Origin of the sequence: Umezawaea endophytica, assembly GCF_025061645.1 — a bacterium.
Classification (GTDB): Bacteria; Actinomycetota; Actinomycetes; order Mycobacteriales; family Pseudonocardiaceae; genus Umezawaea; species Umezawaea endophytica.
On the sequence record NZ_JANYMP010000018.1, the window covers coordinates 57,084 to 171,447 of the forward strand.

Sequence of the window (114,364 nt, forward strand, 5' to 3'; positions counted from 1 at the left end):
GTAGGAGCGGATGAACAGGCTGCCGATGCCGCGCGCGGTCGCGCCGACCTGCCAGAGGAAGCGCGGGTCGTGGCCGCGGGAGACGCGCGCGATCCGCATCCGCTGGGCCTCGCCGACGATCACCTCGCCGTAGCGCAGCATCAGCGTCGCGATGGTGATCAGCACGGACGGCGTGCGCAGCCGCTGCAACCCGAGCAGCAGGTCGTGCGGGGCCGTCGTCGCGGCCAGCGTCAACGACACCAGCACGCCGAGCGTGCCCTTCGCCAGGATGTTCCACCCGGCCAGCGCGCCCTCGACGGACACCGCGACACCGAGGAAGTCGACGCGCCTGCCGTGGCCGACCAGCGGCAGCAGCACCGCGAGGATCACGAACGGCAGCTCGATCAGCGCGCGGGAGGCGAACCAGCTCACCGGGACCCGCGCGACCCACCACACGGCCGTGATCGCCAGCAGGTAGGCGCCGAACGCCCAGAACGCCTCGCGCGGCGTCGCCACGACGCACAGCACCGCCGCGAAGGCGCCGACGATCTTGAGCTGCGGCGCCAGCCGGTGCACCGGCGAGTCACCGGCGCGGTGCAGGACGCCGTGCCCGGCGCCCACCTACTTCCCTTGCGGGGAACGCTTGCGCAGCAACCAGAACAGCCCACCCGCGAGCACGAGCGTCACGACCACGCCCAGAACACCCGCCACACCGGTGAACCGGTCGTCGCCGCCCACCGCGTAGTCCGCGAACAGCGAGCCGCTCAGCGGGCTCTCCTTCGCGTGCTCCGCGATGCCGTGCACCTCGGTCACGTGGTCCAGCCCGTCCGGGTTGGAGTTCGCGAAGTACGACACCACCCCGGCCAGCAGGAGCGAGACGACCGCGAACCCGATGAAGAACCGCTTCACGCCCTCAGCTCCAACTTCTGCTCTGCCCCGCGCAGCAGGTACACGAGGTCCGGCCGGACCGCCGTCACGGCCGTCACGGTGGCCGCGGTGATCAGGCCCTCGCCGATGCCGATCAGCACGTGCACGCCGATGATCGCCGCCGCGACCGTCCCGAACGCCACGCCGCCCTGGCCGCCGATCGCGTACTCGACCACGAACCCGGCGGACGCCACGACGGTGTTCACCAGCGCCGACACGAACGCCACCGCGGCGATCCCGCCCTTGCCCTTGCGCGCGAACCGGCGCAGCGACACGGCGATCAGGTACCCGGTCGCGGTGCCGATCAGCGCCATGTTGGTCACGTTCGCACCGAGCGCCGTCACCCCGCCGTCGGCGAACAGCAGCGCCTGGAGCACCAGCACGATCGTCACGCACAGCGCGCCGACCCACGGCCCGACCAGGATCGCCGCCAGCGCACCACCCAGCAGGTGCCCGCTGACACCCGGCAGCACCGGGAAGTTCAACATCTGCGTGGCGAACACGAACGCCGCCACCAGCCCCGCCATGGGTGCGGTCCGATCGTCCAGATCACCGCGCGCCTTCGCCAGCGCCACCCCGACCCCGACGACCGCGACCACGACGAACAGGAGCGAGGTCGGCGCATTCAACAGGCCGTCGCTCATGTGCATTGCGATGGTTTCGGACACCCGACCACGGTAGTTGCCAAACACCCGTTATGGCCATACCGATGCAACAACCGGGGGCGGACGTTCACCACATGGTCGAACGTGGATCTTTCCGCAGGTACGCGTGGTCAGACCGCCGCCGGAGCCCTCATCGCCGCCAGCTCCGCCCGCGCCCGCTTCGGGCTCACCACCCGCATCCCCGCCCGCGCGCAGCGGCGCACCACGTCCGGCTGGTCCCGCAGCAGGCGCAGGCCCCGGCGCACCAGCACCCGGATCGGTTTCCGCGCCTCCACGACGTCCCGCACGAACCGCCGCGCGAACGTCACGAAGGCGTTGGGCGACAGCACGACCGCGTCCAGCAGCACGCCGGCGTCGCGGCAGCCCGCCACCAGCCGGTCGGCGAACAGGCCTTCGGCGATGAACGCGGGCGCGTCCGCCAGGACGACGCTGTGGCAGCCGGTCTTCCGGCTCTCGCCGATCGAGTACGTCGGCGCCTCGACCCGGCCGGTCGTGGCCAGTTCGACGACGGCGGCCAGCGCTGCGCCGGTGTTCCACGAGTCCGCGGCGTCCCAGTCCGCCAACCCCGTCGCGTCACGGGGGAGCAGCGGATCGTCGTCGTCGCGGTAGAAGTCGTCCAGCCGCAGCACCGGCCAGCCCAGGTGGGCGGCGAGGTGGGACTTGCCCGAGCCCGAGGGGCCCGCGAGCAGCACGGCGCGCGCGTGAACAGGAGGTGACGGCACGGAAGACCATTCTTGCACAACGCGGGCTAGGCGGGCCTCCCGGCGAGTACCGCGACCTCGGCGAAGAAGGCCCGGAGGTGTGCCACGGCCTCCGCCTGGACCGGCAGGCGCGAGAACCCGATCAGCGACTGGGGGCGCTCGGTGTAGACCGGGCCGCCGGTGATCGTCCGCCTGCCGATCGCGATCCGCATCCGCTCGGTGTCGAGCCACGCGCCGAGCCAGGCCAGCGGGATCCGGTTGGAGCCCTCGACGCTCCTCTGGAAGACCTCCAGCACCGGGCCGTCCACGATGATCAGGGCGTCGCCGTGGCTGAAGGTGAGGGGAGTCATCACGACAGCATGCCCTCCACGCCCGGAGGCCCGACCGCCGCGTAGCCGTACGGGTCCGGGGAGACCACGGCACCGAGGCGTCGGAGGCAGACCGCCGCCGGGATCTTGCGCAGGTCGATCCTCGCCAGTGCCGTCCGCTCCGCGACCAGCCTGACCAGGCACGGGTTCCCGGTGGCGCGCACGTGGCCGTCGACCTCGGCCGTCGCCAGGCGCTCGTCGGCGTCGAACAGGTCCCGCGCGACCAGCAGCACCACCTGGCCGACGATCGACCGGTACAGCTCGCCGACCTCCGCCGCGGGCCTTGGTTCCGGCCGCTCCCGGTCCTCGTCGCGGTCGAACGCGAAGGCGCGCACCAGCGGGACGACGTCGCGCGGCGGCAGTTCCACCCGGACGGCCGCCGTCCCGGTCTCCGGGCGGAACGCCACCTCGGCGTACCGGGGGAACCCCGACGGGAGCGGGACCACCGCCAGCACCAGCCGCAGGTACCGCTCGACGGCCTCGGGGACCCGACGGGCCAGGCCCCGGCCGAACTCGTCGAGGTCCCGGTTGTGCTCCGCGACGGTCTTCGCCGTCCACTCCCGCTCGGCGTCGTGCCGCGCGCGCAGTTCCGCGACCTGCCGCAGCCGGGCCGCCTCCCGCGCCCCGTGCGCCTGGACGGCCTCGTCGAACGCGGCCCTCGCCTGCTCCAGCGCGCGGGTCCGCCGCCCGCGGCCGAGCACCCGCGCGGGCTCGAAGTCCTGCCACGCGGGCGCGTTCCGCGGCTCGGCGAGGTCACCGAGGTCGAGGGGTGGCGTCCACGCCTGCTTGCGCAGCAGCCGCAGGTCGACGCGCGCGGGCCTGCGGGCGCCCGTGGCGAGGACGGACCGCAGTTCGGCCACGCGGTTCGCGATGTCGGCGGTCTTCCCCGCGGCGCTCATCTCGCGGCCCGCCAGGTACCGCTCCCGGTCGCTCGTCACCATGTGGGCCCCCTGACGCCGCCGGGACGTCAATACTATCCGCGTTCGCGCGAATACCCACCGTGCGGTTTCGCGTGCTGTCGTACCTCCCCGGTAGGTTCGAACACGTGAACGAAGGGCTGTTCGACGAGGGCTTGTTCGGCGCCACCCCCGAGGAACGGGCCGCGCGGATCGCGGCGAACGCCCCGCTGGCGGTGCGCATGCGGCCCGCGTCGCTGGACGAGGTCGTCGGGCAGGACCACCTGCTCGGGCCGGGCGCCCCGCTGCGTCGGCTGGTCGAGGGCGCGGCGCCCGCCTCGGTGATGCTGTACGGGCCTCCCGGCACCGGGAAGACGACGCTGGCGACCCTCGTGTCGCAGGCGACCGGGAGGCGGTTCTCCGCGCTGTCCGCCCTGTCGGCGGGCGTCAAGGAGGTGCGGACGGTGATCGACGAGGCGCGCAGGCGGCTCGTGCGGTCGGGGGAGCAGACCGTCCTGTTCATCGACGAGGTGCACCGCTTCTCCAAGACCCAGCAGGACGCCCTGCTGGGGGCCGTGGAGGACCGGATCGTGCTGCTGGTGGCCGCGACCACCGAGAACCCGTACTTCTCCGTCGTGTCACCGCTGCTGTCGCGGTCGCTGGTGCTCCAGCTCAAACCCCTCACCGACGACGCCGTGCGCGAACTGGTGCGCCGCGCGGTGGTCGACGAGCGCGGGCTGGGCGGGAAGGTGTCGGTCTCGCAGGACGCCGAGGACCACCTCGTGCGGCTCGCGGGCGGCGACGCGCGGCGGGCGCTCACGGCGTTGGAGGCGGCGGCTGACTCCGCCGCGCAGGAGCAGGACGGGGTGCTCGACCTGCCGCTGCTGGAGGCGACGGTGGACCGGGCTGCGGTGCGGTACGACCGCGACGGCGACCAGCACTACGACGTGACGAGCGCGTTCATCAAGTCCCTCCGCGGCTCCGACGTGGACGCGACCCTGCACTACCTGGCCCGGATGATCGAGGCGGGCGAGGACCCGAGGTTCATCGCGCGGCGGCTGGTGATCCACGCCAGCGAGGACATCGGGATGGCTGACCCGATGGCGCTGCTGGTCGCGACGGCCGCCCAGTCGGCCGTGCAGACGATCGGCCTGCCCGAGTGCGCGCTGAACCTCGCGCAGGCCGCGATCCACCTCGCGACGGCGCCGAAGTCGAACGCCGTGACGACGGCGATCGGCGCGGCGATGGCGGACGTCCGCCAGGGCGCGACGGGCGCGGTCCCGCCGCACCTGCGCGACGGCCACTACGCGGGCGCGGAGAAGCTCGGCAACGCGAAGGGCTACCGGTACCCGCACGACGTCGCCGAGGGCGTCCTCACCCAGCAGTACCCGCCGGACGACCTGGTCGGCCGCGACTACTACGAGCCGACCCCGCGCGGCGCCGAGCGCGTGCTGGCCGAACGCCTGCCGAAGCTGCGCAAGGTCGTCCGGGGCGAGGACTGAAAATCGCGTGACCGCGGCGGGCGGAACTGCCACCGTGGCCCCGTGAACCCCGCCCCCAAGAACGGCCACGCCTACCTCGACTTCAACGCCCCGATGTCGGACGCGCGCGCCTACGGCCTGATCACCACCCTGCAACCGCTCGCGGGGAAGACGGTCGTCGACTTCGGCTGCGGCTGGGCCGAACTGCTGCTGCGCGTCCTGGAGACGGAGCCGACCGCGCGGGGGCTCGGGGTGGACGAGGACGCGTCGGGCGTCAGCCGCGGCCGGGAGAACGCGGAGAAGCGCGGCATCCAGGAGCACGTCCGGCTCGACCTGGCGAACGTGACCACGTGGGAGGCGCCGCTCGCGGACGTGGCCATCTCCATCGGGGCCAGCCACGCGTGGGGCGACACCCGCAAGACCCTCGAAGCCATGCACGAGCGGATCAAGCCCGGCGGCACGCTCCTGCTGGGCGACGCGTTCTGGGAGCGGCCGCCCGGCGCCGACGTCCTGGCCCGCCTCGAAGCGACGCCGGACGACTACGGCACGATCGCCGAACTGGTCGACCTCGCCATGGCCACCGGGTACCGCCTGCTGTCGCTCGCGACGGCCAGCCTCGACGAGTGGGACAGCTTCGAGTCGCGCTGGTGCGCCGGCCGGGAGCGCTGGCTGCTGGAGAACACGGACCACCCCGAGGCCGCCGAGGTCCGCGCGGTCGTGGACGCGCACCGCGACACGTGGCTGCACGGCTACCGCGGTGTCCTGGGCTTCGCCTACCTCACGCTGGCGCGGGTGTGACCACCTTCCTGGAGACCGAGCGGCTGGTGCTGCGCCGGTTCACCGAGTCCGATGTGGACGCCCTGGTCGCGCTCGACGGCGACCCGGAGGTCATGCGGTACATCACCGGCGGCGCGCCGACGCCGCGCGCCGAGGTCGTGGCCGACTACCTGCCCGCGTACTTCGCCTACTACGAGCGGTTCGCGGGCTTCGGCTTCTGGGTCGCGGAGGACCGCGCGGGGGAGTTCCTCGGCTGGTTCCACTTCCGGCCGCGGCCGGAAGACCCGCCGGGCCAGGTCGAGCTGGGCTACCGGTTCGTCAGGGCCGCGTGGGGTCTCGGGTACGGCACCGAGGGCTCGAAGGCGTTGATCGACAAGGGTTTCCGCGAATTCGGCGTCGAGCGCGTCTACGCCGAGACCATGGTGGTCAACACCGGGTCGAGGCGGGTCATGGAGAAGTCCGGGCTGCGGCAGGTCCGGATCTTCCACCAGGACTGGCCGCACCCGATCGAGGGCAGCGAGCACGGCGACGTCGAGTACGCGCTCACCAGGTCGGAGTGGGCCGCCCTAGCGTGAGTGGATCATCAGCAGGGCCACCTTGCCCGGCAGCAGGATCTCGCCGACCGGCTCGAAACCGCCCGCGTGGAACGACGCGATGGCCCGCTTGTTGCGCACGTCCGGCTCCAGCAGCACGCGGGTGCACAGCGGATCGGCCTCGAACAGGGCCTCGGTCAGCACCGGCAGCACGGACCGGACCAGGCCGCGGTCGGTGAGCGCGAGGTCGCCCACGGCGACGTGCACGCCGATGTCGTGCGGCAGCGCCCGGTAGCAGCGGGCCACCTGGTCGCGGGCCGCGCGGTAGATCTCCAGGTACAGCATCGGCGTCCCGTCCCGGCCCACCAGGCACGGCAGCGAGTGCACTCCCTTGAGCTGCGTCCGCAGCTCCCGGTCCCACAGCTCGCGCGACCACGCCTGCTGCCAGAACGCCGCGACGTGCGGCGACTGCATCCACCGGTGCACCAGTTCGAGGTCGAGGGTGTCCGGGTCGACGGCGCGCGCGGACCACCCGTCCGCCAGTGACGGCAGCGGGGGAGCGGGCACGCCGACCAGGTCGGCGTCCTCCGGTGGACGGTTCGCGCCAGGCCTCGACACGGCCCGGTAGTCGTCCAGGTTGGTCACCGGCCGCACCGGTCCTCCAGTCCGCTGTAACGATCACTTCACTGCCGGTGACCACGCTAGTCGGAGCAACGGCGATCCAATCGGGTCCATTCGGGGGACGCACGCTAACCTTGGGGCCCTTCCACACCGTGAATTCCCCCAGGAGGATCCGTGTCGCCAGGGCAGATCGCCGCGCTGGTAGCAGCAGGCGCTTTCGTGCTGCTCGTGCTGCTGCTGGCGATTCCGTTGATCAAGCTCGGTAAGACGTTGGACGAGGCGACGATCGCGATCCGCAAGGCGCACGAGAACACCGACCCGCTGTTCACCGGGGCCAACCAGACGTTGACCCACGTGAACACGCTGTTGGAACGCGTCGACGGCATCACCGCGAACGCCCGAGCGGTCACCGGGAACGTCTCCGCGCTCACCTCGCTCTTCACCGCCACCCTCGGCGGACCGCTGGTCAAGGCCGCCGCGTTGTCGTACGGCGTCAGCAAGGCCGTCCGGGCGCGCCGCAAGGCCGCCGAGACCCCCAACAAGCACGCCCGCCGCAGGCCGCGTGGAGGTAAGCGATGAGCCGGCTGTTCTGGTTCGCCGCGGGTGCCGCCGCGGGTGTGTTCGCCGTCCGCAAGGTGGGCCAGGTGACCCACCAGGTCACCCCCGCGGGCATCGGCGAGAACGTCGGCAACGGGCTCCGCGAGCTCGCGGGCGCGCTGGGCTCCTTCGGGGCCGAGGTGCGCGCGGGCATGGCCGAGCGCGAGGACGAGCTGAAGGAGAGCGTCGAGCGCCAGACCGGGTACACGCCCGGCAGGTACTCGACCGAGCCCGCCCGCCGCTCCTCCGGCGCGCGAGCGCGCCGGGCGGACGGCTGAGCCACTCCGTCCGCCTTCCCGCGCCCCTCCGACCGCACCACCCCCCTGAAGGACACCGCCGTGCAGACCCACGAGATCATCAAGCGTTTCCGCGAGCACTTCGAGCGCGCGGGCCACACCGTCGTGCCCAGCGCCTCGCTGCTCCTGGACGACCCGAACCTGCTGTTCGTCAACGCGGGCATGGTGCCGTTCAAGCCGTACTTCCTCGGCGAGGCCCCCGCGCCGTACGAGCGGGCCACCAGCGTCCAGAAGTGCGTGCGCACCGGTGACATCGAAGAGGTCGGCAAGACGACCCGGCACCTGACGTTCTTCCAGATGGCGGGCAACTTCTCGTTCGGCGACTACTTCAAGGAAGACGCCATCCGGCTCGCCTGGGAGCTGATCACCAAGTCCCAGGCGGACGGCGGCTACGGCTTCGACCCCGAGCGCCTGTGGGCGACCGTCTACCACGACGACGACGAGGCGTTCGACCTGTGGCAGAAGGTCGCGGGCCTGCCGCCGGAGCGCATCCAGCGCCGCGGCATCGAGGACAACTACTGGTCGATGGGCGTTCCCGGCCCGTGCGGCCCGTGCTCGGAGATCTACTACGACCGCGGGCCGGAGTACGGCCGCGAGGGCGGTCCCGTCGTCGACGAGGACCGCTACCTGGAGATCTGGAACCTGGTCTTCATGCAGAACGAGCGCGGACCGGGTGGCGCGAAGAAGGACTACCCGATCCTCGGCGAGCTGCCCGCGAAGAACATCGACACCGGCATGGGTGTCGAGCGGGTCGCGTTCCTGCTCCAGGGCGTGGACAACGTCTACGAGACCGACCTCGTGCGCGCCGTCATCACCAAGGCCGAAGAGCTTTCCGGTCGGAAGTACGGTGCCGACAAGGTCGACGATGTCCGGTTCCGCGTCATCGCGGACCACGCCCGCAGCAGCGTCCTGCTGGTCGGCGACGGCGTCACCCCCGGCAACGAGGCCCGCGGCTACGTGCTGCGCCGCCTGCTGCGCCGCATCGTCCGCTCCTCGCGCCTGCTGGGCGTGACCGAGCCGGTGCTGCCGGTGTTCGCCGAGGTCGTCCGCGACACCATGGGCCAGGCCTACCCGGAGTTGGTCGAGAACTTCGTCCGCATCCAGCAGATCATGCGCGCGGAGGAGGACACGTTCCTCCAGACGCTCGCCGCCGGGTCGCGGATCTTCGAGAACGCCGCCGACGCGATCAAGGCCGACGGCCGCGCGACGCTGCCGGGCGACAAGGCGTTCCAGCTCCACGACACGTACGGCTTCCCGATCGACCTCACGCTGGAGATGGCGTCCGAGGCCGGTCTGACAGTCGACGAGGACGGCTTCCGCAAGCTGATGGCCGAGCAGCGCGCCCGCGCCAAGGCCGACGCGGCGGGCAAGAAGACCGGCCACGGCGACCAGACGGTCTACCGCGAGCTGCTGGACCTGGGCGCGACCGAGTTCGTCGGCTACACCGACCTCGCCGCCGAGGCGACCGTGCGCGGCATCGTCCGCGAGGGCGCTCGGGTCAAGACCGCCCGCGAGGGCGACATCGTGGAGGTCGTGCTCGACCGCACGCCCCTGTACGCCGAGTCCGGCGGCCAGGAGAGCGACGCGGGCGTGATCGTCTCCGACGGCGCCGAGCTGGAGGTCGTCGACGTCCAGAAGGTCGCCCGCAAGCTGTGGGTGCACCAGGTGCGCGTGGTCAGCGGCGAGATCGCTGAGGGCCAGCACGTGGAGGCGCGCGTCGACCAGGAGTGGCGCACGGGGGCCCGCCAGGGCCACTCGGGCACGCACGTCGTGCACGCCGCCCTGCGGCAGGTGCTCGGCCCGTCCGCGTTGCAGAGCGGCTCGTACAACAAGCCCGGCTACCTGCGGCTCGACTTCGCGTGGACCGGTGGTCTGTCCGAGGAGACCCGCAGCGAGATCGAAGAGGTCTCGAACCTGGCCGTCCGCAAGGACCTGCCGGTCCGGGTGGTCTACACGGACATGAACGGCGCGCAGGAGCTCGGCGCGGTCGCGCTGTTCGGCGAGACCTACGACGAGTCCGTCCGCGTCGTCGAGATCGGCGGCCCCTGGTCGCGCGAGCTGTGCGGTGGCACGCACGTCGAGCACTCGTCCCAGATCGGCCCGGTCACGCTGCTCGGCGAGTCCTCCGTCGGCTCCGGCGTGCGGCGCATCGAGGCCTACGTCGGCATCGAGGCGTTCCGCTTCCTGGCCCAGGAGCGGGCGCTGGTGCAGAACGTCGCGGGCCTGCTGAAGGTGCCGAACGCCGAGGTGCCCGGCCGCGTCGAGGCGCTCGTGGAGCGGCTGCGCGTGGCCGAGAAGGAGCTGGAGCGCCTGCGCGGCGCCCAGTTGCTCTCCTCCGCCGGTCAGCTCGCCGACAGCGCGCTGGACGTGCGCGGGGTGGCCCTGGTCGCTCTCGCGCTGCCTGAGGGCACCTCGGGGGCCGACCTGCGCACGCTGGGCACCGAGGTGCGCAACCGGCTCGGCTCCAAGGCGGGCGTCGTGGCCCTGTTCGCGCCGGACGGCGCCAAGGCCAGCTTCGTCGTGGCGACCACCGCCGCGGCCCGTGACCTGGGCCTGGCCGCGGGCAAGCTCGTGCCCTCGTTCGCGCCCGCCCTCGGCGGCCGCGGCGGCGGCAAGCCCGACCTGGCGCAGGGCGGCGGCACCGACCCGTCGGGGATCCCGGCGGCCATCACGGCGCTGCGCACCGAACTCGATCGCGCGGTCGAATCCCGTTGACCAGCCCCGATCGACCCGGCGTCGACGACCCCGGCCGCGGCAGGCGGCTCGCCGTCGACGTCGGGTCCGTTCGGGTCGGGGTCGCGATCAGCGATCCGAGTCCCTTCCTCGCCACCCCACTCGCTACTCTGGTCCGTGACGAAAAGACCGGCAGGGACCTGACGGAACTCGCCGGACTCGTCGTCGAGCACGACGTGGTCGAGGTCGTGGTCGGGTTGCCCAGGACCTTGGCCGGACGGCACGGACCGGCAGCGGAGGCGGCGTCCGCGTACGCTGCCGCCTTGGCCGACCGGATCGCGCCGGTGCCGGTGCGGTTCACCGACGAGCGGTTGACGACCGTCGTCGCGAGCCGTGTACTGGCGCAGAGCGGCGTACGAGGCAAGAAACAACGTGCCGTTGTAGACCAGGCCGCTGCGGTGGAGATCTTGCAGTCCTGGCTAGACGCACGCGCGCGATTCGTGGCCCGGTCCGCTGAGGAGGATCGAGCCCCCGGAGCGAAGGACAGCACGTGAGCGACGACCTCGGGTTGTTCACCGAACCTGACGTGCACACGGACGAGCGGCAGCGCCGTCCGCGGGGCAAGGCGGTGGCCGCCGCACGACGTGCCCAGGTCCGGCGCAAACGCACCATCCTGTGGACGGTCGTGGCGCTGGTGCTCGGCCTCGGCGGCGTGGGTGCCTACTACGGCTACCAGACCCTGTCAGGCATCGGCTCGTTCGAGGACTACGCGGGCGCGGGCGAGACCGACGTCGTCATCGAGGTCAAGGACGGCGACCCGGTCACCGCCATCGCGGCCACGCTGAAGGACCAGGGCGTCACGGCGAGTTCCCGCGCGTTCACCGAGGCGGGCAAGACGGACGCCCGCCTGACCGGCATCCAGCCGGGCTTCTACCTGATGAAGACCAAGATGTCCGGCACGGCGGCGGTCGCCCGGATGCTCGACAAGAACACGAAGATCACGCCGCTGGAGGTCAAGGGCGGCAACGTCCTGCACGACATCACCGGCGGTGACGGCAAGGTCACGAAGGGCATCCTGTCGATGCTGTCCGAGGCGAGCTGCCTCGAACTGGACGGCGTCAAGAAGTGCGTCAGCCCCGAAGAGCTGCGCACGGCCGCGGAGACCGCGGACCCGGTCGCCCTCGGCGTGCCGGAGTGGGCGCTGTCGGACGTGAACAGGGTCGAGAAGGCGCACCGCCTCGAGGGCTTCATCGCCCCCGGCCTCTACCAGCTCAAGCCCGGCGCCACGGCCGTGGAACTGCTGAAGAGCGTCATCACGACGTCCGTGACCCGGCTGGAGAGCTACGGCGTGCTGGCAGGCGGCAAGACCACCGGCTTCCGGCCGTACGAGATCCTGACCATCGCCTCCCTGGTGGAGAAGGAAGGCCTCACCAAGGACTTCGGCAAGGTGTCGCGGGTCATCCACAACCGCCTGGCCGTCAACAAGATCCTGGAGTTCGACTCGACGGTCAACTACAAGTTGGACAAGCCGAACATCAGGACCAGCGACGCGGACCGCGAAGCCGCGGGTCCGTACAACACCTACTCCGCCGAGTCGAAGGGGCTGACGCCGACGCCCATCGGCTCGCCCGGTCGGGAAGCCATCGAGGCCGCCATCAACCCCGAGCCCGGCAAGTGGTTGTACTTCGTGAAGTGCCAGAAGGACGGCACGTCCTGCTTCAACGAAACCTTCCCGGAGCACGACAAGACCGTCGCCAAGGCGATCCAGGAAGGCGTCTTCTAAGGCCATGCCGTCCCGCGCCGCCGTCATCGGTTCGCCGGTGTCGCACTCCCTGTCGCCCGTGCTCCACAACGCCGCCTACGAGGCGTTGGGCCTCGACTGGACGTACTCGCGGGTCGAGTGCGACGAAGCCGGTGTGCCCGCGCTGGTCGCGGGTCTCGACGACTCGTGGACCGGTCTGTCCGTCACGATGCCTGGCAAGCGCGCCGCGCTGGCCGTGGCGACCTCGGTGACCGAGCGGGCCGCCGTCGTCGGCGCCGCCAACACGCTGGTGCGCGTGCCGGACGGGTGGCGGGCGGACTGCACCGATGTGGACGGTGTCGTCGGCGCGCTCCGGCACGCGGGCGGTTTTTCCGGTGGTACCAGGGGTTTGCTGCTCGGCGCGGGGGGAACGGCCACCGCCGCCCTCGCCGCGTTCGCCGCGCTGGGACTGTCCGAAGTGGACCTGGTCGTCCGCGACGCGGCCCGTGCGGCGGAGGCCGTCGCCTGCGCGTCCAGGCTCGGTCTGGGCCTGTCGGTGGTGAGCTGGGCGTCCGCGGACTTCGCCGCGCTGGCCTCGGCGTCGGACGTCCTGGTGAGCACCGTGCCGCCGTCGGCGACCGAGCCCGTGGCGTCGTCGCTGGCGAAGGCGCCGTGCCTGCTGGACGTCATCTACCACCCGTGGCCCACGCCGCTGGGCCTCGCGGTCCTCGACCAGGGCCGCACGATGGCCACCGGCCTGGACATGCTGCTGCACCAGGCTTTCGGGCAGGTCGAGCAGTTCACCGGCCAGGCGGCCCCCCGTGAAGCCATGCGGAAGGCGCTGAGCGCCGCCACCGGCGACGTGCTGCCCCTGCCGATCGCCTGAGCGACCGGCAGGGGCCCGCCCCTACGGGAGGGGCGTGGCGTAGAGGATCCGCTGCTTGTCGTGCTCGGTGACCGTCCACAGCTCGCCGCGGCCGGGCCAGTAGGACAGGTCCTCGACACCGATGGCCACGTCGCGCTCCGGACTCCCCGCTTCCAGCACCCCGGCGCTCGCCTTCCAGGCGCTCTGGAGGTGGCCCGGTCCGGTCGTCCCGCCGCCGGTGCTGTTGAGGTACCACAGGCCTCCGGTCGAGACCGCGCCCTGCACCCTCGGCGTGTGCAGCCGGAGCGCTTCACTGGCCTGCCAGTGCCCGCCCGCGTTGGTGAGCGGCGCGCCGGTGTCCTGGTTCATCGGCCACCGCGCGACCCGTCCGTTGAGGTCCGCGTTGTTCTGGTCCGCGCAGTACTCGCCGGTGGTGATGGAGTGCGGGCTGGTGCTGCGGTCCAGCGAGATGTAGGAGAACTTCTGCGGGCCCGAGGCGAGGCACTTGTAGTCCGCGGGGAACGACGCGAGGCCACCGGGGTTCGTCCAGCCGGAGATCTGCGGCATCACGTAGCGGTAGCCGTAGCTGTAGTACGTGCCGTCCTGCCTGCCGACCTTCTCGGTGTCGGTGACGTTGCCGTTGGCGGCGGACTTGATGTCGAAGATGTAGCGCATGTCGAACACCCGGACGCCGCGGTTGGTGTCGGCCAGGTACAGGTAGTTGCCGTACCAGACGATGCCGCCCGCGTGCACGCTGCCGCCGTTGCCCGCCTGGGGCGCGGTCACCGCCTCGTAGGAGGGGTTGCCGGAGCCGTTGATGTACGGGTAGGCGAGCAGCACGTGCTGGTAGTTGCCCGTGTCGGGGTCCAGGAAGGAGACCCGCACGCCCTTGGCGGGCGAGGTTTCCTTGTTGTACCAGCTCACCAGGATGGCCCGCTTGTCACCCCAGAGCTGGTCGGCCTGCGCGTCGGCGACCGTCGTCACGCCCTGCGGCACCCAGAGCGTGGTGTCGACATCGCCCTTGGTGAAGCAGAACTGCCTCAGGACCGGCATCGTGTTCGTGCTCAGCGCGGGCGACGTGCAGTCCTCGCCCTTGGGCGCGTCGTCGCGGTTCGCCTGGATCAGGATGTTCTGCACGCCCAGCTTGGGCAGCTCCTGGTCCAGGTCGTTGACGACGAGGCCCTGGGCGAGGTTGGACGGCACCAGGCGGAAGTCCGCCACCGATGGCGCCGTGGCCGCCGCCGCGGTGCCGGGCGTGACCACCGCCAGCGTCGACGCCGCCAGCGCCGCGGACGCGGCGAGCAGGGACAGCGCGTTCCTGTTCCTCAATCGTGCTCCTCGAATAGGGGTCGGAGGTCCGACCTCCCCGCACCCTAGTGAGGCTCGCTGGTACGCGGCCCGCGCTGTGGCCGGAAGCACGAGGAGCCCGTGCGTCCGAAGTGGACGCACGGGCTCCTCGTTGGTGCGGCTCGGGCGAATCAGCCCTCGTCGAGATCCGTGGCGATGATCTCCGCGATGGCCTCCAGCGCGGCGTCCGCGCCTTCGCCGTCCGCGGACAGCACCACTTCGTCGCCGTGCATCGCGCCGAGCGTCATCAGGCCGAGCACGCTCGCGGCCTCCACCGGTTGGCCGTCGTCCTTGCGGATGGTGACCTTGACCGGCTGTCCGGCGGCGGCCTTCGCCAGCAGTGCCGCCGGCCGGGCGTGGAGTCCGACCTTGCTCGCCACGGTGACCCGTCGCTCAGGCATGATCCGTCCTTTCCTTGGTGCTCCCCGAGGGGAGTCAGTCCCTCAGCGGCTTGCCGGAGGTCGTGGAGGTCTCGGAAGCGGTGACGACGCTGGGGTCGGCCTCCGGGTCCTCGTCGTCCTCGCGGCCGGGGGTCTTCAGGTTCCACTTGGTGATGACGAAGCGGAACAGGAAGTAGTAGATCGCCGCGTAGACCAGGCCCATCACGATGAGCAGGTACGGCTTGGTGGCGATGTTCCAGTTCAGGATGAAGTCGATCGCACCGGCCGAGAACGAGAAGCCGTCGTGGATGCCCAGCGCGTTGGCGATGGCCAGCGAGGTGCCGGTCAGCACCGCGTGGATCAGGTACAGCGGCCACGCGACGAACATGAACGCGAACTCGAGCGGCTCGGTGACACCCGTGATGAACGAGGTGAGGGCCGCGGAGCCCATGATGCCGGCGATGATCTTCTTCTGCGACGGCTTGGCGGTCTGCCAGATGGCGAACGCCGCGGCGGGCAGGGCGAACATGAAGATCGGGAAGAAGCCGGTCTGGAAGGTGCCCGCGGAGGGGTCGCCCGCCAGGAAGCGCGGGATGTCACCGGTCTTGACGACGCCGTTGGCCTCGTACTCGCCGAAGACCTGCCACACGAAGGTGTTCGGGATGTGGTGCAGGCCGAGCGGGATCAGCAGGCGGTTGACCGTGCCGTAGATGCCCGCGCCGACGATCGTGCTCTCCGAGACCGTGTCGCCGAACCAGGTCAACGCCTTGTCGAACAGCGGGTAGAGCAGGCCGAGCACGACACCGATGATGATCATGACACCGGCGACCAGGATCGGCACGAAGCGGCGGCCACCGAAGAACGCCAGGTACGGGGGCAGCTTGATGCGGTAATACCGTTGCCACAAGGCCGCTGTCACGAGACCGACGATGATGCCGGTCAACACCCGGTAGTCGATCAGTTCCTGCTTGGCGGTCGCTGGTGCGTCCGCCGCGAGCGGCAGCACGAACGGCGACAGCGCCTTGAACACGCCCTGCACGACGACGAAGCCGACGACGGCCGCCAGAGCGGTCGAACCGTCACCACGTCGCGCGAAGCCGATCGCCACACCGACCGCGAACAGCAGCGGCAGGTTGGCGAACACGGCGTCACCGGCTGCGCCGATGACCGCGGCCACCTTGTTCCAGCCCAGACCGTCCTTGCCGAGCAAGTCGTCTTGGCCGAGTCGCAACAACAGGCCTGCCGCTGGCAGCGCGGCGATCGGCAGCATCAAGCTGCGACCGAAGCGCTGGAGCGCGGCAAGTCCCTTGATCTCGCGACCGCCGGTCGCCTGTGGGGCGCTGGCGCTCATCGGGTACCTCCCTTGGCGGAGTGCGGGCCGGAATCCGGGACGGTCCGGTCCAATTGCATCGTTACCTGGTAAAGATCGCCCCGGTACCAGGAAGTCATGTCCTCGACCGGCCTGCCCAGCGAGCTGGCGACGCGGCGGAAGACGAGGAGCGAGCTGCCCTTGCGGACGCCGAGCAGCTTCGCGGTGTCGGCGTCGGCGCTCTCGGCCCACACCGTCTGCTTGGCGTGGTCGAGCTGAACGCCGTAGGTGTCCGCGATCAACGTGTAGAGCGATGTGGACAGGTCGTGGCGGCGGAGTTCCGGCACCATCCTGGGGTTGTACCAACCGCGTTCCACGGCGAGCGGGATCCCGTCGGCCCTGCGCAGGCGGACCAGTTGGTACGCGCGCTCCCGCGAGGGCAGGTCGAGCGCGCTCGCCGCGGCCTCCGGCGGGATCGCCTCGTCGAGGCTCAGCACCTCGGTGGCGGGGGTCATGCCGCGCTTGCGCATGTCGTCGGTGAAGGACTCCAGGTAGAGCTGGACGTCCAACCTGCGGCGGGCGGTGAACGTGCCGCGGCCCTTGGCTCTGGTGAGCAGGCCCTCGGCGACGAGCTGCCCGACCGCGGCGCGCACGGTGATGCGCGACACCTGGTAGCGGTCCGCGAGGTCGCGTTCGGACGGGATCGGCGAACCGGGCTGGAGCTCCTGCTCGGCGAGGCGGCGCAGGATGTCGCGCAACTGGGCGTGCTTCGGCTTCGGACCGTCCACGATCCTCGTGGGAGTCTCCCGCTCGCCCATGTGCACCTCCCCGCTCTCGCTTGCGGCCGACCTCATTGGTACTTTCCGGTCTAGACCAGTTTGTGCGGGGAGAATGCTCTCCGTGCGGAGCGGGTGTCAACCGCCGTTACGTGACCGTGGCCAAGCGGTGTCACCAGTCGAGAGAGGACACGAAGTGGCTGACGAGAAGGCGGAGAAGATCCTCGCTGCGCTCGGCGGGGCGTCGAACATCATCGAGATCGAACCGTGCATCACCCGCCTGCGGTGTGAGCTCGAAGACGGTTCGGTCGTCGACGAAAAGGCCCTGAAGGCGTTGGGCGCGCACGGTGTCATGCGCCAGGGCAACGTCGTGCAGGTCATCGTCGGTCCCGAGGCGGACACGATCGCCAGCGACATCGAGGACCTCCTGTGACCCTGAGCGTGGGGAGCCCGGTGGCCGGTCGGGTCGTGTCCCTGACCGAGGTGCCGGACCCGGTCTTCGCCCAGGCGATGGTCGGACCGGGCATCGCGGTCGAACCGGACAGGGTCGCCGCGGACGTCGTGTCCCCGGTCGACGGCACGATCGTGACGCTGCACCCCCACGCGTTCGTCGTGGCCACCGAGAGCGGCGCCGGGGTGCTCGTGCACCTCGGCATCGACACGGTGAAGCGCAAGGGCGAGGGCTTCACCCTGCACGTGGTGAAGGGCGAGACCGTGCGCGCGGGTCAGGCCGTCGTGAGCTGGGACCCCGCGGAGGTCGAGGCGGCCGGGTTCTCGCCCATCTGCCCCGTCGTGGCGCTGGACGCCCCGGCGGACTCGCTCGGGGAGTTCTCCGAGGGGGCCACGGTCGCCGTCGGCGACCAGCTCTTCTCCTGGCAGCGCTGATCTCACGCGGGTGCCCTTCGACGCATGTGGCGCATCGAAGGGCATCCGCGTGACGGCGTCCAGTCCCCGTGTGGGTCGTTCCGGTGAACGCCGTGCGAGGTTCACCCGTCCGGGGCTGTGTGAAAGGTCCGTTCGGCGGTGCTCGTTCTTGTGCGACAGGGAGTTCCCGCCGGATCGTTGACGGCATGCACTGGACGGTCTTGGGATTCCTGGCGGGAGCCGCGGGCGCGTGGCTGCTCCGCCGCCTGCGTCGCGGCGCGGTCGTGCACTGGCTGTGGTGCGCGACCCCGAACTCGGTCCTGTGGACCGTGGCGGCCCATCGGCACCCCCCGCCGCACTGGCTGGCGGTGACGCTCGCGCTCGGCTGGCTCGCCGTGCTGCTGACGGCGACGGACGTGCTCCACCGCCGATTACCCGACGCGCTGACGCTCCCCGCGTACCCCGTCCTGGCGGTGCTCCTCGTGCCCGCGGGTCTCGACGTGGGCGTGCGCGCCCTGGTGGGTGGCCTGGTCTTCGGGGTCGGCCACCTGGTGGTCCGGCTGTTCTCGCCGGGCGCGCTCGGCGGTGGCGACGTGAAGCTCGCCGTGCCGTTGGGGGCGGTGCTCGGGGCGGTCTCGTACGGGGCGCTGGCGCTCGGGGCCGTCCTCGCCTCCGGCCTGTCCCTGCTGGTCGGGCTCACCCGTCCGGATGGCGGGATTCCGCACGGGCCGGGTCTGCTGGCTTCGACCTGGGTGTTAGCGGTGTTCCTCCTGTGAAAGGATTCGTCCGTGCTGCGCTGGATCACCGCTGGGGAATCACACGGACCCGCTCTCGTCGCCGTGCTGGAAGGCATGGTCGCGGGGGTGGAGGTCACCACCTCGGACCTGACGGTCCAACTGGAACGCCGGAGGCTGGGCTTCGGCCGCAGCCCCCGCATGGGGTTCGAGGCGGACGAGGTGGCCATCCTCGGAGGCGTGCGCCACGGCCTCACCCAGGGCGGGCCGATCGCCGTGACCATCGGCAACAGCGAGTGGCCGAAGTGGGAGAAGGTCATGTCGGCCGACCCGGTCGATCCGAGCCAGCTCAAGTCGACCGGTCGCAACGAGGCGCTGACCAGGCCTCGGCCGGGTCACGCGGACCTGCCGGGCATGCAGAAGTTCGGCTTCGACGAGGCTCGTCCGGTGCTGGAGCGCGCCAGCGCCCGCGAGACCGCCGCGCGCACGGCGCTGGGCACGGTCGCCCGGAACTTCCTCAAGCAGGTCTTCGACGTCGACATCGTCAGCCACGTCGTGTCCATCGGCGGCGCGAAGACGCCCGAGGACGCGCCCGTGCCCGGCCCCGGCGACCTGGCCGCGGTCGACGCGAGCCCGGTCCGCGCGTTCTCCCCGGAGGGCACCGCGGCGATGGTCGCCGAGGTCGAGGCCGTCAAGGACGCGGGCGACACCGTGGGCGGCGTCATCGAGGTCATCGCGTACGGCCTGCCGCCGGGCCTCGGGTCGCACGTGCACTGGGACCGCAGGCTCGACTCCCGCCTCGCCGCCGCGCTGATGGGCGTGCAGGCGATGAAGGGCGTGGAGATCGGCGACGGCTTCACCACCGCCACCCGCTGGGGCAGCCAGGCGCACGACGAGATCGACCGCGGCAAGGGCCCGTCCGGCGTCACCCGCCGCAGCAACCGCGCGGGCGGCCTGGAGGGCGGCATCACCAACGGCGAGCCGCTGCGCGCCAGGGTCGCGATGAAGCCGATCTCAACCGTCCCGAAAGCACTGTCCACTGTGGACGTCCGCACCGGCGAGGCCGCCGTGGCCATCCACCAGCGCTCGGACGTGTGCGCCGTACCCCGCGCGGGCGTCGTGCTGGAGTCCGTCGTCGCCCTCGTCCTGGCCGAGGCCGCACTGGAGAAGTTCGGCGGCGACTCGCTCACCGAAACCAAGCGCAACGTGGCCGCGTACCTCTCCGCCCTAGAGGCCCGCTGGGAAGGCCTGTGAACCACCCCCACCCCACCACCCCACCCCCGATCCCGACCCCAACCGACCCCCGCCCAGCCACGGCCCTGGACGGCGTGCCGGTGGTCCCGGAGGTAGCCGGGTCAGGGCGTGCGGCGGCTCCAGGCGGCGTGCCTGTGATCCCGGACCTGACCGGGCTCCGGCCTGCCACGGCTCCGGACGGTGTGTCGGTGGTTGCGGTCGCGGCCGGGCTCCGGCCTGCCACGGCCCCGGGCGGCGTGCCGGTGGTCCCGGAGGTAGCTGGGCCAGGCCGTGCGGTGGTTCTGGGCGGCGTGTCGATGGTGCCGGACCTGGCTGAGCTCCGGCCTGCCGTGGTTCCGGGCGGCGTGCCGGTGGTTCCGGTCGCGTCCGGGCTTCAGCCTGCTGTGGTCTCGGACGGCGTGCCGGTGGTCCTGGCCGTGGCCGGTCCAGGGCACGCGATGGCCCTGGAGAGTGTGGTCGCGGACGTGGCCGAGCTTCGACCTGCTGCCGTTTCGGGCGGGGTGTCTGTGGTTCCGGTCGTGGCTGTGCTTCGGCCTGCTGTGGTTTCGGACCCTTTGTCCGTGGTTCTGGACGTGTTCCGGCCCCGGTCCGCCCCGGCCTTGGGCATCGTGCCCGTGGTCGCGGACCCGAGCCTTCCCAAGTCGGCCATCCGCTGTGGAGTGGTCTCACCGCGTTCCCGACCGTCGTCCGACAGCAGTCGCGTGGAACCTGCACTGGCCTGCCGACGCTGTCCGCGTGGGGTGGCACGGTCTGTCGGTTCCGCGCGCCGTCGTGTGTCGCGAGTGTTCCTGCCAGGAAGGACGGCGGTTCTGTGAGCGTTCCCGCCTACGTGGTCCTCGGCCCGCCCGGTGCGGGCAAGACGACCATCGGTCAGATGCTGGCCGAACGGCTCGGGCTGCCGTTCCGCGACGTGGACGAGGACATCGTCGCGAGCGCGGGCAAGCCGATCTCGGACATCTTCACCAGCGACGGCGAGCCGGTGTTCCGGGCGATGGAGGAGCAGGCCGTCGCGGACGGGCTGAAGACGCACGAGGGTGTGCTGGCGCTCGGTGGCGGCGCGGTCCTGTCGGCCGCGACCAGGGAACGCCTGGCCGGGCACACCGTGGTGTTCCTCAACGTCGGCATGGCGGAGGGTGTCCGGCGCACCGGTCTGTCCAGCGCGCGCCCACTGCTCACCGGCATCAACCCGCGAGCGACGTTCAAGGCACTGCTCGACGCCCGCCTCCCGCTCTACCGGGAGGTCGCGACGATCGAGGTCGTGACGGACCACCTCAACCCGGACCAGGTCGTCGACGCCGTCCTCGACCAGCGCTGACGGTGGAGTCGACCCGCGCCGAAGTGCTGGCGCACCGCGCGGCGGCGCAAGACCTGCACGGCGGCGCCGAGCTGGCAGCCCTGGACGTGCTCACGCTCGGCTTCGTCGACAGCCCGCCGAAGACGGGTGGGGCAGGGCTGGCCGTTCGCGTCGGACCGGAGTTCTCCTGGTCGGACGCAGACGAGAGCCGTGCCGCCCGGTCGAGACCGGGCAGGCCGGGGCGCGCCGGGCCGGGGTCGGACGAGTCGACGTTGGGCAGTCCGGAAATGGACAGTCCGGGACCTGGCCGGTCGGGGCTCGGCGGGGTGGTGGCAGACGGTCCGGGATCTGCCGAGGCGGACGCGGGTCGGTTGGTTCGGGTGCTCAGTCTGCGGGGTGCGCCGCATCTGCACCGTGCGGCTGACCTGCCGGTGTTGCGTCGGGAGTTGAGGCCGCGTGCGCCGCGGCAGTGGGCCGCGTGGATCGGTGGGTTCGACGCGCCTGATCCTGGTGGGCTTGATCTGCTGGTGGAGTTGCTGCACCGGGAATTTCCCGGTGACCGGGCGACCAAGGGTGAGCTGTCGGCCGTGGTGAGTCCGCTGCTGCCCGCGGACTGGACGCCGTGGTGCGAGCCGTGCGGGGCGCACCACGTGATGGACGGGTTGTTCCGGTTGGGCACGTTGCTGGCCGGGATCGAGCTGGACCACGTCGGGGCGAGGCTGGTGTTCCGGAAGCCGGTCGGGCCGGTGCCCGTCGTCGAACCCGAGGGTGAGCCGACGTTGCTGCGCGCCTACGCGCGGCTGGTCGGGCCGTTCGCGAAGGCGGACGCGGAGAAGTGGCTCGGCGCCGGGCCGCCGTCCGAGTGGCCTTCCGGCCTGCGGTCGGTGGTGGTGGACGGGCGGAAGCTGCTGGCGGTGGAGGCCGTGGCCGCGGCGCCACCGCCGCCCGCCGGGCTGCTGTTGTTCCCGCGCGACCCGTACCTGCTCGGCCCACGCTGGCTGGTGGCGCCGGACGCCGCCGTGGCCAAGCGGGTGTGGCGGGCGGTCGGCAGTCCGGGCGCGCTGGTCGTGCACGGCGAGGTGGTGGGGGACTGGCGGTACACGTTCAGCGGCCGCACGGTGACGTTCCACGTGCGGGGCTGGAAGAGGATCAGGGGTGAGGCGCGCAAGGCGCTCGGCGACCAGGCCGAACTGCTGGCCGCGGTGTGGGGCGGGCAGGCGCTGGAGCCGAACGTGGTCGAATGGTCGTGACGTCGACCCCTCCCCGGACCGGAGCGGGGTGGTCCTGCTCGGGTCGGCGGGCGGGGTCTCCGCGGATCGCCGCCCGGTGTGATCGCCACGGCGCGGAGGCCGTCCGCCCGCCACGCGCGAAGTTCGCTTCCCCCGGCTGAAGCCGGGGATGTCCACGGAGAGGTCCTGATGAACGAGGGAGAACGCTGATGGGCGAGCCGGTGCGGATCCGCGTGGCCGCGGAACGACCGTACGACGTGGTGGTGGGGCGCGGTCTGCTCGGCGACATGGCGGAAGCCGTGCAGGGCATCGCCAAGATCGCGATCATCCACCCTCCCACGCTCGTCGAGACCGCCGAGGCGCTGCGCGAGACGCTGGCCGCGGGTGGTGCCGACGCGCACCGCGTCGAGATCCCGGACGCGGAGGACGGCAAGGACCTCCCCGTCGCGGGCTTCTGCTGGGACGTGCTCGGCAAGATCGGCCTGAGCCGGTCGGACGCCGTGATCGGGCTCGGCGGGGGGGCGGTGACCGACCTCGCGGGGTTCGTCGCCTCGACGTGGATGCGCGGCGTGAAGCTGTTCAACGTCCCGACGACGCTGCTCGGCATGGTCGACGCGTCCGTCGGCGGCAAGACCGGCGTCAACACGTCGGCGGGCAAGAACCTGGTCGGCACGTTCTACGAGCCCACCGCGGTGTTCGCCGACCTGGCGACGCTGGACACGTTGCCGCGCAACGAACTCGTCGCGGGCATGGCCGAGGTCGTCAAGGGCGGTTTCATCGCCGACCCGGTCATCCTCGACCTGATCGAGGCCGACCCGGAGGCCGCGCTCGACCCGGCGGGCACCGTGTTGGAGGAACTGGTCCGGCGCAAGATCCAGATCAAGGCGGACGTCGTGTCCGCGGACCTCCGCGAGTCCGACCTGCGCGAGATCCTGAACTACGGCCACACCCTCGGCCACGCCATCGAGCGCCGCGAGCGGTACAAGTGGCGCCACGGCGCGGCGATCAGCGTCGGCCTGGTGTTCGCCGCCGAACTCGCCCGCCTCGCGGGCCGGTTGGACGACGCGACCGCCGACCGCCACCGGTCCGTGCTGACCAAGCTCGGCCTGCCCACCAGCTACGACCCGGCCGCGCTGCCGCAGCTCATGGAGGGCATGCGGGTGGACAAGAAGAACCGCGCGGGCGTGCTCCGCTTCGTCGTGCTCGACGGCCTGGCCAAGCCCGGCAGGCTCGAAGGCCCCGACCCGTCCCTGATCGCCGCGGCTTACTCGGCCGTCGCCGCCGAACCGACCACGGGCGGAGGCGTCCTGCTGTGAAGGTCCTCGTTCTCAACGGCCCCAACCTGGGCAGGCTTGGCACCCGCGAACCCGACGTGTACGGCAGCACCACGTACGCCGACCTGGTCGCGCTGTGCGAGGCCACCGGCCGCGAACTGGGCCTGGAGGTCAACGTCCGCCAAACCGACTTCGAGGGCGAGATGCTCGGCTGGCTCCACGAGGCCGCCGACCACCAGTACCCCGTGGTCCTCAACCCGGCCGCGTGGACCCACTACTCGGTCGCCGTCCGCGACGCCTGCTCCCAACTCACCGCCCCGCTGGTCGAGGTGCACATCTCGAACGTCCACAAGCGCGAGGACTTCCGCCAGCACAGCTACATCTCCGCCGTCGCCGAGGGCACCATCCTCGGCCTGGGCGTCCAGGGCTACGCCCTCGCACTGCGCTGGCTGGCCACCAAGGCCTGACCGGCCTGACTGGCAGTCCGTGGTGAAGGCGCGCGCGACCCCGGAGACGGACGAGTTCTCCGGGGTCGCGGTCCACGGGCACCTGGACGGCCACCACACCCACCGGGCAGCTACTTGTGGATGATCCGCAGCGGCCGGATCCGACCGTCCTGCTCGATCACCGTGGCGGCGTAGTCGCCGCTCAAGGTGAAGTACGGCCTGGCCGCGTCCTGGCCGGACTGCCGCCGGACGGTCGCCGAGTAGCTGCCGACGACGTGGATGATCCCGAACTCCGGGTCGAAGTCCTGCCTGGCGTTCGCGTTCGGAGGCGGGTCTCCCTCGTAGGCCCAGGTCACGTTCTTGACGACGGGAACCGCGTTCGTCGTCGGACAGCCGACCGGCATCGGTGCCGACGTCGCCCCGGCGCACCGGACGAACTCGTCCCGGACCACCGCGGAGACCTCCTGGGCCGTCGACCCCGGACGCCGCTTCACGATCTTGCCCGCCAGGGCGTCCTCGACCCGGTACACGTTGTCGATCGTCGTGCTCTCCCCCTGCCAGGGGAGTTCGGTCTGGAAGTGGAACGCCTGGGTGTCGTGCTTCGGCCCGTTGGCCGTCTCGTAGTCGACCAGCATCACGGCGTTGCCGCGGGCGTGGAACTTGCCGTTGTTCCACACGACCTCCGCGCCGTCGATCGGATCGCCGACCAACGTCCACCGGACTCCGTGAGCCGGAAGCGGGGAGTCCAAGCCCTGGGGGCAGTTGGCGGGCTGCAAGACCACCTCCGCCGCGCAGGACAGGAGCTTCTTCCCCACGACGTCCAGCACGGCCTTGGTGCTCGACGCCACCGGCCGTGCTCCCTGTTCGACCGGGAACGGGGTTCTGCCGATGTTCCCGCCGTCGCCCTGCGACAGGTAGAGGAGCAACCCGGCGACGAGGACGAATCCGACGAAGCCCGCGGCGGGTTTCTTGTCGTCGGAGTCGGGGTCGGGCTCGTCACCGCTCCCGCCACCACCGCTCCCGCCGCCTGCCGAGTGGAGCGTGAGCCGATGGATGGTTCCCGCCTGCACCACCGGCCCGACGACACTGCCCGACATGTCGTTGCTGGTGCCCCGGTGTGCCGCTCGGCGCGCGCTGCTGTTCATCTACCACCTTCGTGCCGTGCCACCAGGGATGGGTGCGAGAGGCTTGGTGCCGTGGTCGGTGATCGACCGTGCTCATCGCGATCACATCGTCGCCCTCCCAAGGCATCCACGATCCGCAAAACTGCGGCAACTTGGCGATCTCCCGCTGCTCGGCCGAAGTGATTGGAAGGACTACGTGACCCACGGAGCGTTGCACCACGTTGAACTCTGGGTGCCCGACGTCACCCGTGCGGAAGCCACCATCGGGTGGCTGCTGCGAGAGCTGGGTTGGGTCGAGTACCAGCGTTGGTCTGCCGGGGTCAGTTGGCGGCTCGGGCCGACCTACGTGGTCGTCGAGCGGTCGCCCGCGATGGGGAGTGGGCCGCATGAGCGGACGCGGCCGGGGCTCAATCACCTCGCGTTGCACGTCGGAGGGGTGGAAGCGGTGGAGGCGTTGGTGGTGGGGGCGCGGGAGCGCGGGTGGGTGTTGATGTTCGCGGATCGGCATCCGCACGCGGGCGGGCCGGAGCACTACGCGGCGTACCTGGAGAACGAGGACGGGTTCGAGGTGGAACTCGTGGCTACTACTGGCGAGTAGTCACCTGGACGGGTGAGTTGATCTTCTACACTGGGTGGCGATTCGCCGAGGGGTCAACCAAGTGGAGGACAGCTCCCGCATGTCGAGGCTTCTCCGGATCGTGGCGACCGCGTCCGTCGCCGCACTGCTGCTGTCGTCCTGCGACGGGGGCGTCACGATGAACCAGGCGGAGGGCACCGGGGGCGTCGCGCCGCCGGTCGCCCCCCAGAAGCAGGCGCAGCGCGCCACCCCGAAGGACCCGGTGGCGGTCGCGTCGGACCGGTCGCGCGGCAGCGCGGGTGTCATCGCGGTGGGCGGCGGCGACTCGCCCTACAACTACGGGCCGACGGTGCTGGTGGAGAACGGCCGCAACCGGATGTGGTGGTGCAGCCAGCTCGGTTACGCCGTCCCGGCGGGCGACGACCTGCTGTACGCCGAGAGCGCCTCGCTGACCGGGCCGTTCACCGCGCCCAACGGCGCCACGGCCCAGCCCGTGCTCAGCGGCAGCGTCACCGGCTTCGACGGCGTGCACACCTGCGACCCGTCGGTCATCCACGTCGGCCAGACCTACTACCTCTACTACACCGGCGCTTCCGGCGACCACGCCCACGGCAACGCGATCGGCGTCGCCACCAGCACCGACGGCATCTCGTGGCAGCGTGCGCACAACGGCCAGCCGATCGTCGGCCCGGCCTACGACACCATCCGCGACAACACCTACGGCGCGGGCCAGCCCGCTGTGCTTCACCTGAACGGCTGGTTCTACCTGATGTTCACCGACACCACCGGCTCGGCGGCGGGGTGGAACGGCGCGGGCCAGTTCGTGCTGCGGTCGAAGGACCCGCTGTTCCTGTCCGGCGTGCAGGCGCTGGGCGTGCGCGGGTTCTCCGCCGTGTCCGGCACCAACTCGCCGCGCGCCCGTTCGGTGGTCGACGCGTTCAGCGCGGACTGGATGTGGGTCGAGGCGCTCGACGCGTTCGCCATCGCCCACGAGACCGACACCGGCACGACCATCACCTTCTGGAACTCCGACTTCACCCTCACCCCGTATGAGCCGGTCACCGTGCCCGGCCCGTGGCGCGAGGGCCCAGGTCTCGTCCGCACGTCCGAGGGCCACGCCCCCGTCGCCGCCGACGACCCGTGCGGCCGCGTGCCGATCGACGTCGTCCGCGCCACCGTCGACGGAGCGGCGGGCGCGCCGACCGACCTGACCCACTTCGGCATGGACCTCGCGGGCGTGCCCGGCTGCGCCACCAAGGAAGCGGCCACCGTGCTGGACGGCGTCGCCGTCCCGTCGCCCGAGCGGACGATGGACCTGGTCGTCGGCGGCAAGGTCGTCCGGCTGGAGCGGCGCTCCGTCACCGACCGCCTCGCCAGGACCGTGCTCGACCACCGCCCGGCGATCGTCGACCAGCTCCCGGTGGCCGCGCTCATCCCGGCGGGCGCGGAGGTCCTGCGGTCGCCCGACGGCCAGACCGGCGTGCTCGTCGACGACGACCAGCTCTGGCTCATCGGCGCGGACGACGTGGCCGCCCTCAACTCCTCGCCCGTCCGGCACACCACGCGGGCGGAGTTCCTCAAGTACACCCCGGCCGGAGACCTGACCAAGCTCCGCGGCTAGTGCGACCCCTTGGGCTGCGGCGCCACGTTCCCCAGGCCCATCCCGACCGCCGCCGACGCCAGCACCACCAGCGCGGTGAACGCGGCCCCGCCGGTCAGCGCGGGCCACAGCGACTCGACACCGGTCTGGTCCACCAGCGCGCCGGTGCCGACCACCCCCACCACCCCGGCCAGCGGCCCCGCCACCAGCGAGGCGAAGAACCAGCACATCCCACGCCCGTCGAACCGCCGCCACGCGTCCAGCGCGCCCCACAGCACCGCGATCACCACGACGAGCCCGAACGCGATCACCCGGACCGACGAGCCCGCTTCGGGACTGCGCACGTTCACCGCCACGACCCCCGCCTGCACGGCGCCGTGCAGCAGACCCATCCAAAACCCCCGGACCAGCCACGCACCCATGCCGGACAGGGTAGTGCCAGGTGGGACCATGAGTACCTGCACGGAGGGAGACAGGTGGATCACGGCCAGCACGCTTTGGCTTCCGGCCAATCGACGGTGAACCAGGCGGGACGCGACGTCGTGGTCAACAACTACGCCGCCGGACCTCCGACCGGCGCGTGGAACGTTCCGCCCCGCAATCCGAACTTCGTCGGCCGCGTGGACGCCTTGGCCACGCTCGACGGTCTCGCGGTTCAAACAGTTCGCGGGATGGGCGGCGTCGGCAAGACCCAGTTGGCGGTCGAGTACTGCTACCAGAACTCGGATAGCTACGACGTCGTTTGGTGGATCTTCGCCGAAAACCGGGCCCTGATCCCGGACCAGCTTCACCTGCTCGGCAAGGCCCTCCGCCTCGACCTCCCGGCCGATACCAGGGCCGCTGTGCCGTTGCTGCTGTCCCACCTGCGCAACCGGGGCCGTTGCCTGCTGGTGTTCGACAACGCCGAATCCGTGCACGACATCAGGGACTACCTGCCCTGGTGCCGGGTCTTGGTGACGACCAGGCGGGCTGGGTTCGACGCCCTTGGCGACGTGCTGGATCTCGACACCTTCACCCGGCCCGAATCGATCACCCTGCTTCGTCAGCGGGCCATGATCTCCGAAGGAGGAGCCGATGACCTGGCCGTCCTGCTGGGTGACCTGCCACTCGGGCTGGAACAGGCCGCTGCCTACTTGAAGCAGACCGGCATGCCGGTCGACGAGTACCTGAACCTGCTGCGCAGCAACCCCGAGTTGATGGCTGGCCAGGGCGTGGACGGCCACCGTCCGGCGTCGGATTCAACCCTGGCCACGGTGTGGACCATGAGCTTCACCCGGCTCGACCCTAGAGCCGCGACCGTGCTGCAGGTCTGCGGTTACCTCGGCCCCGAGGCGATCCCGCTCTCCCTGTTCGACGAGTTTGGTTCGCCCAGTATGGCGGTCGCGCCGCTGGTGGACTACTCGCTGGCGCAGCGCGTCGACGATCGACTGGTCATGCACCGCATGGTGCAGTTGGCGGCTCGGCGCAACGCGGAGGACGTGGCCTGGCCATCACCGCACCCGCTGGTTCGTGCCGCGACCCTGCTTTCGCGGGCACTACCCAGAGACCACGAAGGTCCCGAGTCATGGCCAGTGTGGCGGATTCTGCTTCCGCACGTCCTCACCGTGCTCGGCCACGATCTCAAACTCGGGCTGCTGGACGGCGACCTGCTCGTGCGCCTGCTGGACCAGGCCGGAGCCCATCTTCAGGATTTCGGTGAGTTCGACAAGAGCCGGGAACTGCTCGAGCGTGCTCTTCTGGTTGCCGAAGGGGCGGCGTGCCCGGACCACCGCAACGTCGGGACGATTCTGAACAACCTGGCCGCGGTGTTCATGGAACTGAGCAGGCCCGCCGACGCGTTGCCTCTGCTGGAACGATCGCTCGACATCGCGGAGTCTGCAGGAGGGCGTGACTGCTTCGCGATCGGCTCAATACTTAACAACCTCGGGCTGGTTCAACGCGACCTGGGCGACCTGGTCGCGGCTCGGGAGTGGCTCGAACGGGCGCTGGCGGCGGACCAAGCCGATTTCGGGGCCGCTCACCCGCAGGTCGCTATCGTCCAGAACAACCTGGCACTCGTCTTGACCGATCTCGGTGACCTGGTCGGTGCACGCCGCCTGCTGGAGGAGGCGTTGAGGGTCGGCGAGGCGACCCTCGCTCCAGGGCACCCCGCCATCGCCACCCGGTTAAACAACCTCGGCCTGGTGCTGGGGAAGCTAGGTGACCTCGCCATGTCGCGGATGGTGCTCGAGCGCGCACTCGTGATGGACGAGGCGTCGTTCGGCCCCGTGCACCCGACGATCGCGACCCGCTTGAGGAATCTCGCGGGAATCCTGCGCAAGCAAGGGCTCGCTGCAGAGGCGAGGCCGCTGCTGGACCGGGCCGGTGAGATCGATGACCGACTTCCGTAGCCCTGTGCGACGCGGCCGATACCCCTACTCTGCTGGTATGCCGCTGCACGCACCGCGTCGCGCCGCACTGCGCGCCATGCTCGTGGACCAGGGCCTCGACGCCCTGCTCGTGACCGACCTCCTGAACGTCCGGTACCTCACGGGCTTCACCGGGTCGAACGCCGCGCTGCTGGTGGCCGCCGACGGCGAGAAGCGCACGGTGTTCTGCACCGACGGGCGCTACCAGACGCAGTCGCGGTCGCAGGTCCCGGACCTGGAGCGGGTCATCGACCGGCCGTGCGACCTGGCGCTGGCGGCCAGGGCGGGCAAGGACGGGCACCGGGCGGTCGGGTTCGAGAGCCAGCACGTGACGGTGGACGGCCTGGACGGGCTCGCAGGCGTGGTGGACGGGTTGGTGCGGGCGTCCGGGCTGGTCGAGCGGCTCCGGCTGGTGAAGGACGACGCCGAGGTCGATGCCCTGCGGATGGCGTGCGCGGCGGCCGACCGGGCGCTGGTCGACCTGATCGAGCACGGCGGTCTGCGGGTCGGGCGGACCGAGCGGGAGGTCGCGCGCGAGCTGGAGAACCGGATGCTCGACCACGGGGCGGACGGGCCGTCGTTCGAGTCGATCGTGGCGGCCGGGGCGAACTCGGCGATCCCGCACCACCGGCCGACGGACGCGGTGCTCAAGGCGGGCGACCTCGTGAAGCTGGACTTCGGGGCGCTGGTCGGCGGCTACCACTCCGACATGACGCGGACCCTCGTGCTCGGCCAGGCGGCGGACTGGCAGCGGGACCTGTACGACCTGGTCGCGCGGTCGCAGGCGGCCGGGCGGGCGGCGTTGCGGCCGGGCGTCGACGTGCGCGCGGTGGACGCGGCGTCCCGGCAGGTGATCGTGGACGCGGGGTACGGGCCGCAGTTCCTGCACGGGCTCGGGCACGGCGTCGGTTTGCAGATCCACGAGGCTCCGGCGCTGTCCAAGTCCGGTGAAGGTACACTTTCCGCCGGTATGGCGGTCACCGTCGAGCCCGGCGTCTACCTGTCGGGAGAGGGTGGTGTCCGCATCGAGGACACGCTCGTGGTGCGTGAGAACGCGCCGGAGCTCCTCACCCTGACCACGAAGGAACTCGTGGTCGTCTAAGCGCCCGCTCCGCCGGGCCCGCCCCTTGAGACAACAGGAGAGACCACCACCGTGGCCACGACCAACGACCTGAAGAACGGCCTGGTGCTGAACCTCGACGGCCAGCTCTGGACCGTCACCGCGTTCCAGCACGTCAAGCCGGGCAAGGGTGGCGCCTTCGTGCGCACCACGTTGAAGCACGTCCTGTCCGGCAAGGTCGTGGACAAGACCTTCAACGCGGGCACCAAGGTCGAGACGGCCACCGTGGACAAGCGGACGATGACGTTCCTCTACAAGGAGGGCAACGACTTCGTCTTCATGGACAACGACACGTACGACCAGATCACCGTGCCCAGCGAGACCGTCGCCGACGCCGCGGGCTACATGCTGGACAACACCGACGCGATGGTCGCGACCCACGAGGGCGTGCCGCTGTTCGTGGAGCTGCCGACCTCGGTCGAGCTGCTGATCCAGCACACCGACCCCGGCCTCCAGGGCGACCGCTCCACCGGCGGCACCAAGCCCGCCACGCTGGAGACCGGCGCCGAGATCCAGGTGCCGCTGTTCGTGACCACGGGTGAGAAGGTCAAGGTCGACACCCGCGACGGTCGCTACCTCGGCCGTGTGAGTAGCTGACGTGGGTGCGCGCAGCAAGGCCCGCAAACGCGCGGTCGACATCCTCTTCGAGGCCGACCTGCGTGGCGAGGACCCGGTGACGCTGGTCGCGGGCCGGGTCGGTTCGGCCGACGTGCCCCCCGTGAACGACTACACGGTGACGCTCGTCGAGGGCGTGAAGGCGCACCAGGCGCGCATCGACGACCTGATCTCGGAGCACGCCGAGGGCTGGACGTTGCAGCGGATGCCCGCGGTCGACCGCGCGGTGCTGCGGATCGGCCTGTACGAGCTGCTGTGGGCGACGGACGTGCCGGACGCGGTCGCGATCGACGAGGCGATCGAGCTGGCGAAGGGTCTGTCCACCGACGACTCGCCGCGCTTCGTCAACGGCGTGCTCGGCCGGATCGCGGTCATCGCGGACCAGTTGCGCGCCGTCCTCTAGCACCGGCTGGACGGACCAAGGCCACCTCGGTGATCCGGGGTGGCCTTGGTCGTCTCAGTCCTCCTTGGCCGGGCGGGCCTCAGGCGGGAGGACGCCCCAGTCGATGAGCTGCTCGGTGAGCTCGCCGGGGGTCATGTCGTAGATGATCGCGAGCGAACGCAGGTCCTCGGTGCGGATCGAGAGCACCTTGCCGTTGTAGTCGCCGCGCTGGCTCTGGATGGTGGCGGCGTACCGCGCGAGCGGACCCACCTTCTCGGCCGGTAGCTGTTGCAGCCGTTCGAGGTTGATGACGATCTTGGTGGCAGGCTCGGCGCCCGACGGCACCCGGCCCTCCGGCAGCAGTTCGGCCACCGGCACCCCGTAGAAGTCGGCCAGTTCGGCCAGCTTCTGCACGGTCACGGCTCGGTCGCCCCGCTCGTACGAGCCGACGACCACGGCCTTCCAGCGACCGCCGGACTTCTGCTCGACGCCGTGCAGGGACAAGCCCTGCTGCTGCCGGATCGCGCGGAGCTTGGCCCCCAACGCCTTGGCGTAGTCGCCCATGTGGCGGTTCTCCGTTCATTCGCCCCGTCAGCCGGTAGGGGACTGGGCCGGGGAGGTCAGACTCAATACGCAGAGTAATGATTGCTCTCCGTGGTCGCCAGGTCAAGCTGATCTCGTCAGTCCATGAGGGCGAGAGCCGCGACACCACCCGTCAGGTGGGCGCCCCGTGCCTGATACCGTGCAGGTCAGCCCGGTCGAAGCCGGGTGTCCGACGTCCTTTAAGGACCCGTCCTGTGAGGCGGGGAAGGAGGTCCAACCGTGGCGCCACGTCAACGTGGTGCGACGGATCCGGCCGGGGAGCGCGAGCTTCTCTCGGCTGGTGACGTCGCACGCACTGTCGCCCGAATGGCCCATCAGATCATCGAGAAGACCGCTCTTGATGCACCGAGCGCACCCGCAGTAGTCCTGATGGGCATACCGAGTCGGGGAGCGCCACTCGCTCGCCGACTGGCCGTCAAGATCGCGGAGTTCAGCGGCGTCGAGGTGCCGACGGGCACGCTGGACGTGACCCTCTACCGCGATGACCTGCGGAGAGGTCCCACCAGGCCGCTGGAGACGACGTCACTCCCCGAAGGGGGGATCGACGACCGCCTCGTGGTGCTCGTGGACGACGTCCTCTTCTCCGGTCGCACCATCCGCGCGGCCCTCGACGCCCTGCGCGACCACGGCCGCCCGCGTGCCGTGCAACTCGCGGTGCTCGTCGACCGCGGGCACCGGGAGCTGCCGATCCGCGCGGACTACGTTGGCAAGAACGTGCCGACTTCGCGCACCGAGGACGTGGCCGTCCTGCTGGACGAGTTCGACGGGCGCGACGGAGTGGTGCTGAAGTGAAGCACCTCCTGTCCACCGAGGACCTCGACCGCGCGGCCGCCACGTCGATCCTCGACACCGCGGACAACCTCAAGCGCGCGCTGCTCGGCCGGGAGGTCCGCAAGCTCCCGACGCTGCGCGGCCGCACGGTGATCACCCTGTTCTACGAGAACTCCACGCGCACCAGGGTCTCGTTCGAGATCGCGGGCAAGTGGATGAGCGCGGACGTGATCAACGTGTCCGCGGGCGGGTCGAGCGTGAGCAAGGGCGAGTCCCTTCGCGACACCGCGCTCACGCTGGCCGCGGCGGGCGCGGACTGCGTGATCGTCCGGCACCCCGCGTCCGGCGCGGCGCACCGGCTCGCGGGCTGGCTGTCGGCGGCGGGGACGTCCGTCGTCAACGCGGGCGACGGGATGCACGAGCACCCGACGCAGGCCCTGCTGGACGCGGCGACGCTGCGCGAGCGGCTCGGCTCGATCGAGGGCCGCCGGATCGCCATCGTCGGCGACGTCCTGCACAGCCGGGTCGTCCGGTCGAACGTGCACCTGCTCGCCGCGCTGGGCGCCGACGTGGTGCTGGTCGCCCCGCCGACGCTCCTGCCGGTGGGCGTGCAGAACTGGCCCGTCACCGTCTCGCACGAACTCGACGCGGAACTGCCCAGCCTGGACGCGGTCATGCTGCTGCGCGTGCAGGCCGAGCGGATGCACGGCGGGTTCTTCCCGTCGGCCCGCGAGTACTCGATCGCCTACGGGCTCAACGAGAACCGCCTCGGCCTCATGCCGGAGCACGCCGTCGTGCTGCACCCCGGTCCGATGCTCCGCGGAATGGAGATCGCCTCGGCGGTCGCCGACTCCCCGCGCGCGGCCATCACCGACCAGGTGCGCAACGGCGTCCACCTGCGCATGGCGGTCCTGTACCACCTGCTTGCCCATGAGGAGGAGAATTCGTGAGGCCCTTGTTGCTCAAGGGAGTTCGACCCTACGGCGAGGGCGACCCGGTCGACGTGCTGATCCGCGACGGCGTCATCGCCGAGATCGGGTCCGTCACCGCGGACGACGTGGAGGTCGTCGAGGGCTCGGGTGCGGTCCTGCTCCCCGGCTTCGTCGACCTGCACACGCACCTGCGCGAGCCGGGCCGCGAGGACACCGAGACCATCGAGACCGGCTCGAAGGCCGCCGCGCTCGGGGGCTACACCGCCGTGTTCGCCATGGCCAACACCGACCCGATCGCCGACAACGCGGTGATCGTGGAGCACGTGCGGCGCCGGGGCGTCGAGGTCGGCCTGGTCGACGTGCACCCGGTCGGCGCGGTCACCGTCGGCCTCAAGGGCGAGAAGCTGGCCGAACTGGGCACGATGGCCAAGTCCGCCGCGAACGTCCGGGTGTTCTCCGACGACGGCCACTGCGTGCACGACCCGCTGATCATGCGTCGGGCCCTGGAGTACTCCAAGGCGCTGGACGTGGTCATCGCGCAGCACGCCGAGGAACCGCGGCTGACCGTCGGCGCCCAGGCGCACGAGGGTGAGCAGGCGGCCCGGCTGGGCCTCCAGGGCTGGCCCGCCGCCGCCGAGGAGTCGATCGTCGCGCGGGACTGCCTGCTCGCGCTGCACGCCGAGGCGAAGCTGCACATCTGCCACGTGTCCACCACGGGCACGGCGGACGTGCTGAAGTGGGCGAAGGCCAGGGGGACGAACGTGTCCGCCGAAGTCACGCCTCACCACCTGCTGCTGACCGACGACCGGCTGAGCACCTACGACCCGGTCAACAAGGTCAACCCGCCGCTGCGGACCGGCACCGACGTCCAGGCGCTGCGCCAGGCGCTGGCCGACGGCGTGATCGACTGCGTCGCGACCGACCACGCCCCGCACGCCGTGCAGGACAAGGACTGCGAGTGGGCCGCGGCCCGTCCCGGCATGCTGGGGCTCCAGACCGCGCTGTCCGTGGTCGTCGAGACCATGGTGAAGACCGGCCTGCTGGACTGGCGCGGTGTCGCGCGGGTGATGAGCGAGCGGCCCGCCGAGATCGCCGGGCTGCCGGACCACGGCCGTCCGATCGAGGTCGGCGAGCCCGCGAACCTGGTGCTGGTCGACCCGGACGCCACCTGGACCGTGCGCGGCGCGGAGTTGGCGAGCGTCGCGGGCAACACCCCGTTCGAGGGCATGGAGCTGCCGGGCGTTGTGACGGCCACCCTGCTGCGCGGACGCGTCACGGCGGGGAGGATTCCGGCATGACCAGGGTTCTCCTCTCGCTGGCGGTGCTGGCGTTCTTCGCGCTCTGCCTCTACGGCATGTGGCACGGCTGGCAGCGCCGTGCTCGCCGCCAGGCCGCCGTGCTCGCCGACTTCCCGGCCGTGCCCGCCGACACCGGCGCGGTGCTGCTGGAGACGACGGGCCAGTACATCGGCACGACCATCGGCGACAACTGGCAGGACCGGATCGCCGTCGGCGACATCGGCCACCGCGCCGAGGCCGTGCTGCGCCTGACGGACCAGGGCGTGCGCGTCGAGCGCACCGGGGCCTCCGAGCTGTGGATCCCGGCGGCGGCGATCGAGTCCGCGCGCACCGACCGCGGTCTCGCGGGCAAGGTCATGACCAAGGACGGCCTGCTGGTCGTGCGGTGGCGACTGGGCGAGCAGCTCGTGGACACCGGCTTCCGCGGCGACGACAAAGACGTGTACGAGGAGTGGCTGGCCGCGCTGGAGACCAGCGGGGCCAAGGGAGGTTCTACGACGTGACGAAGGCAGCGCTAGTCCTCGAAGACGGCCGCGTGTTCCGCGGCGAGTCCTACGGCGCCCTGGGCGAGAGCCTGGGCGAGGTCGTGTTCTCCACCGGCATGACCGGCTACCAGGAGACGCTGACAGACCCCTCCTACCACCGCCAGATCGTGGTGCAGACGGCCCCGCAGATCGGCAACACCGGCTGGAACGACGAGGACGACGAGTCCTCGCGCATCTGGGTCGCCGGCTACGTCGTGCGCGACCCCTCCCGCGTGCCCTCCAACTGGCGCTCGGTCCGCGGCCTCGACGAGGAGCTGGTCCGCCAGCGCGTCGCGGGCATCGCGGGCGTCGACACCCGGATGCTGACCCGCCACCTGCGCGAGCAGGGCGCGATGCGCGCGGGCGTCTTCTCCGGTGACGCGCTGGCCGACGACGAGGTCCTCGTGGGCCGCGTGCTGGACAGCCCGCCGATGAAGGGCTCCGACCTCGCGGGCGACGTCACCACGGCGAGCCCGTACGTCGTCCCGGCGGTCGGCGAGCGCCGCTTCCGCGTCGCCGCGCTGGACCTCGGCATCAAGTCGAACACACCCAGGATGATGGCGGCGCGCGGCATCGAGGTGCACGTGCTGCCGCTGTCGTCCACCGTGGACGACGTGCTGGCGGTCGAGGCCGACGGTGTCTTCCTGTCCAACGGTCCGGGCGACCCGGCGACCCAGACGCACGCGATCGAGCTGACGAAGTCGGTGCTGGAGCGGCGGATCCCGCTGTTCGGCATCTGCTTCGGCAACCAGATCCTGGGCCGCGCGCTCGGCCGCGACACCTACAAGATGCGCTACGGCCACCGCGGCATCAACATCCCGGTGATCGACGTGCGCACGGGCAAGGTCGCCATCACCGCGCAGAACCACGGGTTCGCGCTGGAGGGCGAGCCGGGCGAGGAGTTCACCTCGGACTTCGGCCGCGCCGTGCTGAGCCACTACTGCCCGAACGACGACACCATCGAGGGCGTCCGCGCGCTCGACGTGCCCGCGTTCAGCGTGCAGTACCACCCCGAGGCGGCGGCCGGACCGCACGACGCCGCCCCGCTGTTCGACGAGTTCTGCGATCTCATGAACGAGGCCCGCTGATGCCCAAGCGCACTGACATCAAGCACGTCCTGGTGATCGGGTCCGGCCCGATCGTCATCGGCCAGGCGTGCGAGTTCGACTACTCCGGCACCCAGGCCTGCCGCGTGCTGCGGGAGGAGGGCATCAGGGTCAGCCTGGTGAACTCCAACCCGGCCACGATCATGACCGACCCCGAGTTCGCCGACGCGACCTACATCGAGCCGATCACGGCCGAGTTCGTCGAGAAGGTCATCGCGATCGAGCGCCCCGACGCCATCCTGGCGACGCTGGGCGGCCAGACCGCGCTGAACACGGCCATCGCGCTGCACGAGCGCGGCGTGCTGGAGAAGTACAACGTCGAGCTGATCGGCGCGGACATCGACGCCATCAACCGCGGCGAGGACCGGCAGATCTTCAAGGAGCTGGTCCGCAAGATCGGCGCCGAGGTGCCGCGCAGCGCCGTGTGCAAGTCGATGGACGAGGTCCGCGAGACCGTGGCGGACCTCGGTCTGCCGGTCGTCATCCGGCCGTCGTTCACCATGGGCGGCCTCGGTTCCGGCATGGCGCACACCCCCGAGGAGCTGGAGCGGCTCGCCGCGACCGGCCTCGCGGAGTCGCCGGTCACCGAGGTGCTCATCGAGGAGAGCGTGCTCGGCTGGAAGGAGTACGAGCTGGAGCTGATGCGCGACCGCAACGACAACGTCGTGGTCGTCTGCTCCATCGAGAACATCGACCCGATGGGCGTGCACACCGGCGACTCGGTCACCGTCGCGCCCGCGATGACGCTGACCGACCGCGAGTTCCAGCACATGCGGAACGTCGGCATCGACGTCATCCGCGAGGTCGGCGTCGACACCGGCGGCTGCAACATCCAGTTCGCCGTCGAGCCGTCGACGGGCCGCATGGTCGTCATCGAGATGAACCCGCGCGTGTCGCGGTCGTCCGCGCTGGCGTCGAAGGCGACCGGCTTCCCGATCGCCAAGATCGCCGCCAAGCTCGCGATCGGCTACACGCTCGACGAGATCCGCAACGACATCACCGGCGAGACCCCGGCGAGCTTCGAGCCGACGCTGGACTACGTGGTCGTGAAGATCCCGCGGTTCGCGTTCGAGAAGTTCCCCGGCGCCGACCCCACGCTCACCACGACGATGAAGAGCGTCGGCGAGGCCATGTCCATGGGCCGCAACTTCGTCGAGGCCCTCGGCAAGGCCATGCGCTCCATGGAGACCAAGGACGCGGGCTTCTGGACCCGGCCGGACCCGGAGGGCACGACGCTGGAGGGCCTGCTGAAGGCGCTCGGCGCGGGCCACGACGGTCGGCTGTACACCGTGGACCGCGCGCTGCGCTTCGGCGCGACGATCGAGCAGGTGCACGAGGCGTCCGGCATCGACCCGTGGTTCATCGAGCAGATCGCCTGGCTCAACGAGCTGCGCGGCGAGATCGAGGCCGCGCCGGTGCTGGACGAGACCCTGCTGCGCAAGGCGAAGCGGGCCGGGCTGTCCGACCGGCAGATCTCCGTGCTGCGGTCCGAACTGGCCGGTGAGGACGGCGTGCGGACGCTGCGGCACCGCCTGGGCGTGCGGCCGGTCTACAAGACGGTGGACACCTGCGCGGCCGAGTTCGCCGCCAAGACGCCCTACCACTACAGCGCCTACGAGCTGGACCCGAACGCCGAGACCGAGGTGACCGAGCAGCGCGAGCGCGAGAAGGTCCTCATCCTCGGCTCCGGGCCCAACCGCATCGGCCAGGGCATCGAGTTCGACTACTCCTGCGTGCACGCCGCGATGGCGCTGCGCGCGGCCGGGTTCGAGACCGTCATGGTCAACTGCAACCCGGAGACCGTCTCCACCGACTACGACACCTCGGACCGGCTGTACTTCGAGCCGCTGACGTTCGAGGACGTCATCGAGGTCGTGCACTCCGAGCAGCGCTCGGGCCCGGTCGCGGGCGTGATCGTGCAGCTCGGCGGCCAGACCCCGCTGGGACTGGCGAAGCGCCTCGCGGACGCGGGCGTGCCGATCGTGGGCACGCCGCCCGAGGCGATCCACCTGGCCGAGGAGCGCGGCGCGTTCGGCAAGCTGCTCACCGACGCCGGGCTGCCCGCGCCGAAGTACGGCATGGCGACGTCGTTCGACGAGGCCAAGGCCATCGCCGACGAGATCGGCTACCCGGTGCTCGTGCGGCCGTCGTACGTGCTCGGCGGGCGCGGCATGGAGATCGTCTACGACGAGGAGTCGCTGGCCGGCTACATCGCCCGCGCCACCGAGGTCAGCCCGGAGCACCCGGTGCTCGTCGACCGGTTCCTGGACGACGCCATCGAGATCGACGTCGACGCCCTCTACGACGGCACCGACGTGTTCATCGGCGGCGTGATGGAGCACATCGAGGAGGCGGGCGTGCACTCCGGCGACTCCGCCTGCACGCTGCCGCCCATCACCCTCGGCGAAACGGACATCGACGCCGTCCGCCGCTCCACCGAGGCCATCGCCAAGGGCATCGGCGTGCGCGGTCTCCTGAACGTCCAGTACGCGCTCAAGGACGACGTCCTCTACGTCCTGGAGGCGAACCCCCGCGCGTCCCGCACGGTGCCGTTCGTGTCCAAGGCGACCGCCGTGTCGATGGCCAAGGCCGCCGCCCGGATCATGCTCGGCACGACCGTCAAGGAGCTGCGCGCCGAGGGGATCCTGCCCGCCGCGGGCGACGGGGCGAAGCTGCCCGCGCACGCGCCGGTGTCGGTCAAGGAAGCCGTGCTGCCGTTCCACCGGTTCCGCACCCGCGAGGGCAAGGGCGTCGACTCGCTGCTCGGCCCGGAGATGAAGTCGACCGGCGAGGTCATGGGGATCGACGTGTCGTTCGGCATGGCGTTCGCCAAGTCGCAGACCGCGTCCTACGGCTCGCTGCCGACCTCGGGCAAGGTCTTCGTGTCCGTCGCGAACCGCGACAAGCGCGCGATGATCTTCCCGGTGAAGCGGCTCGCCGACCTCGGCTTCGAGGTGCTCGCGACGTCCGGGACGGCGGAGGTGCTGCGCCGCAACGGGATCGCGTGCACGGTGGTGCGCAAGCACTTCGACGGCGTCGAGAACATCGTGGACATCATCCTCGCGGGCCAGGTCGACATGATCATCAACACTCCCTACGGCAACAGCGGGCCGCGCGTGGACGGGTACGAGATCCGCACGGCGGCCGTCGCGAAGGACATCCCCTGCGTCACCACGATCCAGGGCGCGGCGGCGGCCGTGCACGGCATCGAGGCGGCCATCCGCGGCGACATCGGCGTGCGCTCGCTCCAGTCGCTCCAGGCGGCGCTGAAGGCGGACGACCTGCCTGAGGGCGCGGGCACCGGGCGGGAGGGCGCGTGAGCTTCGGGACCAGGCTGGCGAAGGCGGTCGCCGAGCGCGGCCCGCTGTGCGTGGGCATCGACCCGCATCCGGGGCTGCTCGCGGACTGGGGCCTCCCGGCGGACGCGTCCGGGCTGGAGCGGTTCGCGCTCACCTGCGTCGAGGCGTTCGCCGGGCAGGTGTCGCTGGTGAAGCCGCAGTCGGCGTTCTTCGAGGCGTACGGCTCGAAGGGCGTCGCGGTGCTGGAGCGGGTGGTCGGGAGCCTCCGGGACGCCGACACGCTCGTGCTGGTGGACGCCAAGCGCGGTGACATCGGCTCGACCATGGCCGCCTACGCGGCGGCGTACCTGGCCGAGGGGGCGCCGCTCGCGGGCGACGCCGTCACCGTCTCGCCGTTCCTCGGCTTCGGGTCGCTCGACCCGGCCATCGAGGCGGCGAGGGCCAACGGGCGCGGCGTGTTCGTGCTCGCCCGCACGTCCAACCCGGAGGGATCGACCGTGCAGCACGCGGTCCTGCCCGACGGGCGCACGGTGGCGCAGTCGATCGTGGACAGCGCCGCCGCGGCCAACGCGGGCGCCGAGCCGCTGGGCGACGTGGGACTGGTCATCGGCGCGACGCTCGCGGAACTCGACGTCGACCTGTCCGCGCTGAACGGTCCGGTGCTGGCGCCGGGCTTCGGCGCGCAGGGGGCGGGCGTGGCGGACCTGCGCCGCCTCTTCGGGGCCGAGCTGCGCGGCGTGCTGCCCTCGTCCTCGCGGGACGTGCTGCGGCACGGCCCCGACGTGGCCGCTCTGCGGGCCGCTGCGCTGCGCGTGCGCGACGAGGTGGCCTGAGACCCGGAAACGGGCCCCAGGGCCGTCCTGCGGGCGCTCAACGCCCGTGGGACGGCCCTGCTCGTCCACGGGGTGCGCCGGGGGTGGTCCCGGCCAACGAAAACGGCGTTCCGGACCGTCGCCCGGCACCAGGCGGGGATGTCCGATTCCGACACGCTTGCCGAGGTCCGCTCACCTGGGCAAACGTTCCCTGGTACGGTCCACGCCACCGGCAGCTCGATCGCCCGAGGGGCGCATACCACACAGGTCGTGGCCACTGCGTTACCGGAGGCGGTGACGGGACCGCCGGTGCGAGTTGGTACTACTACCCCTCGCCGCGCACCAACTGATCGCTGTAAAGCTCAACCCTGACTGGGTTGGGGCCGAAGTTGAAAGCAAGGGTCTTAGCAAAACCCATCAACTTCCGGACCCGCGTTGTACCCAGGCAATTGCAGTCGGTACGGTCGCGGCACAGATCCCAGAATTAAATTCCCACACCACGGAGGATATCGTGGCCCTTCCCCAGCTTACCGAGGAGCAGCGGGCCGCAGCGCTGGAGAAGGCTGCTGCCGCTCGCCGCGTTCGGGCTGAGCTCAAGGAGCGCCTCAAGCGTGGCGGCACGAACCTGACCGATGTGCTCAAGGCCGCCGAGAGCGACGAGATCCTGGGCAAGATGAAGGTGTCGGCTCTGCTCGAGGCTCTTCCGGGCGTCGGCAAGGTTCGCGCGGCGCAGATCATGGAGCGGCTTGAGATCGCTACCAGCCGTCGTCTGCGTGGCCTGGGCGACCGTCAGCGCAAGGCGCTGCTCGCCGAGTTCAGCAGCGAGTGAGTAGTGGCACCGAGGCGGGGTCGGGCTCATCTGCCCGGCCCCGCCTCACCGTACTTTCCGGTCCGTCCGGTGTCGGCAAGTCCAGCGTGCTGGCCGAGCTGCGCCGACAGGGACCGGTGAACGTGCACTTCAGCGTCTCGGTGACCACCAGGAAGCCGAGGCCGGGCGAGGTCGACGGGCAGCACTACCACTTCGTCGACCGCGTCGAGTTCGAGCGGATGGTCGCCGCGGGCGAGTTCCTGGAGCACGCCGAGTTCGCGGGCAACCGCTACGGCACCCCCAAGGCCCCCGTGCTGCTGGCCCTGGACTCCGGGACGCCGTCGCTGCTGGAGATCGAACTCCAGGGCGCGCGCCAGGTCAGGGCCACGATGCCGGAGGCCCAACTGGTGATGCTCGCGCCCCCGTCGTGGGAGCACCTGGTCGACCGGCTGGTGGGCCGGGGGACCGAGGACCCGGACGTGATCGAGCGCCGACTGGAGATCGCCAGGGACGAGATGGCGGCCGAGAAGGAGTTCGACGAGGTCGTCGTGAACGCCGACGTGCGCTCCGCGGCCCGCGATTTGCTAAACTTGGTGGTCGGCCCGCAGCCCGAGGCGTTCGAAGAGCCCCCGAGGCCCTGAGAGTGATCTTGAGTGGCGCGGGACGACCCCAGCCGATACACGAACCGCAGGAGCGTTGACGAGTGACCACGCACACCGAGCTGGGCCAGCTCACGGGTTCGCCCGAGGGCATCACCAACCCGCCCATCGACGACCTGCTCGAGCAGGTCAGCTCGAAGTACGCGCTGGTGATCTACGCCGCGAAGCGCGCACGTCAGATCAACGACTACTACGCCCAGCTCGGCGAGGGCCTGCTCGAGTACGTCGGCCCGCTCGTCGAGCCCGGCCCGCGCGAGAAGCCCCTCTCCATCGCGCTGCGGGAGATCCACGCGGGTCTGCTCGAGCACACCGAGGGCGAGTGACGTCCCAGCTCCACCCGGATGCCCCTGTTCGTCCCCGAGTCGTCCTCGGGGTCGGCGGGGGCATTGCCGCGTACAAGGCGTGCGAGGTGCTGCGGAGGCTGACCGAGTCCGGCCACTCCGTTCGGGTCGTCCCCACGGAGGGGGCGCTGAGGTTCGTGGGCGCGGCAACTTTCGAAGCACTTTCGGGGCAGCCCGTGCACACGGGGGTCTTCGAGGACGTGCCCGAGGTCCCGCACGTGCGGCTCGGCCAGACCGCCGACCTGGTGGTCGTGGCGCCCGCGACGGCGAACCTGATCGCCAAGGCCGCGAACGGCCTCGCGGACGACCTGCTGACCAACACGCTGCTCACGGCCCGCTGCCCGGTGCTGCTGGTCCCGGCGATGCACACCGAGATGTGGGAGCACCCCGCGACGCGGGCGAACGTGGCGCTGCTGCGCTCGCGTGGCGTGGTCGTCGCCGAGCCCGCCAGCGGCAGGCTGACCGGCAAGGACACCGGCAAGGGCAGGCTGCCCGAGCCGTCCGAGATCGTGGAGCTCACGAAGCTCCTGCTCGCCAGGTCCGACGCCCTGCCCCGCGACCTCGAAGGCCTGCACGTCGCCGTGTCGGCGGGCGGCACCCGTGAACCGCTCGACCCGGTCCGCTTCCTGGGCAACCGCTCCTCCGGCAGGCAGGGCTACGCCCTGGCCAGGGTCGCGGCCCAGCGCGGAGCACGGGTCACGCTCGTCTCGGCGCACACCGCCGACCTGGTCGCGCCCGCGGGCGTCGAGCTGGTGGGAGCCGGTTCCGCCGAGGAGCTGCGGGTCGCCATGCACGAGGTCGCGAAGACCGCGGACGTGCTGGTGATGGCCGCCGCCGTGGCGGACTTCCGGCCGGTGTCGCTGACCGGCCACAAGATCAAGAAGACGGACCGCGACCCCGAGCCGGTCGCGCTCACCCGCAACGCGGACATCCTCGCCGAGCTGGTCGAACACCGCCGTCCGGGCCAGGTCGTGGTGGGTTTCGCCGCCGAGACCGGCGACGAGGGCACGAGCGTCCTCGACTACGGCCGCGCGAAGCTCAAGCGCAAGGGCTGCGACCTCCTGGTCGTGAACGCGGTCGGCGACGGCGGGGCGTTCGAGGGCGAGGACAACGCGGGCTGGCTGCTGTCGGCCGACGGTACGGAGGTCCGTATCGCACACGGCTCGAAGGCGCAACTCGGTGCCACTCTGTGGGATGCGGTCCGAGTTCTCGTCGAACCTTGACACGGTCGTACGCGAACGCTCGTTAAGCTTGACCACGTCCATGCGCAGATATCGAAGGTTTGAGGTAGCGCCGTGAGCCAGCACGCGAGCAGGCTGTTCACCAGTGAGTCCGTCACCGAGGGGCATCCGGACAAGATCTGCGACGCGATCAGCGACTCGATCCTGGACGCACTGCTCAGCAAGGACCCGCGCTCCCGCGTCGCCGTGGAGACGATGGTGACGACGGGCCAGGTCCACGTCGCGGGCGAGGTGACGACCGAGGCGTACGCGGACATCCCGTCCATCGTGCGCGAGAAGATCCTCGAGATCGGCTACGACTCGTCGGCCAAGGGCTTCGACGGGCACTCGTGCGGCGTGAACGTCGCCATCGGCTCGCAGTCGCCGGACATCGCGCAGGGCGTCGACACCGCGTACGAGGAGCGGGTTTCCGACTCCTCGGACGAGATCGACCGCCAAGGCGCCGGTGACCAGGGCCTGATGTTCGGGTACGCGTGCACCGACACGCCGGAGCTGATGCCGCTCCCGATCGCGCTGGCGCACCGGCTGTCGCGCAGGTTGACCGCGGTCCGGAAGGACGGCTCGGTCCCGTACCTGCGTCCCGACGGCAAGACCCAGGTCACCATCGAGTACGCCGGTGACCAGCCCGTGCGGCTGGACACCGTGGTCGTGTCGACGCAGCACGCGGACGGCATCGACCTGGAGAAGCTGCTGGGCGTGGACGTCCGCGAGCACGTCGTCGGCCCGGAGATCGCCGAGCTCGGCCTGGACGCGTCGAACGTGCGCCTGCTGGTGAACCCCACCGGCCGCTTCGTCATCGGTGGCCCCATGGGTGACGCGGGCCTGACCGGCCGCAAGATCATCGTCGACACCTACGGCGGCATGGCGCGGCACGGTGGCGGGGCGTTCTCGGGCAAGGATCCGTCCAAGGTGGACCGTTCGGCGGCGTACGCGATGAGGTGGGTGGCCAAGAACGCGGTGGCCGCGGGCCTGGCGACGCGCATCGAGGTCCAGGTCGCCTACGCGATCGGCAAGGCTTCCCCTGTCGGGCTGTTCGTCGAAACATTCGGCACGGAGACGGTCGACCCGCTGAAGATCCAGCAGGCCATCGCCGAGGTCTTCGACCTGCGGCCCGCCGCGATCATCCGCGACCTCGACCTGCTGCGCCCGATCTACGCGCCGACCGCCGCCTATGGTCACTTCGGCCGCACGGACATCGACCTGCCGTGGGAGCACACCGACCGCGCGGACGCCCTGAGGTCGGCCGCGGGCGCCTGACTTTCCTGTTTAACTCGTGCGTAAAGCACGGCGGCCCGGCCGCCGTGCTTTTTCGCATTTCTACGGCATTGGTGGGGTGCGGACCCGCGGCCCAATCACGGTCCTATTTCGACAGCGGGACGATAGGTTTGTCCCATGGGGGTTGAACAACGGCTCATCGACGGCGAGTTCGTCGACCTGAAAGGCGCGACGATCGCCGCGTCGTCGATCCGTGATCTGCTCATCGCGGACCGCCTCGATCCGCGCGGTATTCGACTGCGCGACGCGCGCGTCGAGGGCGCCCTCGACCTGGCCGACATCCACTCGAAGCGCCCGCTGGTGCTGCTCGACTGCCGCACCGACAGCCCTGTGCTGCTGGATCGCGCCAACCTGTCCTCTGTGGACCTCAGCGGCCTGGTCGCACCCGCCGTCAGCGCGGCCTGGCTGCGGCTGGACCACTACCTGCTGATGCAGGACGTGCGGCTCGACGGCGGCACCGCCGAGTGGGCCGTCGACCTGGCCGAAGCCCAGATCGGCAGCCACCTCAGCCTGCGCGGCGCGCACCTGACCGGTATCGAGTACGCCCTGCACGCGCCCAAGCTCCGCACCGGCAGCCAGGTGTTCCTGACCGACCTGCGCGCCTCGGGCACGGTCCGGCTCGACGGCGCCCGCATCGGCGGCAACCTCCGCGGCGAAGGCGCCCACATCCACTCCGCCACCAACGCCGCCTTCCTCGGCGTCGACATGCAGGTCGACGACAACCTCTTCCTGAGCCGCGGCTTCCACGCCCGAACCGACTCCACCGGCCTCGCGGCCGTCCGCATCCGCGGCTCCCGCCTGGGCGGCCAGTTGGTCCTGCGCGGCGGGAAGGCCACCGGCGCCATCGCCCTGGACCTGAAGCACACCCGCGCGGGCATGGAGATCCTGTTCGCCACCGACGTCGCCGAGGGCCTGGTCGACCTCGACGGCCTCACCTACGTCGGCGTACCCCGCGACGCCACCCTGCCGGAGTGGCTGGACCTGCTGGCCCACCGCACCCGGCGCTACGCCAGCCAGCCGTACCTGCACCTGGCGGCGGCCCACCAGGCGGCGGGCAACGAACGCGACGTCCGCCGCGTCCGCGTGGCCCAGCAGAAGGACCTCCTCCGCCGCGGCACCCTCACCCGCTGGGGCAGGCTCTGGCACCGCGTCACCGGCGCCACCGTCGGCTACGGCTACCGCCCGGCCATCGCCCTGCTCTGGCTGGCCGCCACCCTGACGGCGGCGATCGTCCTGGTGGTCGCCGTAGCGGGCCCGTCCGGCCTCACCAGGGCCACCACGGGCCCGTGCTCGACGGTCGAGCAGATCGGCCTGGCCCTCAACGCCGCCACCCCACTGGTGAAACCCGACACCCAGCAACGCTGCCAGATCATCACCACCACCGGCCTTGGCCAGTTCGTCGTCATCACCACCTGGCTCCTCCAGGCCCTCGCCTGGGCGTTCGCCACGCTGTTCGTCGCGGGGTTCACCGGCCTGGTCCGCAAGACGACGTGAGGGGCCGCCGATCGTGGCCGGCAGCGCCAGGCACCGGAAGAGCAGCCGTGGCAGCCCGCCGCCCTCGGGCCACCGCTCTGCGTGGGAGCGCTCCCGTCGCTTGGGTGATCGACTTGAGCCCGCTCACGCACCACGTAGAGGGGGAGAGACCGGGACAGCCGTTCCACTCGCCTCACGGCTGGCGCTACGGCAACCCCCAGCCGGCGTTGGCCACCACCTCAGCTCGGCGGCTGACCACCTCAGCTCGGCGGCCGACTACCTTTCCGCGCTGGTGGCCACCATCCATCGCCTGGCCCCAACCAGCTCAGCCCGGCTTTGACCACCACTCGCCGCCCGGCGTCGAGCCACGTCCATCCCGTCGAGCCACGCCCATCCCGTCGAGCCCTTCGCCACCTCCCTTCCCACCACCTCCCGTCCCGTTGCGTGCCTCCTCGTCGCGCGGTCAGTCGCGGATCGGGTCGAACAGCGCCAGTTCAGCCGCGTCCGGGGCTTCGAACAGCGCCGCGTACCCCTCCAGCATCGACCGCGTGATCAGCACGGCCCCCGGCTGCCGGGCGCGTGCCTCCAGCCGACGCGCCAGTTCCTCGATCGGCACGTCCAGGAACCGCAGCTCCACCTCCGCGCCCAGCGCTCTTCCCCCGCGCAGCACCTCCTTCCGTTCCGCGCGCGACCAGAAGCCGTTCTCCAGCACCACCGTCAGCCCCTGCGCCAGCAGGGCCCAGGCGTGCTGCTGGAACACCGCCTCCAGCCTGGCCCGGAACGGCTCGTCGAACAGGTCGACGCCCAGTGCCGCCAGCCACTCGTCCGGGCACAGGCGGATGGCGGGTCGGGTCGACGCCAAGGCCTTGGCCAGGGTCGTCTTGCCCGACCCCGGCAGGCCGCACAGCAGGATCAGGCGCATCTACAGGGCTCTCAGGTCCACGGCGGCCGCCATGGCGTGGTAGCCCGCGTCGTTGGGGTGCACGTGGTCGCCGCTGTCGTACGCGGCGAGCAGTGCGCGGGGGTCGGCCGGGTCGGCCAGGGCGCGGTCGAAGTCGGCCACGGCGTCGTACTCGCCGGAGGTGCGGATCCACGTGTTCAGCTCCGTGCGCACCGCCTCGATGCGCTCGCTGTACGCGGCGAAGCCCTTCACGGGTGTCACCGTCGCGCCGATGACCCGCACACCGCGCGCGTGCGCCTGGCGGAGGAGGGAGCGGTGGCCCGCGATCAGGTCGGCCGCCGTCACCTCCGGGTTCGGCACGAAGCACTCGAACTCGATGTCGCTCGCGATGATGTCGTTGATGCCCTCCAGCACGATCACCGAGCGCACGTCCGGTCTGCTCAGCACGTCCCGCGCGAAGCGCTTCGTCGCGGCCTCCCCGAAGCAGGGCGAGTCGCTGAGCACCCGGTTGCCGCCGATGCCCTCGTTGAGCACGCCGAACCGGCCGTGCAAGCGCTCGGCCAACTCGTCCGGGTAGCGGTTGTCGGCGTCGACGGTCGAGCCCGCGCCGTCGGTGATCGAGTCGCCGAACGCCACGACCGTGTCACGCCGCGGCGAGGTGTCCAGCACGTCGACGCCGGTCAGGAAGTACCACGAGTGGGTGGTTTCGGTGAACGCGGCGCCCGACGGGTCGGACAGGTGGTCGCCCGCGGCCCGGAAGCTGGTCGCCGCGGCGCCCTCGTGGAACGTCGTGGGCCCGGTCGGTCTCGCGAAGTGCAACGTCACCGTCACCTCGTCCAGCGGGCCGACGGGCAGCGCGGCGGCGTCGCTCGCGATCTCCCGGCCCGCCGGGATCTCCACGCCCGCGCGGTGCCCGAACGTCAAGCGCCGCAACGACCCCGGCCGCACCGCGCCCCCCTCGGCGGTGCGGGCGATCGTCGCGCCCGCGAGCGAGACGGGCCCGCTGTGCACTGTGGACAGTCGTATTCGGATCAGCGGACCGCCCGCCGTGAGGCGGACCACCTGCCGGACGCTCTGGTCCGAGAACCCCGCCAGTGACCAGTTCGGCTCGAACCCGGCGGTCGGTGGTTGGGCCGAGGCCGCCCAACCACCTGCCCAGCCCGGCCCGGCGGCCGAGGCGACCGCAGGTGCGCTGATCAGCAAGGACGTCGCGGCGGCCAGGGCCACCATGGTGCGTTTCACTTCCTACCCCCCGTGGTTCGCGAGTACTGCCGACAAGGTAGCGACGGGGTCCGACAATTCCGGTCCGAGCGGTTCGCTGTCGTACCCCTCTGGTAGACCAACGGGCATGGCGAGCAAAGCGACGACGAGGCGTGGTGAACGCACCCCGGCCGAGGTGCTGCCGGTCGCGCGCGTCTGTGTGGACGTCCCGCTCGCGCACCTGGACCGGGCGTTCGACTACCAGGTGTCGTCGGACCAGGAGGCGGACGCGGTTCCGGGGTGCCGGGTGCGGGTCCGGTTCGCCGGGCAGCTCGTCGACGGGTACCTCCTGGAACGGGTCGAGAGTTCCGAGTACGGCAAGAAGTTGACGTACCTGGAGCGGGTCACGTCGCCGGAACCCGTGCTGTCGCCCGAAGTGGCCGAGTTGGCCCGCGTGGTGGCGGACAGGTTCGCCGGGACGCTGATCGACGTGCTGCGGATGGCGGTCCCGCCGAGGCACGCGCGGGCCGAGGGGCAGGCGTCCCCGGAACCGGCGCCGCTGCCCGAGGTCCCGGTGGCCGCGGGGTGGACGCGGTACCCGTTCGGCCCGAACCTGCTCGACGCCCTGCTGTCCGGCCGCACGGCGCGAGCGGTGTGGCAGGCGCTGCCCGCGGAGGACTGGCCCGCGCGGCTCGCCGAGGCGGCGGCGACGGTCGCGAGCACCGGCAAGGGCGTGCTGCTCGTCGTGCCGGACCACCGGGACGTGACCCGGTTGCACGCGGCGTGCGCGGCGCTGGTGGGGGAGGCCGGTGTCGTGGCGCTGTCGGCGGGCCTGGGGCCGTCCGAGCGGTACAAGAGGTGGCTCGCGGTGCGGCGCGGCGCGGTCCGGGTCGTGGTCGGCACCAGGGCGGCGGCGTTCGCGCCCGTCGAGGACCTGGGTCTGGTCGTGGTGTGGGACGACGGCGACGACCTGCACTCCGAGCCGAGGATGCCGTACCCGAACGTGCGGGACGTGCTGGTGCAGCGCGCCCACCTGACCGGGGCCGCGTTCCTGGCTGGCGGGTTCGCCCGCACGGCCGAGGCCCAGTTGCTGGTCGAGAGCGGGTGGGCGCACGAGGTGGTCGCGGCGCGCGAGACGTTGAGGACGGCGGCGCCGAGGGTCGTGGCCGTCGGCGACAGCGACTGGCAGGAGGTCAAGGACGCGGCGGCCCGGTCCGCGCGGCTGCCGTCGATCGCGTTCGACGCCGCGCGCGCCGCGCTGGCGGCGAACGCCCCGGTGCTGATCCAGGTGCCGCGCCGCGGGTACGTGCCCGCGTTGGCGTGCGGGAGCTGCCGCGCGCCCACGAGGTGTCGGCGGTGCGCCGGTCCGCTGGCGCTGCCCGGCGGGTCGGAGGACGGTCTGCCGCGCCCGCCGTACTGCCGGTGGTGCGGGGCGACCGAGGCCGCGTACCGGTGCCCGGCGTGCGGTTCGCGCAAGCTCCGCGCGCAGATCGTCGGTGCCCGGAGAACGGCTGAGGAGTTGGGGCGCGCGTTCGCGGGCGTTCCCGTGCGCACGTCGGGCGGCGACGAGGTGCTGGCGTCGGTGACCGGCAAGCCCGCGCTGGTCGTGGCGACACCGGGAGCCGAGCCGGTCGCCGAGGGCGGGTACGGGGCCGTGCTGCTGCTGGACGGGTGGTCGCTGCTCGGCCGCGCCGACCTGAGGGCCGCCGAGGAGGCGCTGCGCCGGTGGATGACCGCCGCCGCGCTGGCGAAACCCGGCGTCGAGGGCGGGCGGGTCGTGGTGATCGCCGAGTCCGTGCTGGCGCCGGTGCAGGCGCTGGTCCGCTGGGACCCGGTGTGGCACGCCCGGCAGGAGTTGGCCGCGCGCACCGAGCTGGGGTTCCCGCCCGCGGTGCGGATGGCCACGGTCGACGGCTCGCCGGACGCCGTCGCGGCCCTGCTGGACGAGCTGCGGCTGCCCCCGACCGGGGAGGTGCTCGGGCCGGTGCCGCTGGACGAGGAGGGCGAGAAGGAACGCGCGCTGGTTCGGGTCGCCCGCAGCGAGGGGCGTGCGTTGGCCGCGGTGCTGACGGAGGCTCTCGGCGTGCGCAGCGCGCGCAAGGACCCCGATCCCGTGCGGGTGAAGTTGGACCCGCTGGAGGTGCTGTGACCGTGTCCCCGTCAGGTACGAATAAGCCCATGATCCGTTTGATCGTCGGCGCGCTCGTCGCGTCCACCGTCCTGCTGCCGGGCACCGCGCAGGCGAGCCAGGCCCCACCGCGGGCCCCCGAGGCCACCGGCTGGGGCGGCGCGGTGTCCAGCATCGACCCCGACGCCTCGCAGGTGGGCATCGACGTCCTGCGCCGCGGCGGCAACGCGGTCGACGCGGCGGTGGCGACGGCCGCCGCGCTCGGCGTGACCGACCCGTTCTCGGCGGGCATCGGTGGCGGCGGGTTCTTCGCGTACTACGACGCCCGCAGTCGTAGGGTGTCCACTGTGGACGGTCGCGAGACCGCTCCCGCGTCGGCGACCGACAAGCTGTTCGTGGAGAACGGGGTCGCGATCCCGTTCGACCAGGCCGTGACCAGCGGCCTGTCCGTCGGCGTCCCCGGCACTCCCAAGACGTGGCAGGAAGCGCTGAAGCGGTGGGGCACGCTGTCGCTGCGCGACGCCATCAGCCCGGCCGAGCGGGTCGCCCGCGACGGCTTCATCGTCGACGGGACCTTCAACACCCAGATCGCGGGCAACGCCGCCCGCTTCGCGGACTTCCCGTCCACCAGGGAGCTGTACCTGCCGCAGGGCGCGCCACCGGCCGTCGGCACCCGCTTCCGCAACCCAGACCTGGCGGACACGTACCGCGAACTCGGCCGCCGCGGCGTGGACGCGTTCTACCGCGGCGCCATCGCCGACGACGTGGTCAAGACCGTGCGCACGCCCCCGGTCGACCCCGCCTCGACGCGCGTCGTCCGCCCCGGCGACCTGACCAGGTCCGACCTCGCCCGCTACACGGCGCCCCTGCGCGAGCCCAGCCGGACGTCGTACCGCGGGCTGGACGTCTACGGCATGGCGCCACCGTCGTCCGGCGGCACGACCGTCGGCGAGGCGCTGAACATCCTGGAGGGCGTCGACGTCGGCGCTCTCAGCTCCAGTCAGTACCTGCACCGGTTCATCGAGGCCAGCAGGCTGTCGTTCGCCGACCGCAACCGCTGGGTGGGCGACCCGTCGGTCATCGACGTGCCCACGCGCGAGCTGCTGTCACAGCGGTTCGCCGACAGCAGGGCCTGCCTCATCTCGCCGGACAAGGTCCTGACCAGCCCGGTCGCCCCCGGCGACCCGCGCAACCCGGCCGCGTGCGCGACGGTAGGCGCGGCTTCGCCGACCCCGTACGAGGGGGAGCACACGACCCACCTGACGACCGCTGACCGGTGGGGGAACGTGGTCGCGTACACGTTGACCATCGAGCAGGAGGGCGGCAGCGGGATCGTCGTGCCGGGGCGCGGGTTCCTGCTGAACAACGAGCTGACGGACTTCTCGTTCACGCCGGTGACGCCTGGTGTGCCGGACCCGAACCTGCCGGGGCCTGGTAAGCGGCCGCGGTCCTCGATGGCGCCGACGATCGTGCTTGATCATGGGAAGGCTGTTCTGGCGGTCGGGTCGCCTGGTGGGGCGAGCATCATCACGACCGTTTTGCAGGTGTTGGCGGGGAAGATCGATCGGGATCTGCCGTTGGTGAAGGCTATTGCGGCTCCTCGGGCTTCACAGCGGAACGGTGCTACTACGCAGGCTGAGGTGGCTTTTTTGGCTACGCCTGAGGCTGGGGCGCTTGAGGCGCTTGGGCATCGGTTCACGTCTACCGCGGAGATCGGGTCGGCTACTGGGGTTGAGTTGTTGCGGGATGGTCGGTGGAGGGCTGCTGCTGAGACGACTCGGCGTGGGGGAGGGGCGGCTCGGGTGGTTTTTCCTGCTCGGTGAGGGTTGTGGTCAAGGGTGGGGCCCGCGGGGATGTTTGGGGTGGGTCTCCCTCACCCCGCTCGCGCGATTGTCTCAATCCCCGATCTTGGTTTGTCAAGGCGGGAAAGATGCCTTGACAAACCAAGATCGGGGAGGAGGGCGCTTCGGATCGGGGCGATGGAGGGGGAGTGCTCGGAAGACGTCATGCCTGGGGTGGGTGTTGGCTGGTTGAGAGCGGCGTGTTCCGGTGCGTGGGGGGTTGGGTGGGTTGGGTCGGGGTGCGGGTTGGGTGGGTGAGGTTGCGCGGGTGAGGTCGTGCGGGTGGTTGCGCAAGTAGTCGGGCGGTTGGGTGGGTGGTCGCTTGGCGGTTGAGCGGGTGGTCGCCGGGTGGTCGCGCAAGTAGTCGGGTGGTTGGGTGGGTGGTTGCGCGCAGGTCGCCGGGCGGTCGAGCGCGGGTGGGCGGGCGGGGCTGGTGGGTGGCTGGCACGTAGGTGGTTGGTGTGCTCAGGCTGGCAGGCTGCGTTGTAGGAGCACGGTGTCCAAGGTTTTTCCGTGCTTCACGCCTACCCCGGTCAGGCGGCCCGCTTGTGTGAACCCGCACCGTTCGTGAAGACGCTCCGACGCCTTGTTGCCGTTGTCCGCGATCACCGCGATGACCTCGCGGATCCCTGCCGTTGTGCAGCGGTCCAGCAAGGTGGTGAGCAGTGTCGTGCCCAGGCCTCGGCCCGCTGCCGCGGGGCTCAGGTAGATCGTGCTCTCTGCGGTGTAGCGGTAGGCCGTCTTGGTCTTCCACGGGGTGCAGTACGCCATGCCGACCACCTCGCCGTGGTCTTCCGCGGTGAGGAACGGCAGGCCGCGTGCCGTCGTGTCGGTGAGTCTTTCCTGCCAGTCGGCGAGCGTGGGGGCGGTTTCGGCGAAGGTGACGGTGGTGTTGTCGACGTAGTCGGCGTAGATCGCGGCGATGGTCGGCAAGTTTTCCGTGCGGGTGTCGCGAACCTGGGGTCCCTCACCGTTTTCCACTATAGTGCTCACTGTTCTACTATAGCGTCATGTTTGATCTTGAAGACCTCGCTCGTCGTGTTCAGCGCGTCCGGGCCGACCGCGGCTTGACCCTGTCGGGGTTGGCCGAGCGGTGTTCGGTGAGCGTGAGCATGTTGTCCGCTGTCGAGCGGGCGGAGAAGGCTCCGACCGTGGTGGTGTTGGCGCGGATCGCCGAGGGGCTGGGTGTGTCGCTGGTGTCGTTGCTGGAGGACGGCGGTGAGCGGCGGTTGGTGGTTCGGCGTCGGGTCGCGCAGGACCGGTCCTCGCACCCCGGTGGGTGGGAGAAGGCCGTGGTGTCGCCCGTCGTGGCCGGGGTGAACTTCGAGTTGGTGCGGGTGGTGCTGCCCGCCGGGTGTGACGCCGGGGGGTTTCCCGCTTACGCGCGGGGGTCGCACGAGTACGTGGTGGTGGAGGCCGGGGAACTCCGGCTGCGCGTGGGGGAGGAGGTGGTCGGGCTCGAAGCAGGTGACTCCGCCTACTTCGAGGCCGACCAGGAGCACGGGTACGCGAATCCGGGTGGTGTGCCGTGCGTCTACCACGTCGCCGCGTTGATCATGCGGTCGCGCGGGTGAGGGTCAGCCCGCCGGGCCGCGGTAGAGGATCATGCCGTCCGGGTCGTTCACGTCCACGGTGAAGTCCCTCGGGTGCTTGGGGGTCGTGGTGGGTGGGCCGGTCAGGCGGACGGCGAACGTGCCGTCCGCGACCTCCGCCCTGACGGGGGCCTGGCCGGGGCTGGTGAACACGAGTTCGCCGACGTGCGAGGTGGTGGTGCCCGCGAGGATGGTGACGCCGGTCCCCGGTGACTCCAAGCCACCCAGCACCCGGAACATCTTCTCCACGTCGGCCTGCTGGACCGCCCACCTGAGGTCGGTCGCGACGCCGTTCCGCAGCGTGCAGTACGCCGTGTCGCCCCCCTCCTCGCGCAGCACCAGCAGGCCCTCCGCGCTGTCCTGGCCGACGCGGACCGTGGGCCGCCAGTCGGCGGGGTCGTCGAACGACTTCGGGACGTTGCCCGCGTAGGGCGGGCCGTCGGTCTGCCAGAGGTCCAGGCACCGGGCGGCCTGGTTGGCCGGGAGGTCGCCCGCGGTGGAGCCGCTCGGGTAGGCGTCCCTGGTCGTCGACCACTCGGGGCCGGGCAGTTCCGACTTGACGACGCGGGCGGTGACGTAGGACGGGGGTTCCTGCACGTGGAACTCGACGTTCTCGACCGGGGCGACGCTCCGGAGCAGGAACAGGTCGCTCGGTATCAGCTTCTCGACCCTGGGCACGTCGTCGAGGGTGTCCGGTTCGCTCTCCGGGTCGACCGACATGGCGTCCGCACCCCTGGGGGCCTGGCCGACGACCACGCCGCTGGGGGAGCGCCAGAGGATCGACACGGCGCCGTCGCCGACGGGGATCGGCGACGAGTCGGGCAGGGACACCGACACCCGCGTGTAGGTGATCTCGCAGAAGCGGCGCCTGCCCGCGTCGTCGGCGTCGCCCACGACGATGCGACGGCCCCGCATGGAGAACGTGTGGGTGGACTTGATCCCGGCCAGGCCGCACGTCGCGAGGTCGGCGTCGGTCGTCTTGCCGTACCCGAGCTGGACGTTCATCCAGTCGGGCGAGGTGGCCGCGGGCGGCGGTGGTGCGACGGCCGGGGTGCTGTCACGGGTGAGCTGGGCGCCCACCGCGCCACCGGCGACCAGCAGCACCACGGCGGCGGCCGCGACGAGCGGGCCGCGGCGGTTCGGCCGCTCCCGCACGGGTGGCTCGGCCGACGTGATCCGGCGGCGCATCCGTTCGCGCGCGTCGGACGGCAGCGGCCTGCGCGGGGGGAGGGGCAGTCCGGTTTCGCTCATCACTTCTCCTCCAGTGCGCCGCGCAGCCGGGACCGGGCGCGGGAGACGCGGGACCGGACGCTCGCCTCGGCGAGCCCGAGCACCGCGGCGGCCTCGCCGACCGGCAGCTCGCCGATCAGCACCAGCTCGACGGCTTCGCGTTCGGACCTCGGCAGCCGCGCGACGGCGTCCAGCACGGCCCTGAGCCGGTGCTCGCCGTCCAGCGACGTGGCCACCTGGTCGGCGTGGTCGCGGACGGTGTCGTCCACCGGCACGCGGCGGAGCAGCCGCTGGAACCTGGTGGTCCGCCGGAACTCGCCGCGCGCCAGGTGGCCCGCCACCGTGTAGAGCCACGGCAGCGCGCTGTCCTTGACCAGCGTGACGTCGTGCCTGCGCCGCCACGCCGTGAGGAACGTGGACGACGTCAGGTCCTCGGCGGTCGACCACGACGCCGTCAGCCGGTAGGCGTGGTTCCACACCGCCTCGGCGTGCCGGTCGTACAACTCGCCGAACGCGGCCTCGTCGCCCCGCGTCCACAGCTCGGCATCGGTGCGCCCCGCGGTCGAGTCGGATCCCTCGACCAAGGTCGTCGCCCCCTGCCGGCTGGTCGGTATCAGCCTCATGGTCAGTACGTGTCCGCCACCCGGCCGGGTGTTGCGTCCGCGGCTACGACCTCGGGATGACGGGACGGCACTACTCCGAGTGGACGCGCGCGCACGGCCGCGCGGGACATGCTCGCACCACCAACGAGAAGGAGCCCGCCATGGTCGCCACCACGATCGCCACGCCGCACACCCCCGCCGTCGTCGTCACGGCGGGCCGCGGTGTCGTCACCGCCGCGCGTTTCGCGGGCCACTTCCTGCTCGCCCTGGTCGGCGTCGTCTTCCTGGGCACGGGCCTCGACCACTGAACCCCGACGACTCTCCTAGACTGGTCGTCTGCCCAGTGCTAGGAGAGTGCGTGACCGTCCAACCCATCCGGCTGTTCGGGGACCCGGTGCTGCGCACGGCCGCCGCCGAGGTCACCGACTTCGACGCCGAGCTGCGCGGCCTGGTCAAGGACCTGTGGGACACGATGACCGAGGCGGGCGGCGCGGGCTTGGCCGCGCCCCAGTTGGGCGTCGGCCTGCGGGTGTTCACCTACCACGTCGACGGTTTCGCCGGACACCTGATCAACCCCACCTGGACCGTCGTCGGCGACGAGTTCCAGGAGGGCCCCGAGGGCTGCCTGTCCATCCCGGAGATGCACTGGGACTGCCGCCGCCACCTGAACGTGGTGGCCAAGGGGTGGAACATGCACGGCGAGCCGGTCGAGGTCGAGGGCACGAACACGCTGGCCCGCTGCATCCAGCACGAGACCGACCACCTGGACGGCGTGCTGTTCCTGGACCGGCTGGACGCCGAGACCCGCAAGCTGGCGATGCGCGAGATCCGCCAGGCCGAGTGGTTCGACGGCGGGGTCCCCGTGCTCAAGCAGAGCCCGCACCCGCTCTTCGGGGGGAACTGACCGTGCGGTTGATCTTCGCGGGCACGCCGGAACCGGCTCTGCCGTCCCTCCGCGCCTTCATCGAGTCGCCGGACCACGAGGTCGTCGCGGTCGTCACGCGCCCGGACGCCCCCGCGGGCCGGGGCCGCCACCTCGAACGCTCGCCGGTCGGCGCGCTGGCCGACGAGCACGGCATCGAGGTGCTCACGCCCGCCAAGGCGAGCGACCCGGACTTCCTGGCCCGGCTCCGGGAGCTGGCGCCCGACGCGTGCCCCGTGGTCGCGTACGGCGCGCTGCTGCCGCAGGCCGCGCTGGACATCCCCACCCACGGATGGGTGAACCTGCACTTCTCGCTGCTGCCCGCCTGGCGTGGCGCGGCCCCCGTGCAGGCGGCCGTGCGCAACGGCGACGACATCGTCGGCGCGTCCACGTTCCGCATCGTCAAGCCGCTCGACGCGGGCCCGGTGTTCGGCACGGTCACCGAGGAGGCGCGTCCCCGCGACACCGCCGGTGAGCTGCTGGCCCGGTTCGCCGAGCGCGGGGCGCGGCTGCTGCTGGCCACCATCGACGGCATCGCCGACGGGACGCTGCGCCCGGTCGAGCAGCCGTCCGAGGGCGTCAGCTACGCGCCCAAGATCACCGTCGAGGACGCGCGGCTGGACTTCACCGCGCCCGCCACGGCGGTCGACCGGCTGGCCCGCGCGGTCACGCCCGATCCGGGGGCGTGGGCCGAGTTCCGGGGCGAACGCCTCAAGCTCGGGCCCGTGCTGCCCGCCGACACCGAGGAGAAGCTGGCGCCGGGTGAACTCCTGGTGCAGCGCAAGCAGGTGCTCGTCGGCACCGCCACCACACCCGTGGCGCTGGGCGACGTGCAGGCACCCGGCAAGAAGCGAATGGCCGCGACCGACTGGGCGCGCGGCGTCCGGGTCGAGGCCGGGGAGCGGATCTCATGAACGGCAATTCCTCCTCCCGACCCTCTCGGCCGTCCAGGCCGCGCAAGCCCGCGCCGCCGCGTCGGCGCGTGGGCCCGGAGCGCCCTCCCGTCGAGGACCCGGCCCGGCTGGCTGCGCTGGACACGCTGCGCGCGGTCCGCCAGCGCGACGCGTACGCGAACCTCGTGCTGCCGAAGCTGCTGCGCGAGCGCCGGATCACCGGCCGCGACGCGGCGCTGGCCACCGAACTGGCGTACGGCTCGGCGCGCGCGCAGGGCCTGCTGGACGCGGTGATCGGGGCGTGCTCCGACCGGCCGCTGTCCGAAGTGGACGGGCTGCTGCTCGACGCGCTGCGGCTGGGCGCGTACCAGTTGCTGCGCACCCGGATCCCGGCGCACGCCGCAGTGGCGTCCACTGTGGACCTCGTGCGCGGCGGGCAGGGCTCCGGCGCCGCGGGCTTCGTCAACGCGGTCCTGCGGCGGATCACCGAGCAGGACGAGGCGTCCTGGGTCGACGAGCTGGCGCCGGACCCGGACACCGACCCGATCGGCCACGTCGCCCTCGCCAACGCGCACCCGCGCTGGATCGCGCAAGCGTTCGCGGAGGCGCTGGGCAGCCGTGACGAGCCGCTGCGCGAAGCGCTGGCCGCGGATGACACCCGTCCCGAGGTGCACCTGGCAGCCCGGCCCGGCGAGGTGAGCGCGGAGGAGCTGGCCGCGATGACGGGCGGCGAGGTCGCCCCGTACTCGCCGTACGGCGTGCACCTGGAGTCCGGTTCCGGCGACCCCGGCGACCTGGACCCGCTGCGCGAGCACCTCGCCGTCGTGCAGGACGAGGGCAGCCAGCTCTGCGCGGTCGCGCTGACCAACGTGCCCGTCGAGGGCTCGGACGAGCGCTGGCTCGACCTGTGCGCGGGCCCCGGCGGCAAGGCCGTGATGCTCGGCGCGCTGGCCTCGTTGAACGGCGGCACGCTGGACGCCGTGGAGCTGGCCCCGCACCGCGCGGAGCTGGTCCGCAAGGCGACCAAGGGCCTCCCGATCACCGTCCACGTCGGTGACGCCCGCGAGACCGACCTGCCGGAGGGGAGCTTCGACCGCGTGCTCGTCGACGCGCCGTGCACCGGTCTGGGCGCGTTGCGCCGCAGGCCGGAGGCGCGCTGGCGGCGGCAGCCGTCGGACGTGGCGCCGCTGACCAGGTTGCAGCGCGAGCTGCTGACCAAGGCGCTCAAGCTGGTCCGGCCGGGCGGGGTCGTGGCGTACGTCGTGTGCTCGCCGCACCTGTCCGAGACGGTCGGCATCGTGGCGGACGTGGCCAGGAGGACCGGCGCGGAGCGGTTGGACACCAAGGAGTTCTTCCCCGGCGTGCCGAACCTGAGCGATCCGCACAACGTCCAGCTCTGGCCGCACCTGCACGGCACGGACGCGATGTTCTGCGCCCTGCTGCGCAGGCCCGCCTAGTGACCCGTGTCCTCGGCCTGATCACCTCGGGCGCGGGCGGGGTCGAGCGGTGGTTCCGCACCGGCCTCGCCGTGCCCGCGGTCGAACGGGGCTGGCGGCTGGCCGTCACGCTCACGCCGACGGCCGCCCGCTGGCTCGACGAGGCGGGCGAGCTGGGTCCGTTGGCCGAGCTGACGGACCTGCCGGTGCGCTGGACGTCCCGGCTGCCCAGCGAACCCAAGCCACACCCGCCGCCGGACTGCTTCGTGTTCGCGCCCGCGACGGCGAACTCCGTGGTGAAGCTCGCCCTGGGCATCTCGGACAACCAGGCCCTGACCGTGCTGTGCGAGGCGCTGGGGCTGCCGGACGTGCCGGTGGTCGTGCAGCCGCAGTCGAACGAGGCCCAGCGGCGGCACCCCGCGTGGGCCGGGCACCTGGCGACGCTGCGGTCCGCCGGGGTGCTGGTCGTGCCCGAGGGCGGCCCCGAGCCGGTGCTGGCCGAACTCGACCGGCTGGGATGATCTTGCCGAGGTCGGCTCCCGCGCGCCTGGACCGGCTCTGACCGGGCCGTTCGGCCATTCGAAGTATTCATTCCGCGCGAATTGACACGCGCCGGACGGGCGTTGCAGGCTGCACCGTGTCGATGGTCTCCGGGCGTGCGCGTGAATGGGATTCGGTGCGCCGCTTCCTGCTGGCCGCCGACTCCGGCACCGGTGGTGTGCTCGTCGTCGACGGCCCGCCCGTGTCCGGCAAGACCCTCCTCCTGCACGAGGCCGTGCGCCTGGCGCGCGAGCAGGGGCTGCCCGTGGTGCTCGTCGCGTCGACCTCGGGGGACCTGTTCGGCGGGTCGACCGACGTGGCCGCCGCGCTCGTCGCGGACCACCCGCTGCTGATCGCCGTCGACCACGCCCACCTCGACCCCGCCGGGGTGCTGGCGCTGCTGCCGGAGCTGCGCGGCAGGCCGTTGTCCGTGCTGATGACGATGAACGGCGCCACCGCGGGCCCGGAGGTGCAGCGGACCCTCGCGGCGTGCGCCGAGGTCGTCGTCATGGGCCCGGTGGACGACGACGTCGTGGACGAGATCGCCCGCCGCCTGCTGGGCGCGACCCCGCACGCCGACCTGCGTGCGCTCATCGCCGGAGCGGGCGGCAACCCGCGGCTGGTCACCGAGCTGATCGAGGGGCTGCGCGAGGAAGGCCAGCTCGAACTGCGCGGCGGTGTGGCGCACGTGCGCGGCGGCTGGCTGCCGCACCGGGTCGCGGCACTCGTGCGCGACCGCGTCGACCTGCTGTCCGCCAAGGCGACGCAACTGCTGCGCGTCGCCGCCGTCGTCGGCCGGTCCTTCCTGCTGCACGACGTCGCCACGATGATGAGCGAGACCACGGCCTCGCTGCTGCTGGCCGTGGACGAGGTCCTCCAGTCCGGGCTGCTCGTGCCCGCGCACGAACGGCTGGAGTTCCCCAGCGACCTCGTGCGGCGTGCCGTCGTCGAGTCGATCCCGCGGTCGATCCTGCACGCGCTGCGCCACGACGTCGCCGTGCTGCGACCGCCGTTCACCGTCGAGCCCACCGCGCACCCGCCCTTGCCCGGCGGTTCGGGCGGTGACGTCGTGCAGGGCGTTCGGACGCTCGCGGCGGGTGGTCGGCTCGGGTCGGCCATCGCGTTGGCACGGGAAGCGCTGGCGCAGCGGGTGTCCCCCACCGTCGCGGCGGAACTGCACTGCGTGCTCGCGGGCATCCTGCTGGCCGACGGACGGCCGGGTGACGCCGTGGTCGAGACGGACCACGCGCTGACCATCCCGTCGTCCACCGGGCCGCTGCGGGGGCTGGCGGCGGCCGGGCGGCTGCTGTCGCTGTACTTCGCGACCGGGAGCCGGGTTCGCGAGCACGCGCTGTCGTTGCTGACGGTGCGCGATCGGGACGCCAGCGACGCCGACGCCGTGATGGCGGCGACGGTGCACTCGTGCCTGGAGTGGAACGCCGGGAACCTGGCCGAGGGCGTCTACTGGGGACGCGAGTCGACGAAGTGGCCGCCGACCGGGCCGTCGGCGTGGTGGTTCTCGCACACGCCGGTGGCCTACGCGCTGAAGTTGGCGGCGCTGGGGGAGTTCGCCGAGGCCGAGGAACTGGTGGCCGGGGACGGGCCGGACCTGGACGACGCGGTGACCAGCGGGGCTCGGGCGGCTCGGCTGATCGCCCGGTCGAGGGTCCTGGTGCAGGCAGGCCGGTTGGCCGAGGCGCGTTCGGCCGCCCGCGCGGGGTTGGCGCTGGCGCACGACCGGGGGCTGAGGTTGTTGGTGCCGCTGGCTTCCACGGTGCTGGGGACCGTGGCGATCCACCGCGGTGAGTACGAGGTGGCGGCCGAGCACGTGCGGCGGTACCGGGGGGACCTGGCCGGGGGCGAGGCCGTGCTGCACTCCGGGCAGTACGACTGGGTGGAGCTGCTGCTCGCCCACGCGCTGGGAGGGCCCGCTCGGGCGGCGGAGCTGGCACGGGAGCGGGTGGCGGACCCGAACTCGTTGCGGCGCATGGTGATCGAGGAGCCGGGGGCGGCGCCCTGGTTGGTGCGGCTGGGGATCGCGGTGGGGGACAGCCGACTGGTCGCGGCGGTCCTGCTGGCGGCGGACGACCTCGCGGCCAACAACCCCGGCTACGGGTCGGTGTCGACGTCCGCCGCTCACGCGCGTGCGCTGGTGGACCGGGACGTGGAGGCGTTGCTGGTGGCCGCCGGACGGCACCGGCACCCGTGGGCCAAGGCGTGCGCGAACGCGGACCTGGTCGTGCTGCGCCGGGAGCGGGGCGAGGACGTCTCGCCCCACCTGGAGGTGGCGTCCCGGATCCTCGAGCAGATGGGGGCCGACGGGGAGGTCGCCCGGTTGAGGGCTCGGCCGGTCGAGGCGGGGACCGGCGGGGCGGACCGGGAGTGGCACCGGCTGTCGGAGCCCGAGCGGGACATCGCGCTGCTGGTGGGGGCCGGGTTGACGAACCGGCAGGTGGCCAAGCAGTTGTTCCTGTCGCCGCACACGGTGAACTACCACCTGAGGGGGATCTTCCGGAAGCTGGGGATCAGCTCGCGGGTGGAGCTGGCACGGGTGGCGCACGAGCAGGCGCCGTCCCGATGAGCGGCGCCTGAGCACCCCCAGTGCTCAGGCACCCACCGCCGGCGGATTCGGCGGGAGTCTCAGGCACCCACGGCGGTGCCGTCCGCGTGGTGGCTCAAGGCCGCCAGCACCGACGCCGCGACCGCGGAGGCGTGGGCGTCGGAGTCGGCCACCGAGCGGAGCAGCGGGGTCTCCGGTCGGGTCGTGGTGATGACCGTGCACCGGACGCCGTGCCGGGTCACCTCCGCCGCCAGGTGGTTCGCGTAGGCGGTGGCCGCCGCCTTCGACGCGGTGTAGGCCGCGTAACCCGGCTGGAGGGTCTGGACCGTCGTGGCGACGGTGATGATGGCCCCGCCGCCGCGCGGCACCATGCGGGCGGCGGCGGCACGGCTGAGGTGGAAGACGGCGTGGGTGTTGATGGCGAAGCTCCGCGACCAGTCGTCGTCGGTGAGGCCGGTGGCCCTGCCGGTGCGGAGGAGGTCGGCGGCGTTCACGGCGATGTCGACCGGGCCGACCTCGCGCTCCACCTGGTCGACCAGTGACTCGACGGCGGGGCCCGAGGAGATGTCCACCTGTCGGCCCGCGACCCGCAGACCCGCTCGTTGCAGGCGCTCCACCAGGTCGCAGAGGGCACGGCCGTCGTGGTCGACGGCCGTCACGACGGCACCCCGCGCCGCCAGCGCGGCGACCACCTCGGCACCGACGGCGCCGCAAGCGCCGGTCACCACCGCGGTCTTGCGGTCGAACTCCCGGTTCACCACTGCCACTCCCAGATCGAGCCCCCGGTCCCGACCGTAGGCGTCCGGGATGGCGGGTGGAACTACCCGCGTGAGTAGTGCCTCAGCGACGCCATAAGCGCAGCTCACGCCTTTGCGAACGGCGTTACCGCGCAAACGAGTAGTCCGGGCCCGCACGGCGGGACGGCGGTACCTAGACTCCTGTTCCGTGGTCCACCAGCCGATGATCGCCCCCAGCATCCTGTCCGCCGACTTCGCCCACCTCGCCCGCGAGGCCGCGGCCGTCACCGGCGCCGACTGGCTGCACGTCGACGTGATGGACGCGCACTTCGTGCCGAACCTGACGCTGGGGCTGCCGGTGGTGAAGTCGCTGCTCAAGGCGACGGACATCCCGCTGGACTGCCACCTCATGATCGACGACCCGGACCGCTGGGCCATCGGGTACGCCGAGGCGGGCGCGTACAACGTCACCGTGCACGTCGAGGCGGCGGCCGACCCGGTCCAACTGGCCAAGAACCTGCGCGCGGCCGGGTCGAAGGCGGGGCTGTCGATCAAGCCGGGCACGCCGCTGGAGCCATACGTCGAGGTGCTCAAGCACTACGACACGCTGCTGGTCATGTCGGTCGAGCCGGGTTTCGGCGGGCAGTCGTTCATGGCCGAGGTGCTGGACAAGGTGCGCACCGCGCGACGGCTGGTCGACACCGGGCACTTGAAGCTGGTCGTCGAGATCGACGGCGGCATCAACGCCGACACGATCGCCGCCGCCGCCGAGGCCGGTGTGGACTGCTTCGTCGCGGGCTCCGCCGTCTACGACGCCGAGGACCCCGGTCGCGCGCTGGAGGCGCTGCGCGCGCTGGCCGCCGCGAACTCGACGCGTTCCTGATGCTCGACGAGGCGATGCGGCTCGCGATGGCGAGCAGCGAGCTGGTCCGGGGCACGACCAGCCCCAACCCGCCGGTCGGCGCGGTGGTGCTGGACGCGCGCGGCGAGGTGGTCGGCGTCGGCGCGACCCGACCGCCCGGTGGTCCGCACGCGGAGGTCGTCGCGCTCGCCGAAGCCGGTGACCGCGCTCGCGGCGGCACGGCCGTCGTGACGCTCGAACCGTGCTCGCACCACGGCCGCACGCCGCCGTGCACCGAGGCGCTGCTCGCGGCCGGCGTGGCGCGCGTCCGGTACGCCGTGTCGGACCCGAACCCGAAGGCCTCGGGCGGGGGCGCACTGCTGCGGGCCGCCGGTGTCGACGCCGAGGGCGGGCTGCTGGCGACCGAGGTCGAACGCGGACCGCTGCGCGCGTGGCTGCACTTCGCCCGCACCGGCAGGCCGCACGTGACGTGGAAGTACGCCGCGACGCTGGACGGCAGGGTCGCCGCGGCGGACGGCACCAGCCGGTGGATCAGCTCCGAGGAGTCGCGCGCGGAGGTGCACGTGCTGCGGACCAGGATCGATGCGATCATGGTCGGCACCGGCACCGTGCGCGCCGACGACCCCCGGCTGACCGCTCGGGGAATCCCGGCGGCCCGCCAGCCGTTGCGGGTGGTGGTGGGCGAGGGCGACCTGCCGCCGGGGGCGAAGGTGTTCGACGACGAGGCCGAGACGGTGCGCGTGCGCACGCACGACCCGGACGAGGTGCTCGCCGAACTGGTCGCCCGCGGCGTGGTCGACGTGCTCCTCGAAGGCGGTCCCACCCTCGTCGGGGCGTTCGTCGCGGCGGGCCGGGTGGACCGGGTGCTGCTGTACACCGCGCCGAAGCTGTTGGGCGCGGGAATGGTGGCGCTGGGCGACGCCGGGGTGGCGACCATCACCGACGCTGTCGGGTTGGTGGTCGAAGAGGTCAGTATGTGCGGGCCGGACGTGCGGATCTCCGCCGTTCCGGCGGTGTTGAACGGCTGAGGAGGAACGGTGTTCACCGGGATCGTCGAAGAACTGGGTGAGATCGTCCAAGTGGCGGATCTGCCCGACGCGGCACGCTTGACCGTGTCCGGTCCACTGGTGACCAGCGACGCCAAGCACGGCGACTCCATCGCCGTCAACGGCGTCTGCCTCACCGTCGTGGACGTCGTCGACGGCGGCTTCACCGCCGACGTGATGCGCGAGACGCTGGTGCGCAGCAGCCTCGCCAAGGTGGCCGCGGGTGACCGGGTCAACCTGGAGCGCGCCGCCGCACTCGGTCAGCGGCTGGGCGGGCACATCGTGCAGGGCCACGTCGACGGCACCGGCACGGTGCTGGCGCGCGAGACCACCGAGCACTGGGAGATCGTCCACATCGGACTGCCCGCGTCGCTGGCGCGGTACGTCGTGGAGAAGGGCTCCATCACGGTCGACGGCGTGTCGCTGACCGTCGTGTCCGTCACCGACGACGAGTTCACCGTGAGCCTCATCCCCACGACGCTGGAGCTGACCACGCTCGGCAGGCGCGGGATCGGCGACGCGGTCAACCTGGAGGTGGACGTGCTCGCGAAGTACGTGGAACGCCTCACGCTGCCGCACCTGCGCGGCGCCGGGACCACGGACAGCGCCGAAGAGGGGGTGACCCGCTCGTGAAGGACTTCTCCGACATCGAGCAGGCGATCAAGGACATCGCGGACGGCAAGGCCGTGGTGGTCGTGGACGACGAGGACCGCGAGAACGAGGGCGACCTGGTGTTCGCGGCCGAGATGGCCACGCCGGAACTCGTCGCGTTCGTCATGACCGAGTGCCGCGGCCTGCTGTGCACGCCGATGGAGCCCGAGGCGCTCGACCGCCTGGAGATCGGCCAGATGGTCTCCCACAACACCGAGCGGATGGGCACCGCCTTCACCGTCTCCGTCGACGCCCGCGAGGGCGTCACGACCGGCATCTCGGCCGCCGACCGGGCGCTGACGATCCGCACGCTGGCCGACCCGGCGACGACCGCGTACGACGTGGTGCGCCCCGGCCACGTCTTCCCGCTGCGCGCCAGGGAGGGCGGCGTGCTGCGCCGCCCCGGCCACACCGAGGCCGCCGTCGACCTGGCCCGCCTCGCGGGCCTGCACCCGGCGGGCGCGATCTGCGAGATCGCCAACGCCGACGGCACTATGGCCCGCATGCCCGACCTGCGCGTGTTCGCGGAGAAGCACGGCCTGACGCTCATCTCGATCGTCGACCTCGTCGCGTACCGCCGGAGCCACGAGACCCAGGTGGTCCGGGTCGCCGAGGCCCGCATCCCGACCGCGCACGGCACGTTCACCGCCGTCGGCTACGACAGCCTGCTGGACGGCATCGAGCACGTCGCGCTGGTCAACGGCGATCTCGGCGACGGCGAGGACGTGCTGGTCAGGGTGCACTCCGAGTGCCTGACCGGTGACATCTTCGGCTCGCTGCGGTGCGACTGCGGTCCGCAGCTCGACGCCGCGCTGGAAGCCGTCTCCGCGCAGGGCCGCGGCGTCGTGCTCTACATGCGCGGCCACGAGGGGCGCGGCATCGGGCTGATGCACAAGCTCCAGGCGTACCAGCTCCAGGACCAGGGCGCGGACACCGTGGACGCCAACCTCCAGCAGGGCCTCCCGGCCGACGCCCGCGACTACGGCACCGGCGCGCAGATCCTCGCGGACCTGGGCATCAAGTCCATGCGGCTGCTGACGAACAACCCGGCCAAGCGGGTCGGCCTGGAGGGCTACGGCCTGCGCGTGATCGACCGCGTGCCGCTGCCCATCTCGCCGAACCCGGAGAACCTGCGGTACCTGCGCACCAAGCGCGACCGCATGGGCCACGAGCTGCACCAACTGGAACAGTACGAGGCGCAGGGCACCGACGGCGTCGTGGTGAGCGCGGAGAACGGCGAATGAGCGAGCTTGGAGGCTGGGCATGAGCGGCGAGGGCCGTCCGGACATCGAGGTCCCGCGGAGCGAGGGGCTGCGGTTGGCGATCGTCGCGACCCGGTGGCACGCCAGGATCACCGACAACCTGCTGGCGCGCGCGCTCGAAGCCGCCGCCAAGGCCGGTGTCGAGGAGCCGACGGTGGTGCGGGTCGCGGGCGCCGTCGAGCTGCCCGTCGTGGTGCAGGCGCTCGCCCGCGACCACGACGCAGTGGTCGCGCTGGGCGTCGTCATCCGCGGTGGTACCCCTCACTTCGAATACGTGTGCGACGCCGTGACGGCGGGATTGACGCGAGTGGCCCTGGACGAATCGACTCCGGTCGGCAACGGTGTGCTCACCTGCGACACCGAGGAGCAGGCGCTCGCCCGTGCCGGCTTCCCGGACTCGGTCGAGGACAAGGGCGTCGAGGCGACGTCCGCCGCCCTGGACACCGCGCTGGTGCTCCGGGGTCTGCGGACGGAACGGGGAACCGGGTGAGCACGGCCGTGGACAAGACGGTGGAGTTCCGGCCCAAGCGCATCCGCAGGGTCACCGCGGTGTGCGCGGTCGGGCTCGTCGCGGTGTTCACCGCGGTCGGACTGCTGCTCGGCGACACCCCGACCGGGGTGATCTTCCGGGTGTCCGACCAGATCGCGATGGTGTGCCTGGGGGTGCTCCTGGCGGGTGGCGTGCTGCTGCTCGGCAGGCCGCGCGTGCGCGCCGACGCCGAGGGCGTCGAGGTGCGGAACGTGGTCACGGCCAGCAGGTACTCGTGGCAGGACGTTCTGCACGTGAGCTTCCCAGACGGCGCTTCGTGGGCGAGGCTTGAGCTGCCCGACGACGAGTACGTCTCGGTCATGGCCGTCCAGGCCGTCGACCGCGAGCACGCGGTCGCCGCGGTTCGGGCGCTGCGGGAGTTGCACAAGGCCGCCACAGCACGGTGAGGGTTGTGAGCTGGAGGTGTTCGGACGGTTGAGGGGTTGGCTGGCCGTGCGTAAGGACTCTGCGGTGCAGGCGGAACGTCCCGTGCAAGCGGAACACGCCGTGCAGCAGCAGATCGTGGTGGAACAGGTGGCACCGGTGGAGCAGCAGCAGCAAGAAGCACGCCCCGAACCAGAGCAGGCGACCGCCGCACCCGCGGTCAACGCCTCGGTGGTCTTCGCGGGAGCGACACTCGTGGTGGGGCCACCGGAGGGCGCGAGCCAGGCGGCGCTGACGCTCGCGCGCTCGCTGCCCGCCGACCGGGGCCGCACCGTGGTCGTGATCGACTTCCCGTCGGGTGGCGAGAGCACGTTCTGGCAGGCCGCCGCGAACGCCCTGCGCGGGCGCGGCGGGATCCGGCTCGCGGTGTCGTTCGCGGGCAGCATGCGCCCGACAGCGCCCGCCCAGTGGCTGGCGTCGCAGATCCAGGCCGAGGTCATCGCCCCGGACGGCGCGCTCACCACGGTCCCCGGCACCGCGTTCGTGACCGGCTCGTCCGGCTACGGCAGTTGGCTCCGCTTCCTGCCCGGCGCGTCCCCGACTCCGTTCGGCAGGCGGTTCCCGGTGCCCGCGTGGGAGGCCGTCGACCCGAACTCGGCGTGGCCGACCGGTGACGTCGGCGTCGCCGAACCCATCCCCGCGGGCCTGTGGCTGCGCGCGCAGAGCGTGCCGTTCGACCCGAACTCGGCGGACGCGCGCGCCATCGTGGCGCTGCCGTGCCGCGAGAACGTGCTGACGATCGTGATCGGCGGGCCCGGCCAGCCGCCGATCCCGACCGAGGAGGTCTGCAAGCTGCTCGACGGGCTGTCGTCGGCGGCCCGCCGCCGGGTCCGGCTCGTGCAGTACGACATCGAGGCGGGCGCCGAGCAGGCGCAGCTCGTGGCCGAGCAGCTCGGCGAGCCGATCAACATCTACACCGGCCTGCCCGTGTCGAACCTGCGCGAGGGCGGCGGGGCCGTCGTGGTCGCGGTCAACCGGCGCGGCCAGCCGACGTGGCACCCGTTCGTCACCGAGATGCGCTGCGTCCCGCGCGCTCTGGCGGAGGAGAACGAGGTCTCCGGCTACCGCAACCCCGTGCCCGGCCTGGCCGAGCTGAGCCCCGGTGTGTTCGGCCTCGGCGACGGCGTGGTGCTGGAGGTCGTGGCGTCCGGGCTGTGGGTCCGCGAGGCCACCGCCGCCGGTGGCGCCGACGTGCGCGCCCTGCCGGTCGACCCGGAGTGGGCCCGCCTCACCGTGGGCACCCCCGGCCGGTCGACGCCCGGCGCGGTCGCCGTCGCGGGCGCCGCGCTGGTGGAACGCCTCGAACCCGAGGTCCGCAAGCTGCTGCGGCTGGTGTTCTGCGACGCGATCGAGACGGACATCCCGTGGCCGACGGCCGTGGAGGAGGAGAGCACCCAGCCGACGCCGGTGTTCTCCGAGCCCGAGGAGCCCGCCCGGTCCGCTCCGGCGCACGCGCTGTCCGCCGAGCCCGCCACCGTCGTCACCGCGAGGCCCGTCCCCGAACCCGTGCCAGCCCCGGCCCCGGAGCCGGTGGTCGAGCACCAGGTCGAGGTGCCGACCCAGGTCACGGCCCTCGCGTCGGTCGAGGAGTCGGCCGCGCGGCACGAGGACATGATCGACACCGAGGTGCCGCTGCGCATCGAGGGCCCGGTGCCGACCCCGCCGTCGCCCGCGTGGGAGCCGAAGAACTCCAAGTGGGGCGAGGAACTGCACAACGAGCGCGAGTCCGTCGCCGCCGACCACAAGACCACCGACCAGGAGCGCGACGCGGTCCGCCGGATCCTCGGCGAGCGCTACCCGTCGTACGCGACGGCCGTCGGCAGGCTGCTCGCGCAGCGCTCCGGCCCGCTCGTCGACACCGTGCCCGTGGAAACCCTCGTGACCGAGCTGGCGGCGCTGTCGGCGTTCGTCGGCCAGGACGAGGAGATGATCGTCGAGACCCTGCGCAAGGGCACGCTCGGCAGGCTCCGCCCGTACGTGGCCGCCATCGTCTCCGGGCTGAACAGGCTGCCGCTGCACCAGGGCATCACCACCTGCTGGAGCGTCGCCCCGACCAACGTGGGCAACCGGTTCCGCACCGGCGAGGTGCTGGTGGAGCACGGCATCCTCAACACCCACGCCAACCCGCAGGAGTCGTTCGACGGCGGCGTCGAGTACCTGGTCTGGTCGCTCAGCGGCAGGCGCGTGGAGGTCGTCGACCGGCGCGCGGGCGTCGTGAACGAACGCGTCCTGTTCGCGCCCGCCACGTCCTTCAAGGTGTTGGCGGTGTCCGAATCGGACGGTTCCGCGCCGATGCAGGTGCTGCTCCAGGAGGTCGCGGACTCGCGGACCGAACGGCAGCTAGCCCAGATGCGGCCGGGTGTCCTCACCCAGCTCGAACGCGCCGCCCTGGCACTGCGGTCGCTGTCGAACGCGTGAGTTCCGGGCCGCCGAGCGCCCGGTCGCGCTCGGCGGCTCCGCGACCGGCAGAGGGTCATCCAGCACCGGATACCGCTCTGACGCGGGCCTGCGCCAGGCCGACGCCGACGAGCACCACCACCATCCCGAGGACGACGCGCGTGCTCAGCTCCTCGCCGAGCACGGCCGCGCCCAGCGCCACCGACACCACGGGCAGCAGGTAGCCGACGGTCGCCGCGCTGGTCGCGCCCTCGTCCGCGATGATCCGGAAGTTCAGGTAGAACGTGGCGCCGGTGCCGAACACCCCCAGCACCACCACGGCCACCACCGCTCCGGCCGTGATCGCGGGGCCGGTGCCGCTCACCGGCAACGCCAGCGCGCTGAGCCCGGTGGCGGCCAGGAGCTGGGCCGCGGACACCGCCATCGGCGCGCTCGTCCCGACGAGGTGCCGTCCCATGTAGGCGAACGCGACCGCGTAGCTGGCCGCCGCCCCGAGGATGGCCACGGCTCCCCAGCTCACCAGTCCGGACTGCCGCCACGGGGCGAAGATCAGCAGGACGCCGGTGAAGCCGGTCAGCAGCCCCGCGAGCCGACGGGGCTGGAGGCCCCGCCGCGCGGTGAGCAGCAGCGCCCACAGGGGAGTGGTCGCGTTCAGCACGCCCGCCACGCCGGAGTCGACGGTCTGCTCGCCGATGGCGAAGAGGGCGAAGGGGAGGGCGTTGCAGAAGAACGCCGCTACCAGCAGGTGCCGCCAGGTCGTCAGGTCCCGCGGGAAGCGCTGCCCGCGCGCCAGGAATAGCAGGACGGCGGCACCGAGTGCGCAGCGGACGACCGTCACCTGCACGGGGGTGAGGCCCGCCAGTGCGAGCTTGATCCACAGGAACCCCGACCCCCAGAGCAGGGCGAGCATCACCATCCGAACCCACGACGCGTTGGTCATGAGACCGACCGTGCCCGGTGGCACGCGGTAGCACAACTGAAGGTTTGTGGGTGATCGTTAAGGCAGGCTAAACAGTCCTGGCTGCCTTCATGAACCGCTCTCCCAGCACCCGCAGGTGCTCTCGCAGTTCCGGCGGGTCGAGGACGTCGAAGTCGAAGCCCATCACGCCGAGGTGGATGGCGAGCACGTCGAGGCGTTCGGCGCCCGTGGTCATGAGGCAGGTGTGCTCGTCGATGGGGTCCAGCGACACCGAGGTCGGCGACGTCTCCTCCTGCACGACCTCGATCGGCGCGTGCACGACCAGCCGCGCCTGATGTCGGTAGGCGACGCTGCTCACCTGCCGCGAGATGTACACGGCGAGGTCCTCGTGCGGTGGTTCGCGCGGCGGGAAGCGGGCCGCGAGCGTCGGCTCGCCGTCGATGCGGTCCAGCCGGAACGTCCGCCAGTCCGCGCGGTCCACGTCCCACGCGACGAGGTACCAGCGCCTGCCGGTGTGCACCATGCCCTGCGGTTCGACGTGCCGCGGCGCGGCCTCCGAGTCGCGTGCCTGGTAGCGGAACCGGATCGCCTGGTGGTCGCGCGTCGCGCCCGCGATGGTCGTCAACGTCCCCGCGTCGATCGTCGGCCCGAACGGCGCCAGGGTGCTCGTGTGCGCGGCCAGCGCGCCGACCCGCCGCCGCAGCCTCGACGGCAGCACCTGGTCGAGCTTCGTCAGCGCCCGCACGGACGCCTCCCCGATGCCGGACACCGTGCCGTTGGCCGCGGTGCGCAGCCCGATGGCGACCGCGACGGCCTCGTCGTCGTCCAGCAGCAGCGGCGGCAGTTCGGCGCCCGCGCCCAACTGGTACCCGCCGGTGACGCCCGAGGTCGCGTTCACCGGGTAGCCGAGGCTGCGCAGCTTGTCCACGTCGCGCCGCACCGTGCGGACGTCCACGCCGAGGCGGCCCGCGAGGTCCGCGCCCGTCCAGTCGCGGCGCACCTGCAACAGCGACAGCAGGCGCAGCAGTCGGGCCGAGGTCTCCAGCATGGGACGAGTCTCGCACCCATCGCGGACGACGAGTGTCCGCGATGGCCCCGGACCTTGACCGGAGCCCGTCCGCTAATTACCGTCCATTCGGTCGGTAAATCTCGCGGGAGAGGCGACCTCGTGACCACCACGCACAGCGGCGTGCCCCGGCCGAAGCGGCTCGGCGCGGCCCCCGCGCGGGACGACCTGACCGCCGTCGAACGCCTCGGCGTCGACGAGCTGCGGGCCCTCCAGCTCGACCGTCTCCAGTGGACGCTGCGGCACGCCTACGCGAACGTCCCCTTCTACCGCGCCAAGTTCGACGCCGCGGGCGTGCACCCCGACGACTGCCGCGAACTGGCGGACCTCGCGAAGTTCCCCGCCACCACGAAGCACGACCTGCGCGACAACTACCCGTTCGGCATGTTCGCCGTGCCGCAGCAGGACGTCCGGCGCATCCACGCCTCCAGCGGCACCACCGGCAAGCCCACCGTCGTCGGCTACACCGAGCGCGACATCGACACGTGGGCCACGGTCATGGCGCGGTCGATCTTTGCCGCGGGCGGCAGGCCGGGGCACAAGATCCACGTCGCGTACGGGTACGGGCTGTTCACCGGCGGGCTCGGCGCGCACTACGGCGTGGAGAAGCTGGGGGCGACGGTCATCCCCGCCTCCGGCGGCATGACGGCCCGGCAGGTGCAGATCATCACCGACTTCCGGCCCGAGGTCATCATGGTGACCCCCTCGTACATGCTGACGCTGCTGGACGAGTTCGAGCGCCAGGGGCTCGACCCGCGCGCCAGTTCGCTCCGGACCGGCATCTTCGGCGCCGAGCCGTGGACCGAGCAGATGCGCCTGGAGATCGAGGAGCGCGCGGACCTCGACGCGGTCGACGTCTACGGCCTGTCCGAGGTGATGGGGCCGGGCGTGGCGCAGGAGTGCGCGGAGACCAAGGACGGGCTGCACGTGTGGGAGGACCACTTCCTGCCCGAGGTGATCGACCCGGACACGGGGGAGTCCAGGCCCGACGGCGAGGACGGCGAGCTGCTGTTCACCTCGCTCACCAAGGAGGCGCTGCCGATCATCCGGTACCGCACCCGCGACCTGACGAAGCTGCTGCCGGGCACCGCGCGGCCCGCGTTCCGGCGGATGGAGAAGGTCACCGGCCGCACCGACGACATGATCATCCTGCGGGGCGTGAACGTGTTCCCCACCCAGATCGAGGAGATCGTGCTCCGCGTCGACGGCGTGGCCCCGCACTTCCAGATCCTGCTGACCCGCCCGGACCGGCTCGACTGCCTCACCGTCCTGGTCGAGGCCCGACCCGACACCACGGCCGACCGCCGCCGGACCGCCGCCGACGAGATCCGCGCCAGGGTGAAGGACGGCGTCGGGGTCAGCGTCGACGTGGACGTCGTCGACCCGGACACGCTGGAGCGCTCGGCGGGCAAGATGCGCCGCGTGATCGACCAGCGCTCGTGACGGCCGCCGCCGCCCGCCGCGGCAGGCCCGGCTACGACCTGGAGTCGCTGCTGCGCGTCGCCGTCGGCCTGTTCAACGAACGCGGCTACGACGGCACCAGCATGGACGACCTGTCCCGGCGGCTCGGCATCTCCAAGTCCGCCATCTACCACCACGTCCGGAGCCGCGACGACCTGCTCCGACTGGCGCTCGACCGGGCGCTGGACGGCCTGTTCGCGCTGGCTGCCGAGGTCGAGGAGCACGACGGCGGGGCGCTGGAACGCCTGGAGCACCTGGTGCGCGGCAGCGTCCTGCTGCTGGTCGACCGGCTGCCGTTCGTCACGCTGCTGCTGCGCGTGCGCGGCAACACCCCCGCCGAACGCGCCGCCCTCGCCCGCCGCCGCGAGTTCGACGGCCTCGTCGCGGCACTGGTCGCCGGTGCCGTCGAGGACGGCGACCTGCGGGCCGACATCGACCCCGCCACCGCCGCCCGCCTGCTGTTCGGCATGGTCAACTCGCTCGTCGAGTGGTACCGGCCGGACGGCGACGTCCGCGCCGCCGACCTGGCCGACGCCGTCGCCGCGACCGCGTTCACCGGCCTGCGCGTGCGCTAGGCCCGCCGCGCCGTCCCCGGCCACACCACGACCACCGGCACCCCGGACGCGCGGGCGTGTTCGACCACGTCGCCGGTGCCGCCCTTGCCTCCCGCGGGCTGGCCGTCCCACACCGCCACCAGCAGCTCGACGCTGGCGAGCATCCGCTCGTTCGCCGCCACGTACGCCTGCCGCCCGGACAGCATGAACGGCAGGACGCTGACGATGTCCGCCTTCGCGATCAGCTCGTCGTACGCGGCCACCCGTTCCGGCTTGAGCTTGGCGCGGTAGTCCATCGCGGGCAGCACGACCTCGACCTTGCCGCCCAGTTCCAGGACCACGCGCGCGAAGAGCTGGTCCGCGCCGGGGGCCAAGCAGGTCACCCCGATGAGGGATGACCTGCCCGCCGTTTCCTCGACGAGGATCTCGCGGATCGCCTTGTGCACGGCGTCCACGCACTCCGGCACCAGATTCGTGTGCCCGGTGATGCCGACCCGCATCAGGCCGTCCGCATGGCGCGGATGGCGTCGCGCGCGTCCCGGACACCGGGCAGGTCCCGGTGCCTCTCCGACTCCTTCGAGAAGTCCTGGAGCTTGCGCAGCACCCGACCAGACGAGAGCCGCTCCACCGTCGGCAGGACGTCGCCGATCAGGTCGCACGCCTCCTCCGGCTCACCCGCGACCATCTTCGTGCGGGCCAGCCCGATCACGTCGAACGCCCGGTTGCGCACCCGTGACGGGTCCCGCAGGTCCAGCGCCCGCCGGATGTGCAGCTCCGCCGACGGCGCCTGGCGCGGGTCGTGCCCCGCCAGGTCCCTCGTCCGAGCGCCGATCACGCCCTCCAATTCCGCTTCGTCGAAGCTGTGCAGCCACCACGGCTCCGCCTCGGCCTCGCGCTGCGCGAAGCTGTCCTGCGCGACCCCGACCACCCGGTCGAACTCCCGCACCTGACCCATCTGGGCGTACGCCCACGCCTCCCTGGTCGCCAACAGCGCCTGGAGGGTCGGCGTCGCCGTTCGCCGGGTGCCGTACTGGGCGAGCTGCACCAGCTCCAGCCCGTCCTCGGGACGCCCGAGGTCGAACATCTGCCTGGCCATCGCGGCCAGGCAGAGCGCGGCGAACGGGTCGTTGCGGCCCGCCTTCGCCATGCGGACACCGAGCACGTAGTAGCGCTGGGCCGCGTCGTGCAGCCCCGCGTCCCACGACATGCTCGCCGCCACCTTCGACAGCTCCGCGCCGATGAAGAAGGCCCGTTCCGTCGTCGGGCCCGCCGGCGCGCGCGACAGCCTCTCGGCCAGTTCGTCGAGCTGGCCGAGCACCGCCTTGCGGGCCAAACCGAACCCGCCCCTCCCGCCCCAGCCGCGCAGCCCGTCCGCGACGCGCTGCAGCGCCGCCAACTCCTCCTCGCTGATCGCCGAACTCGACGACCACCTGGACATGGTCTGCAACGGATGTAGCCACCGCTGAAGCGGTTCGACCAGTGCGGGACCCACTGCCACAGCGGCCGCCCCCGCGAGCGCCGCTCGTCTGCTGATCGCCAAGTCGTTCCTCGCCGTCTCCTCGACCGATCGGGCAATGCTGGACGCGTCCCACGCCGCGCCGAGCACATCGGGCGGGGTTACCGTTTCCGGTCCCGCCTGGCTCTGGATGCCGGACCGGTCGAACCACAACCGGTCGCCGGGAATGCCCAGCGTCTGCGCGAAGTGGCGCAGGCGGTCCATCCGGTCGATCGGGTTCTCACCGCTCTCGTACCGGGACAGTTGTGCCTGGCTGATGCCCAGCCAGGAGGCCATGCGGTCCTGGGTGACCCGGCTGACGTGCTGCGGGTGGTGGCGGTACGCGGCGAGGACCGCGCCCATGTCCCGCGCGGTCAGCGCACCGGCCATGGCCGGTTGGTCCCAGAACTCGGAGGGCTGCTCGGGTGGCCCGAACACGTCGGCTCGCGCGTTGCGCCTGCACCGGTGGCAGAGCCGATCCGTGTTGTCGGCGGCGATCAACGCCCCGCACGGGCATGCGCGCCTGGAACTGGATGCCCTTGGGCTTATCTGTGCCATGGCCTTCGCTCCCGTCACTGAGCGTGCACACAAGTGTATGCCGCGGTGATCAGGAGTCCATGCATTTCGTGCATAAGTCGCGGTTGAGGTCGGGAAAGTTGTTCAGTGACGCCGAGTGGTGGATGCCGGTGATGCATCCGGTGCATGAGGCGCACCCGCCGGGCGTGTGGTGTCCGCCTCCCCGGACCAGCACCCTGCTCCCATCACCGTCAACGGGCCTGATCCCCGTGCCGGAGGACGACAGCAAGCGCCGGAGTGCGACCACCCGACCAGGGAGGACGACCACCCATGAGCATCACCGCCGCAACCACCGCCGAGACCGCCAAGCGACCGGGAGTGCCGCACAGCCGCGTCCACGAGCAGTTATTGGGCGAGGCGATCGCCGGGTACCGGCTCCTCGGGTGGCGGGTCTCCGTCACCGAGCAGGGCGTCTTCCTGCCCCTCGGTCCCTCGACCACCGCGCTCGCCATGCCCGCCAGGATCGGGTCCAGGGTGCTGGCCGACCTCAAGGCCCGCATGCTGGCGGGTCCGGTCACCGTCATCCCCGGCCCGCGCGAGCACTGGATCTTCCTGGCCGAGCTGGTCGCCCTGCTGCCGACCCACCTCAAGGCCCCGCCCGAGGTGCAGTTCGTCCGGTCGCCGCAGCGGATCGCGCTCCCGCCGACCATGACCCGCTACGGCTCGCTCCGCTGGGCCAACCCGCCGTCGCACAGCAGGCACTGGTTCCCGCCGTTCACGGCGGTGCTGGCGCTCGCGCGCAGCGCCGCGGCGAACGACCGCTGATTTCCGGTGGGCGCCCCGGCGCCCACGTCGGAACACCCGCCATCGGAGTCGGGTGCCCGTCCCGCCCATTCTCGGGGATCGAGTGCGGGGGACGGGACCACACGCCACCGCGGCAGGACCGCCGCGGTGGGGCAGTGGGCCGAAGCGCGACGCACCTGGCCACGGTCACCTCCGCGACCAGGTGCCCGGCCTGATCAACGGTCGCAGGTCCGCGGATCGACCTCGACGAACCTGCCGTCCGGGGACACGACCCCGCCGACGTACACCCGGCCGTGCTCGGAGTACTCGGCGAGCGCGGTCACCTCGAACGGCTTCCCCCGGTCATCGACCACCTGCTCGACCTCCGCGGCGCCGACGCCCGCGTTGACGGTCGTCTCGATCTTGAACTCGCAATGCCGCTTCGCCGTCAGGCCGTGGACCAGGAGCACCTGACCGAGACGGAGTCGATGCCGCCCGCCTGGAGGACGGTGTCCGCCCGGCCGCTCAGGTCGTAGGTCGTCTTCCCGTCGTCGATCTGGACCACCCCAATCCCGTGTCGCACCGGTCCGAGGGACCCGCGTCACCCGGTCCGGGCAGACTGGGCCGGGTGAACCGCCGAACCCTCCTGTGCGGGCTGGCGGCGCTCCCCGTCGCGGGCTGCGCCACCTCCACGGCCAGGAAGACCCCCGGTCCCGGCACCGCCAAGCCCGGCGACCGCCTCGCGGCCGTGGCCGACGTCCCGGTCGGCGGCGGGGTACTCGTCGACACCCCCGGCGGCGGTCAGCTCCTGCTCACCCGGCCGGAGGCGGGCACCGTGAAGGCGTTCAACCCGGCCTGCCCGCACCAGGGCACGACGGTCAACCCGCCCACGGCGGGCGAGATCACCTGCCCGACGCACAAGAGCGGCTTCGACCCCGCCACCGGTGCCGTCCTCACTGGTCCAGCACCCGGAGGGCTGGTCGAGGTCGCCGTGGAAGTCGTCCGAACGGACGTCGTCCTAGCCTGAAGACCTGCTGAATCTGCCGTCTCACTGAACCCTTGATCCACCAAACGCGTAATTGTCGGGTGTAGCCCGAACCACCACCCACCACTACGCGGAGGATCGGTTTGACTTCCCTAGCCGAGAACGCAGGCCCATTGACTTCCCGCCGGTCCATGCTGTGCGGGCTCGCGGTCGCGATGGTCGTGCCCGGCGGTCTCGCCGCGTGCAGCACGACGACCACCAACCCGAGCACGGGCGGCGGCACCACCGGCGCGGGCAACACCGGCGGCAGCACCCCCGGCAACGCGGGCGCGGCGGGCCTGGCGGCGCTGGCGGACGTGCCGGACGGCGGCGGCTTGATCGTCGAGTCCGGCGGCAAGCCGCTGGTGCTCACCCGGACCGGTGACGTCGTCAAGGCGTTCGGCGCCGCCTGCCCGCACGCCGGGACGACGGTCAGCCCGCCAAAGGGCGGGATCATCACCTGCCCGAACCACGGCAGCCAGTTCGGTGCCTCGGACGGGTCCCTCAAGAAGGGGCCGTCGACGAAGGGGCTCACCGAGGTGCCGGTGAAGGTCAGCGGCGACCAGGTGGTCATGGCCTGAGGGCGCCGATGGGTCGGCCACGCGCAGAACTGTCGGTGGCCGCACGTAGGCTTGTCCCGTGGCCGACCCGTCGACCTACCGCCCCTCGCCCGGCACCATCCCGGAAGCTCCCGGCGTCTACAAGTTCCGCGACGCCGGCGGCCGTGTGGTGTACGTGGGCAAGGCAAAAAGCCTCCGCTCCCGGCTGAACTCGTACTTCGCCGACCTCGCGGGCCTGCACGACCGCACCCGGCAGATGGTGACCACCGCCGCCAGTGTCGAGTGGACGATCGTCAGCACCGAGGTCGAGGCCCTCCAGTTGGAGTACAACTGGATCAAGGAGTTCGACCCGAGGTTCAACGTCCGGTACCGGGACGACAAGTCCTACCCGGTCCTCGCGGTCACCCTGCACGAGCGGTTCCCCCGGCTCTACGTCTACCGCGGCCCGCGCCGCAAGGGCGTCCGCTACTTCGGTCCGTACGCGCACGCGTGGGCGATCCGCGAGACGCTGGACCTGCTGCTGCGGGTGTTCCCCGCGCGCACCTGCTCGGCGGGCGTGTTCAAGCGGCACAACCAGATGGGCCGCCCCTGCCTGCTGGGGTACATCGACAAGTGCTCCGCCCCGTGCGTCGGCCGGGTCAGCGCGGACGAGCACCGCGACATCGTCGACGACTTCTGCGACTTCCTCGCAGGCAGGACCGACGCGATGGTGCGCCGCGTGGAGAAGGAGATGCTGGCCGCCTCCGAGGAGTTGGAGTTCGAGCGCGCCGCCCGCCTGCGCGACGACCTCGGCGCGCTGCGCCGGGCGCTGGAGAAGCAGGCCGTGGTGCTCGGCGACGGCACGGACGCGGACGTGGTGGCGTTCGCGCAGGACGAGCTGGAGGCCTCCGTCCAGGTCTTCCACGTGCGCGGCGGCCGGGTGCGCGGCCAGCGCGGGTGGGTCGTCGACAAGGTCGAGGAGGTCGACGTCGTCGGGCTCGTCGACCAGTTCGTCACCCAGTTCTACGGCGAGCAGGTCGAGGGCGCCGAATCGACCGGCGTGGTCGCGATGGCGGTGCCGCGCGAGGTGCTCGTGCCGGAACTGCCCGCGGACGCCGAGGTGCTGGAGCGCTGGCTCACCGACCTGCGCGGCAGCAAGGTGCAGATCAGGGTGCCGCAGCGGGGCGACAAGCGGGCGCTGATGGAGACGGTCGCGCGCAACGCGGTCGAGCAGTTCCAGTTGCACAAGCTCAAGCGCGCGGGCGACCTGACGGCCCGGTCGGCGGCGCTCCAGGAACTCCAGGAGCTGCTGGGGCTCGACACGGCCCCGCTGCGCATCGAGTGCACGGACATCAGCCACGTCCAGGGCACGGACGTCGTCGCCTCCCTCGTGGTGTTCGAGGACGGGCTGGCGCGCAAGTCCGAGTACCGGCGCTTCGCGATCCGCGAAGCCGCCGACGAGGGCGACGTGGCCTCGATCGCGGAGGTCGTGCGGCGCCGGTTCCAGGCGTACCTGAAGGAGACGGCAAACGACGTCCCCGGCCAGGTGCCCGGCATCGACCCCGAGACGGGCAAGCCCCGCCGGTTCTCCTACGCGCCGAACCTGCTCGTGGTCGACGGCGCGGGCCCCCAGGCGCAGGCCGCGTCGGACGTGCTGGCCGAACTGGGCATCACCGACGTGGCCGTCGTCGGCCTGGCCAAGCGGCTGGAGGAGGTGTGGGTGCCCGGCGAGGTCGACCCGGTGATCCTGCCCCGCGCCAGCGAAGCCCTCTACCTGCTGCAACGCGTGCGCGACGAGGCGCACCGGTTCGCCATCGCCTACCACCGGCAGAAGCGGTCCAAGCGGATGACCACGTCCGAGCTGGACGAGGTGCCCGGCCTCGGGCAGACCCGCAAGGCCGCTCTCCTCAAGCACTTCGGCTCGCTCAAAAAGCTTCGCGAGGCGAGCATCGACGAGATCAGCGGTGTGCCCGGCGTGGGCAGGCGCACCGCGGAAGCCGTGCACGCGTCCCTGACGACGGGGAGCGGCGCGGCGAGTACCGAAGGGGAGTCATCGTGAGTGCACCCGCCGGCGAGAAGTCCGGCATCGAAGTCGCGGTCGTGACCGGCCTGTCGGGGGCAGGGCGGAGCACGGCCGCGAAGTGCTTGGAGGACCTCGGCTGGTTCGTGGTCGACAACCTGCCGCCCGAGCTGATCGCGACCATGGTCGAGCTGGGCGCGCAGGCGCGCGGCGCGATCACCAGGGTCGCGGTCGTGATGGACGTGCGCAGCCGCGCGTTCACCGAGGACCTGGCCGCCATCATCAAGGACCTCGACGCCCGCGGCTACAAGCCGAAGGTGCTGTTCCTGGAGGCGACCGACGACGTGCTGATCCGCCGGTTCGAGGCGGTCCGGCGAGGCCACCCGATGCAGGGGGACGGGCGGCTCGCGGACGGCATCGAGTCCGAGCGGATCCTGCTGACGCCGCTGCGCGAGGAAGCGGACCTGGTGCTCGATACTTCGGCGCTGTCCATCCACCAGTTGCGCGCCAAGATCGAGGACACGTTCGGCACCGAGTCGGCGACCCGCACCCGCGTGACGGTGCTGTCGTTCGGCTACAAGTACGGCCTGCCGATGGACTCCGACCTGGTCATGGACGTCCGGTTCCTGCCGAACCCGTTCTGGATCCCGGAGCTGCGCGAGCAGACCGGTCTCGACGGCGAGGTCCGCAACTACGTGCTCAGCCAGGAGGGGGCCGAGGAGTTCCTCGACCGCTACCACGAGCTGCTGCGGCTGATCGGCGCGGGCTACCGGCGTGAGGGCAAGCGGTACCTGACGCTCGCCGTCGGCTGCACGGGCGGCAAGCACCGCAGCGTCGCGATCTCGGAGGAGCTGGCCTCGCGGCTGGCCACCGAGGACGGCATGGCCGTGAAGGTGGTCCACCGGGACCTGGGTCGCGAGTGACGGACCCGTCGGCGGAGCCGATCACCGGGCGGAGCGGCCTCGGGGGTCTCAGGGCGGTGGCGTTGGGCGGTGGCCACGGCCTCCACGCGACGCTCACCGCGCTCCGCCTGCTCACCCACGACGTGACCGCCGTGGTCACCGTCGCGGACGACGGCGGGTCGTCCGGTCGGCTGCGCCGTGAACTCGGCCTGCTGCCGCCCGGCGACCTGCGCAAGGCCATGGCCGCGCTGGCGGGCTCCGACGAGTCCAGCAAGCTCTGGACCAGCCTGTTCGGCCACCGCTTCGGCGGTACGGGGGCGTTGGCGGGCCACGCGGTCGGGAATTTGGTGCTCGCCGGGTTGTTGGAGCAGTTGGGCGACCCGGTCGCCGTGCTGGACGAGGCGTGCAAGCTCCTCGGCGTTCGCGGGCGGGTGCTGCCGATGAGCGTGCAGCCGTTGCAGATCGAGGCGGACGTGATGGGGCTGGACGAGGACGCGGCGCAGGTGCGGCGCATCCGCGGGCAGGTCGCCGTCGCCACGACCCCCGGCCGGGTCGAGCGGATCAGGCTGCGCGGCCCCGGCGGTGAGCGGGCGCGGGGGTGCCCGCAGGCCGTCGAGGCGGTGCTCGGCGCGGACGTCGTGCTGCTCGGACCGGGCTCCTGGTTCACCAGCGTGCTGCCGCACCTGCTCGTGCCGGAACTACGCGAAGCGCTCGAAGCGACCACGGCGAAGCGGGTCGTGGTGCTGAACCTCGTCCCCCAACCGGGCGAAACCGAAGGCTTCTCGCCGGAGCTGCACCTCGACGTCCTGTGGCAGCACGCGCCGGATTTGAAGGTCGACGCCGTCATCGCGGACGTCGACTCGGTGCCCGTTCCGGACCGCCTTCGCCGCGCCGCCGCTGCTCTGGGCGCTGCGGCCCACCTCTCGCCCATCGCGGAACAGGGCGAACCGGAACGCCACGACCCCGTCGCGTTGGCCGCCAGTCTCCGCCGCGCGTTGGGTGGCCCAGGTGAAAGCGCCGGTCAGGCGTCCAGTACAACGCTCCACAGGAGTAGTCAGCACAGGGGAGGCGAGGAATCATGGCGATGACCTCGGCGGTCAAGGACGAGCTGAGCAGGCTCGCCGTCTCGAAGACCTGCTGCCGCCGTGCCGAGGTGTCCTCGCTGCTGCGGTTCGCCGGAGGCCTGCACATCGTGGCGGGTCGAGTGGTCGTGGAAGCAGAGGTTGACCTCGGGTCCACGGCGCGTCGGCTGCGTCGCGAGATCCACGAGCTGTACGGGCACCAGTCGGAGGTCTTCACGATCACCTCCAGCGGGTTGCGCAAGGGGACCCGGTACGTGGTCCGGGTCGTGAAGGACGGGGAGGGGCTGGCCCGCCAAACCGGCCTCCTGGACCCACGCGGGCGCCCGGTCCGCGGGCTGCCCGCTCCGGTGGTGTCCGGCGGGGTCTGCGACGCCGAGGCGGCTTGGCGCGGGGCGTTCCTGGCTCACGGCTCGTTGACGGAGCCCGGTCGGTCTTCTTCGCTGGAGATCACCTGCCCAGGGCCTGAAGCGGCTCTGGCACTGGTGGGGGCCGCTCGGCGGATGGGGATCGCGTCGAAGTCCCGTGAGGTGCGGGGCGCTGAGCGGGTCGTCATCCGCGACGGGGACGCGATCGGCGCGATGCTGACCCGGCTGGGTGCGCACGACAGCGTGCTGGCCTGGGAAGAGCGCCGGATGCGGCGCGAGGTCCGGGCCACGGCCAACCGGTTGGCGAACTTCGACGACGCGAACCTGCGGCGCTCGGCTCGCGCGGCTGTCGCCGCTGCTGCTCGGGTGCAGAGGGCGTTGGAGATCCTGGGGGCCGAGGCCCCGGATCACCTGGCCGCGGCTGGGGCGTTGAGGTTGGCGCACCGGCAGGCTTCGTTGGAGGAGTTGGGGCAGTTGTCCGAGCCCCAGATGACGAAGGACGCTGTTGCCGGGCGCATACGGCGTTTGTTGGCCATGGCTGACAAGCGGGCGAAGGATTTGGGTATGGAGGATACGGAGTCGGCTGTTACGGCGGACATGCTTGAGGCTGAGGTGTAGGTGTAGGTGCGGGTTTGGGCGTGGCTTCGGCTTGGTTGGGATCGCGTGGGTTCCAGCGGGGTCGGGCACTGCGGCGGGTTCCGGCCGGGAGGTGGCCGATTTGACTTGGGGCCCCTCTTTTGGCGCTAGTCGGGCCAAAACGGCAGGTGGAGAGCTTGCCGCCCGACTGAGTTTAGCGCCAAAAACCCCAAGTAAAATCGGCCACGTTGCGTGCGGCCTAAACGTTCCGCAGTGGTCGGCAGAAATGCAAAAGCAAAACTGTGGTGGTGGCCCACTACGGGAATGGCATGCGCGGCCCTAGAACCGTGGCCGATTTTACTTGGGGGATTCGACCCTTAAACTTGCGCCGGGCGGGGCTTCACCTTCTGCCCTTTAGTGCCCGGCGAAGGGTCGAATCTAGGGGCCCCAAGTCAAATCGGCCACACCACGCTGGAACCGGCACCGAGCCTGCCGAATGCGCCGGAACCGCCAGTCGCCCTGCCGACCACCCCCGAACCGCCAGCCGCCCTGGTTCCCCGGCTGGAACAGACACTCGCCCCAAAATCCACCATGCGGAAACAACCTTCTGCCATCCGGATTCCCCCTACCTGGCGGTTGCCCCTCCCCCCTCCCGCCCCGACACTGAACCCGAACCCCCACCCTCCATCCAGATGCTCAGCCTCTGGGATTAACACCCGCGCAACCTGGATTTTCTTGTTCGATCAAGAGATCCTGTAGGTCCACGTGACCAGGGCCGCAGCGATGGGGATAGGCTGGCCGTGGCTGACTGAAAGCCCATCCGTACGCCCTGGCACACCCGCCAGTCGAGTATCGAGGAGACGTACCGTGACGGTTCGCGTAGGTGTCAATGGTTTCGGCCGCATCGGTCGCAACTTCTGGCGCGCCGTTCAGGCCAGTGGGCACGACATCGAGATCGTCGCGTTCAACGACCTCGGTGACGTCAAGACCATGGCTCACCTGCTCAAGTACGACAGCATCCTCGGGCGTCTCCCCTTCGACGTGGCGGTGAACGACGAGGGCATCGCGGTCGACGGCAAGACCATCAAGGCGCTGGCCGAGCGCGACCCCGGCAAGCTGCCGTGGAAGGACCTGGGCGTCGACGTGGTCGTCGAGTCCACCGGCTTCTTCACCGACGCCACCGTCGCGCGCAAGCACGTCGACGAGGGTGGCGCGAAGAAGGTCATCATCTCCGCTCCGGCGAAGAACGAAGACCTCACGATCGTGCTCGGTGCGAACGAGGACAAGTACGACGGCTCGCAGACCGTCATCTCCAACGCGTCGTGCACGACGAACTGCCTCGCGCCGCTGGCGAAGGTCCTGCACGACACCTTCACCATCGAGCGTGGCCTGATGACCACGATCCACGCGTACACGCAGGACCAGAACCTCCAGGACGCGCCGCACAGCGACCTGCGCCGCGCGCGCGCCGCCGCGTTGAACATCGTGCCGACCTCGACCGGTGCCGCGAAGGCCATCGGCCTGGTGCTCCCGGAGCTCAAGGGCAAGCTGGACGGCTACGCGCTGCGCGTGCCGATCCCCACCGGTTCCGCGACCGACCTGACCGTGACGCTGGGTCGCGAGACCACCGTCGAAGAGGTCAACGCCGCCTACAAGGCCGCCGCGGAAGGCGCGCTGAAGGGCTACCTGCGCTACAACACCGACCCGATCGTGTCCTCGGACATCGTGACGGACCCGGCGTCGTGCATCTTCGACGCGCCGCTGACCAAGGTCATCGGCGACCAGGTCAAGGTCGTCGGCTGGTACGACAACGAGTGGGGCTACTCCAACCGCCTCGTGGACCTCGTCAACCTCGTCGCCTCCAAGCTCTGAGGACCACGTGAAGACTCTTAGCGACCTGCTCGCCGAGGGTGTGTCGGGTCGGCGCGTCCTCGTGCGCGCCGACCTGAACGTCCCGCTCGACGGCGACAAGATCACCGACGACGGCCGCGTCCGCGCGTCGGTGCCGACGCTGAAGGCGTTGACCGAGGCGGGTGCCCGCGTCCTCGTGGCCGCTCACCTCGGGCGTCCGAAGGGCGAGCCGGACCCGAAGTTCTCCCTCGCGCCGGTCGTGGCGCGGCTGGGCGAGCTGCTCGGGGCGCCGGTGGAGATCGGCACCGAAGCCGGTGCCGAGGGCACCGTGGTGCTGCTGGAGAACATCCGCTTCGACGCCCGCGAGACCAGCAAGGTCGACGCGGAGCGCGAAGCCCTCGCCGACGAGCTGGCCGCGAAGGCCGACGCGTTCGTCTCCGACGGCTTCGGCGTCGTGCACCGCAAGCAGGCGTCGGTCTACGACGTGGCGAAGAAGCTGCCCGCCTACGCGGGTGGCCTCGTGCTGTCCGAGGTCGAGGTGCTGCACAAGCTCACCGAGGACCTCAAGCGCCCGTACGTCGTGGTGCTCGGCGGCGCGAAGGTGTCCGACAAGCTCGGCGTCATCGCGAACCTGCTGTCCAAGGTCGACCGCCTGCTCGTCGGCGGCGGCATGGCGTACACCTTCCTCAAGGCCCAGGGCCACGAGGTCGGCAACTCGCTGCTCCAGGCCGACCAGCTCGACCAGGTCCGCGGCTTCCTCGCCGAGGCGGAGGAGCGCGGCGTGGAGCTGGTGCTCCCGGTCGACGTGCTGGCCGCGACGAAGTTCGCGCCCGACGCCGAGTTCGAGGTCGTCTCCGCGACCGAGATCCCGGCCGACCGCGAGGGCCTGGACATCGGTCCGAAGACCCGCGAGCTGTTCGCGTCCAAGCTGGCCGACGCGGCCACCGTGTTCTGGAACGGCCCGATGGGCGTGTTCGAGTTCGAGGCCTTCGCCGGTGGCACGCGTGCCGTCGCCGAGGCGCTCGTCGCGAGCGACGCGTTCACCGTGGTCGGCGGCGGCGACTCGGCCGCGGCCGTGCGCGCGCTGGGCCTCCCCGAGGACGGCTTCTCGCACATCTCCACCGGTGGTGGGGCCTCCCTGGAGTTCCTTGAGGGCAAGGAACTCCCCGGCGTTTCCGTTTTGGAGCAGTGATGGCCTCCCGTCTGCCGCTGATCGCGGGCAACTGGAAGATGAACCTCAACCACCTCGAGGCCATCTCCCTGACGCAGAAGATCGCGTTCTCGCTGCCGGAGAAGTACTACGCCAAGGTCGAGGTGGCGGTGCTGCCGCCGTTCACCGACATCCGCAGCGTGCAGACGCTGACGGACGGCGACAAGCTGCTCCTCAAGTACGGCGCGCAGGACATCTCCGCGTTCGACTCCGGTGCCTACACCGGTGAGGTCTCGGGCGTGATGCTCGCCAAGCTCGGCTGCTCCTACGTCACCGTTGGCCACTCCGAGCGCCGCGAGTACCACAACGAGTCGGACGAGCTGGTCAACCGCAAGGTGAAGGCCGCGCTCAAGCACGGGATCACGCCGATCCTGTGCGTCGGCGAGCAACTGGACGTCCGCGAGGCGGGCAACCACGTGGCGCACTGCAACACCCAGCTCGTCGAGGGCCTCAAGGACCTCACCGGTGAGCAGGTCGCCAAGGTCGTCGTCGCCTACGAGCCCGTGTGGGCCATCGGCACCGGCCGCGTCGCCAGCTCCACCGACGCGCAGGAGGTCTGCGCGGCGATCCGCGTCCAGCTCGCCGAGAAGTACGGCGAGGAGGTCGCGGCCGTCGTGCGGGTGCTCTACGGCGGTTCGGTGAAGTCCGGCAACATCGGCGAGCTCATCGCGCAGAAGGACATCGACGGCGCACTCGTCGGCGGCGCGAGCCTCCAGGCGGACGAGTTCACCAAGCTGTGCGCGCTCGCCGCGGGCGGCCCACTACCCTGATCCCCAACATTCCCTTTTTCCACAGGGTGGGTCCACGTTCGGCAGTTGAACCGGTACTCTGTGGCGTCAACTGCCTGACAGCGAGGAAGAAATGATCCTGTTCCTTCAGATCCTTTTGATCGTCTCCAGCCTGCTGCTGATCCTGCTGGTGCTGCTTCACCGCGGCCGTGGTGGCGGTCTGTCCTCGCTGTTCGGTGGCGGCATGCAGTCGAGCCTGTCCGGCTCCAGCGTCGTGGAGAAGAACCTGGACCGCCTGACGCTGTTCGTCGGCGCGGTGTGGGTCATCGCCATCGTCGGGATCGGGCTGCTCATCAAGGTCAGCTGACCTCGGTCTATCAGGCGCAGGACAACCACGTGGTGGGGGTGTAAGGGTCGATGGCTGGTGGTAACGCGATTCGCGGTACCCGCGTCGGCGCAGGTCCGATGGGTGAATCGGAGCGCGGTGAGTCCGCGCCCCGGAATCGGGTCTCGTACTGGTGTGCGAACGGGCACGAGTCACGGCCGTCGTTCGCGATGGAGGCGGACATCCCCGAGGTCTGGGACTGCCCGCGCTGCGGGCTCCCGGCCGGCCGGGATGAGCAGGCCCCGCCTGCTCCTCCGCGCAACGAGCCGTACAAGACGCACCTGGCGTACGTGAAGGAACGGCGTTCCGACGCCGACGGCGAAGCGATCCTCCAGGAAGCGCTCACCAAGCTGCGCAAGCAGCGCGAAGTGCCGTAATTCGGACGACAACGCGAAGGCCCGCACCTTTCGAGGTGCGGGCCTTCGTCGTGTGTTAGGCCGAATGCGCGTGCATTCGCACGGGCGGTTCGGAATTCGGTTCCGCACCGAATTCGGTGCGAAACCGATCCACTAGTTCTTGGTGGGCACTCGCAGCGCGCTGAACTGGCGGCGCAGCATCGTCGCCCCGATCAGGACGAAGAACACCAGCACCACGAGCGTCGACGACGTCCCGCTGGTGCCGCTCGTCAACGACACGTCGACGTTGCCGACGAGCAGGATGTCGCACTGCGCCCGGATGACGTGGCGGCCGGGTTCGATCGTGCCGAACTCGACGGGCGAGCTGAACCGCCCGGAGCTGTCGGCCTTCGCCCTGCCGACGTTCTCGTCCTGCGAGCTGAGCCGCACCTCGGACCCCGGCGCGCACCCGGTACCGGTCGCGTTGAGCTGGTCGCCGGGCTGGATGTTGTCCTTGTCCAGCGTCAGGGCGCCGTCGGCGTCGAGCGCGTTCACCGTCGACTTCGTACTGCTGGTCGGCACCGATGAGGACGAACCGGGGTCCGTCGTGGTGGTCGTGGTCTCCGTCGTCGTGGTGGCGGTGGTCGTGGTCGTCACGACGGGACGTGTCGTCGTGGTCGTGACGACGGGCGGGGGCGGCGGGGTCGTCGTGGTGACCACCGGGGGAGGAGGGGTGGTCGTCGTGACGGGCGGCGGCGGGATGATCACCGTGAAGATGGTTCGGGGACCGTCGCAAGCGCTCTGCGCGACGATCGTGTGAGTGCCCGCCGACGCGCCCGCGGGCACGGTCACGCCCGTCGAACCCGACCTCGTCCTGCCGAACGAGCCGCTGCCGATCGGGGTCTGGTTGTCCCAGAGGACCGAAACGGTGTTGTCCTTGCAGGGGTACTGGAATCCGGTCCACGTCACCGTGACGCCGCTGCCGGGAGCACCCGAGCCGGGGGACGCCGTGACCGCGGGTGGCTGTTGCGCCACAGCGGGTGTGACAGCGAGCACGGTAACGGAGAGCACGGCCAAGCCGAGTACACCTAGTGTTCTGGTCGCCCGCATGGCCATCTCCTGAATGTGTCGCTGTCAGCGGCGCCGGAATGTAGCATCCGCCCGCAGAACGCCGTGCTGAACTCGAGGTGCATCGTGAGACGTTTGACCGGCGGTGCGGGTTTACTCCTGCTGTGCGGGATTTTCCTGGGAACGGTTCCGGCGGCCTCCGCCGCGCCCGGTGAGGTGACGGTCAACGCGACCGTCGACCGCAAGCCGGTCGGTGGCGCGGAGGAACTGGTGCTCGACCCGGCCAGGTCGATCCGCGTCGAGGTGACCGTCCACAACGGAACGGACGCGGATCGTAAAGTGAAGACCGTCCGGCTGTCCGGCACCGCGCTGGCGCTGACGTTCTTCGCCTACGACACAACGGTTCCGTTCGACGTGCCCGCGAAGGAGAGCGTCACCCGCGCGTTCCAACTCGACCTCGCGGACCTCGGCGGGCAGGCGACCGGCCTGCTGCCGACGGAGATCGAGGTGCTGGACGAGAACCGGGACGTGCTGGGGTCCGTGGAGACGACCGGTGACCTCCTGGGGTCGATGTGGTCGGTCTACGCGGTGTTCGGGCTGGGCGTGCTGCTGCTGACGATCTTCTCCTGGGCGGGCGCCCTGTTCGCGCTCGCGCGGCGCAGGCTGCCGGTGAACCGGTGGCAGCGCGCGATGCGCTTCCTGCCCGCGGGCATCGGCACCGGGCTGGTCGCGGTCATCTCGCTGTCCGTGCTGAAGCTGATGGCCCCCTCGCCCGCCGCCGAGATCCCGTTCATCGTCGGGTCGGCCGCCGCCGCGCTGCTGCTCGGCTACCTGACGCCGCACCCCGGTGACGGCGACGCGCCCCGCCCGTCCACCCCGGACGAGGAACGCCGGACCGACGACTTCACCACCATCAACTACGACGAGGCACCGTTGACCGAGCGCATCACCCGACCGCTCCCGCCCGGTGGTGTGGTGTGACCGTCGCCCCGAGCGTCGTCGCCGCGCTGCCGCAGTACCAGTTGGGTGAGCAGATCGGCCACGGTGGGATGGGCGTGGTGTACGCGGCCGTCCACCGGCCGCTCGGCCGTCCCGTCGCGATCAAGCGGCTCCCCGGTCTGCTGGCCGAGGACCGGAAGATGAGCGACCGCTTCGAGCACGAGGCCCGGCTGCTCGCCCGGCTCGACCACCCGCACATCGTGCCGGTCTACGACTACGTGCAGAACAACGGCGAGCACCTCCTGGTGATGGAGAAGCTCGACGGCGGGACGGTGTGGTCGAAGTTCAGCGAGGAGGGCCTGACCGCCGGGCAGGCGTGCGCCATCGGCCTCGCGACGCTGTCCGGTCTGCACGCCGCGCACGTCGCCGGGGTGCTGCACCTGGACGTGAAGCCGAAGAACCTGCTGTTCACGTCGTCCGGTGTCCTGAAGGTCGCCGACTTCGGCATCTCCCAGGTCGTCAGCGAGGGCGCCACCCTCATGACGCACGCGGGCCAGGTGCTCGGCACCCCCGCGTACATCGCGCCGGAACAGGCGCTCGGCAACCCGCTGACGCCGGCCGCCGACGTCTACGGCGCGGGCACCGTCCTCTACGAACTGCTCTCCGGCACGCTGCCGTACGAGAGCGGCGGTGGAGCGCTCGCCATGATCCAGCGGCACGTCTACCAGGAGCCCCGGCCGCTCGGCCCGTCCGTGCCCGCTCCGCTGGCCGAGGTCGTGATGCGCAGCCTGGCGCGCGAACCGAACGCCCGCTACCGCAACGCGGAGACGTTCGCGATCGACCTGGCGGGCGCCGCGGCCCAGGTGTTCGGCCCGGACTGGCTCACCCGGCTGGGGGTCCGCGTCCACCTGTCGCCCGCTGTCGCGACCGGCAGCACCCGCCCGTCGCTGCACCCGACGCAGCCGCGCGAGACGCTGGCGCTGAACCGGGTGCGCGGGACGGTGGTCGACGCCCCGCCGATCACCCGGATCGAGAACCAGACGCTCATCCCGGCCAGCACCGTGCTCGCCGGGGGCCCGCCCGCCCGCAAGACCCCGCGCTGGTTCGGCCTGGCGGGCGCGCTGACCGCGATCGTCATGCTGGCGCTGCCGTTCACCGTGACCGGCCGGGCCCTGCCCGTCCTGACCCGCGACCTGAGCAGGCCGGTGGTGCTGGAACTGCCCGCCGGACAGCCCGTCCAGCTCAAGCTGGTGGTCGCGGGCGTCACCCTCGCCAACGTCACCGGTGACCCCGTGACGGGCCTGGTCCTGCCGGGCGTGACGCGCTGGATCGTCGGCGGCGCGGCCACCGCCGAGGTGACGGGCGCGGACGGCACCCAGGAGTACCTGCTCAAGCCCCCGGCCAACCCGCTGCTCAGCATCATGGGTGTCGGCAGCGCCGTCGTGCTGCTGTTCACCCTCGCGTACCTGGAGTCGATCCTGCGCTCCCTGCGCCGCCGCCAGGCGGGCACCGGCGCGACCATCATCGCCGCCCCGCTCGGCTTCGGCCTCGGCGTCGCGGTCTGGCTGCTCCCCACCGTCCTGCTCCGCAACGAACCCGCACTGCTGCCCACGCTGGTGTGCGGCCTGCTCGGCGCGATCTCCGCCGTCTGCGTCGCCATCGCCACCCGGAGGGCCGCGGTGGCGTAGTGGGCCGAACCGGCTCGGCGGCCGGGGTTCCCGGCCGCCGAGCACTCGACTCACAACCAGGACGGCGGCCTGGTCGCGGACGTGGGTGCCCCTACCGCAGGGTCGGCAGGGTCATCTTCACGGTGAAGCCGCCGTCGTTCGTGGCTCCCGCCTCGAAGGTGCCGCTGAGCAGGTCCGCGCGTTCGCGCAGCCCCATCAGGCCGTGGCCGCCGCTGGGCAGGGCGGGTGACGACCGCGGCACGGGCGGTGGGCCGTTGAGGACCTCGACGCGCAGCTCGTCGTCGTCCAGGTCGACGCGCACGGTCACCATGGAGCCGTTGGCGTGCTTGCGGATGTTGGTCAGGGCCTCCTGCACCGTCCGGTACGCGGCGCCCGAGATGGACGCGGGCACCTCGGCCGAGCCGATCACCGTCAGCGTCACGGGCATGCCGGAGCCCGCGATCAACTGCGGCAGCTCCTCAACGCCGGGCTGGGGCGAGTCGTCGCCGCTGGTCGTGCGGAGCACGCTGACCAGTTGCCGCAGCTCGTCCAACGTCCTGGTGCTGAGCATCCGGATCGTGCCCGCGACCTGCTTCGCGTTCGGGTCGACCGCGGCCACCCGCAACGCGCCCGCCTGCATCGCGATGAGGCTGACCTGGTGCGACACGACGTCGTGCATCTCCCTGGCCAGCCGCGCGCGCTCGTCGGCGCGGATGGCGTGTGCGTGCAGCAAGCGTTCGCGCTCGCGGCTGACGGCCAGTTCCGCGATGCGGCTCGACAGCTCCTCCCGCGCGTGCGCCAGCAGCGCGATGGCGAGCGGCAGGCCCGCGACGAGGAAGCCGTAGATGGCGTTGTGGACGTGCTGCTGCCACTCGGCGGCGAGGAACTTGTCCGGCGGCCACCAGAAGAACCGGGCCGCCCACACCAGCGCCGCGCCGACCAGCGTCTGCCAGCCCAGCGCCTTGCGCCGGGCGACCGTGCCGAGCGCGATCATCGCGGCGAGTTCGGACCAGCCGACGAAGAACCCCGGCACGGTGAGCAGGAGCGTGAGGAACGGGAACCGGCGGCGCAGCACGAGCGCGGCCGCCGCGACCCCCGACAGCACGAGCGAGTACAGCTCCGCGTCGCGGTTCCAGCTATAGCCGAGCCACACGTCCGCCGCGCCGACCAGCACCGCGGCGACGTCCAGCAGGAACTGCCTGCGCCTGGTGAGCCACGCCCACCGCCCGCGAACCGGCTGCTCGACGGGCGCCGCGGGTATCGCGGGCACGTCGGCTCCCGGCCGTCTCCGCACCGCGTTGCCGACCAGGACCCGACCTCCAGAGTCACCCACTTGCCGATCCTCACCGTACTGCGCCGGTGTCACGGTTGGCATGGTCGCCCCTTCGCCCCGGCGCACCTGACGTGCCCCGTTACTGATGGAGACGAGTCGACCACAGGAATGGGACGTTCGACCGGCCAGAAGGTGACACAAATGTGCGGACGCACACGTCAAGCGCACAAACAGCGCACGCAGGACTCGACGAACACCCGCACGGCCACCCGCCGATCGGCGGCACGCCACACCACGGCCAGCTCCGACGGCGGCAACCCCACCACGGGCCGGTAGACCACGTCCTCGCGCTCCGCGACGTTGCCGGACGCGAGGAGGACCACGCCGAGCCCGGAGGCGACGGCCTCGAAGGTCTCGTCCGACGTCGCGGCCTCGGTCGCCACGCGGGCGGGCCGCGGCCGCTGCGCCTCCGCCAGCCAGAACGCCCGCAGCTCGCCGGAGGACGTCGGGAGCGCGACGAACGGCTCGTCCAGCAACTCCTCGAACGGGACCACCTCGGCGGCGGTCAGCCGGTGCGCGGACGGCAGCGCCACCCACCGGTCCTCGGTGCTGACCACCCGCCACGTCAGGTCGCCGCGGTCGGGCAGGGGGAGCCAGGCGATGGCCACGTCGACCTCGCCGCCGCCGACGCCCGCCGTCGGGTCGCTCCACGACACCTGCCGGAACCGCAGCCGCCACTCCGGCAGCAGCTCGCCCATCCGCGAGGTCACCGACGGGATCAGCCCCCGGCCGATCCTGGTCTGGAACCCGACGGTCAGCGTCGACTCCGCAGCTCCGACCTCCCGGCGCGCCTCGTCCCACTGCTCGATGATCGACCGCGCCCTCGGCAGCAGCGCCGCGCCCGCCGCGGTCAGCCGGACGGACCGCCGGTCGGGGTCGAACAGCCGCACCCGCAGCGACTTCTCCAGGCTCCGGATCTGCTTGCTCAGCGCGGGCTGCGACACGAAGAGGCGCTCGCCCGCCGCCCGAGTGAAGCTCAACTCCTCGGCGACCGCCACGAAGTACCGCAGATCGAGGACCCGCACATCCATAACCGCACGCTATAACAACGGATCTTGGACGTCAGCCGGTCCGCGACCGAGTATCACCGCATGGACTTCGGTGTTTTCGGCCTCAGCGCCAAGGCGGCCACCGGCCCGCACGCCACGACCCGGCTGGCCCGGCACGTCGAGCGGCTCGGCTACACCTCCTGGTGGGTCGGCGAGCACGTCGTGCTGCCCACCAACCACGAGTCGCCGCCGATGGCGCCCACGGACCCGATCCTGGACCCGTTGGTGCACCTGGCCTTCGTGGCCGCGGTGGCGGAACGGTTGGAGTTGGGGACGGGGATCGTGATCCTGCCCCAGCGCAATCCGCTGGTGCTGGCGAAGCAGGCGGCGAGCCTGGACGTGCTGAGCGGCGGGCGGTTGCACCTGGGGGTCGCGTCCGGGTACCTGGAGCCGGAGATGACCGCGGTCGGCGTCCCGATGGCGGACCGCGGCAGGCGCACGGACGAGTACATCGATGCCATGACCGCGCTGTGGCACGCGGAGAAGCCGGAGTACCACGGGAAGTACGTCGACTTCGCCGACGTCGACGCGTTCCCCCGTCCGGTGGGCGGTCCGCGGATCCTCATCGGCGGGCACAGCCCGGCCGCCTTCCGGCGGGCCGTGGCGCGGGGCCACGGCTGGATCGGCAACGGCAGCAGCCCGGCGGACCTCTCGGTCCACCTGGAGGGTTTGGCCAAGGCGGCGACCGAGGTCGAACGCCCCGCCGCGCTGGGACCGTTGGAGATCACCTTCATGCCCGTGGACCCGGTGGAGGTGACCGAGGACGACGCGAAGCGGTACCGCGATCTGGGGGTGGACCGGCTGCTGATCTACCCGCTGCCGCTGGAGGACCTGGACGACATCAGCGCCCTGCTGGAGCGCCAAGTCGAGGTGCTGCACCGGGTTCGTCCCTGATCGCTGGTCTTCGGCTATGGTCGAAAGCCGGATGATCAAGGGGGGACTTGATGTCGGAATTCGTGCTGAACAGGCGGCAGGCGTTGGTGGGGGTGGCGGCGGCCGTCGGCACCGCTCTGGTGGGGGCGCCCGCCGCCTCCGCTTCCGCTGAGGCGCCGGTGTTCACGCTCGGTGTGGCCAGTGGCGACCCGTTGCCCGACGGGGTCGTGCTGTGGACCCGGCTGATCGTGGAGGCGGACCGGGCGATTCCGGTGGGGTGGCAGGTCGCGGAGGACGAGCTGTTCCGCCGGGTGGTGCGCTCGGGTGTCGCGCTCGCCCGACCGGAACTGGCCCACTCGGTGCACGTGGACGTGCGCGGACTGCGCCCCGGCCGGGTGTACTTCTACCGGTTCCGCGCGGGCGCTGACCTGAGCCCGGTGGGGCGGACCAAGACCGCCGGGTGCGATGAGCGTTTGCGGCTGGGAGTGGTGAGCTGCCAGGACTTCCAGAACGGGTACTGGCCCGCCTACCTCGGACTGTCCGATGAGGACTTGGACGTGGTGCTGCACCTGGGCGACTACATCTACGAGAACGAGCCTGGGAGTGTGTTCGCGGATCGCGTGCACACAATGCCGGAAACTCCTGGGCTCGGTCAGTTGCGCACCCTGGCCGACTACCGGGCTCGGCACGCGCAGTACAAGAGCGATCCCGCGCTGCGGGCCGCGCACGCCGCCCATCCGTTCGTGTCCACTTGGGACGATCACGAGGTGGAGAGCAACTACGCGAACCTGGTGGACGAGGCGGATGACACCGGTGCGGCGCACCAGACTCCGGAGGAGTTCGCCGTTCAGCGGGCGGCCGGGTATCAGGCGTACTACGAGCACATGCCGATTCGGGCTACGTTGGTGCCTGGGTCCAGTGGGTTGCGGATCTATCGGCGGTTCGACTTCGGGTCGTTGGTTCGGGTGAACGTGCTGGATACGCGTCAGTATCGGACTGATCAGCCTGGTGGTTTTCCGAGTGACATCGGGTTGGAGGGGCCTGGGGTGGGTAACGTCTCGGGGACTTTGACCGGTGCTGAGCAGGAGGCTTGGTTGACTGCCGGGTTGGTGGAGTCGCCTGCGCGGTGGAATGTGGTTGCTCAGCAGGTGATGATGGCGCGTACTCGGTTGCCGAATCCGATTCCGCCGCATGTTCCGCCTACGGTGGTGAATCTTGATCAGTGGGATGGGTATCAGCCGCAGCGGGAGCGGTTGCTTCGGTTCGTTGCGGAGGCTGGGGTGGTTAATCCGGTGTTTCTTGCCGGGGATATTCACTCTACTTGGGTTAATGAGTTGAAGACTGATTTTGATGATGTGGCTGCGGCGCCGGTGGCTGCTGAGTTTGTTGGTACTTCTATTAGTTCTAGTTTTCCGGTGGCGTTTGATGGGCCGATCAAGGCGGCTAATCCTACGTTGAATCCGCATGTGCGGTATTTCGATGGGTTGAAGCACGGGTATTTGCGGTGTGAGGTTGACCGTGATCGGTGGCGTACGGATGTTCGGGTGGTGGATACGATTGATGTGCGGGAGGCGCCTGTTGCGACTGCGGCGTCTTTTGTGGTGGAGGCTGGTAGTTCGGTGATCCACCGGGTGTGAGGTCTGGCTGGGGGTGGGCCTGCGGGTCCGTTTGAGGTGGGCTCCCCCGACACCCCGCTCGCGCGATTGTTTCGATGCCCACGTCGGTTTGTCAAGGCGGGAAAGATGCCTTGACAAACCGACGTGGGCACGAAGGCGCTTCGGATCGGGGTGGCGGGGGAGGTGTGTGTCGGGTTGGTTGCGTGCGTTCGGTCCGGGGGCGTTGTGGGCCGGATTTGTGCGCGTTTGCCGTTGTGGGGCTGTTGGTTAGGCCGGTGCGGTGCCGTTGTGGCTGGTGCGTTGTGGGGCGGGTTCGGTGCCTGGGGTGGTGGGCACCGAACCTTTGAGTTACGTCGGTGGTGGGGTGAAGGTGTTGGGTACCTTGGCTGCGGCTGTGGTGTCCAGTAGCCAGAGGGTTTTGTATTGGCCGGTTGCGCCTGCTGCTGGCAACTGGACCTCGTTGGTGTCGGTCAGGGCTGTGGCCACGGCTTCGGCTTTTGCCTCGCCGGTGGTCATGAGCCACACCTCGTGGGCCCGGCGGATGGTCGGGAGTGTTAGTGAGATGCGGGTGGGTGGTGGTTTGGGGCAGTTGCGTACTGCTACCACCGGGTGCTGCTTTTCGTGTACGGCGGGGGAGTCGGGGAAGATTGAGGCCACATGGCCTTCTTCTCCTACGCCCAGTAGTAGTACGTCGAACTCCGGTGTTGAGCCGTTGCCAGTTGCGGTCAGCACGTTTGCGTAGGCCTCGGCTGCTGCGTCCGGGTTGTCGCCGAAGCGGCCGTCCGATGGTTCCATTGCGTGTACGCGTGCCGGGTTTACCGGGATGTGGTCTAGCAGTGCTGTGCGAGCTTGGGTTTCGTTGCGGTCGGGGTGGCCTGCCGGTAGGAAGCGCTCGTCACCCCAGTACAGGTCCACGTTGCTCCAGTCGACCGCGTCCAGGCCAGGCAGCGCTCGTAGGTGCTCCAGTACCGCTGTTCCGGTGCGGCCGCCGGTGAGTACTAGCGACGCGGTTCCCCGCGCTGCTTGTGCGTCGACCAATCGGGTTAGCAGGCGGGCGGCCGTGGCGGCGGCCAAGAGGTCGCCGTCACGGTGCACCACTACCTGGGGGTTGGTCACGAACCCGCCTTTGCCTTGGCTGGCTTCTTCGACGGTTTTGCTGCCGTGCCGTTCGCTGAGGGCTCGGCCTTGGCCTCTGCTTCTGCCTTTGCCGCTGCTTTGGCGGAGGCGGGGACCTTCGTTGCTGCGGGCTTGGGTGCTGGCTTGCGGGGTGCCGGCTTGGTGGTCGTGGCGCGGCCGCGGACGACCTTGCTCAGTGACTTCAAGGCCAGCTCGTAGACCTCGTCGGGGTCTAGGCGGCGCAGTTCTTCCGCGAGGCAGTCGCGGATGGAACGTCGTTGCAGTGCTACCCGGCGTTCCGGTTGGCCGGGCTGTACTAGCGTGCCCACGCGGCCGTCCGGGCGGGACAGTTCCACGCCGCCGGACTTGCGGTCGAGCGACACCAGGCAGATGCCCTCGCCGCGTACCGCCTTCGTGCGCTTGACGGGGATCTTCAAGCCGGAGGCCAGCCACGCCGCCAGCAGTTCGGTGGACGGGGAGTCCGCCTCGCCGCTGACCTCGGCGTCCAGGACCCGCTCGAACGGCGGCAGGTCCAGTGCGGAGGCGAGCATGGCCCGCCACAGCGTGAGCCGGGTCCACGCGAGGTCCGTGTCGCCCGGTGTGTAGGCGGTGCGGCGCTGTTCCAAGGCCTTGATCGGGTTCTTCTCGGCGGCGGCGTCGGTGATCCGTCGCTGGGCGAGCACGCCGATCGGGTCCTTCGCGGGCACCGCTGGTGCCTCGAAGGGCCACCACGCCACGACGGGGGTGTCCGGGAGCAGCAGCGGGACCACGCAGCTCGCGCCCTCGTCCGCCAGCTCGCCGTACAGGCGCAGCACGATGACCTCGCTGGCGCCCGCGTCACCGCCCACGCGGATCTGCGCGTCCAGGCGCGGGGACGCCTTGCGGGCGCCGCGCGCCACCACGATCACCCGGCACGGGTGCTCGCGGCTGGCGTCGTTGGCCGCTTCCACGGCCTCCTCGGTCTTCTCGCCGTCGTCGGTGACGATGACCAGCGTCAGCACGCGCCCGAGGGTGACGGCGCCACCCTCGTCGCGCAGCCGGACGAGCTTGCTGTTGATGCGTGAGGTGGTCGTCGACGGCAGGTCGATGATCACGGTCGCCTCCAGTTGCGCCCCGTGCGGGCGACCATCGCGTCGGCGGTCGGCGGGCCCCAGGTGCCCGCCTTGTACGGCTCCAGAGCGGGCTCGTCCTTCTTCGCCCAGTGCTCCAGGATCGGGTCGAGGATCTCCCAGGAGAGTTCGACCTCGTCGTTCTTCGGGAACAGCGACGGCTCGCCGAGGAGCACGTCGAGCAGCAGCCGCTCGTACGCCTCGGGCGAGGACTCGGTGAACGCGTGGCCGTAGCCGAAGTCCATCGTGACGTCGCGGACCTCCATCGTGTTGCCCGGCACCTTCGAGCCGAACCGGATGGTGACGCCCTCGTCCGGCTGCACCCGCACGACGAGCGCGTTCTGGCCCAGCTCCTCGGTCGCGGTGTCGTCGAACGGCAGGTGCGGCGCGCGCTTGAACACCACGGCCACCTCCGTCACGCGACGGCCCAGGCGCTTGCCGGTGCGCAGGTAGAACGGGACACCCGCCCAGCGCCGCGTGTTGACGCCGACGGTGATGGCGCCGAACGTCTCCGTCTTCGACTCGGGAGAGAAACCGCCCTCCTCCAGCAGACCGGGCACCTTCTGCCCGCCCTGCCAGCCGCCGGTGTACTGGCCGCGCGCGGACGTCTCGCCGTACGGCTGCACCGGCTTGGTGGCCGACAGGACCTTGACCTTCTCCGCCCGCAGGTCCGCCGGGGCGAAGGAGACGGGCTCCTCCATCGCGGTCAGCGCCAGCAACTGGAGCAGGTGGTTCTGGATCACGTCGCGGGTCGCGCCGATGCCGTCGTAGTACCCCGCGCGACCGCCGAGACCGATGTCCTCGGCCATGGTGATCTGCACGTGGTCGACGTAGTTCGCGTTCCAGATGGGTTCGTAGAGCTGGTTCGCGAAGCGCAGCGCCAGGATGTTCTGCACCGTCTCCTTGCCGAGGTAGTGGTCGATGCGGAACACCGACTCCTCGGGGAAGACGTCGTTCACGGTCTTGTTGAGCTGCTTCGCGCTCGTCAGGTCGTGGCCGAACGGCTTCTCGATGACGACGCGCCGCCACTGCGACGGGTTGTCACCGGGCGGCTTCGCCAGACCGGACCGCTTGAGCTGGTTGATCACCAGCGGGAACGCGCTCGGCGGCACCGAGAGGTAGAACGCGTGGTTGCCGCCCGTGCCCCGCTCGCGGTCCAGCTCGGCGACCGTCGCGGCCAGGTTGTCGAACGCCGCGTCGTCGTCGAAGCTGCCCTGCACGAACCGGATGCCCTCGGCCAACTGCTCCCACACGGCCTCCCGGAACGGGGTGCGCGCGTGCTCCTTCACGGCCTCGTGCACGACCTGCATGAAGTCCTGGTCGGCCCAGTCGCGGCGGGCGAAGCCGATGAGCGCGAAGCCCGGCGGCAGCAGGCCGCGGTTGGCCAGGTCGTAGATCGCGGGCATGAGCTTCTTGCGCGACAGGTCACCCGTCACACCGAAGATCACCAGGCCGCACGGCCCCGCGATGCGCGGGAGGCGCTTGTCGCGGGGGTCGCGCAGTGGGTTGCGCCACTTGGTCGACGTCGTCACGAACCGTCCTCCTGGATCGCTTCGACCAACTGCGCCAACCCGGCGACGCGGTCGGTGAGGTGCAGGCGCAGCACCGGACGGCGGCTCGCCAGCACCTGACCGTCACCCAGGGCCTGGGCGAGTTGCAGGACGCTGAGCGAGTACGGCCGGTCCGGGACCTCCAGGTCCACTTCGGACGCACCGGTGATCTGGAGGAAGACGCCGTTCTGGTGCCCGCCCTTGTGGTACTGGCCGGTCGAGTGCAGGAACCGCGGACCCCAGCCGAACGTGGTCTGGAGGTGCGACCTGCGCGCGATCTCGGGGCGCAGCAACGCGAACGACGCGTCGTCGAGCCGGTCGAGGTACGCCTGCACCGACACGTAGCCGTGGTCCGGCGCGGCGGCGACGAGCGCGGTGATCGCGTCCGCCACCGTCTTCACGTCCGTCGGCAGCCAGCCCTCGCTCGGGTAGACCTCGACCGGGCCGTCCACGAACGCGGGCGTGACCGGCGTCGAGGCCGGGGCGTCCAGCAGGGAGCGGGCGGCCTTCTTGGCGGCCTCCACGTCCGGCTGGTCGAACGGGTTGATGCCGAGCACCCGGCCGACGATCGCGGTCGCGTACTCCCACAGCAGGAACTGGGCGCCGAGCGAGCCCTCCACGGCCACCGACGACGACCCGGTGGCCGGGCCGATCGCGACGGTCGTGGTGTCGGAGCGCGCGTCGACGAAACCGGGCGCGCCCGGACCCTCGACCGCGACCGGCAGCAGGCCGGTGCCGTTCTTGCCGGTGGACTCGGCGATGAGCTGCTCGGCCCAGTCGGCGAAGCCCTTGATGCCGGAACCGCTGTCGGCGAAGACGACCTTCTCGGCGCCGTGCGCGTGCGCGGCGCCGAAGACGCCCGCCAGCACGATCGCCGGGTTTTCCGGCGAGTCGGTGGCCAGCAGCTTCGCCGCGTCCGCCGCCTGGTCGAGCAGGCCGCCGATGTCGGCGCCCGCGAGACCGGACGGCACGAGGCCGAACGCGGTGAGCGCCGAGTAGCGTCCGCCGACGTTCGGGTCGGCCAGGAACACCTTGCGGTAGCCCAGTTCCTTCGACAGCGACTCGAACGGCGAACCGGGGTCGGTCACCACGACGATGCGCGACGCGGCGTCGATGCCCGCGTCGGCGAACGCCTTGGCGAAGATCCGCCGGTGGCTGTCCGTCTCGACGGTGCCGCCGGACTTCGACGACACCACGATCACGGTGCGCTGGAGGTCGCCCGCGAGCGCGTCGGCCACCTGCGCCGGGTCCGTGGTGTCCAGCACGACGAGCGGGACGCCCGCCGTGCCGGTGATCACCTCGGGGGCCAGCGAGGAGCCGCCCATGCCCGCGAGCACGACCCGGTCGACACCCTCGGCGTGCAGCTCGCCGCGCAGCGCGACGATCTCGTCCACCAGGGGGCGGGACGTCTCGTGCAGCGTCGTCCACGACAGCCTGATGGCCGACTCGGACTCGGCCTCCGGACCCCACAGCGTGGCGTCCTTCGCGGTGAGCTTGCTCGCCACGCCGTCGGCGACCAGGTCGCCGACGATCGTGTCGACCTGGTCCTGGTTCGGCGTGCGGACGATCTCCACGGAGATCACGTCGGTCATGTGGAGGTTCAGCCCTTCGCCTTGTCGAGCTGGCCGGTCACGGTCTCCAGCAGCTCTTCCCAGGACTTCTCGAACTTCTCGACGCCCTCGGTCTCCAACGTGATGAACACGTCGTCGATGTCGATGCCCGCCTGCGCCAGCGCGTCGAAGACCTCCTGGGCCTCCTCGCCGCCGCCGGTGACGGTGTCGCCGACGATGTTGCCGTGGTCGGCCACCGCGTCGAGCGTCTTCTCCGGCATGGTGTTGACGACGTTCTCGACCACGAGCTCGTCCACGTACCGGGTGTCCGAGTAGGACGGGTCCTTCACGCCGGTCGACGCCCACAGCGGGCGCTGCGCCCGCGCGCCGGAGGCGACGAGGGCCTCCCAGCGCTCGCCCTCGAAGACCTCCTCGTACGCGGCGTACGCGAGGCGGGCGTTGGCGATGGCGGCCTGGCCGCGCAGCGCCTGCGCCTCGGGGGTGCCGAGCTTCTCGATCCGCTTGTCGATCTCGCTGTCCACACGGGACACGAAGAAGGAGGCGACGGAGTGGATGGTGGAGAGGTCGTGGCCGTTGGCCTTGGCCTGCTCCAGGCCCGCGATGAAGGCCTCCATCACGTGGCGGTAGCGCTCGGTGGAGAAGATCAGCGTCACGTTCACGCTGACGCCCTCGGCGAGCACCTTGGTGATGGCCGGGATGCCCTCGACGGTGGCGGGGATCTTCACCATCAGGTTGGGGCGGTCGACCGTCTTCCACAGGTCGAGCGCCTCGGCGACCGTGGCGTCGGTGTCGCCCGCGAGGCGCGGGTCGACCTCCAGGGACACGCGGCCGTCGACGCCGTTCGTCGACGCGTACACGTCGCGGAACAGGTCGCACGCCGTGCGCACGTCGGTGGTGGTGATCTCCTTGACGGTGGCCTCGGTGCTCGCGCCGCGCGCGGCCAGCTCCCGGACCTGCTCGTCGTAGGCCTCGCCCTTCGACAGGGCGCCCGCGAAGATCGTCGGGTTCGTGGTCACGCCGACCACGTTCTTGGTGGCGACCAGGTCGGCGAGGTTGCCGGACTTGAGCCGCTCGCGGGACAGGTCGTCCAGCCAGATGGAGACGCCCGCTTCGCTCAGCGCGACGAGGTTGGGGTTGCTCACTTGCTCTCCTCCACATTCCGCAGCGAGGTGCGAGCCGCGGCGACAACGTTCTCGGTGGTGAAACCGAATTCCTTGAACAACGTCTGGTAGTCGGCGGAAGCACCGAAGTGCTCGATCGAGACGATCTCGCCCGCGTCGCCGACGTAGCGGTACCAGGACTGGGCGATGCCCGCCTCGACCGCGACCCGCGCCTTGACGGACGGCGGGATGACACCGTCCCGGTAGGACTTGTCCTGCGCGTCGAACCACTCGAAGCACGGCAGGGACACGACGCGGGTGGGAACGCCGTCGGCCTCCAGGACCTTGGCCGCCTCGACGGCGATCTGGAGTTCGGAGCCGGTGCCGATCAGCACCAGTTCCGGCGTGCCACCGGACGCCTCGACCAGCACGTACCCGCCCTTCGACACGCCCTCGTAGGAGGTGCCCTCCAGGGTCGGCACGTTCTGCCTGGTCAGCGCGAGGCCCGCGGGGGCGGCGTTCTCCAGGATCGTGCGCCACGCGTACGCGGTCTCGTTCGCGTCGCCGGGGCGGACCACGGCCAGGCCGGGGATCGCGCGCAGCGCGGACAGGTGCTCGATCGGCTGGTGCGTCGGGCCGTCCTCGCCGAGGCCGATGGAGTCGTGCGTCCACACGTAGGTGACCGACGCCTCCATGATCGCCGCGAGCCGCACGGCCGGGCGCATGTAGTCGGAGAACACCATGAACGTGCCGCCGTACGGGCGGGTCGGGCCGTGCAGCGCGATGCCGTTGAGGATCGAGCCCATCGCGTGCTCGCGGACGCCGAAGTGCAGCGTGCGGCCGTACGGGTCGGTCTTCCACATGTCCGTGGAGATGCTCGCGGGCCCGAAGGACTTCTCGCCCTTGATCGAGGTCAGGTTGCTCTCCGCGAGGTCGGCGGAACCGCCCCACAGCTCGGGCAGCACACCCGCGACCGCGTTGATGACCTCACCGGAGGCCTTGCGGGTCGAGGTGCCCTTCGCGTCGACCGGGTAGGTCGGGAGCGAGTCGGTCCAGCCCTCGGGCAGCTTCTTCGCCACGAGCCGGTCCAGCAGCGCCTTGCGCTCCGGGTTGGCGGCGGCCCACGCGTCGAAGCCCTTCTGCCACTCCGCCTTCGCGTGCTCGCCGCGCTTGCCGACCTCGCGGGCGTGCGCCAGGACCTCGTCGGAGACCTCGAACGTCTGCTCCGGGTCGAAGCCCAGCGCGGACTTGACGGCCTTGACCTCGTCATCGCCCAGCGCCGCGCCGTGCGCCGCGCCGGTGTTCATCTTCTTCGGCGACGGGTAGCCGATGATCGTGCGCAGCAGGACGAACGACGGCCGGTCGGTCTCGGCCTTGGCGGCCTTGAGCGCGGCCTCGAGCGCCGTGACGTTCTCGCCGCCCTCGACGACCTGCACGTGCCAGCCGTACGCCTCGTACCGCTTCGCCGTGTCCTCGCCGAGCGCGATGGCGGTGTCGTCCTCGATGGAGATCTTGTTGTCGTCGTAGACGACCGTGAGGTTGCCGAGCTGCTGCGTGCCCGCGAGCGAGGACGCCTCGGACGTCACGCCCTCCTCGATGTCGCCGTCGGAGGCGATGACGAAGATGTCGTGGTCGAACGGGCTCTCGCCGGGCGCGGCGTCCGGGTCGAACAGGCCGCGCTCGCGGCGGGCGGCCATCGCCATGCCCACGGCGGACGCGAGGCCCTGGCCCAGCGGGCCGGTGGTGATCTCGACGCCGTTGGTGTGGCGGTACTCGGGGTGGCCGGGGGTCTTGGAACCCCAGGTGCGCAACGCCTTCAGGTCGTCCAGCTCCAGGCCGTACCCGGCCAGGAAGAGCTGGATGTACAGCGTCAGGCTGGAGTGGCCCGCGGACAGCACGAAGCGGTCGCGGCCGATCCAGTCGGCATCCGCGGGGTCGTGCCGCATGACGCGCTGGAACAGGGTGTACGCGAGGGGGGCAAGGCTCATGGCCGTGCCGGGGTGGCCGTTGCCGACCTTCTGCACGGCGTCGGCCGCGAGGACGCGCACCGTGTCCACCGCTCGCTTGTCCAGCTCGGTCCAGTCATCGGGCAGATGGGCCTCGGTCAACCGGGTGATGTCGTCGCTCACGGACACGGACACAGCTCCACTCTCACGTTGGCGGAAACGGCCTTCTCCATCGATACAGTCGGCTCATCCCCGCGGGTTCCCTCGTCCTCCTCTCAGCCTAGTCCCGAGGGTCCGCATGTGTGATCTGAGCGCGAAACGACACGACTGTGTGTGTCGGCACAAGGGCATACGGAACAAACGCGTGTTCTGTTCAGGACCAAGGTCCCGGTGCGCCGGACACCCGGCCGGGTGGTGCCACGACCTCGCGGTTACGCTTCCGGCATCCCCGACCTGGTAGAGGAGTGCGTCGCGATGAGTGCCGTCACCGAGGCCCCGGCGCGGTCGCCCCGGCAGGTCGTGGGCGCCTACGTGGCGCTGACGAAGCCCCGCGTCATCGAGTTGCTGCTGATCACGACCATCCCGGCGATGCTGCTCGCCGCGCGCGGCGTGCCGCCGCTGTGGCTGATCGCGTGCACGCTGACCGGCGGCACCCTCGCGGCGGGCAGCGCGAACGCGCTCAACTGCTACGTCGACGCGGACATCGACTCGGTGATGAAGCGGACCACGGCCCGGCCGCTGGCCCAGCAGACCATTCCACCCCGCAACGCCCTGATCTTCGGCGTGGTGCTGGGCGTGCTGTCGTTCGCGTTCCTCTGGATCACGACGAACCTGATGTCGGCCGTGTTCGCCGTCGCCACGATCCTCTTCTACATCTTCGTCTACACGCTGGTGCTCAAGCGGCGCACGTCGCAGAACATCATCTGGGGCGGCATGGCGGGCTGCATGCCGGTGATCATCGGCTGGTCCGCCGTCACCGGCACGGTGAGCTGGCCCGCGATCGTCATGTTCGGCGTGATCTTCTTCTGGACGCCCCCGCACACCTGGGCGCTCGCGATGAAGTTCAAGGAGGACTACGCGCGAGCGGGCGTCCCGATGCTCCCCGTGGTCGCCACGGCGCAGCAGGTGACCAGGCAGATCGTCATCTACTCCTGGATCACCGTCGTCTGCACGCTGCTGCTGGCCCCGGTCACGAGCTGGATCTACGTCGGGGTCGCCGCCGTGTCCGGCGTCTGGTTCGCCGTCTTCGCCCACAAGCTGCACAACGTGGTCCGCAAGGGCGGCTCGACCAACACGATGAAGTTCTTCCACATGTCGAACCTGTACCTGATGCTGGTGTTCTGCGGCCTCGCCGTCGACGCCGTCGTCGGCCTGCCCGTGCTCGGGTGGCCGTTCTAACTCCTTCGGGGGACTACCCGTAGCGATCCCCGTCCCCTCCCGATAGTCCCGTTGTCCGGGGTCTCGGGAGGGGGAACGCGGTGGTCGGGTCTGCTGAACTGGTGGTCGAAGCGCTGGTGGCACGGGTCGCCGTGCGGGAGGCCGGGTGGGCATCGCCCGCGGTGGTGGACTCGTCGGCCGCGCTGAAGGCGTTGGCGTGCAAGGCGCTCGGGAACCGCGGGGCGGAACTGGTCGAGCGGCCCGCCGAGTTCCGCGGGGAACTGCTGCGGGAACTGCGCGACCCGTGCCCCGCGCTGGTGGCGGCGGCCCGCGAGGTGCTGACGTCCACCGGGGTCGGGCCACCGCCGTGACCAGCGCTAGGACACCGCCGCCAGCAGGTCCGTGACGCACGGGTCATCGAGGGACTCGACGATGCACTGCCACAGCTCCAGGTTCGCCGTCGCCCACCTCGTGTAGGTCGCCGCGGCCTCGGGGTCGTAGAAGTAGTAGCCCTCGTCCTGCTTGCCCTGCTGCTCGCCGACGATCTTGTGCGCCAGCTCCTGGAGCGTGATCCCGTTCTCCAGCAGGTACTTGTGCGCCAGCACGACCGGGGTGACGGGCAGCGCCTTGAACAACGTGTCCGCATCGGACAGCGCTTGCGCCTCGAGGGTGATGTCGCGGTGGCGGGTCCGCATCTCCGCCTCGTCGACCACGCGGTCGATCCACTCGACCGTGTCGAGGTCCACACCGGCCTCGGTGAGGATCTCGCGGCGCAGGCCGCTGCCCTCCGCCGCGGACGAGTTGCGGCGCACCACGTAGTTCACGTCGTGCACCAGCGCGGCCACGTGCACCACGTCGACGGCGGAACCGTTCCGCTCGGCGAAGTGGACCGCCTTGTCGCGGACGAAGCTGACGTGGTGCCAGCCGTGGAACTGGAGCCGGGGAGCGAGGCGCGTGCACAACTCCCACACGCGCCGCTCCACATCGGTCATGACGTTGGTCGAAAGTGCGCTTCGGACACGCATCGGAGCCCTCCCATGCCGGGTGGGCCGATGGTAGGTCCGTCTGGAGATCCTTAGAGCTGGTTCGTCAGTTCCTCCAACCGCGCCTCCACCGGGACGTGCCGGTGGCTGGCGCCGGTGTCCGGGTCGAACGACAGGCTCCACGGGCTGACCGCACGGGACTTGACCAGGAACGTCATGGTGTCGTCGCCCGCGCGTGGGATGCGGTGGAACTCGTGCGCGAGCATCGTCCCGGACGTCCCGACCGGGCACTCGGTGCGGCGCAGCAGCGCCGCCGACAGGATGGACCGCTCACCCGCGCCGAGCCGTGCCGTGTAGCGCTCGTGCAGGTAGGAGCCCGTCAGGATGGTCGTGCTGAAGTGGTACCGGTGGTTGTGGACGGAGTCCGCGTACCCGTGCCGCCAGTCCCGCTGCGGCTTGTACTCGTGCAGCCAGAACGTGAACGGCTCGGTCGGCTCGTCGCGCAGGCACCAGGCGAAGTGCGTGGTCGTCTCACGGGACCGCGAGACGATCCGCCGCTCCTCCTGGGGGGTGAGGGTCCGCAGGTGCTCCCGCAGACCCTCGCGAACCCCCGGTTGGGCCGCCCACCCTTCGAACAGCGGCCCGATCGACCACTGGTCGACGGCAGGGGGCCCGGCCGCGGTGATCCCGGAAGCTAGTTCGGGCAGAGTGGCCGTCCCGGCCAAGTCGATGAGCACCGCTATCAGCTCCCCAGCTGAGCAGAGGCCGAGAATTCCCGGCGGAAGGAGTGGAACTTCTCTTCTAGAGATCGATAGCCGCTGTCGTCCAACGGCGCACCGGTGATCTTCTCGAACAGCGCGAGGAATTCCACGCGACTGGTGTTCGGGCGGATCACGAAGTGCTGGCCCGCCCGTGAATTGCTGACGCGGAGGAATTCGGCCCTTTCCATTCCGTAGAGGAATGAGCCCTCCGTGAAGCGCAGTGTTCTCGGGTAGAGCCGGACCACGCCCGCGCTGGTGTTGCTGTAGAGCGTGAGCCACGCGCTGTCGTCGAACAGTTCGAGCCGGTCGAGCGGTGGGTCGGAAATGATCGTCACGTCGATCCGGTTGCACCTGCTCCGCGCGAGGAACAGGCCCACCAGCCCGATGGAGATCTGCTCGCGCAGCCGCGACTGGATGGTGTCGTAGTCGCCGTCCGCGCCTTCGTTGCGCAACAGGTACCGCGCCCGGCCGCTGATGGCGCTGCCGTCGCGCGGGTCCGCGAGCACCGCCCGCAGCTCGCACTCCGACCGCGACATGAGCAGGCGGCACGCCGCGTACCTGCCCGCGAAGCCGCGAAAGCAGTAGAGCCTGGTGCGGTCGAGGTCCTGCATCATGACCTGGTTGAACGCCGGGTCGGGTTTGGCGGTCGGCTCGAACACGTGGCTGGGGAAGAACTCGCGATCGAGCGCGCGGTACTCGGCGGTCAGCTCCTGGAGCGCCTTGCGGCTCTCCTCGACGACCGGGGTCACGAGGGCCCGCTGCGTGGCCGAGCTGGTCAGCAGCGTCTGCCCGAAACCGACCACCGCGGTGATCATGGTGCCGGTCCCGATGGAGTTGAGGAAATTCTTGAACGTACCCGGATCCATTCCACTGGACACGGTGAGGCATATTCCGGAAGTGACGACGAGACTCAGCAGTAGCAAACCTGTTCGAGTCCAGAACAATTCCTGCAACAGGTTGCTGCGGATGCCTCCGGCCTCCGCGGGCACAAGGTCACCTCCTTGGTGGGCAGCCGACAGGATGAATGCGTTCAGTATCCGATCGAGTGCGCGGAGTTACTGTACGCGCAGGTGTGACCGGACGGTAGCCGCAATTAGGGGTGGACGCCGATCGCGATTCGTGACCATCCGCAGCGCGGGGTGAACGGATTGGTCCGGTGGGGGGAGCCCGCGTCATTCGGTCGGACGTCCCGCCGGAATCGGACAACCATGAGTACTCCTGGCGGAACGAGGAGCGTCCGTTCGTCGCCATCTCGCGGCATCCCGACCCCTGCCGGACGGTGTCCGTCCCGGTGTCACGATCGGGTGTCGGGAGCGCGGAGCACCCGTTCGGGGGGAGGCCGGTCCACCCGCGTCCTCGGGCGCCGGGGAGGGGCGCGGCCGACGAATCGTCAGCGGGCCTGGTCGCCGTCGGGTCGGACGCTCCACCTAAGCTCCGCACCCATGCGTACTGCCGGCCGTACGGCCCTGACCCTCGTCGCCCTGTTGTCCGCCGGACTGTCCGTCGCCGCCTGCACGCCCAGCGACCGGCCGTCCACCGCCACCGGCGGAGCCTCGACCCCCGCGGCGACGGCGCCGGAGACGGAGGCCCGCGCGACCTCCGTGGCGCCCGCCAGCGGCCCGCCCTGCACGCCGGACCAGTTCAAGGTCACCGGCGCGCTCGGCTCCAAGCCCACGATCACCGTGCCGACGGGCTGCAAGCCGCAGGACGGCCTCGTGGTCGAGGACGTCGAGGTCGGAACCGGCCCGGAGGTCAAGCAGGGCTCGACGGCGACGGTGCACTACGTGCTCAACACCTTCAGCGACCAGAAGTTCCGCGAGTCGTCCTGGGACCGCAACCAGCCGTTCCCGGTCGAGAACGTCGGCCAGGCCTCGGTCATCCAGGGCTGGAACGAGGGCCTCGTGGGCCTGAAGGAGGGCGGTCGCCGCCTGCTCGTCGTGCCGTCGGACAAGGGCTACCCCGGCGGCCAGGGCGACATCCTGGCGGGCGAGACGCTGATCTTCGTCATCGACGCCGTCAAGGTCGAGGGCTGAGTCGGACCACCGGTCGCGGGGCCCGTCCGGAGTTCCGAACGGGCCCCGCTCCGCGTTCGGGTCAGGGGATCAGCAGCAGCTTCGCCGTGGTCCGCCTGCCCTGGAGGTCCTCGTGGGCCTTGCGCGCCTCGGCCAACGGGTAGCGCCCGCCGATCGCGACCTTGAGCGACCCGTCCAGGATGGCCGCGAACAGCTCACCGGCCCGCCACTCCAGCTCCTCGCGGTCGGCGACGTAGTGCGCCAGCCGCGGCCGGGTGAGGAACACCGAGCCCGCCGCGTTGAGCCGCTGCGGGTCGACCGGCGGCACCGGGCCGCTGGACCCGCCGAACAGCACCAGGTAGCCGCGGGACTTGAGCACCGACAGGCTGCCGTCGAACGTGTCCTTGCCGACGCCGTCGTACACCGCGTTGACGCCCGCGCCGTCCGTGAGGCGCTTGACCTCCTCGACGAAGTCCACCTCCGTGTACCGGACGACCTCGTCCGCACCGGCCTCCCGCGCCAGCGCCTCCTTCTCGGCCGTCGACACGGTGCCGATCACGCGCGCGCCGCGCGACTTCGCCAACTGCACCAGCAGCAGCCCGACCCCGCCCGCGGCGGCGTGCACCAGCACGGTGTCGCCCGCGTGGATCGGGTACGCCGACGCTGCCAGGTAGTGCGCTGTCAGCCCCTGCAACAGGGTCGCGGCGGCGGTCTCCTCGTCCACGCCCTCCGGCACGTGCATCGCCTTGGCCGCCTCGACGACGGCTTCCTCGGCGTAGCTGCCCATCCCGTCGTGCCACGCCACCCGGTCGCCCACCGCGAACCCGGTCACGCCCTCGCCGACCGCGGTCACCGTGCCGGACCCCTCGCCACCCAGCCTGATCGGCAGGTCCATCGGGTAGAGCCCGGACCGGTGGTAGGTGTCGATGTAGTTGACGCCCGCGGCGGCCACCGCCACGACCAGTTCGCCCACCCCCGGCTCGCGGGGCTCGACGTCGGTGTACTCCAGGACCTCCGGACCACCTGTCGAGCGCACCAGCACTGCCTTAGGCATTTACTTCCCCATTCTCGTGTTCGTCCGTCCCGCCGAGCGCCACGCGGCGCGCCAACCCCAGCGGCAGCGCCCCGGAGCCCGCGATCGTGTCGTGGAACTCCCGCAGGGTGCCCCGCCCCGCCGCGAGGTAGTCGGCGCGGATGTTCTCGATCTCCAACGCGCCCGTGAGGTACGACGGGGCCTGCGTCGGCATCGCGCAGTACCGGCTCACCTCGCCCTTCGCCGTGCCCGGCGTGAGCGACGCCTTGGTGGTCATGAACTCCTCCGCCTCCTCCGGCGTCTTGTCGCCGCAGTGCAGCGCCGTGTCCACGATCATCCGCGCCGCGCGGAACAGCCGCGCTTCCAGGTGGGCCAGCTCGTGCGCGGGCTCGGTGAAGTAACCGTGCTCGCGCAGCAGGGATTCCGCGTACAGCGCCCAGCCCTCGCTGAAGTACGGCGTGCGCAGCACCTTGCGCACCGGCCGGTCCTGCGCGGCCAGCCACGACAGGTGCCAGTGGTGGCCGGGGTAGGTCTCGTGCACCGCGATGGTCGGGAGCTGCGAGCGGGTGTTGGTGCGCAGCCGCTGGACGACCTGCTCGGGCGTGAAGTCGTCCGGCGGGTACGGCACGAAGAAGTGCCCGGTGCGCCCGCCGGTGAGCGGCGGGGGAGACAGGTACGAGGCGACGGCGGCGATCGGCCGCTGGAACTCCGGCGACGGGACGACCAGGCACTCCTCGCCCTCGGCGAACGTGACCAGCTCGTGCTCCGCGAGGAACGCCCGCGCCCGCCTGGTCTCCGCCTCGTACTCGGCCCGCATGTCCTCCACCGTCGGCGGGTGGTCCTGCTGGAGCGCCAGCACCACGTCGTGCCAGTGGTGCGGCGCGGTCAGCTCGTTCATCTCGGCTTCGAGCGCGTCGTACGCGGCGATGCCCCGCGTGTGCAGTTCGGCGGCGTCGTAGCCGAGCAGCTCCTGCTCGACCAGGAGCGTCGAGTACAGCTCCTCGCCCATCCGCCAGTCGCCGTGCGCGCGTTCGGCGAAGCCGTCCAGGAACGCGGCCAGCTCGTCGAACGCGACCGCGGCGGGTTCCGCAGCGGCCGCCAGCCTCGCCCGCAGGTCGGGGTCGGCCACCTGCGCGGGCAGCGACCGGGTGAGGAACGACCGGCCGGACCGCGCCTGCCCGATCGCCCGGCGCACGATCAGCGGCGACGCCAGCTCCGGGTCCAGGTTCGCCCGGCACGCGGCGAACACCGACGGCACCTCCGCGAGCCGCGCCAGCACCGTGTCGACCAGTTCCGGCTCCGGGCGCGGCCGGTGCAGGAAGGCTGTGAACAGCGGGAACAGCACCGACGACAGGTACGTCGACGGGTCGCGCCGCCACGCGGGCCAGGACGCTTTCGCCCGCAGCCCCCGCAGCACCGACACGAGCAGGTCGCGGTCGACCGCCTCGTCCAGGCTCAACCCGTCGTCGGGCACCGCCTCGAAGCGGGCCAGCCACTCGCCGGCCTCCCGCTCGTGGGCGGTGAAGCCCGCGGCGCTGAAGTCGCCGAACGTCCGGTCGTGCGCCAGTGAGCCCAGGATCGCGGCCTGGCCGGGGAAGCGGTCGAAGTGCCAGGCGAGTACGCCGTCGACGAGACCGGGGAGTGCCGGGTGATCGTTCACACGGCGAAAAGCTACCCGCACCGCCGTGGGGGCGGTCACCACCCGGAAGTTACCCGCGGGTTCTAAAGTGGACGTGTGGCTGACGACGAGCAGACGACGGAGAAGAAGACGACCGTCCCCCCGAAGGCGGTGAAGTCGGCGACCGCGTTCGTCGCCAAGCACGGCAAGGGCTCCCGCGCCGTGGTGGAACCCATCGGCCGAGCGGGCGCGCGGGTCGTGCTCGTCGGCGCGGACGACGGCGCGCTCGGCGACGTCGTGCTGGCCGACGTGGCCACCGCCGAAGCCCTGGTCGACCAGGTCCCCGACCTGCAACCGGCCGAGTGGGACCGCGAGACCACGGCCGCGCTCCGCATCGGCCCCGCCCACCGCCACAAGATGGCCGGGAAGTGAAGGCCTACCTGGTCTCCTGCGCGGAACTCCCCACCAGCGACGGCGACGACGACGCACTGGTGGACGCCCTGGCCGACGTCGGCGTCCACGCCGAATGGGCCCCGTGGGACTCGAGCGCGGACTTCGCGAGCGCGGACCTCGTCGTGCTCCGCTCACCGTGGGACTACACCGACAGGCTGGACGAATTCCTGACCTGGTGCGCCACCGTCCCGAACCTGGCGAACCCGCTCCCGGTCATCCGCTGGAACACCGACAAGTCGTACATGGTGGAGTTGGCGGACGCGGGCGTCCCGATCGTCCCGACCACCCTCCTGCACCCCGGCGACCGTCCACAGTGGCCTACCGGTGAATTCGTGGTGAAACCCGCGGTGGGCGCGGGCTCGAAGGGCGCCCTGCGAGTCGCGGCAGGCGACCACGCGGCAGCGGACGCCCACTGGGAATCCCTTGGCGTGAAAGCACTACTCCAGCCCTACCAGTCCGCAGTGGACAACCACGGCGAAACCGCGATGGTCTACTTCGGCGGCCAGTACTCCCACGCCTTCACCAAGAGCGCCATGCTCACCGACGAGTCCCGCCTGGACCCCTCGGGCACCTTCATCGTCGAACGCCTGTCCCCAGCCACCCCAGACGCC

Annotated in this window: 113 protein-coding genes and 1 pseudogene (1 of these 114 running past the window's edge); 75 read left to right on the forward strand and 39 right to left on the reverse strand. The window is 71.2% G+C overall.

Annotation, left to right across the window (positions count from 1 at the left end):
• Window positions 1–6: 6 nt before the first annotated feature.
• From NZH93_RS31530 to NZH93_RS31555, 6 genes and pseudogenes are all read right to left on the reverse strand, one after another.
• A pseudogene (locus tag NZH93_RS31530) lies at window positions 7–600 on the reverse strand (energy-coupling factor transporter transmembrane component T family protein); the annotation flags it as partial.
• The gene (locus NZH93_RS31535) at window positions 601–888 is read right to left on the reverse strand and encodes a PDGLE domain-containing protein (protein WP_259626903.1); all 288 of its coding nucleotides are present in this window, start codon (window positions 886–888) and stop codon (window positions 601–603) included.
• Complete coding sequence (locus NZH93_RS31540; protein WP_259626904.1) at window positions 885–1,574, reverse strand: energy-coupling factor ABC transporter permease; 690 nt, start codon at window positions 1,572–1,574, stop codon at window positions 885–887. Before NZH93_RS31540 ends, NZH93_RS31535 begins: the two co-directional genes overlap by 4 nt.
• A 107-nt stretch (window positions 1,575–1,681) precedes the next feature.
• Complete coding sequence (locus NZH93_RS31545) at window positions 1,682–2,293, reverse strand: uridine kinase (protein ID WP_259626905.1); 612 nt, start codon at window positions 2,291–2,293, stop codon at window positions 1,682–1,684.
• 26 nt (window positions 2,294–2,319) lie between these two features.
• Window positions 2,320–2,622, reverse strand: a complete 303-nt coding sequence (locus NZH93_RS31550) for a hypothetical protein (RefSeq protein WP_259626906.1) — start codon at window positions 2,620–2,622, stop codon at window positions 2,320–2,322.
• The gene (locus NZH93_RS31555; protein ID WP_259626907.1) at window positions 2,622–3,581 is read right to left on the reverse strand and encodes a hypothetical protein; all 960 of its coding nucleotides are present in this window, start codon (window positions 3,579–3,581) and stop codon (window positions 2,622–2,624) included. The genes NZH93_RS31550 and NZH93_RS31555 overlap by 1 nt, the downstream gene beginning before the upstream one ends.
• A gap of 131 nt (window positions 3,582–3,712) precedes the next feature.
• On the opposite strand from NZH93_RS31555, the gene NZH93_RS31560 reads away from it, so the two are divergent.
• The 3 genes from NZH93_RS31560 to NZH93_RS31570 are packed head-to-tail and all read left to right on the forward strand — an operon-like array spanning window position 3,713 to window position 6,369.
• Window positions 3,713–5,038 (forward strand): replication-associated recombination protein A, encoded by a 1,326-nt coding sequence (locus NZH93_RS31560; protein ID WP_259627041.1) that lies wholly within the window; start codon window positions 3,713–3,715, stop codon window positions 5,036–5,038.
• A gap of 42 nt (window positions 5,039–5,080) precedes the next feature.
• Window positions 5,081–5,815, forward strand: a complete 735-nt coding sequence (locus tag NZH93_RS31565) for an SAM-dependent methyltransferase (protein ID WP_259626908.1) — start codon at window positions 5,081–5,083, stop codon at window positions 5,813–5,815.
• A complete protein-coding gene (locus NZH93_RS31570) occupies window positions 5,812–6,369 on the forward strand; it encodes a GNAT family N-acetyltransferase (RefSeq protein WP_259626909.1) in 558 nt (185 codons plus the stop codon). Before NZH93_RS31565 ends, NZH93_RS31570 begins: the two co-directional genes overlap by 4 nt.
• On the opposite strand, the gene NZH93_RS31575 is transcribed toward NZH93_RS31570, so the two are convergent.
• Window positions 6,361–6,972, reverse strand: a complete 612-nt coding sequence (locus NZH93_RS31575; RefSeq protein WP_259626910.1) for a GNAT family N-acetyltransferase — start codon at window positions 6,970–6,972, stop codon at window positions 6,361–6,363. The two genes, NZH93_RS31570 and NZH93_RS31575, sit on opposite strands and share 9 nt — an antisense overlap.
• Before the next feature lie 150 nt (window positions 6,973–7,122).
• Here NZH93_RS31575 and NZH93_RS31580 point away from each other — a divergent pair, with 150 nt between their 5' ends.
• From NZH93_RS31580 to NZH93_RS31605, 6 genes are read left to right on the forward strand one after another with little or no spacing between them, the layout of a single operon-like run.
• Window positions 7,123–7,527 carry a DUF948 domain-containing protein gene (locus NZH93_RS31580; RefSeq protein WP_259626911.1) on the forward strand — a complete coding sequence of 135 codons (405 nt, stop codon included), beginning with the start codon at window positions 7,123–7,125 and terminating at the stop codon, window positions 7,525–7,527.
• Window positions 7,524–7,823 (forward strand): hypothetical protein, encoded by a 300-nt coding sequence (locus tag NZH93_RS31585; RefSeq protein ID WP_259626912.1) that lies wholly within the window; start codon window positions 7,524–7,526, stop codon window positions 7,821–7,823. Before NZH93_RS31580 ends, NZH93_RS31585 begins: the two co-directional genes overlap by 4 nt.
• Window positions 7,824–7,883: 60 nt before the next feature.
• Entirely contained in the window at window positions 7,884–10,556 is a 2,673-nt protein-coding gene (alaS, locus tag NZH93_RS31590; protein ID WP_259626913.1) for an alanine--tRNA ligase, read from the forward strand.
• Window positions 10,553–11,068 (forward strand): Holliday junction resolvase RuvX, encoded by a 516-nt coding sequence (gene ruvX, locus NZH93_RS31595; protein ID WP_259626914.1) that lies wholly within the window; start codon window positions 10,553–10,555, stop codon window positions 11,066–11,068. The genes alaS and ruvX overlap by 4 nt, the downstream gene beginning before the upstream one ends.
• The gene (gene mltG / locus NZH93_RS31600) at window positions 11,065–12,297 is read left to right on the forward strand and encodes an endolytic transglycosylase MltG (protein WP_259626915.1); all 1,233 of its coding nucleotides are present in this window, start codon (window positions 11,065–11,067) and stop codon (window positions 12,295–12,297) included. Before ruvX ends, mltG begins: the two co-directional genes overlap by 4 nt.
• A gap of 4 nt (window positions 12,298–12,301) precedes the next feature.
• Complete coding sequence (locus NZH93_RS31605; RefSeq protein ID WP_259626916.1) at window positions 12,302–13,141, forward strand: shikimate dehydrogenase; 840 nt, start codon at window positions 12,302–12,304, stop codon at window positions 13,139–13,141.
• 21 nt (window positions 13,142–13,162) lie between these two features.
• Here the strand turns inward: NZH93_RS31605 and NZH93_RS31610 are convergent, their stop codons facing one another.
• From NZH93_RS31610 to NZH93_RS31625, 4 genes are all read right to left on the reverse strand, one after another.
• Window positions 13,163–14,449, reverse strand: coding sequence for a hypothetical protein (locus tag NZH93_RS31610; protein ID WP_259626917.1), 1,287 nt, complete (start codon window positions 14,447–14,449; stop codon window positions 13,163–13,165).
• A 149-nt stretch (window positions 14,450–14,598) separates the two neighbouring features.
• Window positions 14,599–14,868, reverse strand: a complete 270-nt coding sequence (locus NZH93_RS31615; RefSeq protein ID WP_259626918.1) for an HPr family phosphocarrier protein — start codon at window positions 14,866–14,868, stop codon at window positions 14,599–14,601.
• A 34-nt stretch (window positions 14,869–14,902) separates the two neighbouring features.
• Window positions 14,903–16,198, reverse strand: coding sequence for a PTS transporter subunit EIIC (locus NZH93_RS31620; protein WP_259626919.1), 1,296 nt, complete (start codon window positions 16,196–16,198; stop codon window positions 14,903–14,905).
• Window positions 16,195–16,974 (reverse strand): GntR family transcriptional regulator, encoded by a 780-nt coding sequence (locus NZH93_RS31625; protein WP_259626920.1) that lies wholly within the window; start codon window positions 16,972–16,974, stop codon window positions 16,195–16,197. Before NZH93_RS31625 ends, NZH93_RS31620 begins: the two co-directional genes overlap by 4 nt.
• Before the next feature lie 154 nt (window positions 16,975–17,128).
• On the opposite strand from NZH93_RS31625, the gene NZH93_RS31630 reads away from it, so the two are divergent.
• The 8 genes from NZH93_RS31630 to aroQ all read left to right on the forward strand — a co-directional run bounded on the left by NZH93_RS31630 (window position 17,129) and on the right by aroQ (window position 24,048).
• Window positions 17,129–17,365 carry a PTS sugar transporter subunit IIB gene (locus NZH93_RS31630; protein WP_259626921.1) on the forward strand — a complete coding sequence of 79 codons (237 nt, stop codon included), beginning with the start codon at window positions 17,129–17,131 and terminating at the stop codon, window positions 17,363–17,365.
• Window positions 17,362–17,817: a PTS sugar transporter subunit IIA gene (locus NZH93_RS31635; RefSeq protein WP_259626922.1), complete on the forward strand. Its 456-nt coding sequence runs from the start codon at window positions 17,362–17,364 to the stop codon at window positions 17,815–17,817. Before NZH93_RS31630 ends, NZH93_RS31635 begins: the two co-directional genes overlap by 4 nt.
• 185 nt (window positions 17,818–18,002) lie before the next feature.
• On the forward strand, window positions 18,003–18,572 hold the full coding sequence (locus NZH93_RS31640; RefSeq protein WP_259626923.1) for a prepilin peptidase: 570 nt from the start codon (window positions 18,003–18,005) through the stop codon (window positions 18,570–18,572).
• Window positions 18,573–18,584: 12 nt separating this feature from the next.
• Window positions 18,585–19,784, forward strand: a complete 1,200-nt coding sequence (gene aroC, locus NZH93_RS31645; protein ID WP_259626924.1) for a chorismate synthase — start codon at window positions 18,585–18,587, stop codon at window positions 19,782–19,784.
• An 811-nt stretch (window positions 19,785–20,595) separates the two neighbouring features.
• Complete coding sequence (locus NZH93_RS31650; protein ID WP_259626925.1) at window positions 20,596–21,099, forward strand: shikimate kinase; 504 nt, start codon at window positions 20,596–20,598, stop codon at window positions 21,097–21,099.
• Between the two features lie 2 nt (window positions 21,100–21,101).
• Entirely contained in the window at window positions 21,102–22,328 is a 1,227-nt protein-coding gene (locus NZH93_RS31655; RefSeq protein WP_259626926.1) for a DNA glycosylase AlkZ-like family protein, read from the forward strand.
• A gap of 188 nt (window positions 22,329–22,516) precedes the next feature.
• Window positions 22,517–23,623, forward strand: coding sequence for a 3-dehydroquinate synthase (aroB, locus tag NZH93_RS31660; protein ID WP_259626927.1), 1,107 nt, complete (start codon window positions 22,517–22,519; stop codon window positions 23,621–23,623).
• The gene (aroQ, locus tag NZH93_RS31665; RefSeq protein WP_259626928.1) at window positions 23,620–24,048 is read left to right on the forward strand and encodes a type II 3-dehydroquinate dehydratase; all 429 of its coding nucleotides are present in this window, start codon (window positions 23,620–23,622) and stop codon (window positions 24,046–24,048) included. Before aroB ends, aroQ begins: the two co-directional genes overlap by 4 nt.
• A gap of 110 nt (window positions 24,049–24,158) precedes the next feature.
• On the opposite strand, the gene NZH93_RS31670 is transcribed toward aroQ, so the two are convergent.
• Window positions 24,159–25,172, reverse strand: coding sequence for a hypothetical protein (locus NZH93_RS31670; protein WP_259626929.1), 1,014 nt, complete (start codon window positions 25,170–25,172; stop codon window positions 24,159–24,161).
• 175 nt (window positions 25,173–25,347) lie between these two features.
• Here NZH93_RS31670 and NZH93_RS31675 point away from each other — a divergent pair, with 175 nt between their 5' ends.
• Window positions 25,348–25,749: a VOC family protein gene (locus NZH93_RS31675; protein ID WP_259626930.1), complete on the forward strand. Its 402-nt coding sequence runs from the start codon at window positions 25,348–25,350 to the stop codon at window positions 25,747–25,749.
• 79 nt (window positions 25,750–25,828) lie between these two features.
• On the forward strand, window positions 25,829–27,349 hold the full coding sequence (locus NZH93_RS31680; RefSeq protein WP_259626931.1) for a beta-xylosidase: 1,521 nt from the start codon (window positions 25,829–25,831) through the stop codon (window positions 27,347–27,349).
• Here the strand turns inward: NZH93_RS31680 and NZH93_RS31685 are convergent.
• On the reverse strand, window positions 27,346–27,750 hold the full coding sequence (locus tag NZH93_RS31685; RefSeq protein ID WP_259626932.1) for a B-4DMT family transporter: 405 nt from the start codon (window positions 27,748–27,750) through the stop codon (window positions 27,346–27,348). The genes NZH93_RS31680 and NZH93_RS31685 overlap by 4 nt on opposite strands.
• 54 nt (window positions 27,751–27,804) lie before the next feature.
• Between NZH93_RS31685 and NZH93_RS50900 the strand changes: the two genes are divergently transcribed.
• The 4 genes from NZH93_RS50900 to nusB are packed head-to-tail and all read left to right on the forward strand — an operon-like array spanning window position 27,805 to window position 31,874.
• Window positions 27,805–29,718, forward strand: a complete 1,914-nt coding sequence (locus NZH93_RS50900; RefSeq protein ID WP_259626933.1) for a tetratricopeptide repeat protein — start codon at window positions 27,805–27,807, stop codon at window positions 29,716–29,718.
• A 37-nt stretch (window positions 29,719–29,755) separates the two neighbouring features.
• Window positions 29,756–30,838, forward strand: coding sequence for a M24 family metallopeptidase (locus NZH93_RS31695; protein ID WP_259626934.1), 1,083 nt, complete (start codon window positions 29,756–29,758; stop codon window positions 30,836–30,838).
• A 51-nt stretch (window positions 30,839–30,889) separates the two neighbouring features.
• The gene (gene efp, locus NZH93_RS31700) at window positions 30,890–31,453 is read left to right on the forward strand and encodes an elongation factor P (RefSeq protein WP_259626935.1); all 564 of its coding nucleotides are present in this window, start codon (window positions 30,890–30,892) and stop codon (window positions 31,451–31,453) included.
• Between the two features lies 1 nt (window position 31,454).
• Window positions 31,455–31,874: a transcription antitermination factor NusB gene (gene nusB, locus NZH93_RS31705; RefSeq protein WP_259626936.1), complete on the forward strand. Its 420-nt coding sequence runs from the start codon at window positions 31,455–31,457 to the stop codon at window positions 31,872–31,874.
• A 54-nt stretch (window positions 31,875–31,928) separates the two neighbouring features.
• On the opposite strand, the gene bldD is transcribed toward nusB, so the two are convergent.
• Entirely contained in the window at window positions 31,929–32,417 is a 489-nt protein-coding gene (gene bldD / locus NZH93_RS31710; RefSeq protein WP_015103676.1) for a transcriptional regulator BldD, read from the reverse strand.
• Window positions 32,418–32,675: 258 nt separating this feature from the next.
• Here bldD and pyrR point away from each other — a divergent pair, with 258 nt between their 5' ends.
• The 13 genes from pyrR (at window position 32,676) to NZH93_RS31775 (ending at window position 47,016) form a co-directional block, all read left to right on the forward strand.
• Complete coding sequence (gene pyrR / locus NZH93_RS31715; RefSeq protein WP_259626937.1) at window positions 32,676–33,248, forward strand: bifunctional pyr operon transcriptional regulator/uracil phosphoribosyltransferase PyrR; 573 nt, start codon at window positions 32,676–32,678, stop codon at window positions 33,246–33,248.
• On the forward strand, window positions 33,245–34,177 hold the full coding sequence (locus NZH93_RS31720; RefSeq protein ID WP_259626938.1) for an aspartate carbamoyltransferase catalytic subunit: 933 nt from the start codon (window positions 33,245–33,247) through the stop codon (window positions 34,175–34,177). Before pyrR ends, NZH93_RS31720 begins: the two co-directional genes overlap by 4 nt.
• Complete coding sequence (locus tag NZH93_RS31725) at window positions 34,174–35,457, forward strand: dihydroorotase (RefSeq protein ID WP_259626939.1); 1,284 nt, start codon at window positions 34,174–34,176, stop codon at window positions 35,455–35,457. The genes NZH93_RS31720 and NZH93_RS31725 overlap by 4 nt, the downstream gene beginning before the upstream one ends.
• Window positions 35,454–35,960 carry a PH-like domain-containing protein gene (locus NZH93_RS31730; protein ID WP_259626940.1) on the forward strand — a complete coding sequence of 169 codons (507 nt, stop codon included), beginning with the start codon at window positions 35,454–35,456 and terminating at the stop codon, window positions 35,958–35,960. Before NZH93_RS31725 ends, NZH93_RS31730 begins: the two co-directional genes overlap by 4 nt.
• Window positions 35,957–37,069 carry a glutamine-hydrolyzing carbamoyl-phosphate synthase small subunit gene (gene carA / locus NZH93_RS31735; RefSeq protein WP_259626941.1) on the forward strand — a complete coding sequence of 371 codons (1,113 nt, stop codon included), beginning with the start codon at window positions 35,957–35,959 and terminating at the stop codon, window positions 37,067–37,069. The genes NZH93_RS31730 and carA overlap by 4 nt, the downstream gene beginning before the upstream one ends.
• A complete protein-coding gene (gene carB, locus NZH93_RS31740; RefSeq protein WP_259626942.1) occupies window positions 37,069–40,407 on the forward strand; it encodes a carbamoyl-phosphate synthase large subunit in 3,339 nt (1,112 codons plus the stop codon). Before carA ends, carB begins: the two co-directional genes overlap by 1 nt.
• The gene (gene pyrF / locus NZH93_RS31745) at window positions 40,404–41,219 is read left to right on the forward strand and encodes an orotidine-5'-phosphate decarboxylase (RefSeq protein ID WP_259626943.1); all 816 of its coding nucleotides are present in this window, start codon (window positions 40,404–40,406) and stop codon (window positions 41,217–41,219) included. Before carB ends, pyrF begins: the two co-directional genes overlap by 4 nt.
• A 490-nt stretch (window positions 41,220–41,709) precedes the next feature.
• Window positions 41,710–42,027 (forward strand): integration host factor, actinobacterial type, encoded by a 318-nt coding sequence (gene mihF, locus NZH93_RS31750; protein WP_106197042.1) that lies wholly within the window; start codon window positions 41,710–41,712, stop codon window positions 42,025–42,027.
• Window positions 42,024–42,647 carry a guanylate kinase gene (gmk, locus tag NZH93_RS31755; protein ID WP_259626944.1) on the forward strand — a complete coding sequence of 208 codons (624 nt, stop codon included), beginning with the start codon at window positions 42,024–42,026 and terminating at the stop codon, window positions 42,645–42,647. The genes mihF and gmk overlap by 4 nt, the downstream gene beginning before the upstream one ends.
• Window positions 42,648–42,709: 62 nt before the next feature.
• Window positions 42,710–42,988: a DNA-directed RNA polymerase subunit omega gene (gene rpoZ / locus NZH93_RS31760; protein WP_106197044.1), complete on the forward strand. Its 279-nt coding sequence runs from the start codon at window positions 42,710–42,712 to the stop codon at window positions 42,986–42,988.
• Window positions 42,985–44,229: a bifunctional phosphopantothenoylcysteine decarboxylase/phosphopantothenate--cysteine ligase CoaBC gene (coaBC, locus tag NZH93_RS31765; RefSeq protein ID WP_259626945.1), complete on the forward strand. Its 1,245-nt coding sequence runs from the start codon at window positions 42,985–42,987 to the stop codon at window positions 44,227–44,229. The genes rpoZ and coaBC overlap by 4 nt, the downstream gene beginning before the upstream one ends.
• 72 nt (window positions 44,230–44,301) lie before the next feature.
• Window positions 44,302–45,504 carry a methionine adenosyltransferase gene (gene metK / locus NZH93_RS31770; protein ID WP_259626946.1) on the forward strand — a complete coding sequence of 401 codons (1,203 nt, stop codon included), beginning with the start codon at window positions 44,302–44,304 and terminating at the stop codon, window positions 45,502–45,504.
• A gap of 135 nt (window positions 45,505–45,639) precedes the next feature.
• Entirely contained in the window at window positions 45,640–47,016 is a 1,377-nt protein-coding gene (locus NZH93_RS31775) for a hypothetical protein (protein ID WP_259626947.1), read from the forward strand.
• Between the two features lie 442 nt (window positions 47,017–47,458).
• Here NZH93_RS31775 and NZH93_RS31780 read toward each other — a convergent pair whose 3' ends face one another.
• Both NZH93_RS31780 and NZH93_RS31785 read right to left on the reverse strand, forming a co-directional pair.
• Window positions 47,459–47,917: a P-loop nucleotide/nucleoside kinase family protein gene (locus NZH93_RS31780; RefSeq protein WP_259626948.1), complete on the reverse strand. Its 459-nt coding sequence runs from the start codon at window positions 47,915–47,917 to the stop codon at window positions 47,459–47,461.
• Window positions 47,918–49,138, reverse strand: a complete 1,221-nt coding sequence (locus NZH93_RS31785) for an SGNH/GDSL hydrolase family protein (RefSeq protein ID WP_259626949.1) — start codon at window positions 49,136–49,138, stop codon at window positions 47,918–47,920.
• Window positions 49,139–49,244: 106 nt separating this feature from the next.
• Between NZH93_RS31785 and NZH93_RS31790 the strand changes: the two genes are divergently transcribed.
• Window positions 49,245–51,245 (forward strand): primosomal protein N', encoded by a 2,001-nt coding sequence (locus NZH93_RS31790; RefSeq protein WP_259626950.1) that lies wholly within the window; start codon window positions 49,245–49,247, stop codon window positions 51,243–51,245.
• 29 nt (window positions 51,246–51,274) lie between these two features.
• The gene (ggt, locus tag NZH93_RS31795) at window positions 51,275–53,047 is read left to right on the forward strand and encodes a gamma-glutamyltransferase (protein ID WP_259626951.1); all 1,773 of its coding nucleotides are present in this window, start codon (window positions 51,275–51,277) and stop codon (window positions 53,045–53,047) included.
• 483 nt (window positions 53,048–53,530) lie between these two features.
• Here the strand turns inward: ggt and NZH93_RS31800 are convergent, their stop codons facing one another.
• Window positions 53,531–54,058 (reverse strand): GNAT family N-acetyltransferase, encoded by a 528-nt coding sequence (locus tag NZH93_RS31800; RefSeq protein WP_259626952.1) that lies wholly within the window; start codon window positions 54,056–54,058, stop codon window positions 53,531–53,533.
• 17 nt (window positions 54,059–54,075) lie between these two features.
• On the opposite strand from NZH93_RS31800, the gene NZH93_RS31805 reads away from it, so the two are divergent.
• The gene (locus tag NZH93_RS31805) at window positions 54,076–54,639 is read left to right on the forward strand and encodes a helix-turn-helix domain-containing protein (RefSeq protein WP_259626953.1); all 564 of its coding nucleotides are present in this window, start codon (window positions 54,076–54,078) and stop codon (window positions 54,637–54,639) included.
• A gap of 3 nt (window positions 54,640–54,642) precedes the next feature.
• On the opposite strand, the gene NZH93_RS31810 is transcribed toward NZH93_RS31805, so the two are convergent.
• Together NZH93_RS31810 and NZH93_RS31815 are read right to left on the reverse strand one after the other, a co-directional pair.
• The gene (locus NZH93_RS31810) at window positions 54,643–55,908 is read right to left on the reverse strand and encodes a hypothetical protein (protein WP_259626954.1); all 1,266 of its coding nucleotides are present in this window, start codon (window positions 55,906–55,908) and stop codon (window positions 54,643–54,645) included.
• Window positions 55,908–56,510, reverse strand: a complete 603-nt coding sequence (locus NZH93_RS31815; protein ID WP_372506934.1) for an RNA polymerase sigma factor — start codon at window positions 56,508–56,510, stop codon at window positions 55,908–55,910. The genes NZH93_RS31810 and NZH93_RS31815 overlap by 1 nt, the downstream gene beginning before the upstream one ends.
• Window positions 56,511–56,566: 56 nt before the next feature.
• Here NZH93_RS31815 and NZH93_RS31820 point away from each other — a divergent pair, with 56 nt between their 5' ends.
• From NZH93_RS31820 to NZH93_RS50905, 6 genes are all read left to right on the forward strand, one after another.
• On the forward strand, window positions 56,567–56,797 hold the full coding sequence (locus NZH93_RS31820; protein WP_259626956.1) for a hypothetical protein: 231 nt from the start codon (window positions 56,567–56,569) through the stop codon (window positions 56,795–56,797).
• 50 nt (window positions 56,798–56,847) lie between these two features.
• On the forward strand, window positions 56,848–57,393 hold the full coding sequence (gene def / locus NZH93_RS31825; protein WP_259626957.1) for a peptide deformylase: 546 nt from the start codon (window positions 56,848–56,850) through the stop codon (window positions 57,391–57,393).
• A 2-nt stretch (window positions 57,394–57,395) separates the two neighbouring features.
• Entirely contained in the window at window positions 57,396–58,325 is a 930-nt protein-coding gene (gene fmt, locus NZH93_RS31830) for a methionyl-tRNA formyltransferase (protein ID WP_259626958.1), read from the forward strand.
• Complete coding sequence (locus tag NZH93_RS31835) at window positions 58,322–59,761, forward strand: RsmB/NOP family class I SAM-dependent RNA methyltransferase (protein WP_259626959.1); 1,440 nt, start codon at window positions 58,322–58,324, stop codon at window positions 59,759–59,761. Before fmt ends, NZH93_RS31835 begins: the two co-directional genes overlap by 4 nt.
• Entirely contained in the window at window positions 59,761–60,261 is a 501-nt protein-coding gene (locus tag NZH93_RS31840) for a flavoprotein (protein WP_259626960.1), read from the forward strand. Before NZH93_RS31835 ends, NZH93_RS31840 begins: the two co-directional genes overlap by 1 nt.
• A gap of 155 nt (window positions 60,262–60,416) precedes the next feature.
• Complete coding sequence (locus NZH93_RS50905; protein WP_259626961.1) at window positions 60,417–62,861, forward strand: helix-turn-helix transcriptional regulator; 2,445 nt, start codon at window positions 60,417–60,419, stop codon at window positions 62,859–62,861.
• Between the two features lie 59 nt (window positions 62,862–62,920).
• Here NZH93_RS50905 and NZH93_RS31850 read toward each other — a convergent pair whose 3' ends face one another.
• Window positions 62,921–63,598, reverse strand: a complete 678-nt coding sequence (locus NZH93_RS31850) for an SDR family NAD(P)-dependent oxidoreductase (protein WP_259626962.1) — start codon at window positions 63,596–63,598, stop codon at window positions 62,921–62,923.
• A 202-nt stretch (window positions 63,599–63,800) separates the two neighbouring features.
• On the opposite strand from NZH93_RS31850, the gene rpe reads away from it, so the two are divergent.
• From rpe to NZH93_RS31885, 7 genes are all read left to right on the forward strand, one after another.
• Window positions 63,801–64,460 carry a ribulose-phosphate 3-epimerase gene (gene rpe, locus NZH93_RS31855; RefSeq protein ID WP_259627042.1) on the forward strand — a complete coding sequence of 220 codons (660 nt, stop codon included), beginning with the start codon at window positions 63,801–63,803 and terminating at the stop codon, window positions 64,458–64,460.
• Window positions 64,460–65,467 carry a bifunctional diaminohydroxyphosphoribosylaminopyrimidine deaminase/5-amino-6-(5-phosphoribosylamino)uracil reductase RibD gene (ribD, locus tag NZH93_RS31860; protein ID WP_259626963.1) on the forward strand — a complete coding sequence of 336 codons (1,008 nt, stop codon included), beginning with the start codon at window positions 64,460–64,462 and terminating at the stop codon, window positions 65,465–65,467. The genes rpe and ribD overlap by 1 nt, the downstream gene beginning before the upstream one ends.
• A 9-nt stretch (window positions 65,468–65,476) precedes the next feature.
• Entirely contained in the window at window positions 65,477–66,118 is a 642-nt protein-coding gene (locus NZH93_RS31865) for a riboflavin synthase (protein WP_259626964.1), read from the forward strand.
• A complete protein-coding gene (locus tag NZH93_RS31870) occupies window positions 66,115–67,380 on the forward strand; it encodes a bifunctional 3,4-dihydroxy-2-butanone-4-phosphate synthase/GTP cyclohydrolase II (protein WP_259626965.1) in 1,266 nt (421 codons plus the stop codon). Before NZH93_RS31865 ends, NZH93_RS31870 begins: the two co-directional genes overlap by 4 nt.
• 19 nt (window positions 67,381–67,399) lie before the next feature.
• Window positions 67,400–67,888, forward strand: coding sequence for a 6,7-dimethyl-8-ribityllumazine synthase (gene ribH, locus NZH93_RS31875; RefSeq protein WP_259626966.1), 489 nt, complete (start codon window positions 67,400–67,402; stop codon window positions 67,886–67,888).
• Window positions 67,885–68,334 carry a PH domain-containing protein gene (locus NZH93_RS31880; RefSeq protein ID WP_259626967.1) on the forward strand — a complete coding sequence of 150 codons (450 nt, stop codon included), beginning with the start codon at window positions 67,885–67,887 and terminating at the stop codon, window positions 68,332–68,334. The genes ribH and NZH93_RS31880 overlap by 4 nt, the downstream gene beginning before the upstream one ends.
• Before the next feature lie 82 nt (window positions 68,335–68,416).
• Window positions 68,417–70,789, forward strand: coding sequence for a hypothetical protein (locus tag NZH93_RS31885; protein WP_259626968.1), 2,373 nt, complete (start codon window positions 68,417–68,419; stop codon window positions 70,787–70,789).
• A gap of 55 nt (window positions 70,790–70,844) precedes the next feature.
• On the opposite strand, the gene NZH93_RS31890 is transcribed toward NZH93_RS31885, so the two are convergent.
• Complete coding sequence (locus NZH93_RS31890; RefSeq protein WP_259626969.1) at window positions 70,845–71,708, reverse strand: DMT family transporter; 864 nt, start codon at window positions 71,706–71,708, stop codon at window positions 70,845–70,847.
• A 67-nt stretch (window positions 71,709–71,775) separates the two neighbouring features.
• Window positions 71,776–72,735, reverse strand: a complete 960-nt coding sequence (locus NZH93_RS31895; RefSeq protein ID WP_259626970.1) for a helix-turn-helix transcriptional regulator — start codon at window positions 72,733–72,735, stop codon at window positions 71,776–71,778.
• Window positions 72,736–72,855: 120 nt separating this feature from the next.
• Between NZH93_RS31895 and paaK the strand changes: the two genes are divergently transcribed.
• Together paaK and NZH93_RS31905 are read left to right on the forward strand one after the other, a co-directional pair.
• Window positions 72,856–74,196, forward strand: a complete 1,341-nt coding sequence (gene paaK / locus NZH93_RS31900; protein ID WP_259626971.1) for a phenylacetate--CoA ligase PaaK — start codon at window positions 72,856–72,858, stop codon at window positions 74,194–74,196.
• On the forward strand, window positions 74,193–74,789 hold the full coding sequence (locus tag NZH93_RS31905) for a TetR/AcrR family transcriptional regulator (RefSeq protein ID WP_259626972.1): 597 nt from the start codon (window positions 74,193–74,195) through the stop codon (window positions 74,787–74,789). Before paaK ends, NZH93_RS31905 begins: the two co-directional genes overlap by 4 nt.
• On the opposite strand, the gene NZH93_RS31910 is transcribed toward NZH93_RS31905, so the two are convergent.
• Together NZH93_RS31910 and NZH93_RS50130 are read right to left on the reverse strand one after the other, a co-directional pair.
• Window positions 74,786–75,268, reverse strand: coding sequence for a hypothetical protein (locus NZH93_RS31910; protein ID WP_259626973.1), 483 nt, complete (start codon window positions 75,266–75,268; stop codon window positions 74,786–74,788). The genes NZH93_RS31905 and NZH93_RS31910 overlap by 4 nt on opposite strands.
• Window positions 75,268–76,701, reverse strand: coding sequence for a helix-turn-helix domain-containing protein (locus tag NZH93_RS50130; protein WP_308214257.1), 1,434 nt, complete (start codon window positions 76,699–76,701; stop codon window positions 75,268–75,270). Before NZH93_RS50130 ends, NZH93_RS31910 begins: the two co-directional genes overlap by 1 nt.
• Before the next feature lie 408 nt (window positions 76,702–77,109).
• On the opposite strand from NZH93_RS50130, the gene NZH93_RS31920 reads away from it, so the two are divergent.
• On the forward strand, window positions 77,110–77,604 hold the full coding sequence (locus NZH93_RS31920) for a hypothetical protein (RefSeq protein ID WP_259626974.1): 495 nt from the start codon (window positions 77,110–77,112) through the stop codon (window positions 77,602–77,604).
• A gap of 194 nt (window positions 77,605–77,798) precedes the next feature.
• Here NZH93_RS31920 and NZH93_RS31925 read toward each other — a convergent pair whose 3' ends face one another.
• Window positions 77,799–78,032 carry a hypothetical protein gene (locus NZH93_RS31925; RefSeq protein WP_259626975.1) on the reverse strand — a complete coding sequence of 78 codons (234 nt, stop codon included), beginning with the start codon at window positions 78,030–78,032 and terminating at the stop codon, window positions 77,799–77,801.
• Between the two features lie 158 nt (window positions 78,033–78,190).
• Between NZH93_RS31925 and NZH93_RS31930 the strand changes: the two genes are divergently transcribed.
• From NZH93_RS31930 to NZH93_RS31980, 11 genes are all read left to right on the forward strand, one after another.
• Window positions 78,191–78,589, forward strand: coding sequence for a Rieske (2Fe-2S) protein (locus tag NZH93_RS31930; protein WP_259626976.1), 399 nt, complete (start codon window positions 78,191–78,193; stop codon window positions 78,587–78,589).
• Between the two features lie 131 nt (window positions 78,590–78,720).
• Window positions 78,721–79,167 (forward strand): Rieske (2Fe-2S) protein, encoded by a 447-nt coding sequence (locus NZH93_RS31935; protein ID WP_259626977.1) that lies wholly within the window; start codon window positions 78,721–78,723, stop codon window positions 79,165–79,167.
• Between the two features lie 58 nt (window positions 79,168–79,225).
• Window positions 79,226–81,184: an excinuclease ABC subunit UvrC gene (gene uvrC / locus NZH93_RS31940; protein WP_259626978.1), complete on the forward strand. Its 1,959-nt coding sequence runs from the start codon at window positions 79,226–79,228 to the stop codon at window positions 81,182–81,184.
• Window positions 81,185–81,210: 26 nt separating this feature from the next.
• A complete protein-coding gene (gene rapZ / locus NZH93_RS31945; RefSeq protein WP_372506937.1) occupies window positions 81,211–82,068 on the forward strand; it encodes an RNase adapter RapZ in 858 nt (285 codons plus the stop codon).
• Entirely contained in the window at window positions 82,065–83,135 is a 1,071-nt protein-coding gene (locus NZH93_RS31950) for a gluconeogenesis factor YvcK family protein (protein WP_259626980.1), read from the forward strand. The genes rapZ and NZH93_RS31950 overlap by 4 nt, the downstream gene beginning before the upstream one ends.
• A complete protein-coding gene (gene whiA, locus NZH93_RS31955; protein ID WP_259626981.1) occupies window positions 83,126–84,112 on the forward strand; it encodes a DNA-binding protein WhiA in 987 nt (328 codons plus the stop codon). The genes NZH93_RS31950 and whiA overlap by 10 nt, the downstream gene beginning before the upstream one ends.
• A gap of 825 nt (window positions 84,113–84,937) precedes the next feature.
• Window positions 84,938–85,942, forward strand: coding sequence for a type I glyceraldehyde-3-phosphate dehydrogenase (gene gap, locus NZH93_RS31960; RefSeq protein WP_259626982.1), 1,005 nt, complete (start codon window positions 84,938–84,940; stop codon window positions 85,940–85,942).
• Window positions 85,943–85,949: 7 nt separating this feature from the next.
• A complete protein-coding gene (locus NZH93_RS31965) occupies window positions 85,950–87,113 on the forward strand; it encodes a phosphoglycerate kinase (RefSeq protein WP_259626983.1) in 1,164 nt (387 codons plus the stop codon).
• Window positions 87,113–87,901 carry a triose-phosphate isomerase gene (gene tpiA / locus NZH93_RS31970; protein ID WP_259626984.1) on the forward strand — a complete coding sequence of 263 codons (789 nt, stop codon included), beginning with the start codon at window positions 87,113–87,115 and terminating at the stop codon, window positions 87,899–87,901. Before NZH93_RS31965 ends, tpiA begins: the two co-directional genes overlap by 1 nt.
• Window positions 87,902–87,992: 91 nt before the next feature.
• Window positions 87,993–88,226, forward strand: a complete 234-nt coding sequence (gene secG, locus NZH93_RS31975) for a preprotein translocase subunit SecG (protein WP_259626985.1) — start codon at window positions 87,993–87,995, stop codon at window positions 88,224–88,226.
• A gap of 50 nt (window positions 88,227–88,276) precedes the next feature.
• Window positions 88,277–88,621 (forward strand): RNA polymerase-binding protein RbpA, encoded by a 345-nt coding sequence (locus NZH93_RS31980; protein ID WP_106196854.1) that lies wholly within the window; start codon window positions 88,277–88,279, stop codon window positions 88,619–88,621.
• Window positions 88,622–88,753: 132 nt separating this feature from the next.
• Here the strand turns inward: NZH93_RS31980 and NZH93_RS31985 are convergent, their stop codons facing one another.
• Window positions 88,754–89,635: a hypothetical protein gene (locus tag NZH93_RS31985; protein ID WP_259626986.1), complete on the reverse strand. Its 882-nt coding sequence runs from the start codon at window positions 89,633–89,635 to the stop codon at window positions 88,754–88,756.
• Window positions 89,636–89,863: 228 nt separating this feature from the next.
• On the opposite strand from NZH93_RS31985, the gene NZH93_RS31990 reads away from it, so the two are divergent.
• Entirely contained in the window at window positions 89,864–90,628 is a 765-nt protein-coding gene (locus NZH93_RS31990) for a hypothetical protein (protein ID WP_259626987.1), read from the forward strand.
• Window positions 90,625–92,274 (forward strand): serine/threonine-protein kinase, encoded by a 1,650-nt coding sequence (locus NZH93_RS31995; protein WP_259626988.1) that lies wholly within the window; start codon window positions 90,625–90,627, stop codon window positions 92,272–92,274. Before NZH93_RS31990 ends, NZH93_RS31995 begins: the two co-directional genes overlap by 4 nt.
• A 91-nt stretch (window positions 92,275–92,365) precedes the next feature.
• Here the strand turns inward: NZH93_RS31995 and NZH93_RS32000 are convergent, their stop codons facing one another.
• Together NZH93_RS32000 and NZH93_RS32005 are read right to left on the reverse strand one after the other, a co-directional pair.
• Window positions 92,366–93,586, reverse strand: coding sequence for a sensor histidine kinase (locus NZH93_RS32000; protein ID WP_259626989.1), 1,221 nt, complete (start codon window positions 93,584–93,586; stop codon window positions 92,366–92,368).
• Between the two features lie 158 nt (window positions 93,587–93,744).
• Window positions 93,745–94,617 carry a LysR family transcriptional regulator gene (locus NZH93_RS32005; protein ID WP_259626990.1) on the reverse strand — a complete coding sequence of 291 codons (873 nt, stop codon included), beginning with the start codon at window positions 94,615–94,617 and terminating at the stop codon, window positions 93,745–93,747.
• Between the two features lie 60 nt (window positions 94,618–94,677).
• On the opposite strand from NZH93_RS32005, the gene NZH93_RS32010 reads away from it, so the two are divergent.
• Together NZH93_RS32010 and NZH93_RS32015 are read left to right on the forward strand one after the other, a co-directional pair.
• Window positions 94,678–95,529: an LLM class F420-dependent oxidoreductase gene (locus tag NZH93_RS32010; protein WP_259626991.1), complete on the forward strand. Its 852-nt coding sequence runs from the start codon at window positions 94,678–94,680 to the stop codon at window positions 95,527–95,529.
• Window positions 95,530–95,579: 50 nt separating this feature from the next.
• Complete coding sequence (locus NZH93_RS32015; RefSeq protein WP_259626992.1) at window positions 95,580–97,145, forward strand: alkaline phosphatase D family protein; 1,566 nt, start codon at window positions 95,580–95,582, stop codon at window positions 97,143–97,145.
• A 327-nt stretch (window positions 97,146–97,472) separates the two neighbouring features.
• Here the strand turns inward: NZH93_RS32015 and pgl are convergent, their stop codons facing one another.
• From pgl to tkt, 6 genes are read right to left on the reverse strand one after another with little or no spacing between them, the layout of a single operon-like run.
• Window positions 97,473–98,240, reverse strand: coding sequence for a 6-phosphogluconolactonase (pgl, locus tag NZH93_RS32020; protein WP_259626993.1), 768 nt, complete (start codon window positions 98,238–98,240; stop codon window positions 97,473–97,475).
• Window positions 98,237–99,334, reverse strand: a complete 1,098-nt coding sequence (gene opcA, locus NZH93_RS32025) for a glucose-6-phosphate dehydrogenase assembly protein OpcA (protein ID WP_259626994.1) — start codon at window positions 99,332–99,334, stop codon at window positions 98,237–98,239. The genes pgl and opcA overlap by 4 nt, the downstream gene beginning before the upstream one ends.
• Window positions 99,331–100,881, reverse strand: a complete 1,551-nt coding sequence (gene zwf / locus NZH93_RS32030) for a glucose-6-phosphate dehydrogenase (RefSeq protein WP_259626995.1) — start codon at window positions 100,879–100,881, stop codon at window positions 99,331–99,333. Before zwf ends, opcA begins: the two co-directional genes overlap by 4 nt.
• A complete protein-coding gene (locus NZH93_RS32035) occupies window positions 100,878–102,491 on the reverse strand; it encodes a phosphoglucose isomerase-related protein (protein ID WP_259626996.1) in 1,614 nt (537 codons plus the stop codon). Before NZH93_RS32035 ends, zwf begins: the two co-directional genes overlap by 4 nt.
• 8 nt (window positions 102,492–102,499) lie before the next feature.
• A complete protein-coding gene (gene tal, locus NZH93_RS32040) occupies window positions 102,500–103,612 on the reverse strand; it encodes a transaldolase (protein ID WP_259626997.1) in 1,113 nt (370 codons plus the stop codon).
• Window positions 103,609–105,705, reverse strand: a complete 2,097-nt coding sequence (tkt, locus tag NZH93_RS32045) for a transketolase (RefSeq protein ID WP_259626998.1) — start codon at window positions 105,703–105,705, stop codon at window positions 103,609–103,611. The genes tal and tkt overlap by 4 nt, the downstream gene beginning before the upstream one ends.
• A 285-nt stretch (window positions 105,706–105,990) precedes the next feature.
• On the opposite strand from tkt, the gene NZH93_RS32050 reads away from it, so the two are divergent.
• Both NZH93_RS32050 and NZH93_RS32055 read left to right on the forward strand, forming a co-directional pair.
• Window positions 105,991–106,914, forward strand: a complete 924-nt coding sequence (locus tag NZH93_RS32050; protein ID WP_259626999.1) for a heme o synthase — start codon at window positions 105,991–105,993, stop codon at window positions 106,912–106,914.
• 80 nt (window positions 106,915–106,994) lie between these two features.
• Window positions 106,995–107,264, forward strand: a complete 270-nt coding sequence (locus NZH93_RS32055; RefSeq protein ID WP_259627000.1) for a hypothetical protein — start codon at window positions 106,995–106,997, stop codon at window positions 107,262–107,264.
• A 6-nt stretch (window positions 107,265–107,270) separates the two neighbouring features.
• On the opposite strand, the gene NZH93_RS32060 is transcribed toward NZH93_RS32055, so the two are convergent.
• The 3 genes from NZH93_RS32060 to NZH93_RS32070 are packed head-to-tail and all read right to left on the reverse strand — an operon-like array spanning window position 107,271 to window position 109,560.
• Window positions 107,271–107,918, reverse strand: a complete 648-nt coding sequence (locus NZH93_RS32060; RefSeq protein WP_259627001.1) for an HD domain-containing protein — start codon at window positions 107,916–107,918, stop codon at window positions 107,271–107,273.
• 50 nt (window positions 107,919–107,968) lie between these two features.
• Complete coding sequence (locus NZH93_RS32065; RefSeq protein WP_372506938.1) at window positions 107,969–108,607, reverse strand: hypothetical protein; 639 nt, start codon at window positions 108,605–108,607, stop codon at window positions 107,969–107,971.
• A gap of 11 nt (window positions 108,608–108,618) precedes the next feature.
• The gene (locus tag NZH93_RS32070) at window positions 108,619–109,560 is read right to left on the reverse strand and encodes a hypothetical protein (RefSeq protein ID WP_259627043.1); all 942 of its coding nucleotides are present in this window, start codon (window positions 109,558–109,560) and stop codon (window positions 108,619–108,621) included.
• A gap of 519 nt (window positions 109,561–110,079) precedes the next feature.
• On the opposite strand from NZH93_RS32070, the gene NZH93_RS32075 reads away from it, so the two are divergent.
• Window positions 110,080–110,670, forward strand: coding sequence for an FKBP-type peptidyl-prolyl cis-trans isomerase (locus NZH93_RS32075; protein WP_259627003.1), 591 nt, complete (start codon window positions 110,080–110,082; stop codon window positions 110,668–110,670).
• Window positions 110,671–110,731: 61 nt separating this feature from the next.
• Here the strand turns inward: NZH93_RS32075 and NZH93_RS32080 are convergent, their stop codons facing one another.
• Window positions 110,732–111,703, reverse strand: coding sequence for a quinone oxidoreductase family protein (locus NZH93_RS32080; RefSeq protein WP_259627004.1), 972 nt, complete (start codon window positions 111,701–111,703; stop codon window positions 110,732–110,734).
• The gene (locus NZH93_RS32085; RefSeq protein WP_259627005.1) at window positions 111,696–113,342 is read right to left on the reverse strand and encodes a DUF885 domain-containing protein; all 1,647 of its coding nucleotides are present in this window, start codon (window positions 113,340–113,342) and stop codon (window positions 111,696–111,698) included. Before NZH93_RS32085 ends, NZH93_RS32080 begins: the two co-directional genes overlap by 8 nt.
• Window positions 113,343–113,417: 75 nt before the next feature.
• Here NZH93_RS32085 and NZH93_RS32090 point away from each other — a divergent pair, with 75 nt between their 5' ends.
• Together NZH93_RS32090 and NZH93_RS32095 are read left to right on the forward strand one after the other, a co-directional pair.
• The gene (locus tag NZH93_RS32090; RefSeq protein WP_259627006.1) at window positions 113,418–113,732 is read left to right on the forward strand and encodes a hypothetical protein; all 315 of its coding nucleotides are present in this window, start codon (window positions 113,418–113,420) and stop codon (window positions 113,730–113,732) included.
• On the forward strand, window positions 113,729–114,364 hold the 5' portion of the coding sequence (locus NZH93_RS32095; RefSeq protein ID WP_259627007.1) for a DcsG N-terminal domain-containing protein. 228 nt of this gene lie beyond the right edge of the window; only the first 636 of its 864 coding nucleotides appear in the window; its start codon is at window positions 113,729–113,731; the stop codon falls past the right edge of the window. The genes NZH93_RS32090 and NZH93_RS32095 overlap by 4 nt, the downstream gene beginning before the upstream one ends.

Bases quoted from the DNA above. Each gene is read 5' to 3' on its own strand.
- NZH93_RS31550 (WP_259626906.1), bottom strand. From the start codon at position 2,622: ATGACTCCCCTCACCTTCAGCCACGGCGACGCCCTGATCATCGTGGAC.
- NZH93_RS31555 (WP_259626907.1), bottom strand. From the start codon at position 3,581: ATGGTGACGAGCGACCGGGAGCGGTACCTGGCGGGCCGCGAGATGAGC.
- NZH93_RS31585 (WP_259626912.1), top strand. From the start codon at position 7,524: ATGAGCCGGCTGTTCTGGTTCGCCGCGGGTGCCGCCGCGGGTGTGTTC.
- NZH93_RS31605 (WP_259626916.1), top strand. From the start codon at position 12,302: ATGCCGTCCCGCGCCGCCGTCATCGGTTCGCCGGTGTCGCACTCCCTG.
- NZH93_RS31615 (WP_259626918.1), bottom strand. From the start codon at position 14,868: ATGCCTGAGCGACGGGTCACCGTGGCGAGCAAGGTCGGACTCCACGCC.
- NZH93_RS31620 (WP_259626919.1), bottom strand. From the start codon at position 16,198: ATGAGCGCCAGCGCCCCACAGGCGACCGGCGGTCGCGAGATCAAGGGA.
- NZH93_RS31625 (WP_259626920.1), bottom strand. From the start codon at position 16,974: ATGGGCGAGCGGGAGACTCCCACGAGGATCGTGGACGGTCCGAAGCCG.
- NZH93_RS31640 (WP_259626923.1), top strand. From the start codon at position 18,003: ATGCACTGGACGGTCTTGGGATTCCTGGCGGGAGCCGCGGGCGCGTGG.
- aroB (WP_259626927.1), top strand. From the start codon at position 22,517: ATGGGCGAGCCGGTGCGGATCCGCGTGGCCGCGGAACGACCGTACGAC.
- NZH93_RS31670 (WP_259626929.1), bottom strand. From the start codon at position 25,172: ATGAACAGCAGCGCGCGCCGAGCGGCACACCGGGGCACCAGCAACGAC.
- NZH93_RS31680 (WP_259626931.1), top strand. From the start codon at position 25,829: ATGTCGAGGCTTCTCCGGATCGTGGCGACCGCGTCCGTCGCCGCACTG.
- NZH93_RS31685 (WP_259626932.1), bottom strand. From the start codon at position 27,750: ATGGGTGCGTGGCTGGTCCGGGGGTTTTGGATGGGTCTGCTGCACGGC.
- NZH93_RS31695 (WP_259626934.1), top strand. From the start codon at position 29,756: ATGCCGCTGCACGCACCGCGTCGCGCCGCACTGCGCGCCATGCTCGTG.
- bldD (WP_015103676.1), bottom strand. From the start codon at position 32,417: ATGGGCGACTACGCCAAGGCGTTGGGGGCCAAGCTCCGCGCGATCCGG.
- NZH93_RS31730 (WP_259626940.1), top strand. From the start codon at position 35,454: ATGACCAGGGTTCTCCTCTCGCTGGCGGTGCTGGCGTTCTTCGCGCTC.
- carB (WP_259626942.1), top strand. From the start codon at position 37,069: ATGCCCAAGCGCACTGACATCAAGCACGTCCTGGTGATCGGGTCCGGC.
- NZH93_RS31775 (WP_259626947.1), top strand. From the start codon at position 45,640: ATGGGGGTTGAACAACGGCTCATCGACGGCGAGTTCGTCGACCTGAAA.
- NZH93_RS31780 (WP_259626948.1), bottom strand. From the start codon at position 47,917: ATGCGCCTGATCCTGCTGTGCGGCCTGCCGGGGTCGGGCAAGACGACC.
- NZH93_RS31790 (WP_259626950.1), top strand. From the start codon at position 49,245: ATGGCGAGCAAAGCGACGACGAGGCGTGGTGAACGCACCCCGGCCGAG.
- ggt (WP_259626951.1), top strand. From the start codon at position 51,275: ATGATCCGTTTGATCGTCGGCGCGCTCGTCGCGTCCACCGTCCTGCTG.
- NZH93_RS31805 (WP_259626953.1), top strand. From the start codon at position 54,076: ATGTTTGATCTTGAAGACCTCGCTCGTCGTGTTCAGCGCGTCCGGGCC.
- NZH93_RS31810 (WP_259626954.1), bottom strand. From the start codon at position 55,908: ATGAGCGAAACCGGACTGCCCCTCCCCCCGCGCAGGCCGCTGCCGTCC.
- NZH93_RS31815 (WP_372506934.1), bottom strand. From the start codon at position 56,510: ATGAGGCTGATACCGACCAGCCGGCAGGGGGCGACGACCTTGGTCGAG.
- NZH93_RS31820 (WP_259626956.1), top strand. From the start codon at position 56,567: ATGACGGGACGGCACTACTCCGAGTGGACGCGCGCGCACGGCCGCGCG.
- NZH93_RS31835 (WP_259626959.1), top strand. From the start codon at position 58,322: ATGAACGGCAATTCCTCCTCCCGACCCTCTCGGCCGTCCAGGCCGCGC.
- rpe (WP_259627042.1), top strand. From the start codon at position 63,801: ATGATCGCCCCCAGCATCCTGTCCGCCGACTTCGCCCACCTCGCCCGC.
- ribD (WP_259626963.1), top strand. From the start codon at position 64,460: ATGCTCGACGAGGCGATGCGGCTCGCGATGGCGAGCAGCGAGCTGGTC.
- ribH (WP_259626966.1), top strand. From the start codon at position 67,400: ATGAGCGGCGAGGGCCGTCCGGACATCGAGGTCCCGCGGAGCGAGGGG.
- NZH93_RS31890 (WP_259626969.1), bottom strand. From the start codon at position 71,708: ATGACCAACGCGTCGTGGGTTCGGATGGTGATGCTCGCCCTGCTCTGG.
- NZH93_RS31895 (WP_259626970.1), bottom strand. From the start codon at position 72,735: ATGCTGGAGACCTCGGCCCGACTGCTGCGCCTGCTGTCGCTGTTGCAG.
- NZH93_RS31910 (WP_259626973.1), bottom strand. From the start codon at position 75,268: ATGCGGGTCGGCATCACCGGGCACACGAATCTGGTGCCGGAGTGCGTG.
- NZH93_RS31920 (WP_259626974.1), top strand. From the start codon at position 77,110: ATGAGCATCACCGCCGCAACCACCGCCGAGACCGCCAAGCGACCGGGA.
- whiA (WP_259626981.1), top strand. From the start codon at position 83,126: ATGGCGATGACCTCGGCGGTCAAGGACGAGCTGAGCAGGCTCGCCGTC.
- tpiA (WP_259626984.1), top strand. From the start codon at position 87,113: ATGGCCTCCCGTCTGCCGCTGATCGCGGGCAACTGGAAGATGAACCTC.
- secG (WP_259626985.1), top strand. From the start codon at position 87,993: ATGATCCTGTTCCTTCAGATCCTTTTGATCGTCTCCAGCCTGCTGCTG.
- NZH93_RS31980 (WP_106196854.1), top strand. From the start codon at position 88,277: ATGGCTGGTGGTAACGCGATTCGCGGTACCCGCGTCGGCGCAGGTCCG.
- NZH93_RS32005 (WP_259626990.1), bottom strand. From the start codon at position 94,617: ATGGATGTGCGGGTCCTCGATCTGCGGTACTTCGTGGCGGTCGCCGAG.
- NZH93_RS32010 (WP_259626991.1), top strand. From the start codon at position 94,678: ATGGACTTCGGTGTTTTCGGCCTCAGCGCCAAGGCGGCCACCGGCCCG.
- NZH93_RS32015 (WP_259626992.1), top strand. From the start codon at position 95,580: ATGTCGGAATTCGTGCTGAACAGGCGGCAGGCGTTGGTGGGGGTGGCG.
- NZH93_RS32035 (WP_259626996.1), bottom strand. From the start codon at position 102,491: ATGACCGACGTGATCTCCGTGGAGATCGTCCGCACGCCGAACCAGGAC.
- NZH93_RS32050 (WP_259626999.1), top strand. From the start codon at position 105,991: ATGAGTGCCGTCACCGAGGCCCCGGCGCGGTCGCCCCGGCAGGTCGTG.
- NZH93_RS32060 (WP_259627001.1), bottom strand. From the start codon at position 107,918: ATGCGTGTCCGAAGCGCACTTTCGACCAACGTCATGACCGATGTGGAG.
- NZH93_RS32075 (WP_259627003.1), top strand. From the start codon at position 110,080: ATGCGTACTGCCGGCCGTACGGCCCTGACCCTCGTCGCCCTGTTGTCC.
- NZH93_RS32080 (WP_259627004.1), bottom strand. From the start codon at position 111,703: ATGCCTAAGGCAGTGCTGGTGCGCTCGACAGGTGGTCCGGAGGTCCTG.